This window comes from Roseomonas aerilata DSM 19363, assembly GCF_000711725.1.
GTDB lineage: Bacteria > Pseudomonadota > Alphaproteobacteria > Acetobacterales > Acetobacteraceae > Roseomonas > Roseomonas aerilata.
This window is the reverse complement of record NZ_JONP01000013.1, coordinates 56356-159610: the sequence shown is the minus strand read 5'-3', so window position 1 is coordinate 159610 and position 103255 is coordinate 56356. Positions and strand designations below refer to the sequence as shown.

86 protein-coding genes (1 of these 86 cut by a window edge) are annotated in these 103255 nt (G+C 72.1%); 37 read left to right on the top strand and 49 right to left on the bottom strand.

Annotation, left to right across the window (positions count from 1 at the left end; translation table 11 throughout):
* Window positions 1-1137: hypothetical protein (locus BO39_RS33660; protein WP_043835276.1), on the top strand; the 1137-nt coding region annotated here is incomplete at its 5' end.
* A gap of 168 nt (window positions 1138-1305) precedes the next feature.
* Window positions 1306-3339 carry an O-linked N-acetylglucosamine transferase, SPINDLY family protein gene (locus BO39_RS16515; RefSeq protein WP_245615211.1) on the top strand — a complete coding sequence of 678 codons (2034 nt, stop codon included), beginning with the start codon at window positions 1306-1308 and terminating at the stop codon, window positions 3337-3339.
* Window positions 3340-3815: 476 nt separating this feature from the next.
* On the opposite strand, the gene BO39_RS16510 is transcribed toward BO39_RS16515, so the two are convergent.
* The 5 genes from BO39_RS16510 to BO39_RS16490 form a co-directional block, all read right to left on the bottom strand.
* Complete coding sequence (locus BO39_RS16510) at window positions 3816-4805, bottom strand: UDP-glucuronic acid decarboxylase family protein (RefSeq protein ID WP_052402201.1); 990 nt, start codon at window positions 4803-4805, stop codon at window positions 3816-3818.
* 410 nt (window positions 4806-5215) lie between these two features.
* On the bottom strand, window positions 5216-6763 hold the full coding sequence (gene murJ / locus BO39_RS16505; RefSeq protein WP_043835274.1) for a murein biosynthesis integral membrane protein MurJ: 1548 nt from the start codon (window positions 6761-6763) through the stop codon (window positions 5216-5218).
* Between the two features lie 27 nt (window positions 6764-6790).
* The gene (trpS, locus tag BO39_RS16500) at window positions 6791-7792 is read right to left on the bottom strand and encodes a tryptophan--tRNA ligase (protein ID WP_043835272.1); all 1002 of its coding nucleotides are present in this window, start codon (window positions 7790-7792) and stop codon (window positions 6791-6793) included.
* Between the two features lie 200 nt (window positions 7793-7992).
* Window positions 7993-9345, bottom strand: coding sequence for an ATP-binding protein (locus BO39_RS16495; RefSeq protein ID WP_245615210.1), 1353 nt, complete (start codon window positions 9343-9345; stop codon window positions 7993-7995).
* A 49-nt stretch (window positions 9346-9394) separates the two neighbouring features.
* A complete protein-coding gene (locus BO39_RS16490) occupies window positions 9395-10546 on the bottom strand; it encodes a penicillin-binding protein activator (RefSeq protein ID WP_043835268.1) in 1152 nt (383 codons plus the stop codon).
* Between the two features lie 128 nt (window positions 10547-10674).
* Here BO39_RS16490 and rsmI point away from each other — a divergent pair, with 128 nt between their 5' ends.
* Both rsmI and BO39_RS16480 read left to right on the top strand, forming a co-directional pair.
* Window positions 10675-11562, top strand: coding sequence for a 16S rRNA (cytidine(1402)-2'-O)-methyltransferase (gene rsmI, locus BO39_RS16485; RefSeq protein ID WP_052402209.1), 888 nt, complete (start codon window positions 10675-10677; stop codon window positions 11560-11562).
* A gap of 120 nt (window positions 11563-11682) precedes the next feature.
* Window positions 11683-12840: a glycosyltransferase family protein gene (locus tag BO39_RS16480; protein WP_245615208.1), complete on the top strand. Its 1158-nt coding sequence runs from the start codon at window positions 11683-11685 to the stop codon at window positions 12838-12840.
* Window positions 12841-13069: 229 nt separating this feature from the next.
* Here BO39_RS16480 and BO39_RS16475 read toward each other — a convergent pair whose 3' ends face one another.
* From BO39_RS16475 to BO39_RS16465, 3 genes are all read right to left on the bottom strand, one after another.
* On the bottom strand, window positions 13070-14755 hold the full coding sequence (locus BO39_RS16475; protein WP_156963719.1) for a stimulus-sensing domain-containing protein: 1686 nt from the start codon (window positions 14753-14755) through the stop codon (window positions 13070-13072).
* A gap of 77 nt (window positions 14756-14832) precedes the next feature.
* On the bottom strand, window positions 14833-15687 hold the full coding sequence (locus BO39_RS16470) for a c-type cytochrome (RefSeq protein WP_043835266.1): 855 nt from the start codon (window positions 15685-15687) through the stop codon (window positions 14833-14835).
* Between the two features lie 165 nt (window positions 15688-15852).
* Complete coding sequence (locus BO39_RS16465; RefSeq protein ID WP_043835264.1) at window positions 15853-16554, bottom strand: response regulator transcription factor; 702 nt, start codon at window positions 16552-16554, stop codon at window positions 15853-15855.
* Window positions 16555-16636: 82 nt separating this feature from the next.
* Here BO39_RS16465 and BO39_RS16460 point away from each other — a divergent pair, with 82 nt between their 5' ends.
* Together BO39_RS16460 and BO39_RS16455 are read left to right on the top strand one after the other, a co-directional pair.
* A complete protein-coding gene (locus BO39_RS16460; protein ID WP_245615206.1) occupies window positions 16637-17197 on the top strand; it encodes a HugZ family pyridoxamine 5'-phosphate oxidase in 561 nt (186 codons plus the stop codon).
* The gene (locus BO39_RS16455; protein ID WP_043835262.1) at window positions 17194-17649 is read left to right on the top strand and encodes a DUF3237 domain-containing protein; all 456 of its coding nucleotides are present in this window, start codon (window positions 17194-17196) and stop codon (window positions 17647-17649) included. Before BO39_RS16460 ends, BO39_RS16455 begins: the two co-directional genes overlap by 4 nt.
* A gap of 24 nt (window positions 17650-17673) precedes the next feature.
* On the opposite strand, the gene BO39_RS16450 is transcribed toward BO39_RS16455, so the two are convergent.
* Window positions 17674-18642 (bottom strand): Bug family tripartite tricarboxylate transporter substrate binding protein, encoded by a 969-nt coding sequence (locus tag BO39_RS16450; protein ID WP_043835260.1) that lies wholly within the window; start codon window positions 18640-18642, stop codon window positions 17674-17676.
* A 432-nt stretch (window positions 18643-19074) separates the two neighbouring features.
* On the opposite strand from BO39_RS16450, the gene pckA reads away from it, so the two are divergent.
* Window positions 19075-20679: a phosphoenolpyruvate carboxykinase (ATP) gene (gene pckA / locus BO39_RS16445; protein WP_043835259.1), complete on the top strand. Its 1605-nt coding sequence runs from the start codon at window positions 19075-19077 to the stop codon at window positions 20677-20679.
* Between the two features lie 40 nt (window positions 20680-20719).
* Here the strand turns inward: pckA and BO39_RS16440 are convergent, their stop codons facing one another.
* Together BO39_RS16440 and guaD are read right to left on the bottom strand one after the other, a co-directional pair.
* Window positions 20720-21949: a M20/M25/M40 family metallo-hydrolase gene (locus BO39_RS16440; RefSeq protein WP_043835257.1), complete on the bottom strand. Its 1230-nt coding sequence runs from the start codon at window positions 21947-21949 to the stop codon at window positions 20720-20722.
* 241 nt (window positions 21950-22190) lie between these two features.
* On the bottom strand, window positions 22191-23555 hold the full coding sequence (guaD, locus tag BO39_RS16435; RefSeq protein WP_052402198.1) for a guanine deaminase: 1365 nt from the start codon (window positions 23553-23555) through the stop codon (window positions 22191-22193).
* 107 nt (window positions 23556-23662) lie between these two features.
* Between guaD and BO39_RS16430 the strand changes: the two genes are divergently transcribed.
* Entirely contained in the window at window positions 23663-24619 is a 957-nt protein-coding gene (locus tag BO39_RS16430; protein WP_052402197.1) for a Bug family tripartite tricarboxylate transporter substrate binding protein, read from the top strand.
* A gap of 11 nt (window positions 24620-24630) precedes the next feature.
* On the opposite strand, the gene BO39_RS16425 is transcribed toward BO39_RS16430, so the two are convergent.
* The gene (locus BO39_RS16425) at window positions 24631-25419 is read right to left on the bottom strand and encodes an enoyl-CoA hydratase (protein ID WP_043835255.1); all 789 of its coding nucleotides are present in this window, start codon (window positions 25417-25419) and stop codon (window positions 24631-24633) included.
* Window positions 25420-25524: 105 nt separating this feature from the next.
* On the opposite strand from BO39_RS16425, the gene BO39_RS30045 reads away from it, so the two are divergent.
* Entirely contained in the window at window positions 25525-26202 is a 678-nt protein-coding gene (locus tag BO39_RS30045; protein ID WP_156963718.1) for a methyltransferase domain-containing protein, read from the top strand.
* A 233-nt stretch (window positions 26203-26435) separates the two neighbouring features.
* On the opposite strand, the gene add is transcribed toward BO39_RS30045, so the two are convergent.
* Window positions 26436-27527: an adenosine deaminase gene (gene add, locus BO39_RS16415; RefSeq protein WP_052402195.1), complete on the bottom strand. Its 1092-nt coding sequence runs from the start codon at window positions 27525-27527 to the stop codon at window positions 26436-26438.
* The gene (locus BO39_RS16410; protein ID WP_043835253.1) at window positions 27527-29098 is read right to left on the bottom strand and encodes an ABC transporter substrate-binding protein; all 1572 of its coding nucleotides are present in this window, start codon (window positions 29096-29098) and stop codon (window positions 27527-27529) included. Before BO39_RS16410 ends, add begins: the two co-directional genes overlap by 1 nt.
* A 95-nt stretch (window positions 29099-29193) precedes the next feature.
* Between BO39_RS16410 and BO39_RS16405 the strand changes: the two genes are divergently transcribed.
* The 6 genes from BO39_RS16405 (at window position 29194) to polA (ending at window position 35854) form a co-directional block, all read left to right on the top strand.
* Window positions 29194-30630: a lactate utilization protein B gene (locus BO39_RS16405; protein WP_043835251.1), complete on the top strand. Its 1437-nt coding sequence runs from the start codon at window positions 29194-29196 to the stop codon at window positions 30628-30630.
* Entirely contained in the window at window positions 30630-30992 is a 363-nt protein-coding gene (locus BO39_RS16400) for a hypothetical protein (protein WP_043835248.1), read from the top strand. The genes BO39_RS16405 and BO39_RS16400 overlap by 1 nt, the downstream gene beginning before the upstream one ends.
* 9 nt (window positions 30993-31001) lie before the next feature.
* Window positions 31002-31787 carry a LutC/YkgG family protein gene (locus BO39_RS16395; protein ID WP_245615204.1) on the top strand — a complete coding sequence of 262 codons (786 nt, stop codon included), beginning with the start codon at window positions 31002-31004 and terminating at the stop codon, window positions 31785-31787.
* Window positions 31787-32323, top strand: coding sequence for a Smr/MutS family protein (locus BO39_RS16390; RefSeq protein WP_043835246.1), 537 nt, complete (start codon window positions 31787-31789; stop codon window positions 32321-32323). Before BO39_RS16395 ends, BO39_RS16390 begins: the two co-directional genes overlap by 1 nt.
* A 464-nt stretch (window positions 32324-32787) precedes the next feature.
* Window positions 32788-33009 (top strand): zinc-finger domain-containing protein, encoded by a 222-nt coding sequence (locus tag BO39_RS16385; protein WP_043835244.1) that lies wholly within the window; start codon window positions 32788-32790, stop codon window positions 33007-33009.
* Between the two features lie 10 nt (window positions 33010-33019).
* Entirely contained in the window at window positions 33020-35854 is a 2835-nt protein-coding gene (gene polA, locus BO39_RS16380) for a DNA polymerase I (RefSeq protein WP_084698175.1), read from the top strand.
* Window positions 35855-36116: 262 nt separating this feature from the next.
* Here polA and BO39_RS16375 read toward each other — a convergent pair whose 3' ends face one another.
* Together BO39_RS16375 and BO39_RS16370 are read right to left on the bottom strand one after the other, a co-directional pair.
* On the bottom strand, window positions 36117-36488 hold the full coding sequence (locus tag BO39_RS16375; RefSeq protein ID WP_043835242.1) for a hypothetical protein: 372 nt from the start codon (window positions 36486-36488) through the stop codon (window positions 36117-36119).
* Between the two features lie 76 nt (window positions 36489-36564).
* Window positions 36565-37620 (bottom strand): trypsin-like peptidase domain-containing protein, encoded by a 1056-nt coding sequence (locus BO39_RS16370; RefSeq protein WP_043835356.1) that lies wholly within the window; start codon window positions 37618-37620, stop codon window positions 36565-36567.
* Between the two features lie 248 nt (window positions 37621-37868).
* Between BO39_RS16370 and BO39_RS16365 the strand changes: the two genes are divergently transcribed.
* On the top strand, window positions 37869-39245 hold the full coding sequence (locus BO39_RS16365) for a carbohydrate porin (protein WP_043835355.1): 1377 nt from the start codon (window positions 37869-37871) through the stop codon (window positions 39243-39245).
* A gap of 301 nt (window positions 39246-39546) precedes the next feature.
* Window positions 39547-39864, top strand: a complete 318-nt coding sequence (locus BO39_RS16360) for a hypothetical protein (protein WP_043835239.1) — start codon at window positions 39547-39549, stop codon at window positions 39862-39864.
* Between the two features lie 409 nt (window positions 39865-40273).
* Here BO39_RS16360 and BO39_RS16355 read toward each other — a convergent pair whose 3' ends face one another.
* From BO39_RS16355 to BO39_RS16310, 10 genes are all read right to left on the bottom strand, one after another.
* A complete protein-coding gene (locus BO39_RS16355; protein ID WP_043835237.1) occupies window positions 40274-41107 on the bottom strand; it encodes an alpha/beta hydrolase in 834 nt (277 codons plus the stop codon).
* Window positions 41108-41134: 27 nt separating this feature from the next.
* Complete coding sequence (locus tag BO39_RS16350) at window positions 41135-41836, bottom strand: ABC transporter ATP-binding protein (protein ID WP_043835235.1); 702 nt, start codon at window positions 41834-41836, stop codon at window positions 41135-41137.
* On the bottom strand, window positions 41836-42597 hold the full coding sequence (locus BO39_RS16345) for an ABC transporter ATP-binding protein (protein WP_043835233.1): 762 nt from the start codon (window positions 42595-42597) through the stop codon (window positions 41836-41838). Before BO39_RS16345 ends, BO39_RS16350 begins: the two co-directional genes overlap by 1 nt.
* Window positions 42590-43672, bottom strand: a complete 1083-nt coding sequence (locus BO39_RS16340) for a branched-chain amino acid ABC transporter permease (protein WP_156963717.1) — start codon at window positions 43670-43672, stop codon at window positions 42590-42592. The genes BO39_RS16345 and BO39_RS16340 overlap by 8 nt, the downstream gene beginning before the upstream one ends.
* Before the next feature lie 4 nt (window positions 43673-43676).
* Window positions 43677-44591 carry a branched-chain amino acid ABC transporter permease gene (locus BO39_RS16335; RefSeq protein ID WP_043835353.1) on the bottom strand — a complete coding sequence of 305 codons (915 nt, stop codon included), beginning with the start codon at window positions 44589-44591 and terminating at the stop codon, window positions 43677-43679.
* A gap of 27 nt (window positions 44592-44618) precedes the next feature.
* Window positions 44619-45815: an ABC transporter substrate-binding protein gene (locus BO39_RS16330; protein WP_043835231.1), complete on the bottom strand. Its 1197-nt coding sequence runs from the start codon at window positions 45813-45815 to the stop codon at window positions 44619-44621.
* A 72-nt stretch (window positions 45816-45887) separates the two neighbouring features.
* The gene (locus BO39_RS16325; protein ID WP_043835229.1) at window positions 45888-46853 is read right to left on the bottom strand and encodes a Bug family tripartite tricarboxylate transporter substrate binding protein; all 966 of its coding nucleotides are present in this window, start codon (window positions 46851-46853) and stop codon (window positions 45888-45890) included.
* 98 nt (window positions 46854-46951) lie between these two features.
* Entirely contained in the window at window positions 46952-47803 is an 852-nt protein-coding gene (locus tag BO39_RS16320) for an alpha/beta fold hydrolase (RefSeq protein WP_052402192.1), read from the bottom strand.
* On the bottom strand, window positions 47800-48336 hold the full coding sequence (locus tag BO39_RS16315; protein ID WP_043835228.1) for a 3-hydroxyanthranilate 3,4-dioxygenase: 537 nt from the start codon (window positions 48334-48336) through the stop codon (window positions 47800-47802). The genes BO39_RS16320 and BO39_RS16315 overlap by 4 nt, the downstream gene beginning before the upstream one ends.
* Before the next feature lie 112 nt (window positions 48337-48448).
* On the bottom strand, window positions 48449-49429 hold the full coding sequence (locus BO39_RS16310; RefSeq protein ID WP_043835225.1) for a dihydrodipicolinate synthase family protein: 981 nt from the start codon (window positions 49427-49429) through the stop codon (window positions 48449-48451).
* Window positions 49430-49595: 166 nt separating this feature from the next.
* Between BO39_RS16310 and BO39_RS16305 the strand changes: the two genes are divergently transcribed.
* From BO39_RS16305 to BO39_RS16290, 4 genes are all read left to right on the top strand, one after another.
* Complete coding sequence (locus BO39_RS16305) at window positions 49596-51251, top strand: Na/Pi cotransporter family protein (RefSeq protein WP_043835223.1); 1656 nt, start codon at window positions 49596-49598, stop codon at window positions 51249-51251.
* 82 nt (window positions 51252-51333) lie between these two features.
* Window positions 51334-51837: a hypothetical protein gene (locus tag BO39_RS16300; RefSeq protein WP_043835221.1), complete on the top strand. Its 504-nt coding sequence runs from the start codon at window positions 51334-51336 to the stop codon at window positions 51835-51837.
* A 165-nt stretch (window positions 51838-52002) separates the two neighbouring features.
* Window positions 52003-52725: a galactosyl transferase gene (locus tag BO39_RS16295; RefSeq protein WP_156963716.1), complete on the top strand. Its 723-nt coding sequence runs from the start codon at window positions 52003-52005 to the stop codon at window positions 52723-52725.
* Window positions 52726-53171: 446 nt separating this feature from the next.
* Complete coding sequence (locus tag BO39_RS16290) at window positions 53172-55145, top strand: AI-2E family transporter (RefSeq protein WP_052402191.1); 1974 nt, start codon at window positions 53172-53174, stop codon at window positions 55143-55145.
* Window positions 55146-55383: 238 nt separating this feature from the next.
* Here BO39_RS16290 and BO39_RS30040 read toward each other — a convergent pair whose 3' ends face one another.
* The 4 genes from BO39_RS30040 to BO39_RS16270 form a co-directional block, all read right to left on the bottom strand.
* Window positions 55384-56028, bottom strand: coding sequence for a DUF1345 domain-containing protein (locus BO39_RS30040; RefSeq protein WP_052402190.1), 645 nt, complete (start codon window positions 56026-56028; stop codon window positions 55384-55386).
* Complete coding sequence (locus BO39_RS16280) at window positions 56025-56798, bottom strand: (Fe-S)-binding protein (RefSeq protein ID WP_043835349.1); 774 nt, start codon at window positions 56796-56798, stop codon at window positions 56025-56027. Before BO39_RS16280 ends, BO39_RS30040 begins: the two co-directional genes overlap by 4 nt.
* Before the next feature lie 63 nt (window positions 56799-56861).
* A complete protein-coding gene (gene mltA / locus BO39_RS16275) occupies window positions 56862-57740 on the bottom strand; it encodes an MltA domain-containing protein (protein WP_052402189.1) in 879 nt (292 codons plus the stop codon).
* 104 nt (window positions 57741-57844) lie between these two features.
* Entirely contained in the window at window positions 57845-58501 is a 657-nt protein-coding gene (locus BO39_RS16270; RefSeq protein ID WP_245615203.1) for a Tim44/TimA family putative adaptor protein, read from the bottom strand.
* Between the two features lie 170 nt (window positions 58502-58671).
* Between BO39_RS16270 and BO39_RS16265 the strand changes: the two genes are divergently transcribed.
* Window positions 58672-59229 (top strand): histidine phosphatase family protein, encoded by a 558-nt coding sequence (locus BO39_RS16265; RefSeq protein ID WP_043835216.1) that lies wholly within the window; start codon window positions 58672-58674, stop codon window positions 59227-59229.
* 86 nt (window positions 59230-59315) lie between these two features.
* Window positions 59316-59828, top strand: a complete 513-nt coding sequence (gene secB, locus BO39_RS16260; protein WP_084698170.1) for a protein-export chaperone SecB — start codon at window positions 59316-59318, stop codon at window positions 59826-59828.
* Between the two features lie 349 nt (window positions 59829-60177).
* Here secB and BO39_RS16255 read toward each other — a convergent pair whose 3' ends face one another.
* A complete protein-coding gene (locus BO39_RS16255; protein ID WP_245615202.1) occupies window positions 60178-60774 on the bottom strand; it encodes a TetR/AcrR family transcriptional regulator in 597 nt (198 codons plus the stop codon).
* Window positions 60775-60892: 118 nt separating this feature from the next.
* On the opposite strand from BO39_RS16255, the gene BO39_RS16250 reads away from it, so the two are divergent.
* Both BO39_RS16250 and BO39_RS16245 read left to right on the top strand, forming a co-directional pair.
* Window positions 60893-62020 (top strand): efflux RND transporter periplasmic adaptor subunit, encoded by a 1128-nt coding sequence (locus BO39_RS16250; RefSeq protein ID WP_043835214.1) that lies wholly within the window; start codon window positions 60893-60895, stop codon window positions 62018-62020.
* Between the two features lie 24 nt (window positions 62021-62044).
* The gene (locus tag BO39_RS16245) at window positions 62045-65245 is read left to right on the top strand and encodes an efflux RND transporter permease subunit (RefSeq protein ID WP_052402188.1); all 3201 of its coding nucleotides are present in this window, start codon (window positions 62045-62047) and stop codon (window positions 65243-65245) included.
* Between the two features lie 174 nt (window positions 65246-65419).
* On the opposite strand, the gene BO39_RS16240 is transcribed toward BO39_RS16245, so the two are convergent.
* From BO39_RS16240 to BO39_RS16225, 4 genes are all read right to left on the bottom strand, one after another.
* Complete coding sequence (locus tag BO39_RS16240) at window positions 65420-67042, bottom strand: heparinase II/III family protein (protein ID WP_043835212.1); 1623 nt, start codon at window positions 67040-67042, stop codon at window positions 65420-65422.
* On the bottom strand, window positions 67039-67713 hold the full coding sequence (rpe, locus tag BO39_RS16235; RefSeq protein ID WP_043835210.1) for a ribulose-phosphate 3-epimerase: 675 nt from the start codon (window positions 67711-67713) through the stop codon (window positions 67039-67041). Before rpe ends, BO39_RS16240 begins: the two co-directional genes overlap by 4 nt.
* A gap of 127 nt (window positions 67714-67840) precedes the next feature.
* Entirely contained in the window at window positions 67841-69826 is a 1986-nt protein-coding gene (locus tag BO39_RS16230; RefSeq protein WP_052402187.1) for an HAD-IIIC family phosphatase, read from the bottom strand.
* A 206-nt stretch (window positions 69827-70032) separates the two neighbouring features.
* Complete coding sequence (locus BO39_RS16225) at window positions 70033-70503, bottom strand: Lrp/AsnC family transcriptional regulator (protein ID WP_156963715.1); 471 nt, start codon at window positions 70501-70503, stop codon at window positions 70033-70035.
* Between the two features lie 114 nt (window positions 70504-70617).
* Here BO39_RS16225 and BO39_RS16220 point away from each other — a divergent pair, with 114 nt between their 5' ends.
* From BO39_RS16220 to BO39_RS16205, 4 genes are all read left to right on the top strand, one after another.
* The gene (locus BO39_RS16220; protein WP_043835208.1) at window positions 70618-71628 is read left to right on the top strand and encodes a tripartite tricarboxylate transporter substrate binding protein; all 1011 of its coding nucleotides are present in this window, start codon (window positions 70618-70620) and stop codon (window positions 71626-71628) included.
* Window positions 71629-72163: 535 nt separating this feature from the next.
* A complete protein-coding gene (locus BO39_RS16215) occupies window positions 72164-73378 on the top strand; it encodes an HlyD family secretion protein (protein WP_084698180.1) in 1215 nt (404 codons plus the stop codon).
* A complete protein-coding gene (locus BO39_RS16210) occupies window positions 73375-74946 on the top strand; it encodes a DHA2 family efflux MFS transporter permease subunit (protein WP_043835206.1) in 1572 nt (523 codons plus the stop codon). Before BO39_RS16215 ends, BO39_RS16210 begins: the two co-directional genes overlap by 4 nt.
* 2 nt (window positions 74947-74948) lie before the next feature.
* Entirely contained in the window at window positions 74949-76523 is a 1575-nt protein-coding gene (locus BO39_RS16205; protein WP_043835204.1) for an efflux transporter outer membrane subunit, read from the top strand.
* Between the two features lie 347 nt (window positions 76524-76870).
* Here the strand turns inward: BO39_RS16205 and BO39_RS34995 are convergent, their stop codons facing one another.
* Both BO39_RS34995 and BO39_RS16200 read right to left on the bottom strand, forming a co-directional pair.
* Entirely contained in the window at window positions 76871-76993 is a 123-nt protein-coding gene (locus tag BO39_RS34995) for a hypothetical protein (RefSeq protein ID WP_281175558.1), read from the bottom strand.
* A complete protein-coding gene (locus tag BO39_RS16200) occupies window positions 76990-77349 on the bottom strand; it encodes a phage holin family protein (RefSeq protein ID WP_043835331.1) in 360 nt (119 codons plus the stop codon). The genes BO39_RS34995 and BO39_RS16200 overlap by 4 nt, the downstream gene beginning before the upstream one ends.
* A gap of 93 nt (window positions 77350-77442) precedes the next feature.
* Here BO39_RS16200 and yddG point away from each other — a divergent pair, with 93 nt between their 5' ends.
* Window positions 77443-78297, top strand: coding sequence for an aromatic amino acid exporter YddG (gene yddG / locus BO39_RS16195; protein WP_043835202.1), 855 nt, complete (start codon window positions 77443-77445; stop codon window positions 78295-78297).
* A gap of 7 nt (window positions 78298-78304) precedes the next feature.
* Here the strand turns inward: yddG and BO39_RS16190 are convergent, their stop codons facing one another.
* Window positions 78305-78907, bottom strand: coding sequence for a class I SAM-dependent methyltransferase (locus BO39_RS16190; RefSeq protein ID WP_043835200.1), 603 nt, complete (start codon window positions 78905-78907; stop codon window positions 78305-78307).
* Entirely contained in the window at window positions 78904-79605 is a 702-nt protein-coding gene (locus BO39_RS16185) for a YggS family pyridoxal phosphate-dependent enzyme (RefSeq protein WP_043835198.1), read from the bottom strand. Before BO39_RS16185 ends, BO39_RS16190 begins: the two co-directional genes overlap by 4 nt.
* On the opposite strand from BO39_RS16185, the gene BO39_RS16180 reads away from it, so the two are divergent.
* From BO39_RS16180 to holA, 6 genes are all read left to right on the top strand, one after another.
* Window positions 79604-80209 carry a thiamine phosphate synthase gene (locus BO39_RS16180; protein ID WP_052402186.1) on the top strand — a complete coding sequence of 202 codons (606 nt, stop codon included), beginning with the start codon at window positions 79604-79606 and terminating at the stop codon, window positions 80207-80209. The genes BO39_RS16185 and BO39_RS16180 overlap by 2 nt on opposite strands.
* A gap of 216 nt (window positions 80210-80425) precedes the next feature.
* Complete coding sequence (locus tag BO39_RS16175; protein WP_043835196.1) at window positions 80426-81784, top strand: porin; 1359 nt, start codon at window positions 80426-80428, stop codon at window positions 81782-81784.
* Window positions 81785-81924: 140 nt separating this feature from the next.
* The gene (locus BO39_RS16170; RefSeq protein ID WP_043835194.1) at window positions 81925-82455 is read left to right on the top strand and encodes a DUF3576 domain-containing protein; all 531 of its coding nucleotides are present in this window, start codon (window positions 81925-81927) and stop codon (window positions 82453-82455) included.
* Window positions 82456-82557: 102 nt separating this feature from the next.
* Entirely contained in the window at window positions 82558-85125 is a 2568-nt protein-coding gene (gene leuS, locus BO39_RS16165) for a leucine--tRNA ligase (RefSeq protein ID WP_043835192.1), read from the top strand.
* Window positions 85091-85666, top strand: a complete 576-nt coding sequence (gene lptE, locus BO39_RS16160) for an LPS assembly lipoprotein LptE (protein ID WP_084698167.1) — start codon at window positions 85091-85093, stop codon at window positions 85664-85666. Before leuS ends, lptE begins: the two co-directional genes overlap by 35 nt.
* A gap of 13 nt (window positions 85667-85679) precedes the next feature.
* Complete coding sequence (gene holA, locus BO39_RS16155) at window positions 85680-86687, top strand: DNA polymerase III subunit delta (RefSeq protein ID WP_043835187.1); 1008 nt, start codon at window positions 85680-85682, stop codon at window positions 86685-86687.
* Between the two features lie 272 nt (window positions 86688-86959).
* Here the strand turns inward: holA and BO39_RS16150 are convergent, their stop codons facing one another.
* The 10 genes from BO39_RS16150 to BO39_RS34990 form a co-directional block, all read right to left on the bottom strand.
* A complete protein-coding gene (locus tag BO39_RS16150; protein WP_245615201.1) occupies window positions 86960-88321 on the bottom strand; it encodes a nucleotide sugar dehydrogenase in 1362 nt (453 codons plus the stop codon).
* A gap of 429 nt (window positions 88322-88750) precedes the next feature.
* Complete coding sequence (locus BO39_RS16145; RefSeq protein ID WP_043835185.1) at window positions 88751-90673, bottom strand: polysaccharide biosynthesis protein; 1923 nt, start codon at window positions 90671-90673, stop codon at window positions 88751-88753.
* Between the two features lie 9 nt (window positions 90674-90682).
* Window positions 90683-93382 (bottom strand): glycosyltransferase, encoded by a 2700-nt coding sequence (locus tag BO39_RS16140; RefSeq protein ID WP_043835182.1) that lies wholly within the window; start codon window positions 93380-93382, stop codon window positions 90683-90685.
* Window positions 93379-94497, bottom strand: coding sequence for a non-hydrolyzing UDP-N-acetylglucosamine 2-epimerase (gene wecB, locus BO39_RS16135; protein WP_043835180.1), 1119 nt, complete (start codon window positions 94495-94497; stop codon window positions 93379-93381). The genes BO39_RS16140 and wecB overlap by 4 nt, the downstream gene beginning before the upstream one ends.
* Before the next feature lie 140 nt (window positions 94498-94637).
* Window positions 94638-95900, bottom strand: a complete 1263-nt coding sequence (locus BO39_RS16130) for a glycosyltransferase family 4 protein (RefSeq protein WP_043835326.1) — start codon at window positions 95898-95900, stop codon at window positions 94638-94640.
* A gap of 17 nt (window positions 95901-95917) precedes the next feature.
* Window positions 95918-97159 carry an aminotransferase class I/II-fold pyridoxal phosphate-dependent enzyme gene (locus BO39_RS16125; RefSeq protein WP_084698166.1) on the bottom strand — a complete coding sequence of 414 codons (1242 nt, stop codon included), beginning with the start codon at window positions 97157-97159 and terminating at the stop codon, window positions 95918-95920.
* 109 nt (window positions 97160-97268) lie between these two features.
* Complete coding sequence (locus BO39_RS16120; RefSeq protein ID WP_084698165.1) at window positions 97269-97925, bottom strand: sugar transferase; 657 nt, start codon at window positions 97923-97925, stop codon at window positions 97269-97271.
* Window positions 97918-99171 (bottom strand): O-antigen ligase family protein, encoded by a 1254-nt coding sequence (locus BO39_RS16115; RefSeq protein ID WP_052402185.1) that lies wholly within the window; start codon window positions 99169-99171, stop codon window positions 97918-97920. Before BO39_RS16115 ends, BO39_RS16120 begins: the two co-directional genes overlap by 8 nt.
* Window positions 99172-99457: 286 nt before the next feature.
* Complete coding sequence (locus BO39_RS16110) at window positions 99458-100357, bottom strand: hypothetical protein (protein ID WP_043835178.1); 900 nt, start codon at window positions 100355-100357, stop codon at window positions 99458-99460.
* A 28-nt stretch (window positions 100358-100385) separates the two neighbouring features.
* A complete protein-coding gene (locus BO39_RS34990) occupies window positions 100386-102197 on the bottom strand; it encodes a heparinase II/III family protein (protein WP_052402184.1) in 1812 nt (603 codons plus the stop codon).
* A 97-nt stretch (window positions 102198-102294) separates the two neighbouring features.
* Between BO39_RS34990 and BO39_RS16100 the strand changes: the two genes are divergently transcribed.
* Window positions 102295-103255 carry the beginning of an SLBB domain-containing protein gene (locus tag BO39_RS16100; protein WP_245615197.1) on the top strand. 1871 nt of this gene lie beyond the right edge of the window, so only the first 961 of its 2832 coding nucleotides appear in the window; it begins with the start codon at window positions 102295-102297; the stop codon falls past the right edge of the window.

Here is a 103255-nt window from a genome sequence, read left to right as displayed (position 1 = left end):
CAGCTCGCCGGCCTCAAGGCCACCCAGCTCGCGGCGCTCAACACCACCCAGCTCGGCGGCCTCACCACCACCGAACTCGGCGCGCTCGCCACCACCCAACTCGCCGGCCTCACCGCCGCCCAGCTCGGCGCGATCACCACCACCCAGCTCGCCGGCCTCACCTCCGCCCAGCTCGGCGCCCTCTCCACCGTCCAGCTCGCCGGTCTCAAGTCCAGCCAGCTCGGCGCCCTCGACACCGCCCAGCTCGCCGGCCTCACCTCCACACAGCTGAGCTCACTGACCGCCGCCCAGATCGTCGGTTTCGAGACGACCGATCTGGCAGCACTCACGACAACCCAGATCCTCGGGCTGAAGACAGCAGTCCTCGCCGCCCTGACCACGACACAGGTTGGCAGCCTGACCTCTACCCAGCTTGGCACACTCACCACGACTCAACTAAGCGGGCTTACCACCACCGAATTGGGAACACTGGATACGACCCAGCTGGGTGGTCTTACATCCACGCAGGTGGCGGCGCTCTCCACCGCCCAGCTGGCGGGGTTGAACTCAACGCAGCTGGCAGCGCTAAGCACAACCCAGGTCGGCGGCCTGAAGTCCACGCAGCTATCGGCGTTGACGACAACCCAGATCAGCGGGCTTGAGTCCACCGACATCGCGGTGCTGACGACCGCCCAGCTCGCCGGCCTCAAGTCCACGCAGATCGCGGTACTGGACACGAATCAGGTGGGCGCGCTGGACTCCACGCAGCTCGGATCTCTCACCACGGCTCAAGTTGGCGGCCTGACCCCGGCCGATATTACGGCACTGACGACCACCCAGTTCGGTGGCCTGACCGCGACGACCATCAGGGCGCTGACAACCACACAGGTCGGCGCCCTGACCACCACGCAGATCGGCGCGTTCAGTACGACCCAGGTCGGCGGCCTGACGAGCACGGAGATCGCGGCACTCACCACCACTCAGGCCAGCAGCTTCAGCACCACGGCGATTGCGGCCATGTCCACGAGCCAGCTCTCGGGCTTCAACTCGTCGGATATCGCCGCGTTCACCACCACGCAGGGCGCCGCCTTCACCACCACCCAGGTGCAGGCGATGAATACCAGCCAGGTCAACGCGTTGCTGACGCTGCTCAGCTGAGCACGGGACGGGCCGGGTCACTCCCCGGCCCGCTCACGATCCATCTCGACAAAGGCGCCAAGGCAGGTTGCCTGTCGTGGCGCGGGGCATCAAACTTGTGAACAAGGCGGAACGGTAGGGCCAGCAGATCGGCCCGGCCGACGCGGGATCCAAAAAGGAGTTGCTTCCTTGTCCGAAGCGGAAATCCAAGCGCCTCCGGTCCATGCTGGCGCGGCGGAACTGGCGGCAGCCCTGGCCCGGATCAATGCCCGGCAGATGACGGCCGAGGAACTGATCGGCGAGGCGGGGCGCCTTGCCGCCCACGACCTGTCCTTCGCCCTGACGCTCTACAAGACGTGGCTTGCCCTCAATAACGGGCATCCCGGCGCGCCAGCCATCTACTTCAACTACGCCGTCTGCCTCTCCGACTCCGGCGACCTGCCCGGCGCCATCAATGCCCTGCGGGAAACGATCCGTCTCAAGTCAGATTTCGGCCCGCCCTATATCAACCTGGGCGGCCTGCTGGAGCGGATGGGCCAAGCCGGGCTTGCCGTGGAAACCTGGCTCTCCTTCGTCAGCGCGCAGTCGGCCGTGACGCCGGACGCGCTGACCTACAAGTTGCTCGCCCTGAAGCAGGCCGGCCGCGTGCTCGAAGCCGCGCAGGAGGATGCAGCTGCCGAGGACACGCTCCGCCAGTCTCTCGAGCTGAACCACGACCAGCCGGATGTGATGCAGCACCTGATCGCGCTACGGCAGCGGCAGTGCAAATGGCCCGTCCTGGCCGCGAGCAACCGGCTCGAGGCACCCAAGCTCCAGTCCGCGATCTCGCCGCTCTCCGCCGCCTACCACACCGACGATCCCATCTTCCATCTCGCCAATGCTTACAACTACGCCCGCCATTCCATCGGCCGTCCGGCCCGCCCGCGGCTGATGGAGGTTCCGCGCGCGCCTGAGCCGGGGCGCCGCCTGCGGATCGGCTATGTCTCTTCCGACCTCCGGGACCATGCCGTGGGCTTCGCCATGACCGATGTGCTCGAGACGCATAACCGCGAGAACGTGGAGGTCTTCGCCTACTACTGCGGCATCAACACATCGGACGAGACACATCGGCGGTCCAAGCGCGCGGTGGACCACTGGACGGACCTGAACGGGATCGATGACGCCCGCGCGGCCCAGCTCATCCGGCAGCACGGCATCGACATCCTGGTGGACCTGAACGGCTACACCAAGGACGCGCGCACCAAGGTCTTCGCCATGCGCCCGGCGCCGGTCGCGGTGAACTGGTTTGGCTTTCCGGGTTCGATGGGCAGCCCCTACCATCACTACATCGTCGCCGACAACGTGATCATTCCCCCGGAGAGCGAGACCTACTACTCCGAGAAGGTTCTCCGCCTGCCCTGCTACCAGCCGAACGACCGCAAGCGCACGGTGGCGCCCGCGCCCACGCGCCAACAGCTTGGCCTGCCGGAGGATGCCTTCGTCTTCTGCTGCCTCAATGGCATGCAGAAACTGACACCCCGCTGCTTCGCGCGCTGGATGACCATCCTGCGCGAGGTGCCCAACAGTGTGCTCTGGCTGTTCAGCGGCACCGCCGACACCAATGAGCGACTGCGCGCCCAGGCCTTGGCCGCCGGTGTCGCCCCGGACCGGCTGATCTTCGCCGGCCGCATGCCGAACCCGCAGCACCTGGCGCGCATGCAGCTCGCCGACCTGTTCCTCGACAACTTTCCCTATGGCGCGCACACGACCGCCTCCGATGCCCTCTGGGTCGGGCTGCCGATCCTTGCGCTCTCGGGCCGGAGTTTCGCGACGCGCGTCTGTGCCAGCCTCGTCACCGCGGCCGGCCTGCCCGAAATGGTCTGCCACACACCCGAAGCCTATGTCGCGCGGGCGATCGAGCTCGCCAGGGATAGGCCGCAACTCGCGGCCCTTCGCGCCCGGCTGAAGGCGAGCCGCGACACGTGCACCCTGTTCGACACCCCCGGCCTGGTCCGCTCGCTCGAAGCGCTCTACGGCCAGATGCAGGAGGATCGTCGCGCCGGCACCTTGCCCCAGCCCGACCTCGCCAACCTCGATATCTACCACGAGATCGGCGCGGCCGAGGACCTGGACCTCATGGAGACGCTGGACGACACCGCCTATCTCGCCCGCTACCGCGAGCGCCTGGCCGAGCTCGACGCGGACTTCCCGGTCCGCCCTGACGGGCGTCTGTGGCGGCGCTAGGACGCAAGCCCCTTTCTCCCCGACCGCTTCAGGGCACCGGTTCTCAGCCCTGATGTCGCGCCGCTGGTGACACCGGGGGAGGAAGGCTTCTCCCTCCCCCGAACCTGCCGAAGGGCGCGTCTTCGGCCCATCGGAGCGCCGAGCGGACGGTGCGCCTTGCCTGGACCCCGGGAGATTGCACCCGCGGGAAGGCACCAGGGGACCCGCCAGCAGGACATCCGTCCCCGCCAGCCGAATGCAGGTCCGTGGGTGAGCCTACGGATCGAACAGGGCTCCTGCCCGGGTTCGGGGCACTGCCTTGAACGCCGGAGAGGGCGGCGCCCTCTCCGGAGCAAACGGGGCGTGACTCTCGCAGGCAGGGCACCGCCCCGCGCGGTCCCCACGGATCGACGCACCTGCTACGCTCGCGCCCAAGCGCCCCAAGCCCGGTGCAGCGAGGGGCAGCGAGCCCGGTTTCCCTCCCGGCGGAATGCTCGTCAGAGCAGCGCCGCGCTCTCCCGCGGCTGCATTTCGCCGCCCGAGGAGAGCAGCCGGTCGAAATAGGCGATCGTGCGCTCCAGCCCCAGCTCCAGCTTCACGTTCGGCGCCCAGCCCAGAAGCTCGCGCGCCTTGGTGATGTCCGGGCAGCGCTGCGTCGGGTCGTCCTGCGGCCGCGGGCGAAAGACAAGGCGGGAGCGCGATCCCGTCAGCAGGAGAATGCGCTCGGCAAGCTCGCGCACCGTGATCTCGTGCGGGTTGCCGAGGTTGATCGGCCCCGTCACCGCCGCGGGCGTCCCCATGATGCGCCGGAAGCCCTCGATGAGGTCGTCGACATAGCAGAAGGCGCGCGTCTGCTCGCCGTCGCCGTAGAGGGTGATCTCCTCGCCGCGCAGCGCCTGGACGATGAAGTTCGACACCACGCGCCCGTCGTCGGGATGCATCCGCGGCCCGTAGGTGTTGAAGATCCGCACCACTTTGATCTGCAGCCCGTGCTGGCGGTGATAGTCGAAGAAGAGCGTTTCCGCGCAGCGCTTGCCCTCGTCGTAGCAGGCGCGGGGACCGAGCGTGTTCACGTTGCCCCAGTACTCCTCGCGCTGCGGGTGCACCGTCGGGTCGCCGTAGATCTCGCTTGTCGAGGCCTGCATGACCGGCACGCGCAGCCGCTTGGCAAGGCCGAGCACGTTGATCGCGCCGAGCACGCTCGTCTTCGTCGTCTGCACGGGGTCGTGCTGGTAGTGCACGGGCGAGGCCGGGCAGGCGAGGTTGTAGATCTCGTCCACCTCGACATAGAGCGGGAAGGTCACGTCGTGCCGCAGCAGCTCGAAGCGCGGATTGCCGAGGAGATGGGCGATGTTCGCGCGCCGCCCCGTGAAGAAGTTGTCCACGCAGAGCACCTCGTGCCCGTCCTGTAGCAGCCTTTCGCAGAGATGGGACCCGAGGAAGCCCGCGCCGCCCGTGACCATGACGCGCTTGCTGATGAGGCTCATTGAGTGGTCCTTCATGTTGCCACGGATAGTCGGAGGATGAGGTGCGCGGCGCCCCGCCCGCCCCTTCGCGACGGGAACGAGGGGGCACGGCGTGAAGTGGCGAGGGCGTTGGTGCCGGGGCGCGGCCCGGCCAGGACGCATCGCATGGTCAGCGGCAACCGCGCGGGGGCGCCACGGCGGAACCGCGGCCGATCGCCCGGACTTCGCCCATGCGCAGGACCCTTCCCGGACCGACCCACCCCATACGGGCGTTCGCGACCGAGCGCCTCCGCCCCGAGCATAGGGGCGCGCCAAGCGGCGCCGCAAGCGGCCCCCATCCGTTCCTTCCCGCCGCCTTTTGCAGCGTCCGTGCTCATGCCCTGACTTTCCGGCTGAACGTCCGCAATCCTAATGCCCCAGGAGTAAACCCTTCATGGAGACGCCGGCGCACTGCGGGGCCGCCGCCTGATCTCCGCCAGGTGCAGCGCGCCGATCGCCTGCGCGATCCCGAAATACGTCACCAGCCCGACCGCGACATACATCGCCAGCACCGCCAGCCGCATGGTCGACCCGACCGGCTCCGGCACCACCGCGCGCAGCGCCAACAGCACCAGCGCCATCGCCAGCGTCGCCATCAGCAGACGCGGCACGCGCCGGCGCAGCCGCCGGTCCGGCCGCCAGGCCTGCCGCCGCCGCAGCAGCCAGGCGAGCGCGATCACGTTCACCCAGGCCGAGAGCCCCGTCGCCAGCGCGATCCCCACATGCGCGAGGTAGCGCGTGAGAAGAAGGTTCAGCGCGAGGTTCAGCGCCACCACCGCCAGCCCCACCTTCACCGGCGTCGCCGTGTCGCCGCGCGCGAAGAAGCCGGGCACGAAGGCCTTCACCAGGATGAAGGCCGGCAGCCCCAGCGCATAGGCCGTCAGCGCCGCCGCCGTCGCCGCGCCCTCCAGCTCCCCGAAGGCGCCGCGCACGAAAAGCCCCGAGATGATCGGCCAGGCCAGCAGCGCCTGCGCCGCGGCCGCCGGCAGGGCCAGCGCCAGCGAGAGCTCGATCGCCCGGTTCATGGTCCGGTGCGCCGAGAGTGGCTTGCCGCCCTGCAACTGCTTCGACAGCAGCGGCAGCATCGCCGTGCCCACCGCCGCCCCGATGACGCCGAGCGGGAGCTGCCCGATCCGGTCGGCGTAGTAGAGGTAGGACACCGCCCCCGCCGGCAGCAGGGAGGAGATGATCACGTCCACCGCCAGGTTGAGCTGCGTCACCCCCGCGCCGATCAGCCCCGGCCCCATCCGCCGCAGCACCGCCCGCACCTCCGGCGTCATGCTCGGGCGGGAGACGATGCGCATCGGCATCCCCGCCCGCGCGACCGCTACCCAGACCAGCAGCAGCTGCGCCGCCCCCGAGACCGTCACCCCCCAGGCCAGCGCGTGCCCGGGCGTGGCGACGAAAGGCGAGAGCGCGAAAAGCGCGCCCATCGAGAGCAGGTTGAACAGCACCGGCGCCCCGGCGGCGGCGGCGAAGCGATCCAACCCGTTCAGCACGCCCGAGACGAGCGCGGTGAGGCAGATGAAGACGAGATAGGGAAAGGTGATCCGCGTCATCTCGACGGCCAGCCCGAAGCGCAGCGGGTCGTCGGTGAAGCCGGGCGCCAGCACCGTCATCACCTGCGGCATGAAGAGGATGCCCAGGGTCGCCAGCAGCGTCAGCCACAGCGTCATCAGCGTGGACATGCGCTCGGCCAGCGCCCGTGCCTGCACGGGGCCGGACACGGCCAGCGTGCCCGCGAAGGCCGGCACGAAGGCCGCGTTGAAGGCGCCCTCCCCGAAGAGCCGGCGAAACAGGTTCGGCAGCTTCAGCGCGATGAAGAAGGCGTCGGCGATCGGCCCCGCGCCGAGGCTGGCCGCGATCAGCATGTCCCGCAGGAAGCCGAGCGCGCGGCTGCCCAGCGTCCAGACACCGACGGTGAGGATTCCCCTCAGCATGACGTGCTCAGCATCATGGGGGCGGCGTCAGCGCGGCGGCAGGAAGCCGACCAGCTCCTCCGCCTTCGCCACGATCGGCTCCGCGATCGCCCGCGCGCGCTCCGCACCGCGCCGCAGCAGCGCGTCCACCGCCCCTGGATCGTCCAGCAGCCGCCGCGTCTCCGCCGCGATGGGCGAGAGATGCGCGGTCAGCGCGTCGGCCAGGATCCCCTTGAAGGTGCCGAAGCCCTGTCCGCCGTGCTGGCGCAGCACCTCCTCCGGCGTCGTGTCGGTGATGGCGGCCAGGATGCCCACCAGGTTCCGCGCCTCCGGCCGGTTCTCCAGCCCCTGCATCTCCGAGGGCAGCGGCTCCGGGTCGGTCTTCGCGCGGCGGATCTTGAGCGAGATCGTGTCGGCGTCGTCGGAGAGGTTGATGCGCGACTGGTCGGAGGGATCCGACTTGCTCATCTTCTTCGTGCCGTCGCGCAGCGACATCACGCGGGCGGCCACGCCCATGATGTGCGCGTCGATATGCGGGAAGAACTCCACGCCGTAGTCGTGGTTGAACTTCTCGGCGATGTCGTTCGCCAGCTCCAGGTGCTGCTTCTGGTCCTCGCCCACCGGCACGCGCGTGGCGTGATAGGCGTGGATGTCGGCGGCCATCAGGTTCGGATAGACGTAGAGGCCGGCGCCCGCATTGTCGCGGTCCTTGCCCGCCTTGTCCTTGAACTGCGTCATCCGGTTCAGCCAGCCGATCCGCGCCACGCAGTTGAAGATCCAGGCCAGGCGCGTGTGCGCGTGCACGTGGGACTGCACGAACAGGGTGCAGCGCGCGGGATCGAGCCCGCAGGCCAGCAGCGCCGCCGCCATGTCCCGCGTCTGCCGCGTCAGCTCGCGCGGGTCCTGCCACTGGGTGATGGCGTGCTGGTCCACCACGCAGAAGATCGCCTCGTGCGTGTCCTGCATCGGCACCCAGTTGCGGATGGCCCCCAGGTAGTTGCCGAGGGTGGGGACGCCGGAGGGCTGGATGCCCGAGAAGACGCGCTGCATGGAAGGGGTTTCCTGGCCGGCCGGCGGTTGGAGCGCCGGGGGCTCGTTGAGGGTGCCCCGCCCGAAGAAGGATGTCGGGCCGGGACGGGAGAAGAATTCCTCCCGGCGCCCCTTCTATTTTTTCGGCCCCGCCGGGACCAGGGCCGAACGGCGGAATCCTCGAACTTCCCCGGCGGTGCTGCCCCCCGGACCCACCGCCCTCAATGCCCGGGCAGCCAGACCCGCATCGCCGTCCCCCGCCCCGGCTCGCTCTCGATCAGCAGCTGCCCGCGGTGGTGGGAGACGATGTGCTTCACGATGGCCAGCCCCAGCCCCGTGCCGCCCACCCCGCGCGAGCGCCCCGCATCCACGCGGTAGAAGCGCTCCGTCAACCGCGGGATGTGCTCGCGCGCGATCCCCGGTCCGTCGTCGGCCACCCGCAGCAGCACCCCTGGCGGCAGCGCCCCCTCCGGCGCGGTCAGCGCCCGGACGGACAGCACCACCTGCCCGCCCTCCCGCCCGTAGCGCACCGCGTTCTCCATCAGGTTCCGCAGCACCTGCGAGAGCTGCCCGGGATCGGCGGGCGCCGCCGTCGCGGGCTCCAGCTCCAGCGCCAGCCGCGCCCCCCGCGCGGCGAAGATCGGCGCCATCGCCTCCGCCTCCCCCCGCGCCAGCTCGTCCAGCCGGGCGCTGCCGGTCGGCGCCTGGTGCTCCGTCATCTCGATGCGCGAGAGGCCCAGCAGGTCCTCGATCAGCCGCCGCATCCGCTCCGCCTGCTCGGCGATGATCTTGAGGAACCGCGCGCGCGCCTCGGCATCGCCCTCCGCCGGGCCCCGCAGCGTCTCCACGAAGCCCATGATGGAGGCGAGCGGCGTCCGCAGCTCGTGGCTCGCATTGGCGACGAAATCCGCCCGCATCCGCTCCGCCGCCCGCGCCTGGGTGCGGTCCGCCAGTACCACCAGCAGCCGCCCGCCGTCCGAGAGCGGCGGGTCGAGCGGGATCACCTGGGTCGAGAGGTCGCGCGGCACCGGCACCGGCAGCACCGCCTCCGCCACCTGCGGCACGCCCTCGGCCAGCGCCCGGTCCACGGCGCCGGCGATGCCGGGGTGGCGCAGGAAGGCCGCGGTATCGGCGGTCGCGGGCGCCGGCCCCTCGCCCCCGAAGAAGCGGCGCGCGGCGGCATTCGCCCGCAGCGGCCGCCGGTCGGCCCCGAGCACGATCAGCGGGTCCGGCAGCGCCTCGATGATCGCGGCATCCGCCCGGCGGAGGCGCCCCACCATCTCCTCCCGCTCCGCGAGGCTCCGGGCCAGGCGGGCGGCCAGCTCCGTCACCCGCCCCGCAACCCGGGTCAGCGGGCGCGGGGTGGGGCCCGGCGCCCGCCCCTCGACCGCCGCCCGCAGGTCCGCCTCCAGCCCCGCCAGCGTCCTCACCCAGGCCCGGCCGAGCAGGAAGGCCCCGAGGGCCGTCACCAGCAGCCCCAGCACCACCGCCACCCCGTCCGCCCGGCCGGAAAGGCCGAGCACCAGCAGCACGAGCATCGGCACGCCGCCCAGCAGCCCGGCGGCGCGCAGCACGTCGAGCAGGGGCGGGCGCGGGGGGGTCAGAGTCGGGCCGCCGCCAGGGTTACGAGCCCGCCGCCCCCGGCATCAGCGGCGGCTCCACCATCTGCGGCTCGGCCCCCGAGGTCAGTGCGTAGACGGCCAGCGCCCGCTGCACCTGCCCGTTCGGCAGCAGCCGGAAGGCGCCCTCCGCCCCCTGCAGCGGCTCGCCGACCGGCAGCGCGGCGGGGGTGGTCGGATCGAAGGGCCGGACGGAGCGCAGCGCGGCCGAGGTCGCGTCATAGGCTGTGGCGGCCAGCCGCGGCGGCCGGGTGCCGAAGGCCGCCTCGTAGCGCGCCTCGAAGGCCGCGCGCGCGCCGGGGTCGGGTCCGGGTATCAGGGCACCCGCGAGCGCCGGCTCGGAAGCCAGGGAGGCATCCCCGGCCCAGAGCGCCGGCCCGCCCAGCCGCGTGCCCGGCGCGCCGACCCCGGCCGCGGCCAGGGCGGCCGCCATCTCGCGCGCCTGCGCCCCGCTCTCACCGAGGATCAGCAGCCCGATCGCCTCCGTCCCGGCCTGGGCGACCACCTGCCCCGCTGCCTGCGGGCGCGAGGCCGAGCCCGGATAGGTCACGATCACCGGCGGCGACATCCCGGCCTCGCGCGAGGCATTGCGCAGCGCGTTCGCGAGCTGCCGCGTGAAAGGCCCATCCGGCCCCGCCAGCCCCATGCGCCGGATCCCCGCCGCCTGCGCCGAGACAAGCAGCCGCCGCACCTGCTGCGAGGGGGTCAGACCCGCGGCCCAGACGCCGTTGCCCGCCTGCTCCACGTCGTTGGTGAAGGCGATCACCGGCACCCCCGCCGCCCGCGCCTGCCCGGCCGCAGCCGTGGTCTCGGAGCCGGTCAGCGGCCCCACCACCACCCGCGCGCCCTCCGCCAGCGCCGAGCGCACCGCCTCCGAGGCGCCGCCGGAAGAACCCGTGGTGTCGCGCGGCACCAGCTCCACCCCGCGCGCGCCCGATTCGAACAGCGCCATGGTGGCCGCGTTCAGCATGGCCGGCCCCAGCGCCGCCTGCGGCCCGCTCATCGGCAGCAGCACCGCGACGCGCGCGACCGGCGCCTGGGCGGGCGCCTGCGGCCCGCCCGCGAAGAGCGGCGCGGCGGGCCCGCCATAGAACTGGGCGCGCGGAACTTGCGGCGCGCAGGCCGCCAGGCCCACAAGGGCCAGCAGCGCCGCCACGGCGCTCAGGCCCCGGATTGGGCGCGGGAACGGGCGGGGGACGCGGATTGCCGGACTGGAAGACCGGGGGGCCAGGGCAGGGCCCCGAGACGGATCAGGATGCAAGCGAGCCCCCTTCTGGTGAGGAACTGGGTGCCGGGGGCCCGGTTCTCGGCGCGTCCGCCGGGCTGGCTCCTGGGTTATGGCTGGTCGCGACCCCCATCGGCAACCTGGGGGACCTTTCCTCCCGCGCAGTCGTGACCCTCCGCGGCGCCGAGCTCATCCTCTGCGAGGACACGCGCGTCACCGCGCCTCTCCTCGCCCGCCACGGCATTTCCGCCCCCCTCCAGCCCTTGCACGACCACAACGAGGCGCGCGAGGTGCCGCGCCTGCTGGAGCGCCTTCTCGGCGGCGCGCGCATCGCCCTCGTCTCCGACGCCGGCACGCCGCTGGTCAGCGACCCCGGCTACCGCCTCGCCCGCGCCGCGATGGAGGCCGGCGCGCCGGTTTCCGCCGTGCCCGGACCCAACGCGGCGGTCATGGCCCTCACCCTCTCCGGCCTGCCGCCCCAGCCCTTCCTCTTCATGGGCTTCCTGCCCCCGCGTGAGGGCGCCCGCGCCGAGGCCATCGGGCGGCTTCGCGCCGCCGAGGGCGCGGGCCTCGCCGCCACGCTCATCTTCTTCGAGGCGCCGCACCGGCTGGCCGAATGCCTGGCCTCCCTCGCCGCGGGCTTCGGCGACCGCCCCGCCGCCGTCGCGCGCGAACTGACGAAGCGGTTCGAGGAGGTGCGGCGCGCGTCCCTGCCCGAGCTCGCCGCTCACTACGCCACCCACCCGGCACGCGGCGAGATCGTCGTCGTCGTCGGCCCGGCCCCCGAGACCACCGGCGGCGCGGAGGAGGTGGATGACCGGCTCCGCGCCGCCCTCGCCGCCGGCCAGTCCCTGCGCGACGCCGCCGCCATGGTCGCCGCCGCCACCGGCCTGCCCCGTCGCCAGGTCTATGCCCGCGCCCTCGAACTCGGGCGGGAGGATGGCTGAAGGGCGGCACGACACGCCCGCCGCTCACCGGCGGGTGGAAGAGCGCGCGGGCCGTGCATCCAACCCGTTGCCTTCGCCCTCGCCGCGTCCTAGCGAGGGCGCGAGACCAGGAGAACCCGGTTGAGCAACGCGTTGGCCACCCCGCCCTTCCACGGCGAACCCGCCCCCCGGGTGCTCGACATTCCCGTCATCATCGTCGGCTTCAACCGTCCCGCCTATCTCGACCGCGTCTGCGCCTCCCTTCTCCGCCAGCGCGGCGTCACCCTCGATCCCCGCCGCGTCTTCCTCCTGCAGGACGGCGCCGTCTCCGCCCGCACCGGCCTGCGCTACGCCGAGGACGCCGAGATCGAGGCCTCCATCGCCGCCTTCCGCGCCCATTTCCCGCGCGGCCAGGTGGCGGCCTCCCGCGTCAACCTCGGCATCGCCGCCAATATCCGCCGCGGCGAGGTCCTCGCCTTCGAGGCACTGGATGCCGACTGCGCGTATTTCTTCGAGGACGACCTCGAGCTCGGCCCCGAATACCTGCGCATCATGGAGGAGTTGCGCGCCGTCGCGGACCGCGACCCGCGCATCGGCTACTTCGCCGCCTATGGCGACCACAACGCCCTGCCGCCCGGCCCCGAGGCCTGGCTGGTCATGCTGGACCACCACTGGGCCTTCGGCCTGAAGCGCGAGCCCTGGCGGCGCCTGCGCGACTGGATGGCCCCTTATGACGCCATCCTCGACGGCGCCGACTACGCCTGGCGCGACCACATGGCGATCTACCGCTGGATGGAGGGCCTCGACGTCGCGGGCCCGCACACCTCGCAGGACGCGATCAAGACGGTCGGCTGCCACGCTCTCGGCATCGCCCGGGTGATGACCGACGTGTGCTTCGGCCGCTACATCGGCGCCCAAGGCGCATCCTTCCACCAGGCGCGCTTCAACGACCTCGGCTTCGACCGCATGCAATGGGTCGAAGGCCCCGAGCACCATGTCGCCGCCGGTGTCGGCAGCCAGGTGGCCGGCATCATCGCGGACGCCCGCAAGCGACAGCGCAACTTCCGCCGCAACGAATTCGCCGCCCTGCTGGAACAGCAAGGCCGAAGGCGCCTCGAGCGCGACCGTCAGGCCAGTCGCGAGGACGTGGCCGCCCTCTTCCGCTGGCTGCTCGACCGAGAGGCGGAAGAGGCCGCCCTCGATCTCTACGCCGGGCGCTACTCGGTGCGGCAGGTTCGCGGCATCCTTCTGGCCAGCCCCGAGTTCCGCGGGCGCAACCCTCTGCCGCGCGAGGGGTGATCCCCGGCGGCTCCTGGAGAGGGCGCTGCCCTCTCCAGACCTCTCCCGCCAGGAGCCTGAGGCCCCTGGACCCCCCTCTGGCTGTCGCAGAACCTTCCTTCGCGTGCCGTCGCCTCGGGTCCACGACCCGAGGCGCGCCGGCCGTCCAGCATCTCCAACAGAGAGAAAAAGATGAGTGGGGGTCTGGGGGAGAGAATTCATTCTCTCCCCCAGCGTCACCGAAGCCGGCTCAAGCCACCGGCAGCCGCACCACGAAGCGCGCCCCGGCCACGCTCCCGTCGGGGTTGCGGCGGTTCTCCGCCATGATCCGTCCGCCCAGCGCCTCCACGATCTGGCGGGAGATCGACAGGCCGAGGCCGGAGTGCTGCCCGAAGCGCTCGCCCTGCGGCCGCTCGGAGTAGAAGCGGTCGAAAATACCCTCGAGCTTCGCCTCGGGAATGCCGGGCCCCTCGTCCTCGATGGCGATCTCGGCCACCGCGCCGGTCGCCCTCGCCCGCACCCGCACCTTGCCGCCGGGCGGCGAGAAGGAGAGCGCGTTGCCCAGGAGGTTGCGCAGCACCTGCACCAGCCGTCCCTCTACACCCCGGACCACGAGGGAGGCCGGCGCGTCCAATTCCACGGAGGGGTCGTTCTCCCCCCGCGTCGCCACCTGCAGCTCCGCCAGCGTCGAGAGGATGGGTGCGATGTCCACCGGCTCCGACACCGTGCGCGACAACTCGGCATCCACGCGGGAGCTGTCGGCGATGTCGCCGATCAGCCGGTCCATCCGCACCGCGTCCTCCGCGATGATCGCGAGCAGGCGCTTCTGCTGCTCCGGGTTCTCGACGCGCCGCAGCGTCTCGATGGCGGAACGCACGGAGGTCAGCGGATTGCGCAGCTCGTGCGCCACGTCGGCCGCGAAGCGCTCGTTCGCGTCCACGCGCGCCCAGAGGGCGTTCGTGCCGCTCTGCAGGGCCCGCGCCAGGATGCCGATCTCGTCCTGCCGCGCCATGAGCGGCGCCGGCACCGACCCGCCCCGCCCCTTGCCCTGCCGCATCGAGGCCGCGGAGCCCGCCAGCTCCAACATCGGCGAGGCGAGGGTGCGCGTGAGATAAAGCGAGAGCGCGACGGTGATGGCCAGCGCCATGGCGAAGAGCGCGAGCACGGAGCCCCTGATCTCCATCACCCGCTGGTCCACCTCCCGCGCCTCGCGGGTCAGCAGCACGATGCCGACGGGCTGGTTCGCGCGCCGCGCGGGCTCGGCCACTGAAACCAGCAGCCGCCCGTCCGCCGTGCGCCGCACATAGGGGTTCACGCCGCCTTCGAGCGCCAGGCGCAGCTCCTCCCGCCGGTCGGGGCCGAGATCGGGCTGCCAGTCGAAGGAGGGGGCGTCGGGCGTCTCGTCCACCACCACGGCGGGGCCGCGCACCCGGGGGCGCGGCAGCCAGTCGAGCATGCGCTCATAGACACGCCCGATGGTCCCCGCGACCGGGCCGGGCTGGCTCGGTGGCGGCAACGGCTCCGTCACGATGGCGCCGCCCGGCCCCTCCCGCACGCGGCTGTCGGCCACCAGCAGGCCATTGTTGTCGAAGAGCTTCGCCTGGGTTCCCGTGCTCGGTTCCGTCAGTCGCCGCAGCAGCGGACGGGCGGTCTCGGGCACGAGGGTCGCGCGGTCGTCCTGGATGCGAACCCCGGCCTCCGCGATGCCGTTCGCGTAGATCCGCGCCTGGGTGCGCAGGCCCTGCACCTCCGCGGCCAGCAGCCCGTCCTGGTACTGGTCGAGGTAGAGGAGCGTCGCCACCAGCAGGAAGGGCGGCAGCATGTTGACGAGGAGGATGCGCCGCAGCAGCGGCGAGAAGCGCCGCCCCTCGGCCCGTCGCTCCATGGGAACGGGCGGGGGCAGGTCTGTTGTGACGGGTCCGCTGGCATCCGGCATGGGCCCAGCATAGAGCGGAATCGGTGGCGGGGTGAGGCCAGGATAAGGGCAGGCTCGTGGCGCGCCCCGCCCCCCGCTCAGGGCACCGGCGGCAGGGAGCGGAGATAGGCGACGAGGTCGCGCAGGTCCGCCTCGCTCGCGCCCGCGTAGTAGGCGTAGCCCATCGGCGGGAAAAGATGGCGCCCATCGGCCGAGACGCCCTGGGTGATCGCCCGGATGATCTCGGCGTCGCTCCAGCGGCCGATGCCCGCCTCCGGGTGCGGCGTGATGTTGCGCGCGACCGACACGCCCCAGGGCCCTTCGAAGGTCTGCCCGCCGCCGCCCACCTTCGACCAGTCCCGCCGGCCGCCCTCGCCCATCGGCGTGTGGCACTCGACGCAGTGCCCAAGGGGCCCGGCGACGTAGCGCCCGCGCGCCACGGGGTCTTCCGCCGGCGCGGCCACGCTCTCGACGGGCGGTCCATAGGCGGGCGGCAGCGGGATGCGGTACTCGCTCCGCGCCACCGCGTTGCGCACGGGCGGCACGGTGCGAAGATAAGCGACCATCGCCGCGACATCCGTGTCCGACAGCCCGCGATAGAGCTCGAACGGCATGGGCGGGCCGATCGTCGTGCCATCGGGCCGCTTGCCCTCGCGGATGGCGCGGATGAGCTGCGCGTCCGTCCAGCGGCCGATGCCCGTCTCCGGGTCGGGCGTGATGTTCGGCGAGACGGCGCGGAAGGGCTTCTCGTCGAAGACCATGCCGCCCGCGAGCGTCATGCCCGGCAGGTTGCCCGCGGGCCCCTGCGGTGTGTGGCAGTTGCCGCAGGCGGCAACTGCCTCGACGAGGTAGCGGCCGCGCGCCACCGGATCCGGCGAGGGTTGCGCGAGCGCCGTGCCGCTGATGGCCAGAAGGGCCGCGATGAGCCAGCGATTGCGCGAGCAGGCGAACATGCTGCTTTCTCCCTTGCGGCCAGAGAGCCGTTGCGTTTCCCGGACACGAGCGTGCCACGGCAATCGCCGAGGGCAAAAAGTTGCATCGCCGCGCAAAAAATATTCCCAGAGGTGTTGCGCGGCAACATCAGCCGGAGGCTCGCGCCGGGGTGGAGCCCGCCGCGCTCAGGCCTCCTTGTAGCGGTAGCCGATGCCGTAGAGCGTCTCGATCTGCCCGAAGCTGTCGTCCACCGCCCGGAACTTCTTCCGCACGCGCTTCACGTGGCTGTCGATCGTGCGGTCGTCCACGTAGATGTTCTCGCCATAGGCGGCGTCGATCAGCTGGTCGCGGTTCTTCACCATGCCCGGCCGGGTCGCCAGCGCCTTCACCAGCAGGAACTCGGTCACCGTCAGCTGGACCTGCTGGCCCTTCCAGGTGCAGGTGTGCTTCGTCTCGTCCAGCACGAGGTCGCCGCGCGCGATCACGCCGCCCTGGGGGGTGCCCGAGCCTTCCGCCCGGCTCGCCTCGTTGCGCCGCAGCAGGGTGCGGATGCGCTCCAACAGAAGCCGCTGGGAGAAGGGCTTGGTGATGTAGTCGTCCGCGCCGAGCCGAAGCCCCATCAGCTCGTCCAGCTCGTCGTCCTTGGAGGTAAGGAAGATCACGGGCATGCCGCTGCGCTGGCGCAGGCGCTGGAGCAGCTCCATCCCGTCCATCCGCGGCATCTTGATGTCGAGCACCGCGAGGTCCACCGGCCGCGCCAGCAGGCCCTGCAGCGCGCTCTCCCCGTCGGTATAGGTGCGGACCGTGAACCCCTCCTGCTCAAGCGTCATGGAGACCGAGGTGAGGATGTTGCGGTCGTCATCCACCAGGGCGATGGTGTGCGGCATCGGTCGTCCTTACAGGCCTGTCGGGGGACGGCGGCCCCATCGGGGTCGCCCATATGAAGCTCGAATCTGGCGGGAGGATGCCATGGCAAGCCGCGAACCGGGAGACAGCATGCCCGAGGAAGCGCCGCCCCCCGCCCCGCCGGCGGAGGAACGCGGCCCCGCCGCCCGCGCCCTGATGCGCGGCGCGTCCTCCGCCACCCTCGCGACCGTGGCCGAGGGCGGGCAGCCCTACGCCTCCCTCGTCACCCCCGCCGTCGCGGAGGACGGCGCGGTGCTGCTCTGGCTCTCCACCCTCTCGGAGCACACGCGCCAGCTCGCGCGCGATCCCCGCTGCGCCCTCCTCTTCCTCGGGGAGCCCGAGGGGCCCAACCCGCAGACCACCCCCCGCGTCACCGTCACCGGCCTGGCAGAGCGGATCGAGGACCCCGGCCTGAAGGCGGTCTGGCTCGCTCGCCACCCCTATGCCGAGCTCTACGCCGACTTCGCCGATTTCGGCCTCTGGCGGATCATGCCCATGGGCGGGCAGATGGTGCTCGGCTTCGCCCGGGCGCACCGCCTCCGCGCGGCCGACCTCCGCCCCGCACCCGGGGAGGGAGCACCCGTCGCAACCGGGCCGGAACCGGACCCGGAGGGCGTGCCGTGACCGGCCGCCCCGAGGATTTCGTCGGGCAGCTCGACTGCACCGTCGCCGCCCCCATCGTCATCGGCGCCGTACCCGGCGGCGAGCGCCGGATCGTGCCCATCATCGGCGGCCGCGTCACCGGCCCGCGGCTCGAGGGAGAGCTGCTTCCCGGCGGCACCGACACCCAGCTCATCCGCCCCGACGGCGTCACCGAGATCGAGGCCCGCTACACGATCCGCCTCGCGGACGGCGCCCTCGTCAACGTCGTCAACCGCGGCCTACGCCGCGCCGCGCCCGAGGACATGGCCCGCCTTCTCCGCGGGGAGGCGGTGCCGCCCGAGCGCGTCTACTTCCGCACCGCGCCGGTCTTCGAAACACCCTCCCCCGCCCATGCCTGGCTGCACGGCAGCCTCTTCCTCGGCTTCGGGGAGCGGCAGCCGGAGAGCGTGCGGATCCGCATCTTCGCCGTCTGAGGGTGCGGGCGGGCCGCCCCGCCCTCACTCGATCGCGCGGAACCCCGTGGCCTTCACCACCGCCGCCCAGCGCGCGGTCTCCTCCCGCATGAGCGTCCCGAAGGCCGCCTGGCCCTTCGCCGCCACGCGGAACCCGGCCTCCTGCATCCGCGCCCGGAGCGCCGGCTCGGCCAGGGCGCGCAGCACGGCCGCCTCCAGCTCGCCGCGCAGGGCCGCCGGGGTCGCTGCGGGCGCGACCAGCCCGAACCAGGCATCGAAGGCCAGGTCCGGCTGGCCCAGCTCCAGCACGCTCGGCACGTCCGGCAGCAGCGCCGAACGCTCGGGTCCGGTCACCGCCAGCGCCTTCAGCCGCCCGTCCCGCACCTGCGGCGCGACCAGCGCCACCGTGCCGAACATGCCCTGGACCGACCCGCCCAGCACCGCCGTCATGGCATCGCCGGTGGAGCGGAAATGCACGGCCTCCGCCTTCAGCCCGGCGCCCGCGGCCAGGATCGCGGCCCCGAAATGCCCGGGTGTCCCCGCCCCGAAGGTGCCCATGAAGACCGAGGGCTGCGCCTTCGCCCAGGCAAGATAGGCCGGGAAGTTGTCGGCGGGCACGCTGGCGGGCACGACGAAGGCGAAGTCGACCGCCGCAACCTCGGCCACCGGCGCGAAGTCCCGCGCGGGGTCGTAGCTCAGCCGGGCATAGGTGCTGGGCGCCATGGCGAGTTGCCCGACCTCGCCCAGCAGCAGCGTCGTGCCGTCAGGGGCCGCGGTCCGCGCCACCTCCTGCGCCGCGATCGCGCCGGCCGCCCCAGGCCTGTTGTCCACCACCACCCCGGCCGGCAGGGCCCCCTTCAGCCCATCGGCCAGGAGCCGCGCCACCACGTCCGGCCCGCTGCCCGGCGGGAAGCCGAGCACGACTCGCAGCGGCCGGTCGGGCAGCGCCGCGCGGGCCGCGAAGGGCAGCAGGGAGGCGCCGGCAAGGACGGCACGGCGGGGGAGCACGGGCATGGAACGATTCTCCTGTCTTGTTGTCGATCTTGTTACCACATCGTGCGACAACACGGCCCCCGCGGCGACCCCCGATCACCTCCCCAAAAGTGTCGGTGCGGCACGCGGAGACGGGGGCGGCCGGGCCTTGAAGCAGCGGGGGCCGGAACGCAGTGCCGCCCATCAGCCACAACAAGGAACCAGACGGAAAAGGGGTTCGGAACCTGGTCCGGCGTACCGGATGGGAGCGCCGCCGAACTTATCCACTCTGCGGAACAACATGCCGCACTGCACAAAATTAACATTGGCTTAGTGCCCAAAGTAACTGTGCGGTTATTTTGCTCCAGTGGCGAATTCGCCGTATTTTGGCCCATGGTTTCGGGGACACCCCGGCCAGACCCGATCTCGTCCGTAACCCCCAGCGGACCTGCCAGCCGGAGGCAAACGCCTACTATGACCGATCCCCGCAACGCCCGAGCCCTGTCCGGCACCGGCGTGTCCGCGCCCGCCACGCTCCACGCCAACCTCACCGCCCCCGGCCTGACCACCCACGCGCTGCGCCGCGGTGAAGGCCGCCTCTCCGCCGACGGCGCCTTCATGGCGATCACGGGGCAGCACACCGGCCGCTCCGTCCAGGACAAGTTCGTCGCCGACGACCCCGAGGTCACGAAGGAGATCTGGTGGGGCAAGGTGAACCAGAAGCTCGACCCCGCGAAGTTCGAATCCTTCACCACTGACGTCCGCGGCTACCTCGCCGCCCAGCCCGAGCTCTTCACCCAGGACCTCTATGCCGGCGCCGACCCGGAGCACCGCATCAAGGTCCGCCTCGTCACGCCGAACGCCTGGCACGCCCTGTTCGCGCGCAACATGTTCATCCGCCCGCCGGTGGAGGAGCTGGAGGGCTTCGAGCCCGACTACGTCATCCTCCACGCCCCCGAGATGGAGGCCAAGCCCGAGCACGGCGGCCGCCCGAACTCCACGACGCTGATCGCCCTCTCCTTCGCCAAGAAGATCATCGCGGTCGCCGGCAGCTCCTACGCCGGTGAGATCAAGAAGAGCATCTTCACGGTGATGAACTGGATCCTGCCGGCCAAGGGCGTGCTGCCGATGCACTGCTCGGCCAATGTCGGCAAGGACGGCGACACCGCGCTGTTCTTCGGCCTCTCCGGCACCGGCAAGACCACCCTCTCCTCCGACCCCGAGCGCGCCCTCATCGGCGACGACGAGCACGGCTGGACCAAGACGGGCGTCTTCAACTTCGAGGGCGGCTGCTACGCCAAGGTCATCAAGCTCTCGCGCGAGGCCGAGCCGCAGATCTGGGACGCCTCCCACCGCTTCGGCGCGGTGCTCGAGAACGTCGTCGGCGACGAGCGCGGGGTGCTCGACCTCGAGAACGGCTCGCTCACCGAGAACACCCGCTCCTGCTACCCGATCGAGTTCATCCCGAACACGGTCCAGGGCGGCATGGCCGGCCTGCCGAAGAACGTGGTGATGCTGACAGCCGACGCCTTCGGCGTGCTGCCGCCCATCTCCAAGCTGACGCCCGCCCAGGCGATGTACCACTTCATGTCCGGCTACACCGCAAAGGTGGCGGGCACGGAGAAGGGCCTCGGCAAGGAGCCGCAGGCCACCTTCTCCACCTGCTTCGGCGCCCCCTTCCTGCCGCGCCACCCCGAGGTCTACGGCAAGATGCTCGCCGAGCTGATCGAGCGCGACGGCGCCCAGGTGTGGCTGGTGAACACCGGCTGGACCGGCGGCGCCTACGGCACCGGCCAGCGCATGTCCATCAAGCACACCCGCGCCCTTCTCCGCGCGGCGCTCGACGGCAGCCTTGCCAAGGTGGAGTTCGTGCAGGAGCCCTTCTTCGGCCTGTCGATCCCCAAGGCCCTGCCGGGCGTTCCCGCCGAGGTGCTGAACCCGCGCGAGAGCTGGTCCGACAAGGCCGCCTACGACAAGACGGCGAAGGATCTGCAGTCCCGCTTCGAGGCGAATTTCGAGACCTTCGCCGGCGCCGTCAGCGAGGACGTGAAGAAAGCCGCCATCAAGGCCGCGGCCTGAACCAGTACCCGGGGGAGGCGACGCCTCCCCCGGCGTTTTCCTAAACCTCCATCCCGGCAGTCTGCAGCAGCGTCGCGAAGGCGAGCTGCATGTCGTGCAGCGTCTGCGCGGGCTCCACGTCCACCCATTCCTCCAGCGTATGCGCCCCGGCTCCGGCCCCCGCGCTCACGGCGATCCCCGGGATGCCGAGCGAGATCGGGATGCTCGCATCCGTCGAACTCGCCACCACCTTCGGCGAGAAGCCCAGCGCCTTCGCCGCCGCCGTCGCGTTCGCCACCAGCTCGCTGCTCCGGTCGATGGCCCCCGCCGGACGGTCGCCGATCTTCTTCAGCTCCACTGTCACGATGCCCTTCGCGGTGCTCCGCGCGGCGTTCTCCGCCTCCACCGAGCGCTGCACCACCTCCTTGAAGGCCCGGTCGATCCGCGTCAGCTCCTCGGCCGAGTCCGAGCGCAGGTCCACCTCCACCCAGACCTCGTTGGGAATGGAATTCACGGAGGTCCCGCCCCCGATCACGCTCGCGCTGAAGGTCGTCCGCGGTTCCGCCGGCACCTCGATCCGCGACAGCCCCGCCATCGTTTCCGCCAGCGCGAAGGAGGGGCTGACGATGCCGAAATCCATGAAGCTGTGCCCGCCCGGACCGCGGAAGGTCACGCGATACCGCAGCGAGCCCGTGGCACCCGACACGATGGTGCCCATCCCCATCGGCCCCTCGACCGAGATGAAGGCCGCGATCCGCCCGGCGTAGCGCCCCTTGGTGAAGAGGAAGCGCACGCCGCGCAGGTCGCCCAGCCCCTCCTCGCCGACATTTCCCACGAAGAGGACGTCGTGGTTCGTCCGCACCCCCGCCGCATCCATCGCGCGCAGGAAGGCAAGGTTCATCGCGAGGCTGCGGGTGTCGTCGCCCACGCCCGGCGCGTAGAGCCGCGTCCCCTCCCGCCGCACCGTCAGGTCCGTGCCGGCGGGAAACACCGTATCCAGATGTGCGGCCACGACGATGAGCGACCCGTTCCCGAGCCCCCGCCGCAGGCCCATCACATTCCCCTCGGCGTCCATCTCGCAGTCCTCGAGCCCCGCCTCGCGCAACATCTCGAGATAGACTCGCCCGCGCTCCTCCTCTTGGAAGAAGGGAGCCGGAATCTCCGTCAGCCGGATGATCTCCTCGACGAACCGCTCGTGGCCGGCCGAGAGATGCCGCAGCGCCTCCCGAAACACGGCACTTCCCATCACCTGCTCGACCATCAGACCCTCCGGCATGTCGCCCCCGCCCATGCGACGCGCGATCCGGGTTGTCCAGCCTGAGGGCGGCGCTGGTGACTCCGGGGAGAGGAAGAAGGAATTCTTCCTCTCCCCAGACCCCTCACCATCATCTTTTTCTTCGAGTTAGAATCACTCTGCGGTCGGTGCGCCTCGGGTCATGGACCCGAGGCGACTGCACGCTCAGGAAGGGCACGGGGAAGGAACCAACCCCCGATCACCGCATCCGCGACAGCCAGATGGGGATCCAAGGGCCTCAGGCCCTTGGTGGGTGAGGTCCGGAGAGGGCAGCGCCCTCTCCGGGGCAACCAGCACCGTCGCGATCATGCACGAGGCGCCCGGCGACGTAGGTCGCCCGCACAGCCCGTTCATCGCCAAGAGCGGTGAGGGCGAAGAGCGTGTCCGCGAGGCCAGGGGAGCGCCCGGTGCGCAGCGCAAGTTCCGGCGTGGCCCGCGGGTCCAGCACGACGAGGTCCGCTTCCAGGCCAGCGGCCAGGTTGCCGATCCGGTCCTCCAGCCGAAGGGCCGCGGCCCCGCCTCGGGTGGCCAACCAGAAAGCCTGCACGGGGTGCAGCCGGGCGCCACGAAGGCGCGCGACCTTGTAGGCATCGCCGAGGGTGCGGAGGGTGGACAGGCCTGTGCCCGCGCCGACATCGCTGCCCAATCCCACGCGCACCCCGGCCGCGGTCGCGTCATGCAGCCGGAACAGCCCGCTGCCGAGGAAGAGGTTGGAGCTGGGGCAGTGGGCGACGCCGCAGCCGGTGCCGCGCAGGGCGGAGAGGTCGCCCTCGGTGACGTGCACGGCGTGGCCCATCACGGCGCGGGGCCCGGCGAGACCGGCGCGCGCGTAGACGTCGAGGTAGGAGGGGGCGGAGGGAAAGAGTTCCCGCACCCAGGCGATCTCGTCCTCGGTCTCGCAGAGATGGGTCTGCACGTAGGTGCCGGGGTTCTCGTGCCAGAGCCTGCCCGCCGCTTCCAGCGCGGCGTCGGTGCAGGCGGGGGCGAAGCGGGGCGTGATGGCGTAGAGCAGCCGCCCGCGCCCGTGCCAGCGCCCGATCAGGCGGCGCGTGGCGGGGATGCCGTGGTCCTCGCCGTCCCGGAGCTCGGGCGGCGCGTTGCGGTCCATCAGCACCTTGCCCGCGATCAGGCGAAGGCCGAGGCGGTCGGCCTCGGCGAAGAGCGCGTCGGCGGAGTGCTCGTGCACCGTGCAGTAGACGGCGGCGGTGGTGGTGCCGGCGCGCAGCAGCGCTTGCAGGAAGAGGGCGGCGATGCGCGCGCAATGGGCGGGATCGGCGAAGCCGGCCTCGGTCGGGTAGGTGTAGCGGGTCAGCCAGTCGAGCAGCGTCTCGCCATAGGCGCCGGTCATTTCGAGCTGGGGGTAGTGCACATGGGTATCCACGAAGCCGGGGCCGATGATGCCGTCGGGGTAGTGGTGCACGGGCAGGTCGTCGGGGTGGCGCGGGCGCTCGGCGGCGTGGTCGCCGATGGCGGCGATCCGGCCGTCCCGCATCACCACCAACGCGTCCGGCCAGTGGATCAGGGCGCCGTCCGGGTCGCCGTCGAAGGGGTTGTGGCGGAAGGCAAAGGCGGGGCCGCGAAGGGCGAGGGCGGGCCCCGTCATGCGGCGCGCCGGCGGATGGCGCGGCCCGGCCGCACGATCGGGTGAGAGATGGTTGCGGCGGCGCCGCGCCCGTGGCCCTTTGAGGGCAGACAAGGACGGAAACCGCCATGCAACGCCGCCATCTCCTGCCGCTCCTCGCCGCGCCCGCGCTCATCGGCCGGGCCTCCGCCCAGGGCCGGACCATCACCCTCGTGGTGCCCTATGCCGCGGGTGGCGGCACGGACATCGTGGCGCGCGAGCTGCTGCCGATGCTCATCGAACAGACGGGTCAGAACGTGGTGATCGACAACCGCGGCGGCGCGGCAGGACATGTCGGCGCCGTCTCCACCACGCGCGCGAAGCCGGACGGGCTGACGCTGCTCTTCGCGGTCTCCACCAACATCGTGGTGAACCCGCACCTGCAGCGCAACGACCGGACGGACCTCTCCACCGCCCTCGTGCCGGTGGCGAAGGTGAGTTCCTACCAGTACCTGCTGGTGATCGACCCGCGCGTGCCCGCGAACAACCTCCAGGAGCTGATCGCGGCCGGGAAGAAGCCGAACGCGGGCTTCACCTATTCCTCGGCGGGCGTGGGCTCGAACAACCATCTCGCCGGGCTGCTCTTCTCCGAGGCGGCGGGGGTGCCGATGGAGCACATCTCCTATCGCGGCACGGCGCCGGCGCTGCAGGACGTGGTGGCGGGGCGGGTGACGATGAACTTCTCCTCCCCCTCCCCCGCCATCCCCCTCGCGCGGGACGGGCGGCTGCGGCCGATCGCGGTCACGGGGGAGCGGCGGCTGCCCTCCATGCCGGAGATCCCGACCCTGGCCGAGGCAGGTCTGCCCGGCATCGTCATCCTCGGCTGGCACGGCATCTTCGCGCCCGCCGGCACGCCCGACGCCGAGCTGGACCGGCTGGAGGCGGCGGTGGACCGCGCCATCCGCGACCCCCGCTTCGGCCGCAGCCTGGAGCGCGACGGGCTGGAGCTTTCGCCCCAGCCGCGCAAGGAGTTCGCGCAGGCCGTGAAGGAGGAATACGCCTTTTGGGGCCGCAAGGTGCGGGAGCTGGACCTGAAGGCGGAGTAGGCGCTTCCGCACTACTTCCCCGTCCAGACGGGCTTGCGGCGCTCGAGGAAGGCGGCGACGCCTTCCTTGAAGTCGGCGCTGGTGAAGGTCAGCGCCACCATGTCGTCCGCGTTGGCGCCGCGCACCGCGTTCTCGCGCAGGCGCTTGAGCGTCGTCTTGGCGGCCTGGAGCGTGAGCGGGGCGTGGCCGGCAATGGTGCGGGCGAGCGCCTCCGCGCGCTCCAGCAGCGCGGCCTGGTCCGGCAGGACCTCGGTGACGAGGCCGAGCGTCTTCGCCTCCTCCGCTTCCACCAGGCGGGCGGTGAAGATGAGTTCCAGCAGCCGCCCGGGGCCGAGGAGCGCCGAGAAGCGCGCGTAGTTGCCGAGCGAGAGCGTGTTGCCCAGCGTGCGGGCGATCGGCACCCCGAAGCGCATGTTGGCGGAGGCGATGCGGAGGTCGCAGACCCCCGCCACCCCCGCGCCGCCGCCCGTGCAGGCACCGTTGATGGCGGCGATGGTGGGCTTGGGGCAGTCCTCGATGGCCGAGAGCACGCCGCCGATGCGCTCCTCGTAGTCCAGCGCGTGCTGGGCCGTGGTGAAGCTGGTGAACTGGGAGATGTCGGTGCCGGCCGCGAAGGCCTTGGGGCCGGCGCCCGTAATGATCCAGGCTTTGACCGCCGGATCATGGCCGATCTCCGCCGCCTTGGCGGCCAGGCCCTCGTACATCGCGAAGGTGAAGGCGTTCATCGCCTGCGGACGGTTGAGGGTGGTGACGAGGATGCCGCCCTCCCGCAGTTCGTGGATGAGTTCGTTCTCGGCCATGGGAATCCTCCGCGCGTGTTGCAGGCAGGGTGCCCGCAGGAAGCCGGCGGGGAAAGGGTGGGGCGTGCGTTGCCGCCCGCGCCAGCGCCCGGCAATCTCCGTCCCATGCAGGACGGCGCTGAGCCCCCCCCGCCGGATCGCCGGCTGATCGAGACGGTCTCGGCCCGCTACGCCGGGGCGTCGCGCTTCACGCGGGGCTATGTGGGCTCGAAACTCCGGCGGGATCCCTCGACAGCGGCGATCCTGGCCCTGGCGCATCGCGCGGGCGGGCTCGGGCACGTGGCGGATCTTGGCTGCGGACGGGGGCAGCTCGCGCTGGCCCTGCTGCTCTCCGGCGCCGCCTCCCGCGTGACAGGGCTCGATTACGAGGCGGCGAAGGTGGCGGAGGCGCGGGCCGCGTCGGTGGGACTCGCGGCCGGTTTCGAGCAGGCCGACCTGACGGCGGCAGCGGTGCCTGACTGCGACACGGCGCTGATGGTGGACGTGCTCTACCAACTGCCCGAGGCGGCGCAGGGGCCGCTGCTGGACCGGATGGCGGCGGCCGCGCGGCGGCGCGTCGTGCTGCGGCTCTTCGACCCCGACCGCGGCTGGCGCAGCGCGCTGGGCCTGGCGATGGAGCGCGCCGGCCGGGCCATCCGGCAGGATGGCGCGGCCGTGCGGCCAATGCCGGTGACCGAGGTCGCGGCCCGCCTGGCAGCGGCGGGATTCCGCAGCACGGTTTCGCCCTGCTGGGCCGGCACGCCGCTGCCTAACGTGCTTCTGGTGGCGGAGCGCTCCGATTGAGAGGCTGAGGCGGGTGACTCCGGGGAGAGGAAGAAGGAATTCTTCCTCTCCCCGGCCCCCTCACCATCATCTTTTTCTACCTATTTGAGATGCCCGGCGGTCGGTGCGCCTCGGGTCATGGACCCGAGGCGACGGCACGTCAGGAAGGGCCGACAGATGGGGGTCCAGGGGCCTCAGGCCCTTGGCGGGTGAGGTGCCGGAGAGGGCAGAGCCCTCTCTGGCGGCCACAAGCATTACCCCCAAACGGGCCGGGGCCGTTCGATCGCGAGGTCCAGATCACGGCTTCCCAGATCCAGCGCCGGTTCAAGCCAATCCAGCGCGGCCTCGAACTCGGCGCGGAGAGCAGATTTGCGGTCGGGCGGGAGCCAGCTTGCCTCGACGCCCGCAAGGCTGAGGCGGCGGGCCTCGGCGGGGCCCCAGCCGCTGGCGGCGAAGATGGTGCGCCAGGAGTGGCCGATGGTGGTGGCGAACATCGTGGGGTCGTCGGTGCCGAGGACGATGTTCAGCCCGGCTTCGAACATGCGGCGGATGCGGTGCTGGCGGGGGACGCGGTTGGGCAGGATCGAGGACCAGCAGGCCATGGTGAAGGGCACCCCTTCGCGGGCCATGCGGGCGGTGATCTCGGGGTCGGCCAGCATGTTGTAGCCGTGGTCGAGGCGGTCGCAGCCCAGCGCGTCGCGGCAGTGGGTGATGTGGGCGGGCGGCCCCTCGAAGAGGGTCTGGTTGTCCTCGCAGACATGGGCGGTGCGGCGCAGCCCCATGCGGGCGGCGCGGCGCCAGGCCTCCACCCAGACCAGCGGCGGGCCGGCGCGCTCGGCGCCGTCGAGGCCGATGCCGACCACTCGGGGGTGCGGGTGGGCGGTGATCCAGTCCAGCATCTGCAGGGATTCGCTGGGCAGGCAGGTGCTGCGGTCGATGCAGGCGATCATGAGGGAGGAGACGCCGAAGTCGCGTTCCGCCCGTTCGAGCCCGGCGGCAAGGCCGTCCGCGATGAGCGGGTAGGTGGCGCCGTTGGGCGTGTAGTAGTGCGGGTTGAAGAAGATCTCGACGTGGCGGGCATTGCCGTGGCGGTGCATGTCCTCGATGCACTCGTAGGCGACGCGCTCGAAGTCCTCGCGCCGCTTCACGGCCAGGGCGCCGAGGCGGAGGACTTCGAGGAAGCCGTAGAAGTCCTCCCATTGGTAGAGCGTTTCGGCGGGGCGCGGCAGGCGGACGCCGTTGGCGGCGGCGATCTCGACCAGCGTCGTCGCGCGCATGGCGCCGGCGATGTGGAGGTGCAGCTCGACCTTGGGGACGAGGTCGAGCCAGTCGGAAAAGTTCAGCATCACCGGGCGCGCCGGATGTTCCAGAGGAACATGGCGGGGCCGGTGGGCACGTCCGTCAGCTCCGCGCGCCAGGCGGAGGCGGCGGTGAACTGGCCGAGCGGCATGTAGAAGCCCCTCTCGGCGGCGCGGCGGTGGATGCTCTCGGCCAGGGTCTTGCGCTCGGCCTCGGTCGCGGCGGCGGCGAAGGCGGCGCGGCCGGCCTGGACCTCGTCATCCTTCGGCCAGCCGGCGAAGCCGTTCGGGGCGCCCGCGGCCTCCATGTAGGAGTTCTGCAGGGGCGTCTGCATGTCCGGCACCGTGGCAGTGGTGTGGAAGACGTTCCAGCCCTCCGGCCGGGCGCGGCGGCCGAAGAAGGTGTTCAGGTCCATGCTCTGGAGGTCCACCGTAAAGCCGAGCTTCGTCAGCAGGTCCTGGGTGACGAGGCCCAGCGCCGCGATGCCCGGCGCGTCGGCGGGGTGGATGATGACGACGGGGCGGGAGAGGTCGGTGCCGGCCTCGCGCAGCATCCGGCGGGCGCCCTCGAGGTCTGCCTTCAGGGGCATGCCCGCGGTAGTCTCGTAGGGAGTGCCGCAGCCGAGCATGGAGCGGCACTCGCGCATGTATTCGGGGCGGCCGGCGACGCCCGGCAGGTAGTCCATCTGGTCCACCGCGGTCATCACGGCGCGGCGCACCCGCACGTCGTCGAAGGGCGCCAGCAGGTGGTTGAAGCGCATCACCCCCTGGTAGCCGAAGGAGGAGACGACCTGGACGCGGACGGCGCGGTTGCGCTCCAGGATGGGCAGGACATCGGCGGGCAGGCGCTCAAGGTAGTCGACCTCCCCGGTGGAGAGGGCGCTGACCTGGGAGGAGACGTCGGGCATGGCGATCAGCTCCACCCGCTCGAAGGTCGCGCGCTTGCCGCCGGAAGCCCAGACGGAGGGCTCGGGGCGGGGGCGGTAGGCCTCGTTCCGCACCAGCACGATGCGGTCACCAGGGCGGTACTCGCCAGCAACGAACCTGTAGGGGCCGGAGCCAATGGGTTCGGTGACGGGGCGGTTGGCGGGGGTCTCGGCCAGGCGCTTCGGCATAATCATCGGCACCATGGCGCCGGGCTTGGCCAGGGCCTGGAGAACGAGGCCGAAGGGCTGCTTCAGCTTCAGGCGGAGGGTGCGCTCATCCAGGGCATCTAGCGTTTCGGTCGCGCGCAGCATAACGCTGCCGAGGGCGTCGCGCTGGCCCCAGCGGCGCAGGCTGGCGGTGCAGTCCTCGGCGGTGACGGGGGTGCCGTCGTGGAAGGCGAGGCCGTCCCGCAGGAAGAAGCGCCACTCCAACCCGTCCGCGCTCGTCTCCCAGCGCTCGGCCATCTGCGGGGTCGGTTCCCAGCGGTCATTCACCGAGAGGAGCGTGTCGTAGACGAGATAGCCGAAGTCCCGCGTGGTGAAGCTGGTGGTGAAATGCGGGTCGAAGATGGTGGTCAGCGTCTCCGGCACGACGCGCAGTGTGGCGGCCCGGGAGGCCTGGGCGCGGGCAAGGCCGGGTAGGAGGGCGGGGGCGGCCAGGAAGGGGGCGGCGAGCAGGGAGCGGCGATGCATGGGGGTCTCGGCAGGTCCGTTTCGACGGGGTGCAGGCAAGTCCCGCACCAGGGCGGGCCATTACGCGGCGGCGCGGGGCGCACTAGATTGGGGGGATGGTCGCCCTCACCTCCCCTGACTTCAAGCGCCGCGCCTCCCGTGCCCTGGGGGACGCGCGCCTCCAGACCGCCCTCAAGCGCGGGGGTTCCGGCTTCCACTCAAAGCGGTCCCAGGCGATCGCGGCCCTGCCGGAGTTTGAGCGGCTGCGCGACATCGGGCGCGACATCAAGAACCACACCCTGGCCAACCTCGACCACTACCTTGAGGTCTTCGAGCGCAACGTGATCGCCAATGGCGGGCAGGTGCACTGGTGCGCCGACGCGGCTGAGGCGCGCGAGACGGTGCTGCGGATCTGCCAGGCCGAGGGCGCGCGCACGGTCACCAAGGGCAAGTCCATGATCTCCGAGGAGATCGGGGTGAACGAGCACCTCTCCGCGCACGGGATCACCCCGGTGGAGACAGATCTCGGGGAATACATCCTGCAGCTCGTGGACGAGCCGCCGTCCCACATCATCGCGCCCGCCTTCCACCTCAACCGCGACGACTGGGAGCAGCGCTTCCGCGCGGCGCACACGGACTTGCCGAAGGACCGCGTGTTCCACGACCGTCGCGACATCATGGCGGAGGCGCGGGGCAAGCTGCGCGAGCGCTTCCTGGCCGCCGATGTCGGCATCACCGGGGCAAACTTCCTCATCGCGGAGACCGGCTCCTCCGTCATCGTCACGAACGAGGGCAACGGGGACCTGACGCAGACGTTGCCGCGCGTGCACATCGCGCTGGCCAGCATCGAGAAGGTGGTGCCGACGTTGGAGGACTGCACCTCGCTGCTGCGGCTGCTCGCGCGCTCCGCCACGGGGCAGGACTTCTCCGTCTACACGACCTTCTCCACGGGCGTGCGGCGCGCGGAGGACCTGGATGGGCCCGAGGCCTACCACGTCGTGCTCATCGACAACGGCCGCTCCAACATGGTCGGCACCGACTTCCACGAGATGCTCCGCTGCATCCGCTGCGCGGCCTGCATGAACCACTGCCCGGTCTATGGCGTCACTGGCGGGCACGCCTATGGCTGGGTCTATCCCGGGCCGATGGGGAGCGTGCTGACGCCGTCGCTGGTCGGCGTGGAGAAGTCGGGGCATCTGCCCAACGCCTCCACCTTCTGCGGGCGCTGCGAGAGCGTCTGCCCTGTGAAGATCCCCCTGCCGAAGATGATGCGCCACTGGCGGGAGCGGGAGTTCGAGCGGCACCTCACGCCCTCCACCATCCGTACCGGGCTCGGCATCTGGGGCTGGTTCGCGCGCCGGCCGGGCTGGTACCGGGCGGCCTCGCGGATCGGCATGGGCGCCTTGGCGCTGCTCGGCCGCGGGCGCGGGCGGTTCCGCAGCCTGCCGCTGGCGGGCGGCTGGACGGAGGGCCGCGACCTGCCCGCGCCGGAGCCGGGTGGGACCTTCATGGCGCGCTACGCGGCCTCGCAGCGGGGCAGGGGACGGGGCTGATGGCCTATGTCGTGGGAACCTGGCGCGGGACGGCCTCCCGCTGGGCCGCCAACCCGGACAAGGTGGCCGCCATCCTCGACATCGGGGAGGGGCTGCACCGGAGCGCGGCGGTCCTGATGGCCGATGGCACGCGCTACGAGGCAAACGAGCCGAAGGAGGCCATCCTGGAGCAGATCCACATCGGCGACTACCGGCCGATCCGCTTCCTCAGCCCCGGCGGGGAGGCGATGACGATCTTCCGGGGCCATATCGTGAGCGTCGAGGCCGGGGGGAGCGAGGACGTCTGCGTCATCCGGCTGACGGGCGGCGAGGTCCAGGTGCGCTGCCACTTCGACGACCTGACCAGCACGATCCTGCGCTAGGGGAAGATCTTGTCGAAGAGCGCCATCCTGAACGCCATCCGTCGCGGTCTGCGGCGCGGACCGCTGCCGGCGGACCAGCGGGCCATGCTCGACGGGCGGCTGGCGACGCATCCGCGCCACCTGATCCCGCAGCGTTCCCGCGTGTCTCGGCCGGAGCAGATCGCGCTGTTCGTGCGGAACGTGGAGAAGGAGTTCGGCACGGTGGAGCGGGTGCCGGACGCGGATTCGGTGCCGGCGGCCGTGGCCGATTACCTCGCCGCGCAGAACCTGGCGCCGCGCTTCGCCATGGCGCCGCACCCCGAGCTGACCGCCCTGCCCTGGGAGGGCCGCCCGATGCTGGAATTCGAGGCACGGCCGGCGCGGGCGGACGACGCCGTTTCCGTGCAGCACGCCTGGGGCGGCGTGGCGGAGACGGGGACGCTGCTCTTTCCCTCCGATCCCACCCGTCCGACGACGCTGAACCTGCTGCCGGAGACGGAGATCGCGGTGATCCGCGCCTCCGCGATCGTCGGCGCCTACGAGGAGGCCTGGGACCGGCTGCGGGCGGAGCGCGGCGGGGCGGAACCCTCCGGTGGCTTCATGCCCCGCAACATCATGTTCGTCACCGGCCCCTCGCGCTCGGCCGATATCGAGCAGACGCTGGAACTCGGCGCCCATGGTCCGCGCCGGCTGCACGTGGTGCTGGTGGAGGACGAGCCCGCCGCCCACAACCCCCTTTCCGAGGGCGACCCGCGGCCGGAGGCGGCGCGCGAGCCCGTGGCGCGCCCGGGACAGATCGCCAACCCGGCAGACTGATGGCGCGCCGGCCCCGCACCGTCTCGGCGTCGGAGCGGGCGCTCTGGCACGCCTACCTCTCCCTGAACGCGGTGGAGGCGCTGCCGGGCCGCGACGCGCCGCCCGCCCCGCCCCCGGCCGCACCGGAACCGGTGCCCGCGGCCAGCCCCTCGCCCCCCTCGGCACCGGCGCGGCCGACCAGGCCCGCGACGGTGCCGCTCATCGCCGTGGGGCATCCTGGGGCAGGCCTGGACGAGAAGCGCTGGCGGGACCTGCGGCGCGGGAAGACGCGGCCCGAACGCACGCTCGACCTGCACGGTAGGCGCGCGGAGGAAGCCCATAGCGCCACCCTCTCCTTCCTGCGGGCGGCCCATGCGGACGGGCTGCGCTGCGTGGCCATCGTGACGGGCAAAGGCGCCGGGGAGGGCGGCGTGCTCCGGCGGGAACTGCCCCACTGGCTGAACCTGCCCTCGCTCCGGCCGCTCATCCTGGGGGCGGCGCACCCGCACCGGGCGAATACGGGGGCGGTGCACCTGCTGCTGCGGCGCAGGCGATAGCCACGGGGGCGAAGGCGGGCATCGGCCCGGGAGAGGCCGCGGGTCCGGTGCCTGCGGTACTCGCCGTCGGCCCCCCCGGCGGACGCGGTGCTCGACCTGGCACTCGCCCTGCGAGGCGCCCCAGGCCCGACATGAGAGGGAAGTTCACTGCTCACCGGACCTCCTCGCAGGACCGCGCCGCGCGCGGACTGCGCGGCGAGGCTGTTCCACCCCGAAGGGTTGAATCGGGTCGAGGACTTACCGTCTCAGGGCATCGAAGGGTCGAACCGGCACCGTGACGAGTGCAGGAGACGGGCGGTCATCCAGGGGGATCGCAATGGCTCCGTAGGGTTCAGGCGCGAGGTGCAGTGCTGGCCGGATCGCCAAGCCGGCCCTATCTTGGGGGCGATCCATCCGGCACTCCCTGGGCCGCCTCTCCGGCGCTCCCATCCGGGCCGCCCCTCTTCGAGACATCAGGTTCCCCGATGCGCGATCCAGACTTCACCGGCTACACCCCCAACCGCGTCGCGGGCGTCACCGCGGAGGAGGTGATCGAGGTTCATTCCCGCCACGTTCCCTGCGATGGCGGCGGCGTCTCCGGCCATCCGCGGATCTGGCTGCGGATCGAGGGGGACGAGATCACCTGCCCCTATTGCTCCCGCACCTACCATCTGGCGCCGGGCGCGGGAGACGACGGCCATCACTGACGCACCGGAGATGGAGCGCGGCAGCGCGGACGAGGCGGCCGACAAGGCGCCAGTGGCCGACCCGATCGTGGCGGAGGTCGATCCCAACCGGCACCTGATCCTCGTGGACGGCTCGGGCTACATCTTCCGCGCCTTCCACGCGCTGCCGCCGATGACCAACCCGGCGGGGGTGCCGGTGAACGCCGTCTTCGGCTTCACGCAGATGCTGGCGAACTTCCTCTCCAAGCACGCGGGCAGCCACATGGCGGTGGTCTTCGACGCCTCCCGCTCCACCTTCCGCAACCAGCTCTACCCTGAATACAAGGCGCAGCGGCCGGAGGCGCCGCCGGAGCTGGCGCCGCAGTTCGGCCTCATCCGCGAGGCGACGGACGCCTTCTGCGTGGCGCGCGTGGAACTGGACGGCTTCGAGGCGGACGACCTCATCGCGACCTACGCCACCGCCTTCGCGAAGGAGGGCGGGCAGGTCACCATCGTGTCCTCCGACAAGGACATGATGCAGCTGGTCGGCGGCGGCATCCGCATGCTGGACCCCATCAAGCAGAAGCCGATCCACGCCGCCGAGGTCGTGGAGAAGTTCGGCGTGATGCCGGAGAAGGTGGTGGAGGTGCAGGCGCTGGCGGGCGACTCCACCGACAACATCCCGGGCGTGCCGGGCATCGGCATCAAGACCGCGGCGCAGCTCATCGAGCAGTACGGGGACGTGGAGACGCTTCTCTCCCGCCTTTCTGAGATCAAGCAGCCCAAGCGGCGCCAGGCGCTGGAGGAGAACGCGGAGAAGGCCCGCATCTCCCGCAAGCTGGTGGAGCTGGACCGCAACGCGCCGCTACCCCTGCCCATGGAGGGGCTGGCGACCCAGGCGCCGGAGCCGGGGAAGCTGATGGCCTTCCTCAAGCAGCACGGCTTCCGCAGCGTGCAGCACCGCCTCGGCCTGGACGCGAACGGGGAGGTGCCGGTCTCGCGCCCCGCCGGGCCGGCGCCCGCGCCGGTGGCGCTCACCGTGCCGGCGGAGGGCGCGCCCTTCGGCCCCTACGAGACGATCACCACGATCGACGCGCTGCACGCCTTCGCGGCGGCCGCGCGCGAGGCGGGCGTGATGGCGCTGGATACCGAGACGACAAGCCTCGACGCGCTGAACGCCTCCCTCGTCGGCGTCTGCATGGCGGTGGCGCCGGGGCGCGCGGCCTATCTGCCGCTGCGGCACGAGGGGACGGACATGCTCTCCCCCGCGCCGGAGCAATTGCCCTTCGACGCGGCGATGGAGGTGCTGCGGCCGCTTTTCGCCGATCCTTCCGTGCTGAAGGTGCTGCACAACGCGAAATACGACCTCGAGGTGCTGAACCGCGAGGCAAATGGCGGGGTGGAGGTGTCGCCGGTCGACGACACGATGATGATCTCCTACAGCCTCGACGCCGGGCGGCACGGGCACGGGATGGACGAGCTCTCGCGCCGCCACCTGTCGCACCAGCCCATCACCTATGACGAGGTGACGGGCACGGGGCGTGGGCGGAAGCCCTTCTCCCAGGTGCCGCTGGAGGAGGCCACGCGCTACGCCGCCGAGGACGCGGACGTGACGCTGCGCCTGTGGCAGGCACTCAGGCCGAAGCTGCGGGAGGAGAAGGCGCTCGTCCTCTACGAGGAGGTCGAGCGGCGGATGATCACCGTGCTGCGCGACATGGAGATGGCCGGCGTGAAGGTGGACGGCCCCGCGCTGAAGCAGGCCGGCGCCGAGTTCACCGAGCGCATGGCGGCGCTGGAGGCGGAGATCCACGAGATCGCCGGCCGCCCCTTCGCCGTGGGCTCGCCCAAGCAGCTCGGCGACATCCTCTTCGGCGAGATGGGCCTCTCGGGCGGCAAGAAGGGCAAGTCAGGCGCCTATTCCACCGATGCGGCAACGCTGGAAGAACTGGCGGCCTCCACCGGCCATCCCCTGCCCCGCAAGGTCCTCGACTGGCGGCAGCTCTCGAAGCTGAACTCCACCTATGTGGAGGGGCTGCAGGCGCAGATCGCGGCCGATGGGCGCGTGCACACCGACTTCTCGATGGCCATCACCAGCACCGGCCGCCTCTCCTCGACCGAGCCGAACTTGCAGAACATCCCCATCCGCTCGCAGGAGGGCGCGCGCATCCGACGTGCCTTCGTGGCGGAGCCCGGCCACCTGCTGCTGGCCGCTGACTACTCGCAGATCGAGCTGCGGCTGCTCGCCCACGTGGCCGAGGTGCCGTCGCTGCGCGAAGCCTTCGCAACGGGACAGGACATCCATTCCCGCACGGCGTCGGACATCTACAAGATCCCGCCCAACAAGGTGGATCGCGAGGCCCGGCGCCGCGCCAAGACGATCAACTTCGGCATCATCTACGGCATGTCCGCCTTCGGCCTCGCCGGGCGCCTGGGCATCGGCGCCGGCGAGGCGCGCGGCATCATCGACGCCTATTTCGCGCAGTACCCGGGCATCCGCGACGCCATGGAGCGCTTCAAGGAGGACGCCCGCACCAACGGCTACGTACTGACGCCCTTCGGCCGGAAGCTGTGGATCCCGGAGATCGGCGCGCGCGACCAGGGCCGCCGTGGCAATGCCGAGCGCGCCGCCATCAACGCGCCCTTCCAGGGAGGCGCGGCGGAGATCATCAAGCGCGCCATGGTCCGCCTGCCCACAGCGCTGCGGGAGGCGAAGCTCCGCGCGCGCATGCTGCTGCAGGTGCATGACGAACTGCTGTTCGAGGTGCCCGAGGACGAAGTCGAGGCCACCAAGCCCGTGGTGCAGTCGGTGATGGAGGGCGTCGCGACCCTCCGCGTGCCGCTGGCGGTGGAGATCGGGACGGGGCACTCCTGGGCGGAGGCCCATTAAGGAGGCGCTTTCCTGACTGGTTGTCGCCGGTGACTCCGGGGAGAGGAAGAAGGAATTCGTCCTCTCCCCGGGCCCCTCACCATCATCTTTTTCTTCGGGTTTACGCGGCTTCGCGGCCGGTGCGCCTCGGGTCCACCACCCGAGGCGACAACACGTTCAGGAAGCCTCCGCGACAGCCGGATGGGGATCCAAGGGCCTCAGGCCCTTGGCGGGAGAGGTTTGGAGAGGGCGGCGCCCTCTCCAAAGGCCACAGGCGCTGCGCTTAGCCAGCCCGGCGCTGACGCCCGGCTGCGGGAGCTGCCGGCTGTGCCGCCACGGGTTCGAGCACGACGGTCGGGCTGATGCAGACGTCGTGGCCGGCGGCGACGGCCTCCTTGCCGTCGGCCAAGCGTACGCGGAGGTCTAGCTGACAGGGGGAGCCAGCCTTGCGGCGGAAGGTTTTCTCCGCGCCGCTGGAGACGGGCTGACGCAGCCGGTTGCGCCCACGGGGGTGGGCGGCACCGGTCGCAGTGGAGACGAGGCTGACGGCGTCCTGCCCAGTGCGGTTCACCAGGCGCCAGCTGCTGGCGGGGGATTGGGCCAGGGCCGGCGTGGCAAGGGTCGCGAGGAGGAGGGCGAGGGGCAGGCGGCGCATCACGGGACTGTGAGCGCGTTCCGAAGGGTTTGGGAAGAGGATTCCGTACGATTCCGAACGCGCCGCCTGATCTTTCCTATTGCTCGCAGCGGATGAAGACGGTGGAGCGGCCCGCGATCTCCCCCACATCGGCCGTGCTACGGTCCGGGCCGCTGCTGGTGGCGGCGGCCGGGGTAATGCCGGCGGCGCGCAGGAAGGCGGCGGCGCGCTCGCCCTTCACGGCGAAATTGATGTTCTGGGCGATATCGCCGGTGCGGCCCGCGACGGCCTGGGCGTTCAGCTTGGACACCACCACGCCGACGATGTTGCCCTGCATGTCCAGCAGCGGCCCGCCGGAATTGCCGGGCTGCACGGGGGCGCTGATCTGGATCTGGTCGGTATTGTCGCGCAGGCCCGCGAGGCCGTTGATCTCGCCCCGCGTCAGCTTGGCGTCGGAGGAGAGAAGGCCGCTGAGCGGGTAGCCATAGGCCACGACGCCCTCGCCGCGCCGCACGGGCGGGCCCTGGCGGAAGGAGAGCACGGGGCCGGTCAGGCCGGGCACGGTGAGCAGCGCGAGGTCGAGCGTGGCGTCGGTGCGGGCAGGCGGCGTGGCGGCGTGGTTGCGCCCGTCCGGCCCACGGACGAGCACGCGAGTGCAGTTGTCCACGACGTGGCGGTTGGTCATCACCCGTTCCCCCGCGACGAGGAACCCGGTACCGGTCGAGCCGCGCACGCCGGGGCGCGGCAGGGCCTCGGGCGGGGTTGGAACAGGACCGGGGCGGGCGGCGGTGGCCGCGGCGGTCACGGCGCCGGCGTCCAGCGCGATCTCCCGCTGGGCGCAGATGTCCTGGTTGCGCGAGACCGCCTCCCTCCCGTCCGCGAGGACGAGGCGCAGGTCGAAGCGGCAGCCGGCCTGTGCGTTGGGGCGCAGGCGATAGGCGCCGTCCGAGGCGAGCGGGCGTTGCAGCAGGTTGCCGCCCCAGTCCGGCCGGCCGCTGCGCACGGCGTTCAGCGCCGTGGCCTCCTGCCCCGTTCGGTTGAGCACCCGGAAGCCCTCCTCGACCGCGGAGGCGGTGGGGGGTGCGGCGGGCGCCTGGGCCAGCGCGGGCGCCGCGAGGGCGAGAAGGATCAGGGCGGCGGGAAGGGGCTTCATCGTCACGCCGATGTGTGGAAGGCGCAGCCCCGCGTCAATCCGGGTCCTGACCGCACGAAGTGGTTCCCAGGCTGTCACCGATCCGTCGCTTGCCAGCGTAAGCAGCAATCTGTACCACCCTAAATATCTGATTCTATTCGCTAATTACTGAATACCTCATGACATGAAGACGTCTTCATGTATCGATCTGCGACGGAGAGGCCCATGCGACCGACCAACGACACGCCCGGATGATCCAGAAGCTTACAGTGGCCCGGAGGCCCCTCGCCCTCGCCCTTCTCGCCCTTCTCGCGCTGGTCCGGCCGGCGGTGGCGCAGCAGGGCGGCAATCCCGGCGGCGGCGACCCCGGTTCGCCCGCCCTCTTTCCCGAGACGGCCGCCCGCCTCGCGCGGCTGGAGGAGCTGGGCTGGTTCATCCACGGCCAGGCCACCTTCGTGCTGCAGGGCCATCCCGGCTTCCGCTCCCCCTACAGGGCGGAGGGGAGCATGCGGCCGGCGGCCCAGGCGGCCAACACGCTCTCCACCGACCTCGTCGTCGGGCGGCGGCTCTGGGCCGGGGCGGAGGCGGTGGTGGACCTCTCCGTCACCCGCGGCTACGGGTTGTCGAACTCGACGGGGCTCGCGGCCTATCCGAACAACGAGGCCTTCCGTCTCGGCTCCACCGAGCCGACCTTCTTCGTGCCGCGCGCCTTCTTCCGCCAGACGATCGGGCTTTCCGGCGACATGGCGGAGCCCGAGGAGGATCCGCTGCGCTTCACCGCGCCGCTGCCGCGCGAGCGGGTGACGATCACCATCGGCAAGTTCTCGACCTGGGACATCTTCGACCGCAACGCCTACGCGCACGACGCGCGCACGCAATTCCTCAACTGGGCGTTGGTGGGCGCGGGGGCGATGGACTACGCGGCCGACGCGCGCGGCTGGACGATCGGCGCCGCGGCCGAGTGGGAGAACGGCACCTGGGCGCTCCGCGCCGGTGCCTTCCAGGTGGCGCGGCGCGTGAACGGCCTCTTCCTCGACCCCGCGCCGACGCGCGCTTTCCAGTTGCTGGGCGAGGTGGACCGCTTCACGCGCTTCGGCGGGCGGCCCGGGGCGGTGCGGCTGATCCTCGGCCTCTCCCGCACGCGGCAATCCACCTGGGGGGAGATCGACCCGCAGGATCCGGCCCTCTTCGACAAGAACCCGAGCGGCTACCGCGCCAAGCGCATGGCCGCGCTCACCTTCGAGCAGGAGATCGCCGACGAACTCGGCGCCTTCGCGCGCCTGTCCTGGAATGACGGGCGCACGCAGAACTGGATGTTCACCGAGATGGACCGCGCCATTTCCGCCGGCCTCTCGATGAAGGGCGGTCGCTGGGGACGCGGGGAGGACACGATCGGGTTGGGCGGGAATGTCGGCTGGGCCTCCGAGGGTCGCCGGCGCTTCCTGGCGGCGGGCGGCATCGGCTTCATCACCGGCGACGGGGCGCTGCGCGGCGGCCCCGAATACGTGGCGGAGGCCTTCTACGACGCGGCGGTGGCGCCGGGGATCAACCTGGCGCTGGATGTCCAGCACGCGGTGAACCCCGCCTACAACCGCGACCGCGGGCCGATCACCTTCGTGGCGCTTCGGGCGCGGGCGGCTTTCTGAAGGCCGACGTGGGCGACTCCGGGAGGGAGAAGGAATTCTCCCTCCCGGACCCTCCCTCATCTTTTTTCTGTTTCATGCGCGAGGTGAGCGGCCGGTGCGCCGAGGGGCGCGGCCCCTCGGCGAAGGCCTTTGGCGGCTCTTGCAGGGGGCGGGGCAGGATCGCGCCGTTGCTCCGCGGGCACCCTCACGCGGGATCGTGATATCGCACTGCAAGTCACGGATATCCCCGGTGACGCGCGCCGCACCGCGCCCTAGAAGGGCGCGCCCCACCCTGCCGGGGCCTTCTGCATAGGACGAACCGGTGATCAACAAGATCCTCAAGGCCTCGCTGCTGCCCACCCTGGCCCTGCTCGCCGCCTGCGCCACCCCGCCCGCGCCCACCCCCGCCGTGGCCCCGCCGCCGGAAGAGGCCTTCCGCGGCGTCTGCACGCAGCGCTTCCCGAACGCCACGCCCTTCGCGGTGACGAAGTGCATGTACGAGGAACTGGACAAGTCCCGCGGCGTGACGCCGGCCAGCAGCACCCCGGCGCCGGCGGCCGAGCCTGCGCGCAGCACCGCGCCGGCCCGTAGCACGGCACCCGCCCGTAGCAGCACCCCGGCGGCCCGCCGCGCGCGCTGATCCCGGCAGGGCCTGGGTCCTGGGCTGGTGACTCGGGGGAGAGGAGGAAGGGACTCTTCCTCTCCCCAGACCTGCTGAAGGCCGTGCCGTCGACCGGTCATCCTTTCCCTCGGTTTTGAGAAGTCTCTGCCGCCGCTGTGCCTCGGTGCATGACCGGGAGTGCTGCGCGTTGGGAAAGCTTCCGCCCGGGCCAGAAAAGGGCCCAAGAGCCTCAGGGTCTGGGCCAGTGAAGTGGTTCACGCTCTTGCAGCGGGCGAAGGCAGCCGCAGTAGCCCCCTACGCCCCGTCGCGCGGCAGGCAGCGTCCGGAAAGGCCGGTTCGCGGCGGGCCGAACCGCGCACCCACCGCCCTCGAAACGGGAGGCGAGGAGCAGATCACGCCAGCCCCTTACCCCTTCCCGGGCGGGCTGTCAGATCCCCATCACCCGCCGCGTCGCCTCGAAAACCAGATTCCCCGGCTCCCCGAAATCGAAGACGAGATCGAAGTGGTTCGAGCGCGGCCGGGGCGGCACCACCGTCGCCTCGCAGCCGGCCTCGCGCAGGGCACGGGCGAAATCCTCTGTCTGCCGCTTGAACTCGCCGGTCTCCGTGTCGCCATAGGCCAGCACCACCGGCAGGCCGGAGGGCAGGGGCAGCAGGGCCGGGCTGTTCCGCGCGGCCGAGGCCTCGTCGAGCCGCATCCAGGCGTTGATATGCGTGGCCGGCAGCGGCCGCAGGTCGAAAAGACCGGAGAGCAGCGTCGCGCCCACGACGGCCCGTTCCGGCAACCCCAGCGCGGCCTGCCATCCGGGAGCGATCATCATCCCCGCGAGGTGCCCGCCCGCGCTGCTCCCGGCGACATGGATGCGGGAGGGATCGCCGCCGAAGCGCGCGATATTCGCGTGCACCCAGGCCAGCGCACGGCGGCATTCGTCCACGATCCGGGCGAGGCTCGCCGCGGGCGCGAGGGTGTAGTTCACCGAGACCACGCAGGCGCCCGCCGCGACGAAAGCCGGCGCCATGGAACCCGCATCGGCCGAATCCAGCGCCCGCCAGTAGCCGCCATGGATGAAGACGAGCACCGGCGCCCCCTCCCCAGCCGGATAGACATCCACCCGCTCCGGCTCGGTCGGCCCGTAGCGCTCGGTGGACCAGGGCAGCACGGCCTTCGCGGCGTCGGTGCGCGCGCGGTAGGCGGCGATGATCCTCTCCACCTCCGGCGTGGTGGCGCGGGCGTTGTACTCGCGGTCGAGGTCGATGCTCATGCTCCTCCCTTGGAAGGAAGGCGGTGGCTAGACGCCGATCCAGGCGCGCACGCGCTCCTGGTCGCGGTCCAGCTCCGCCCCCGTGCCGGTCCAAACCGTGCGGCCCTTCTCCAGCACCGTGTGCCGGTCCGCGAGGCGCCGCAACGCGGCCAGCGTCTTGTCGATCAGCAGGATCGCCTGCCCCTCGGCCTTCAGCGCGGCGAGGGTGGACCAGATCTCCGCCCGGATCACCGGCGCCAGCCCCTCCGTCGCCTCGTCGAGGATGAGGAGGTGCGGGTTGGTCATCAGCGCCCGCCCGATCGCCAGCATCTGCTGCTCCCCGCCCGAGAGCGTGCGCGCGGACTGCCCGGCCCGCTCCCGCAGGCGTGGGAACAGGCGGAACACCCGCTCCAGCGTCCAGGGATTGGCGGCGCGTTCCCGGTCGGCGGCGGTGGCCACGAGGTTCTCGCGCACGGTCAGTGTCGGAAAGACCTGCCGCCCCTCCGGCACCAACCCGATGCCCCGCCGCGCCACGCCCTCGGGCGGCAGGCCGGATACCACCTTGCCGCGGAAATCCACGCGCCCGCCGCGGGGCGGGTTCAGCCCCATGATGGCGCGCACCGTCGTCGTCTTGCCCATGCCGTTGCGGCCGAGCAGCGTCACCACCTCGCCGGGCCCGACCGAGAGGTTCACGTCGAACAGCACCTGCGCCGCGCCGTAGCCGGCCTGCAGCCCCTCCACCCTGAGCATCAGACCCCCTCCTCCTCGGAGAGATAGGCGGCGCGCACCTGTGGGTCCTGCCGGATCTGCGCGGGCGAGCCGGAGGCGATGCAGTGGCCGTAGACGAGCACCGAGATCCGGTCGGCCAGACTGAACACCGCGTCCATGTCGTGCTCCACCAGCAGCATCGGGATGCGGCCCTTCAGCCCGCGCAGCACCTCCGTCATCTTCAGGCTCTCCGCCGCCCCGAGCCCCGCCATAGGCTCGTCCAGCAGCAACAGCCGCGGGCCCGTTGCCAGGGCGACGGCCAATTCCAACTGCTTGCGCTCCCCGTGCGAGAGGTCGGCGACGGGCAGCCGCCAGCGCGCCTCCGCCAGCCCCACCTGCATCAGCGCCTCGCGGGCCGGTTCCAGCAGCCGCCCATCGCGAGACGCATCGCGCCAGAAGCGGAAGCCGTGCCCCGCCCGCGCCTGCACGGCCAGTGCGACATTGCCCTCCGCCGTGTCGTCCTCCAGCAACTGCGTGATCTGGAAGGTGCGGGACAGGCCGCGGCGCACACGCGCAGGCGTGGAGAGATGCGTGATCTCCTGTCCCATGAAGCTGACCACGCCCGCATCCGGCGTGATCTCCCCCATGATCTGGCCGATCGCGGTCGTCTTGCCCGCGCCGTTCGGCCCGATCAGCGCGTGCAGCTCCCCCGGCATCACCTCGAGCGAGAGGTCGTCGGTCGCGGTGAGGCCGCCGAAGCGCTTCACCAGCCGTTGGACGGAGAGAACAGGTTCCTCAGCCACGGGGCGCCGCCCCCGGGCGCATCGGAAGATCCGGCACCGCCCGATCCTCGGGCTGCACATGCCTCGGCGGCAGCTCACCCGCCGGCAATGCCCCCGCCCCCCGCCCGCGCATCCCCGAGATCAGCCGGATCGCCCCCATCAGCCCGCCGCGGGCGAAGAGCACGACGAGCACGAGGATCGGCCCCTCGATGAACTGCCAGTGCTCCGTCAGCCCCGAGAGCGTGTACTCCATGGCCACCAGCACCGCGGCCCCGAGCGCCGGCCCCACCAGCGTGCCGAGGCCGCCGAGGATCACCATCACCATCAGCTCGCCCGACTTCGTCCAGTGCATCATGTCCGGCGAGACGAAGCGCGCCTGGTTCACCATCAGCGCCCCCGCCATGGCGGCCCCCATCCCCGCGATGACGAAGGCCGCGAGCTTGTAGGGATAGGTGCGCACCCCGATCGCCGCCATCCGCCGCTCCCCCTGCCGGATGCCGGACAGCACCCGCCCGAAGCGAGAGCGCGAAACACGGTCCATGAGGAACAGCCACGCCGCGAGCAGCCCGAGGCAGATCCAGTAGAGCGTCGCGGGATCGCGAAGATTCATGCCCAGCACCGGCGCCACCCGCCGGATCGCCAGCCCGTCGTCCCCGCCATAGGCCTTCAGCGAGACAAACAGGAAAAACAGCATCTGCGCGAAGGCGAGGGTGATCATGATGAACTGCACGCCCGCGGTGCGCAGCGACAGCGCCCCGATCACCAGCGCGCCGAGCCCGCCGACGAGGATCGCGAGCGGCAGCGTCACCAGCAGGTCGTTCGTGCCGGGGATGACGCCCAGGAACGGCTCCCCCGAGACGTAATGCGCGTAGAGGATGCCCACGACATAGCCGCCCAACCCGTAATAGGCGGCGTGCCCGAAGGAGACGAGGCCGGCACCCCCGAGCAGCAGGTTCAGCGAGGAGGCCGCGATGGCGTAGATCGCGATTCGCGTGGCGAGCGCCACCGTCGCCGGGCTGCCGAGCATCGGCGCCACCACCGGCACGAGGGCCGCGAGCGCGAGCAGCAGCACCGCCCAGGCCCGTTCATCCCGCATCAGGTTACGCATGGGCAGGAAACAGCCCGCGCGGCTTGGCCAGCAGCACCAGCGCCATCAGCAGATAAACCCCCATCGAGGCGAGCCCCGCCCCCAGCGCATCCGCCTCCGACCCCGCCATGACCTGCCGCAGCAGCCCCGGCACATAGGCGCGGAGCAAGGTGTCCACGACGCCCACCAGCACCGCCCCGAAGAGCGCGCCGCGCACCGAGCCGATGCCGCCGATCACCACCACCACGAAGGTAAGGATGAGGATGCTCTCCCCCATTCCTACCTGCACCGAGAGGATTGGCCCCGCCATCAGCCCCGCCAGACCCGCCAGCAGCGCCCCCAGCCCAAACACCAGCGTGTAGAGCAGCCGGATATCCACTCCGAGCGCTCGCACCATCTCGCGGTGCGTCGCGCCTGCACGCACGAGCATGCCGATCCGCGACTTCTGGATCAGCAGGTAGAGGCCGAGCGCGACCGCCAGCCCCACCGCAATGATCAGCAGCCGGTAGACAGGGTAATCCACCCCTGGCAGCACGCGCACCGCGCCCCGCAGCCCCTCTGGCACGTTCACGAAGAGGGGCTGGCGCCCGAAGAGCAGCACCATCCCCTCGTTGAAGAAGAGGATGAGCCCGAAGGTCGCCAGCACCTGGTCCAGGTGGTCGCGCGCGTAGAGCCGGCGCAGCACGACGAACTCCACCACCATCCCCGTCGCCGCTGCGGCCGCGAGACCGGCCAGCAGCGCGAGCCAGGGCGATCCCGTCGTCGTCGCGGTGATCGCCGCCGCATAGGCGCCGACCATGTAGAGCGAGCCGTGGGCGAGGTTGATCACGCCCATGATCCCGAAGACGAGGGTCAGCCCCGCCGCCAGAAGGAACAGCGTGACGCCGAGCTGGACGCCGTTCAGCAACTGCTCCAGCAGAAGCGCCACGCCGGGTGTCATGTCAGAACTGGCCCATCAAAAATGACACTGGGAGGAGTAGGCATCCCCGTGGTCCGTCAGCACGCGGTCCTTCGTCACCAGCGCGGGCTTGCCGGCCACGTTCTCCACCTTCAGCGCCCACCAGTCCTGCACGGGATGGTTGTTCGACCCGAAGGCGAACTTGCCGCGCGTGCTCTCGAAGTTCGCGGGCTTCATCGCGCGGTAGAAGGCCTCGGTGTCGTCCACCTTGCCGCCCGTTCCCTTCAGCGCCGCGCCGATCGCCAGCGCCGCGTCGAAGCTCTGCTGCGCGTAGAAGGTCGGGAGGCGGTTGAACTTGCTCTGGAAGGCCGCGACGAAGCGCTTGCTCGGCTCGTTCGGGAAATCCGTGTTCCAGTGGCTGGTCAGGTTCACGCCAACAGCCGCCTCGCCCACCGCTGCCAGCGTCGTCGCGTCCATCGAGGGGGCGGCGAGCGTCATCGGCAGGTTCGCCATCAGCCCGGCCTGGATGTACTGGCGCAGGAAGGCGATGCCGAGGCCGCCCGGGTGGAACTGGTACACGCCGTCCGGCGCCGCCGCGCGGATCTGCGCCATCTCCGCGGCGAAGTCCGTCTGGTCGAGACGCGTATAGACCTCGCCCGCGAGCTGCCCCTTGTAGAGCCGCTTGAACCCCGTCAGCGCGTCCCGTCCCGCCTGGTAGTTCGGCGCGAGGATGAACATCCGCTTCTGCCCGAGATTCGTCGCGAGCTGCCCCGCGCTCTCGTGCAGGCTGTCGTTCTGCCAGGCAATGGACCAGAAGTTCTTGTTGCACTCCTTCCCCGCCAGGTTCGAGGGCGAGGCATTCGGCGAGACATAGATCCCACCCGCGTCCAGCACGTCCGGCGCCACGGCGCCGAGCACGTTGGAGAAGACGATCCCGGTCAGCAGCCTGATGCGCTCGTTCTTCATGAAGCGCTCGGCCACCTGCTTGCCCTGGCCGGGGCGCAGCCCGTCATCCTCCACCAGCAGCTGCACGGGCGCGCCGCCGAGCTTCCCGCCCTCCATGTCGATCGCCAGCTGGAAGGCGTCGCGGATGTCCTGGCCCAGATAGCTGCCCGCGCCCGAGAGCGTGGTGATCATCCCGATCTTCAGCGGTGCCCCCTGGGCGATCGCCGGGCGGGAGAGCGGGGAGGCGGCGAGCGGCGCCAGCCCGAGAGCGGCGCCGGAAGCGAGAAGCCCGCGGCGATGGATCGTCATGGAAAGCCTCCGTTCGTTTCGTTGAAGCCTAAAGTATCTTCCGGGCACGCGTCCACACGAAGATGAGCCGCCCTACTCCACCCGCGCGCCCGAGACCCGCACCAGCTCCGCCTTCACCGCGAAATCCGCCGCGATCATCGCCGCCGAGGCCTCCGGCGTCGCTGCGTGCACGGTGTAGCCGTTCGGCAGCAGGTGCCGGTCCCGGATCACCGGCTCCTCCAGCGCCGCCGCCACGTCCTTCTGGATGCGCGAGAGCAGCGCCACTGGCGTGCCCGTGGGCGCGAAGAGCCCGAACCAGGTGCGCGGGTCGGCCTCCGGATACCCGGCCTCGATCAGCGTCGGCACCTCTGGCAGTTGCGGCAGGCGCGTTGGCCGCCCCACGGCCAACGCGCGCAGCGCCCCCGTCGCCAGGAACTCGCGCGACGACGCCACGCCCGAGAGCGTGCCCTGAACCTCGCCCGCGACGGTCGCCAGCACCGCCGGCGTGAGCCCGCGATAGGCCACCTGCGCGATGTCGATCCCCTCCCGCGCCTTGATGCTCTCGAACAGCAGGTGCGGCTGGCTGCCCGGCCCGTAGGAGCCGTAGTTCAGCGCCCCCGGCCGCGCCCGCGCCGCCGCCACCAGCCCTGCCATGTCGCGTGCCGGCACCGAGGGGTTCACCAGCACCATCTGGTGCACGTCCAGCAGGTAGGAGACGGGCACGAGGTCCTTCATCGGGTCGTGCGGCAGCCGCGCGTGCATGTGCGGGTTCGAAGTGATGGAGGAATCGGAGGTCATGAGCAGCACGTGCCCGTCCGGCGCCGCCTTCACCACGGCGTCCGTGCCAGGGATGGTCGCGCCGCCCGGGCGGTTGTCCACCGTCACTGTCTGCCGCCACGTCACCGTCAGCCGGTCTGCCAGCGCCCGCGCCAGCGCGTCCAGGCCGCCGCCGGGCGGATAGGGCACGACGATCCGCACGGGCCGGTCGGGCCAGGCGGGCTGCGCCAGGGCAGGCGTGGCCAGAAACGGGGAGGCGAGAAGGGAGCGTCTGCGCAACATTACGGTGATCCTCTGCCCGGGGCCGATGCAGGTTTCGGGCCGCCCCGAAGGCCCGGCCTGTTCAGCAAACCTTCGCGGGGCGCGCCCCGCACCCGCAATCAGAAGAGGTGCCGCTCCAGCCGCGCGACCGTGTCGGCGGGTGCCTCCAGCTTGGCCTGGTGGCCGATGCCCGGCTGCATCGCCAGCACGGCGCCGGGGATGGCCCCGGCCAGGGCGCGGCTGACCTCGGGCGGGTTCACCCGGTCCTCGCTGCCCACCAGCACGAGCGTCGGCGCCCGGATGCGCGGCGCGAAGTCGAGCGTGTCCGTCGCGTCGCTCGCCCGTGCCGAGCGCATCAGCCCCTTCGCATGGGTCGCGGCGAGCGAGCCCCGCACCCAGTCCGCCACCACCTCCGGCGTGCCGGGCGCGACGAGGTTCGACCAGCGCTTCCGCGCCAGCGCCATGCCGCCCTCGGCCACGCTCTCCGCGCGCATCGCCAGCATCCGCACCCGCTCGGCCTCCGGCTTCCAGCGCTGCCCGCGGGAGGCCCCGAGCAGCGCCAGCCGCCCCACCCGCGCCGGGTGCTCCGCCGCCATCACGGCGCCCACCATCGAGCCGAAGGAGGAGCCCACGACATGCGCCCGCCCGATCCCCAGCGCATCGAGCAGCGCGACCGCCGCCCGCGCGTAATCGGTTGCCGCCGGCGCCTCCGCCGCGAAATCGGCGGAAAGCCAGTAGCCCGGCGCGTTCCAGGCGACCACGCGCGCTCGCCGTGCCAGCGCCGGCAGCACGAAGCGCCAGCCGGTGGAGTTGGAGCCGATGCCGTGCATCAGCAGCACCGCCTCCGGCCCCTCCCCGGCCTCCATGAAGGAGATCCGCCCGTGCTCCAGCCCGAGCGCCGCCGCGTCCAGCTCGGCGAAGCGCGTCTCAGGCAGGGGCGGCGCCTCGCTGCCGTCGGGGTGGCGGATCACAGGCTCACCCAGCCCTCCGGCGGCGTCTTGCCGGGGTGCAGCGTGCCGCAATGCGGGCAGGTGCGCTTCTCCTCGCTCGCGTAGAACTCGGCGTAGAGCGGCGGCAGGTCCTTCACGATGTCCTTCACCACCAGCTCGATCCGGTGGACCCGCCCGTTGCACGTGAAACAGTACCACTCGAAGGCGTCCTTCACGCCCTCGGGCCGGCGGCCTTCCACCACCAGCCCGACTGAGCCGGCCTGTGGTCGCTGAGGCGAGTGCGGGGTGTGCTTGGGCAGCAGAAAGACCTGCCCCTCGCGGATGGGGATGTCCTGGATGCGCCCGTCCATGTGCACCTTCAGCACCATGTCGCCGCGCAGCTGGTAGAAGAACTCCTCCACAGGGTCGTCGTGGAAGTCCACGCGCTGGTTCGGCCCGCCGACGATCTGCACGACCGTCTCCGCGTCCTCGAACAGCAGCTTGTTGCCCACGGGGGGCTTCAGCAGGTGCTCGTTCTCCGCGATCCATGCCTTGAAGTCGAAGGGCTTCTTCATTGCCGGTCTCCGGGAAGCAAGGCCGCGGGAGGTGAACTCCCCCGGACCCCCTCCTTTTTTTTATCAGACAGAAAAAAGACGGGGGTCCGGGGGAATTCCTTCCCCGGCCTTCCTACTCCGCCGCCTGCCGGATGGGCCGCAGCCCGCAGCCCTCGAAGGCCGCCCGCGTCGCCGCCCGCTCCGCCTCGGTCAGTTGCAGCATCGGCCGCCGCACCGGCCCGCCCGCCTGGCCCAGCAGCTCCATCCAGTACTTCGTGTGCGCCGGCGGCTTGCCGCCGGGCTTGGTGGAGCGGATCGCCTGCCGCACCGGGGCCAGGCTGTCGAAGACCCGCCGCGCCTCCTCGGCCCGCCCGGCGAAGGCGAGGTCGGTGTATTCCCGCATCCGCGTGTCGCCCGCCGTCTGCAGCATCGCGGGCGGGGAGGAGCAGAGATAGAGCCGCCATCCGAGTTCCAGGATGTTGTCGAGCCACTCGTCCTCACTGGCCGTGCTCACCAGCAGCGCGTCGCCCGCCCGGCGGGACAGTTCCGAGTACATCTCCCGCGGCACGGAGTACTTGATCGCGACGATGCTCGGGATCTCCGCGATCCGCAGGCAGAGGTCGGGGCTCATCAGATAGCCGCTGTCCGGATGCGACCACATGGCGATGCCGAGCCGCGTGCGCTCGCTGATATAGCGGTAGTACTCCACCAGCGTCTCGTCGCGGTCGTGCAGGAAGTGCAGCACGGGCGCGTGCACCACAATGAAGTCCGCCCCGCAGGCCTCCGCATGGGCGGCCAGCTCCAGCACCGTGTCCAGGTTCCCGTCGGAGCAGGACATGATGCTCCGCTTGCCCGTCTCCCGCGCCACCTCGGCCGCGATGGAGAAGCACCGCTTCCGCTCCTCGACGGACATCGAGAAGAACTCGCCCTGCTTCCCCGCGACGAAGACGCCGTCCACGCCCAGTTCGGTGAACCAGTAGCGGAGGTTCGCCCGGAAGCCCGACTCGTTCAGCGACAGGTCCGCCCGGAAGGGTGTCGGCGCCGCGCACCAGATGCCGCGCAGGTGGGCGCGGGCAAACTCCTTGGCCTCCGCCCGATCATAGGTGCCGCTCATGGCTGCTCTCTCCCGGGAATGGTGGGTGCAGCCTATCGGCACCGGCCGCGTTGGGGGAAGCCCGGCCCGTTTGCACCCTTCCAAGGTCCGATGCCCGGCCTTCCACATTCCGCGTGCACGCCGGCCCCGATGGCGCTTTAATGACACCCCTCCGCGGGAGGACCTGTTGGACGCATTGCGACTCCTGATCGAGCTGGCAGGGGAGGCCGCCCTCCTCCTCTTCGGGCTGCACCTCGTGCAGCGCGGGGTGGAACGGGCCTTCGGGGCCAACCTCCGCCGCGCGGTCAACGTCGCCCTCGGCTCCCGCCCCCGCGCCTTCCTCGCCGGGCTCGGCGTCACCGCCGCCCTTCAGAGCAGCACCGCCGCCGCCCTCATGGTCGGCGGCCTCGCGGCCCGCGGGGCGCTGGGGCTGGAACCGGCGCTGGCGGCCATGCTCGGCGCCAATGTCGGCACGGCGCTGATCGTCCAGCTTCTCTCCTTCGACGTGCGGGCGGTCTTCCCTGCCCTCCTCTTCCTCGGCTGGGCCGCCTACCGGCGCCCCAAGCTCCGCCAGCGCGAGGCCGGGCGCGCGGTCATGGGCCTTGGCCTCATGCTCGCCGCCCTGCACCTCATGCTCGACAGCATGGCGCCGCTCCAGGCCTCCCCCGCCTTCCGGGAGGTCCTGCACCTTCTCGCCGGCTCGCCGCTACTCAACCTCCTCGCCGCGGCCCTGCTCGCCTGGGCGATGCACTCCTCGGTCGCGGCCGTCCTCCTCGTGGGGTCGCTGGCCGGCGCCGGGGCGCTCGGTCCGGAGGCCGCGGTCGCCATGGTCCTTGGCGCCAATCTCGGCAGCGCCGTCACCCCCGTCCTCGCCGCTCGCGGGGAGGAGGCGCGGGACCTCTCGCGCCAGCGCCTGCCGCTCGGCAACCTGCTGAACCGCCTGCTGGGCGCCCTCGTCGCGCTCGCCCTGCTCGGCCCGCTCACCGAGGCGCTCCGCGCCCTCGATCCCGCGCCGGCGCGGCTGGTGGCGAACGCCCACCTCGCCTTCAACCTCCTCCTCGCCCTTGCGAGCCTGCCCTTCCTCACGCCCTTCGCGCGCGTCCTCGCCCGCCTGCTTCCCGCGCCGCCCGCGGCCGCCGACGCCGCAGCCCCCCGCTATCTCGACCCCGAGGCCTTCTCCACCCCCGCCGTCGCCCTCTCCAACGCCGCGCGGGAGGCGCTGCGCATCGCCGACGAGGTGGAGGCCATGCTGCGCGACGCCGCCGCCGCCCTCCGCCGCGCCGATATCGAGCGCGCCCGTGCGACCGCCCGGCGCGACGACGTCGTGGACAACCTCCACCACGCCGTCCACGCCTACCTGGCCGGCCTCCCCCGCGAATCTCTCACCCCCGCCGAGGCGACGCGCCTTGAGGAGATCCGCGACCTTGCCATCGTGCTCGAGCACGTGGGCGACATCGTCGAGCGCGGGCTGGCCCGCCACGCCACCCGTGCCGCCCGCCGCGGCACGCAGCTCACGCCCGAGCTGGCCGACGAACTCGTCGCCCTGCACCACCGCGCCATCGCCCAGCTCCGCCTCGCCGTCGCCGTCTTCATGGGGGCCGACACGGCCGCCGCCCGTCAGCTCGTAGTGGAGAAGGAAGCCTGGCGCCGGGCCGAGCGCGCCGCCGCCGACCGGCTCGGCCGCAGCGCCGACGACGCCTCCGCCGCCACCGCCCGCCTGGCGCTGGACGTGACCCGCGACCTCAAGGGCATCGCCGGGCACCTCGCCGCCCTGGCCCACCCCCTGCTGGAGCGCGAGGGCTTGTTGCGCGTCAGCCGCCTGCGGGCCGCGCCGGCGGCCTGAACTTCCGACCGGCCGGGGCGTCGCATGTTTGCGGCGCCGCGCGGAGGTGGCAGAAAGGCGCGGCACGAGGGCGGGGTTCGGGATGGGCAAGCTCCAGGTCTTTATGAGTCCGATGGGGCTTGTGATCTTCGGCATCCTGCTGCTTGGCGTCGTCGTCGGCATGGCCTTGCGCGGGCCCAAGGCCCGCCGGCGCGGTGGTGGCGCGACCGCCGCGTTCGATCCTGATTTCGAGGAGGAGGAGCACGGCTCCAAGGCGAGTCGCCCCGGCGAGTATCCGGACTTTGCCAGCCTGCTGGAGCATTTCATCCAGCCGCTGGCGCAAGCCCATCCCGGCTGGGAGCGGCTCGACGGCGCGCGTGGCGTGCCCGGCCAGCCGGTTGCCTGGTTCCAGTGGAACGGCATCCGCTACAGCCTGGGCGGAGAAACCAGCCTCGCCGCGATGCTGCGCGCGAGGGACTGGATGCGGGAGAATCCCGGCGCGGAGCCCCTCGTGATCAAGCCGACGAAACGCGGCGCGGGGCGCCTTGCCCTCAACCCGGAGATCGGCTGGGCCCATGACAAGGAGGTGCGGATCGAAACCGGCTGACTTGCCGCCCCGCCTGCCTGGCGACGTTCCTGGACGCCGCTTCCATCGGCACCTGACATAGGGGAAGGTGCCGGTCCGACTGGAGAGGTCCCCTCGATGCTAACCTTCGTCATCCCCGTTCGGCACCAGGACACCGTTCGTCACTGGGGATCGATGAAGGAGGTGATGGCCGCGACCATCCATTCGATAGCGAGCCAGCGTTCGGGCGCATGGGAGGCGATCGTGGTTGCCAACCGGGGCGCCGATCTTCCGGCCATGCCGTCGGGGTTTGATGTGGTCCGGGTGGACTTCGCGCCGGCCATCCTGCCGCCTTCGCAAGAGGAACGGTTAGAGGCGGTCCGCCGGGACAAGGGCGGGAGGATTCTGGCGGGGCTGATCGCGGGCCGCCCGAAGGGCCATGTCATGGTGGTCGATTACGACGACCTCGTGAGGTTCCGGCTGTCGGAACTTGTCTCGGCCAACCCGACGAGCAATGGCTGGTACTTCGAAACCGGCTTCCTGTACTCGGGCGGGGAGGAAGTCCTCGCCTACGAGAGCCGGTTCTACGCGTTCTGCGGGACCTCGCACATCGTCCGCGCCGACCTGCTGAGGATCCCCGCCGCCTTCGAGCAGGCGGACCAGGGATATGTCAGCCAATGGCTCGGCAGCCACAAGGCCATCAAGAGAATGCTCGAGCAGGCGGGAACGCCGCTGGAACGGCTGCCGTTCCCGGGCGCGATCTACCGGATCGGCCATGCGGACGCCACCAGCCGTTCGGGAAACATCAGGCGGTTCCTCAACCGGAAGGCCGTGAAGCCGCAGCTGCACGTCACGGAACCGCAGCCCCTCGACAAACAGCTTCGCAACGCCTTTTTCGGCGGCCTCGGCCCTGATGGAGCAGGAGCTTAACCGATGTCAGAACCGGGCATTTCAGGGAATAACCTATGGATCTGGCATAGCTAAGGGGGTGTTCTGGAATCAGCCGTGATCGTCGAGCGGGTTGTTAGCCCATCCGCTTAGGATTTTCCGCAGTGTCGAGGCGGGTCCGTAGTTGAAGCGCCACTCGCACTCGGCGAGGAACAGGGGAAGGACTGGCGCGGGATGCCGTTGAAGCGGCACAAAGTCTTGAGCGGATAGGCCAACAGCCCGCTCACCGGTTCCAGCTGATACCACTCACCCTCATCTATGCCAGCTCCAAAGAAGATGATGATGAAGTCGAGGGGAGAAAGACTTCCTTCCCTCTCTCCCTGGCGTCACCAGGCGCCTCACCCCTCGATCGGACGCCGTTCTTCTCCGCCCTCGTAACATAACCGCCCGGCCCGCGTTCCCTGGTGGTCCTCGACCAAGTGGAGCCAATGCCGGATTCCGTCCCCTCCCGCCCGTCCCGTGCCCAGGGGCCGGCGCGCTCCAGCCTTTCCCGCCCCAACCTCTCCGCCGAGGTGGCCGCCGCCGGCGTGCCCAATGGCGGTCCTGGGGTCTTCTATGCCGGCATTGCCCTTGTCGGCGTGCTCTACGTCACCCGCGAGCTGCTGGTGCCGCTGGCCCTCGCCATCCTCCTCGCCTTCGTGCTGGCACCGGTGGTCCGCGCCTTCCGCAAGATCGGCGTGCCCCGCGTCGCCTCCGAGATGCTGGGCGTCATCCTCGCGGTCGCGGTGATCGCGGGCCTCGGCGCGCTGATGGGCCGCCAGCTGGCCGAGCTGGCCAACGACCTTCCCTTCTACCAGGCCACAGTCACCCAGAAGCTCACCGGCCTCTTCGGAGACCATGGCCCGCTCGGCCGCGCCTCGGAGCTGCTGCGCTCCCTCGGCGAGGGCCTCTCCTCGAAGGATTCCTCCGCCGCCTCTCCGGCAGCCACCGCGCAGTCCGGCCTGCCGCCCCTTCCGGTGGAGGTGCGCGAGCCCGCGCCGGGCCTCCTCGTCGTCATGCAGCGCGTCGTCGGCCCCCTGCTCGGCCCCGTCGCCACCACCGGCATCGTCATCGTCTTCGTCGTCTTTCTCCTTCTCTACCGGGAGGACCTGCGGGACCGCGTGATCAAGCTGATGGGCTCGCGCGACCTCCAGCGCACCACCGCCGCCATCAACGACGCCGCCTCCCGCCTTTCCCGCTACTTTCTCGCGCAGACGGCGATGAACGCCGCCTTCGGCCTCGGCATCGCCGCCGGGCTCTGGGCCATCGGCATCCCCAACCCCCTGCTCTGGGGCGTCATCGCGGGGCTGATGCGCTTCGTCCCCTTCATCGGCGGCTTCATCGCGGCCGCCTTCCCCCTCCTCCTCGCGATCGCCGTGGATCCGGGGTGGACGATGCTCATCTGGGTCATCATCCTCTTCGCCGTCGCCGAGCCGTTGATGGCCCAGGCGGTGGAGCCGATGGTCTATGGCCACTCCACCGGCCTCTCACCCGTCGCCATCCTCCTCGCCACGGCCTTTTGGGCCTGGCTCTGGGGACCGATCGGCCTGCTGCTGGCCACCCCGCTCACCGTCGGCCTGGTGGTTCTCGGCCGCCACGTGGACCGCCTCGAATTCCTCGACGTCCTCCTCGGAGACCGCGCCGCGCTCGCCCCGCCCGAGGCCTTCTACCAGCGTGCCCTCGCCGGCGATGCCGACGGCCTGGCCGAGCAGGCGGAACTTCAGCTCCGCGGCATGCCGCTCCTCGCCTACTACGACAGCGTCGCGCTGCCCGGCCTCTCCCTCGCCCAGGAGGACGCGACCCGCGGCGCCCTCAACCGTGCCCGGCTCGACGTGCTGCGCGCCCGGGTGGACGAGCTGCTGGACGACCTCTCCGAGCACGAGGACGTCGAGCCCCCGGCCATCGAGGCCGATGGCCCGGTGCAGCGGGAGAACGACGGCGCGCCGGGCCCCGACGCCCCGCCCCCGCCTCCGCCCCCCGCACCCCCGGCCGAATGGGCCAAGCCTGGCACCGTCCTCTGCGTCGCCGGCCGCGGTCGGCTGGACGAACAGGCCACTGCCATGCTCGCCCAGGTGCTCACCCTCGCCGGCTATGGCGCCACCACTCTGCCCGCCGAAGCCCTGCGCGACGCCACGAATCAGGCAGGGACGGCCGTGCCGGAAGGAGCCCGCGCCGTGGTGCTCTCAGCCCTTGAGGGCGGCAGCGGCGCCACCAGTGCCCGCTACGCCATCCGCCGCCTGCGACGCCGCTTCCCCAACGCCCTGCTCGTCGCCGGCGTCTGGGGCGCCGAACGCGACAGCCCCGTCCTCGCGGCCCTGCGGGAGGAAGGCATGCGAAGCTGCGAGGCCCGCTCCCTCCGCGATGCGCTGGCCTGCCTCTCAGCCGAGGCGACCCCGGCAGAAGCCCCGCCAGCCGTGACTTGATGGAGGCGGTCCGCCAGGGTGAACGCGCAGCGTTCATCTCGTCCTGCCAAGGGCCTGAGGCCCATGGATCCCCCTCTGGCTATCGTGGAACCGCCCTAAACATGCAGTCCCCTGGCTCATGAACCGGAGACGCACCGGCCGCGAAGCGACTTAAACCCGAAGAAAAAGATGATGGTGGGGGGGCCGGGGAGAGGAAGAATTCCTTCTTCCTCTCCCCGGGGTCACCCGCGAAGCCACATTACCCCAGCAGGGCCGCCGCCAGGTTCACCGCTGCCGCCAGGATCACCGCGTTGAACAGGAAGGCGAGCGCCGCGTGGCCGAGCACCGCGCGGCGTATCGTTGCCGTGCGCGTCGTCACGTCGGAGACCTGGGCCGTCATGCCCACCGTCATCGCGAAGTAGAGGAATTCGGGAAAATCAGGCCGGTCGTTGCCGGGGAAGTCGAGGCCCTGCCCGCCCAGCCAGTGCACATGCGCGTAGTGATGCGCGAAGAGCACCTGCACGAAGAGCCAGGAAACCACCACCGTGCCGCCCGCCGAGAGGGCGGCGCCCGTGGCCTGGGCGGTGCCCTTGGCGGTCGCCAGGTCCGCCACCACCGCGCCGAGCGCCGCGAGGGCGGCGATCACGCTGGCCAGGAGGATGCCCCACTGGTCCTGGTCGAGCGCCGCGGCCCGGGCGGCGAGTTCCTCGGGCTCATCGTCCCAGAGGGTCACGGAGATCGCCACGGCGTAGGTGAAGGCTGAGGCGTTCCAGAAGGCGAGCACGGCGCTGGTGCCGCGCAGGCCGACCAGCCAGGCCACCAGCCCCGCCGCCAACCCCAGCACGAGCGAGGACAGGAGGATGGGGCGGCGCTGCAGCCGGGCAGGAAGCATCGCCGCGCTCACCCCTCCCCGGTTTCCCCGATGGGTGCGACCTCGCCGGTCATGCCGGCCAGCACCTCCGCCACGTGGCGCACGCGGATGGGACTTGCCTCCCGCTTGAGGCGGCCGGCCATGTTCAGCAGGCAGCCGAGATCGCCCGCCAGCAGCGTGTCGGCGCCCGTTCCGCGGATATCGGCCACCTTGTCCGTCACCATGCGGGTCGAGATCGCCGGGTACTTCACGCAGAAGGTGCCGCCGAAGCCGCAGCACAGCTCGGGCTCGGCCAGTTCCTTCACGGTGAGGCCCGGCACCTTGGCGAGAAGGGCACGGGGCTGGGCCCGCACCCCCATTTCCCGCAGGCCGGAGCAGCTGTCGTGATAGGCGGCGATGCCGTCATAGGCGGGGCGGGCGGCGTCGAGGCCCATCACGTCCACGAGGAAGGAGGTGAGCTCGTGCGTGCGGGCCGCCAGCGCCTCGGCCTTGCCGCGATAGGCGGGGTCGTCCTCGAAGAGCGCGGGGTAGTGGTGCGCGATCATCCCCGCGCAGGAGCCGGAGGGCGCGACGACGTGGTCATAGCCCATGAAGGCGTCGATGACGGCGCGGGCGAGGTCCCTCGCTGTCCCCCGATCCCCGGAATTATAGGCGGGTTGGCCGCAGCAGGTCTGGGTGGCCGGCACCTCGACCTGGCACCCCGCCTCCTCCAGCAGCTTCAGGGCGGCGAAGCCCACGGAAGGTCGGTAGAGATCGACGAGGCAGGTGACGAAGAGCGCGACGCGGGGCTTGGTGTCGGACATCCCGCCCAAGATAGGCGGGCGGCGGGACCGCGCCAATGTTGCCCTCTTGGGGCCGCCCTCCTCCTACCGGGGCCGCAGCACCCAGATCCGCCCGGTCTCGCGCATCCGCCCCGCCGCGGAGCCGGCCGCCTCGCCCCAGCCCCAGAAGAGGTCGGCGCGCGCGGGGCCGCGGATGGCGCCGCCCGTGTCCTGGGCCACCACCAGCCGCTCCAGCCGTCCGCCCTCCGTCGGGTGGCGCGTCTCGATCCACAGGGGAAGGCCGAGCGGCACGTGGCCGCGATCCACGGCCACCGAGCGACCGGGGGTCAGCGGCGCGCCGAGAGTTCCGGCCGGCCCGCCCACGGTCGGCAGGTCGTCGCGCCAGCGGAAGAAGACCCAGGAGGGGTTGGCGTCCATCAGCGCCCGCGCCTCCCCGGGCGGGGCGGCGTGCAGCCAGGCACGGAGCGAATCCATGGAAACCTGTTCCCGGGCCATCGCCCCGCGCTCGATCAGCACGCGGCCGATGGGCACGTAGGGATGCGCGTTCTTGCCGGCATAGCCGAGCCGCCGCTCGCTCCCGTCCGGGAAGACGGCGCGGCCGGAGCCCTGGATCTGGAGGAAGAAGGCGTCCACCGGGTCCGCCCAGGCGAGCACCTGCCCTGGCCAGGCACCCGCCGTCACCGCCGCCTCGGTCGAGGCGCGCGGCAGGTCGGGCTGCCCAAGAGGGGGCGGCGCGAGGAGCGGCGCGGTGAAGCCCGGCGCCCGGACAGGCGAGACGCGCAGCACCGGTTCGTAATAGCCGGTGACCAGCCCCTCACCCGCGAGGACCGGCTCGAAATAGCGGAGGAAGAAGGCGCGGGCCGCGGCATCGTTGCCGGGCGGCACCAGCGGCGCGGCCGCGCAGGCCGGCGCCAGCGTTCCCGGATCGGCGAGCGCTGCGCAGCCCGCGACAAAGGCTGGCACCGCCTCGGAGAGCCGGTCCCGCTCCCAGCGCGGCGAAGGCGTGCAGCCCGGGGCGACCCCCGCCGCGAGGAAGGCGAGGAGAAGCCGAATTGCCCGAGGAATGATCAGGCGGAGCGGGTGCTGGTGAGCTTCCAGGCGGGGTCGCTGCTGCGGACGTCGCGCTGGAAGGTCCAGATATCCGTCAGCTCCGTCACCGCATCGGTGCCCGCCACGGGCTTGCCAGCGGCGTCCGTGGTCATGTTCACCTGGTCCGATACGAAGCGCACGGTGACCTCGGCGGTGGTGCCGCGCAGGTCGGCGCCGTCGATCGTGGCCTCGCGGATCTCCCGGATCTCGGTGCGCTGCTGCTCGCCCTTCGCCTCGCGGTCGGTGATGGCCGCCTCGAAGCCCGCATAGGTCTCGTCGGAGAGGAGGTTGCGCAGCGCCACCCGGTTACCCGAGGCGAAGCCCTCCACGATCATCCGGAAGGCCCCCTCCGCGCCACCGAGGAAGCCAGCGGGATCGAAGGAGGGATCGGCCGAGCGGATGCGCGCCAGCGCCTGGCCGACCGGCCCGCGCGGGTCGGGCACGCCACGGGTCGGCGTCGCCGCCGCAGGCGCAGCCGCGCCGGCCAGGGGCGGCACGGGCAGCGAGCCGCGCTCTCCGGGCGGGCGCTCGAAGCCCGTCCGCCGTCCCAGCACGCTGCGCAGGCGCAGCACCAGAAAGGCCGCCACCATCCCGAACAGAATCAGGTCAACCGGGAAACCGCCGCCCTGCATCATGATCTCCTCATGACACAATAGTTAGGCGCGCGGTCCCGCCGCCGCAACCGGCCAGCGCGAGACCGGGAGCTCCCTCGCCACCTTTCCCGGGAACGGCCGCGGAGGCGCGGGCGTTGTGCGCGCGGCCCCCGCCCGCTATCGGCAGGGCCAAGACCGGAAGGGGACCGCCCATGATCCTGCTGCGACACGGCCAGAGCGAGTTCAACCTTCATTTCAATGCCACCCGCCAGGATCCCGGCATCGAGGACCCGCGGCTCACCCCCCTCGGCCACGAGCAGGCGGAGGCCGCGGCCGAGGCCCTGGCGGCGCAGGGCGTCACCCGCATCCTCGCCAGCCCCTATACCCGCGCCCTGCAGACGGCGGCCCCTCTTGCCCGCCGCCTGGGCCTGCCGGTCCATGTCCAGCCCCTGGTGCGGGAGCGCTTCGCCTTCACCTGCGACGTCGGCTCCCACCGCGACGACCTCTGCGCGGCCTGGCCCGAACTCGACTTCGACCATCTCGACGCGATCTGGTGGCCGCAGGAGGAGGAGGGCAGCGACAGCATCCTCTCCCGCGCCCGGCTCTTCCGCAGCGAGATGCGCGAGCGTCCGGACTGGCCGCACACGGTGGTGGTCTGCCACTGGGGCTTCATCATGGCCATGACCGGGCTTTCCGTAATGAACGGCCAGTGGCTGCGGGTGGACCCCACCGAGGACGGCCCCCTGACGGTCTCCTGGCACCACGGCTGAAGCGGGCGCCGCCGGACCCGGACTGACAGCACCCCCGGCCCGTGCTCCCCCGCCGCACCGCCGCCCCTCCGACGAAGGCTGACCCGATGTCCGACCTGCCGCCGCTTCCCAACACCCCGCCCAACGGCGCCGACCAGCAGCCCCAGAATGTTCAGCCGCTGGTCGTGAACATGCAGTACGTGAAGGACCTCTCCTTCGAGGTTCCCGGCGCGCCCGAGATCTACACCTCGATGCGCGAGCAGCCGCGTATCGACGTGGCGCTGGACGTCCAGGCCCGCGCCCTGCAGGACGGCGGCAACGTCTTCGAGGTGACGCTGCAGATCCGCGCCGACGCGAAGACCGCCGACGGCACCACCGCCTTCATCGCGGAACTCGCCTATAGCGGTATCTTCACCGTGAACGTGGGCGCGGACGTGCTGGAGCCGGTGCTGCTGGTCGAGTGCCCGCGCCTGCTCTTCCCCTTCGCGCGCAACATCCTCTCCGACGTCACGCGCGACGGCGGCTTCATGCCGGTGGCCCTGACGCCGATCGACTTCGTCGCCCTCTGGCAGTCCCGCCGAGGCCAGGGCGGCGCACCGGCCAACGTCGCGCTGGCCTGACGCGTCCCGGTAGCGCCTGCCAGGCGGGTGCTGCCCTGTTCTTGGCGATAGGGTTCCAGCCCTTGGCCCCCGGGAAGGGCTCCTCCCTCTCCGGACCTCACCCGCCAAGGGCCTGAGGCCCCTGGACCCCCATCTGGCTGGCGCGGATGCGGTGATTGAGGACTGGTCCTGGTTGTTAACGCCATTCCTGCGCGGCCGGTGCGCCTCGGGTCTATGACCCGAGGCGCACCGGCCGCAGAAGCCTTCCCACTCGAAGAAGAAGATGATGGTGAGGGGTCCGGGGAGAGGAAGAATTCCTTCTTCCTCTCCCCGGGGCCGCCAGTGCCGACCGGAACGAGGGCCTGAACCCTCAGCCCCCTTCCGCCGGAAGCGCCGCCGCCAGCAATTGCTGCCCTGCCCGCTCGAGCGCGTCCGCCGCCTCGCCCGCGCCGAGGGAGGCCGCGGAGGAGAAGGCGCCTTCCGTCAGCATCATCAGCGTATCGCCCAGCATATCCGGATCGGCGGCGCCGGCCTCGGCGGAGACCCGCCGGAGGGCTTCGCGCAGGCCGCGCTTGAAGTTATCGGCGACCTTGCGGGCGGGGTGCTCGGGATCGGGGAACTCGGCGATGGCGAGGCCGAGCGAGCAGCCGCGGAAGCCCGGCTGGCGCAGCTCCGCGACGGCTGCCGCGAGGTAGGCGGCCGGGCGCTCGCGCGGGGGCGTCGCAGGGCCCAACGCGTCCCGGTACCAGGCCGCCTCCTGGTCGCAGTCGTCGCGCAGGATGCAGGCCACCAACTCGTCCTTTGACGGGAAGGCCCGGTAGAGGCTGATCTTCGTGGTGCCGGCCACCCGGCACAATTCCTCGACGCCCGTGGCGCGGATGCCCTGCCGGTAGAACAGATCCCGGGCCACCTCCCTCAGTCGCTGCGCGGCCGTACGGCGCGGGGGGGTCGCGGACACTTCGCTCACGGTCACCTCTCTGTCTGACCGGACGTAAAGCCTGTCCGGAGGGGGGTTGCAATGTGACCGACCGGTTCGTATCAATGTCACGAACCGGTCGGTATCATCCGACCGCCGGAGATTGGCCATGCCGACCCCATTTCGCAAGGGTCTCGTCCCGCTGGCGTTTGCCCTCGCCCTGCCTGTCCTCCCCCTCGCCGCCCAGCCCGCGCCCCCCACCGTCACCGTCTCCGAGCCGGTGCGCCGCAACGTGACCGAGTGGGAGGAGCACATCGCGCGGCTCGAGCCCTCGGCGCGCGTGGAACTCCGCCCCCGCGTCTCCGGCCAGGTGGAGCGCGTGCATTTCCGCGACGGTCAGGTGGTGCGGGCCGGCGACCTGCTCTTCACCATCGACCGCGTGCCCTTCGACATCGCGGTCGAGAGCGCGCGGGCCGAGCTGGCGCGCGCCGAGGCGAAGCTCGAGCTGGCGCGGCAGGAGATCGACCGCACCTCCTCCCTCGTGCGGGAGCGCTTCGCGCCCCAGGCCCAGCTCGACACCCGCCGCGCCGCCCAGCGCGACGCCGAGGCCGGCATCACCGATGCCCGCGCCAAGCTTCGCCAGGCGGAACTGGAGCGGAGCTGGGCCGAGGTGCGCGCGCCCCAATCCGGCCGCGTGTCGGACCGCCGGGTGGATGCCGGCAACCTCGTCCAGGCCGGAAGCACCCTGCTGACCACCATCGTGGCGCTGGATCCGATCTACGCGACCTTCGACCTCAGCGAGGCCGACTACCTCCGCTTCGCCCGCCGCGGCGCGCGCGCCGAGGGTGACGGGGCCGAGCCGGTGCGCCTGCGCCTGGCCGACGAGGTCGAGTTCGGCCGGCAGGGCCGCCTCGACTTCCTCGACACCGCGCTGAACGACCGCTCCGGCACCATCCGGGCGCGCGCGACGGTCGCCAACCCCGACCTCTTCCTCACCCCCGGCACCTTCGCCCGCCTGCGCCTGCGCGCCGGGGAAGGCGACGTGCTGCTCGTACCCGACGCCGCCATCGCGGCCGACCAGGCGGCGCGCGTGGTGATGACGGTCGCGGCCGATGGCACCGTGGTCGCGAAGCCCGTGACCCTCGGCCCCGTCGTGGACGGCCTGCGCGTGGTGCGCGGCGGCATCTCGCCCGAGGACCACGTGATCGTCGCCGGCCTGCACCTCGCCCGCCCCGGCGCGCGCGTGACGGCGGAGCTGCGCCCCGCGGCGCCGCCCCGCCTCGCGAACGCCCAGTAGGGAAGCCGGTAAGGAACCGCCGCCATGCGCTTCGCCCAGTTCTTCATCGCGCGGCCCGTCTTCGCCTCGGTGATCTCGATCGCGATCGTGCTCATCGGCGCCATCTCGGGCTTCCGGCTGCCGATCAGCGAGTATCCGGAGATCGCGCCGCCCACCGTCACCATCGCCGCCACCTATCCCGGCGCCTCCGCCGCCGTGATTGCCGAGACCGTCGCCTCGCCCATCGAGCAGGAGATCAACGGCGTCGAGGGGATGCTCTACGTCACCTCCCAGGCGACGGGCGACGGGCGGCTCTCCGTCAACGTCGTCTTCCGCCAGGGCGTGGACGTGGACCAGGCCCAGGTGCTCGTCCAGAACCGCATGGCCGTCGCCGAGGCGCGGCTGCCCGAGGAGGTGCGGCGGCTCGGCATCACCGTCCGCAAGGCCTCGCCGGACATCATGATGGTGATCCACCTCTTCTCGCCGGACGGATCGCGGGACGAGCAGTACATCTCCAACTACGCGATGCTGAACGTGAAGGACCGCATCGCGCGGCTCGACGGCGTGGGCGACGTGCAGGTCTTCGGCGCGCGCGACTACGCCATGCGCATCTGGCTCGATCCCGCCAAGGTCGCCGCCCGCGGCCTCACCCCCGGCGAGGTGCTGGAGGCGCTGCGCCGCGCGAACGTGCAGGTGGCCGCGGGCGGCCTCAACCAGCCGCCGACCGAGGCCTCCAACGGCGCCTTCCAGCTCAACATCCAGGCGCTGGGCCGGCTGCGCAGCGTGGAGGAGTTCTCCGACATCGTCGTCGCGACCGGCGAGGGTGGTGCGCCGCTGCGCCTGCGCGACCTCGCGCGGGTGGAACTGGGCGCGCAGGACTACACGCTCAGCGCCTATCTCGACGCCGACAAGGCGGTCGCCATGCCGGTCTTCCAGCGCCCCGGCTCCAACGCGTTGGCCACCGCCGCCGCGCTCCGCGCGACGCTCGAGGAGCTGAAGCGCGACTTCCCGCCGGGCCTCGACTACAGCACCGTCTACGACACCACCCAGTTCATCGAGCAGTCGATGGAGGCGGTGGTGCACACCTTCGTCGAGGCCATCATCCTCGTCGTGCTGGTGGTGATCCTGTTCCTCCAGTCCTGGCGCGCCTCGATCATCCCGCTGGCGGCCATTCCCGTCTCCATCATCGGCACGCTCGCCTTCATGTCGGCGCTCGGCATCTCGCTGAACAACCTCTCGATGTTCGGCCTCATCCTCGCCATCGGCATCGTGGTGGACGACGCCATCGTGGTGGTCGAGAACGTGGAGCGCCACATGGCGGAGGGGATGGACCCCGTCGCCGCCACGCGCCGCACGATGGACGAGGTGGGCTTCGCGCTCATGGCCATCGCGCTCGTGCTCTGCGCGGTCTTCGTGCCCACCTCCTTCATCGCGGGCATCTCGGGCGCCTTCTACCGGCAGTTCGCCGTCACCATCGCGGTGGCAACGCTTCTCTCGGCCCTCGTCTCCCTCACCCTCTCCCCCGCGCTCGCGGCCCTGCTGCTGCGGCCGCACGGCCACGCGCGCGCGACCGGCTGGCGGGCCGTGCTCGGAGCGCCCTTCGGCCTCTTCTTCCGCGGCTTCAACCGCCTCTTCGACCTGCTGTCGATCGGCTACAGCGGGGTGACGCGGCGGCTCGTGCGGCTCTCGGCCGTGCTGCTCATCCTCTACGCGGGGCTGCTCGCCTTCACCGGCTACACGGTGGGCAAGACCCCCACGGGGCTGATCCCGCCGCTCGACCGCGGCTACCTCATCGCCGCCTTCCAGCTGCCGCCGGGCGCCGCCCTCTCGCGCACCGACGCCGTGGTGCGCCAGGCGGCGAAGGACGTGCTGGAGATCCCCGGTGTCGCCCACGCCGTCGCCTTCACCGGCTTCGACGGCGCCACCTTCACCAACGCGCCCAATTCAGGCGTGATCTTCCTCACCCTCAAGTCCTTCGAGGAGCGCGAGGCGGAGCACCTCACCTTTCCCGGCATCACCGCGGCCGTGCAGGCGCGGCTGATGGGGCAGCGGGACGCGCTGGCCCTCGTCATCCCCCCGCCCTCCGTGCCCGGCATCGGCACCGGCGGCGGCTTCAAGCTCTACATCCAGGACCGTGGCGACCGCGGCTCCCGCGCGCTGGAGGAGGTGACGAACCGCATCGTCGCCGCTGCCAATCAGCGGCCCGAGATCGCCATGGCCTTCACCCTGTTCAACACCAAGACGCCGACGCTGCGCGCCGAGGTGGACCGCAGCAAGGCGGAGATGCTCGGCGTGCCGCTGTCGCGCGTGTCGGAGGCGCTGTCGGTCTATCTCGGCTCGGCCTTCGTGAACGACTTCAACATCCTCGGCCGCACCTACCGCGTCACCGCCCAGGCCGAGGAGACGCAGCGCCTCACCCCGCGCGACGTCGCCCTGCTCCGTACCCGCAACCAGGACGGCGCGATGGTGCCGATCGGCGCGCTCGCGTCGCTCGAGCCCGACAGCGCTGCCTACCGCGTGCCCCGCTACAACCTCTACCCCGCGGCCGAGGTGCAGGGCGCGGGCAAGCCCGGCATCTCCACCGGCCAGGCGATCGCGGCCATGGAGGCCCTGCTGCGCGAGGAACTGCCGCCCGGCTTCGGCTACGAGTGGACGGAGATTGCGCTGCAGGAAACCACCCAGGGCAACACCGCCCCCATCGCCTTCGGCCTGGCGGTGGTCTTCGTCATCCTGCTGCTCGCCGCCCTCTACGAGAGCTGGCTGCTGCCGCTGGCGGTGGTGCTCATCGCACCGATGTCCGTGCTGGCCGCCCTCACCGGCGTGGTCTGGCGCGGGCTCGACAACAACGTGCTCGTGCAGGTCGGCCTCGTGGTGCTGATCGGCCTGGCGGCGAAGAACGCGATCCTCATCGTCGAATTCGCCCGCCATGCCGAGCAGGAGGGCATGACCCGCTGGGAGGCCGCCGAGGCCGCGGCCCGCACCCGCTTGCGGCCGATCCTCATGACCTCCCTCGCCTTCATCCTCGGCGTGCTGCCACTCGCCGTCGCCACCGGCGCGGGCGCGGAGATGCGGCAGAGCCTCGGCGTGGCCGTCTTCGCGGGCATGCTCGGCGTCACCGCCTTCGGGCTCATCTTCACGCCCGTCTTCTACGTGGTGGCGCGGGCCCTCGCGCGGCGGGAGCGGGGGGCGGCGGTGGCCCACGGAGAGGGCGCTGCCCTCTCCGAACCTCTCCCGCCAAGGGCCTGAGGCCCTTGGATCCCCGTCTGGCTGGCGCGGAACCTTCCTTCACGTGTCGTCGCCTCGGGTCCACGACCCGAGGCGCACCGGCCGCAAAGCATCTCCGACTTGAAGAAAAAGATGAGTGGGGGTCTGGGGGAGAGAATTCATTCTCTCCCCCAGCGTCACCGGCGACGCCCGAAGTCAGCCCTCGCCCGCCGCCACTCGCCCGATCGCCCACTGGATCCCGCCAGCGCCCGCTTCCGCCGCGACCACCACCTGCTTGGTCTGCCGCGGTTCCCCGAAGAGCTGCACGCTGTCCTCCACCGAGACCTGCCCGCCCCGCGCGCGCAGGCGCCAGGCGGAGCCGGAGGGAAGGCGCAGCAGCACGGAGGCGCCGTCCTCATGGAGGGTGGCGTTGACCGCGTGGTGGAGGTGGAAGCGCACGGTGAAGGCGGGCACGTTCTCGCCCTCCACCAGGTCCTCGCCGCGCAGGTCGTCGCCGGATTCCGCGAGGTAGAGGCGGCGGCGGTGGAGGGCGTTGAAGCCGCGCTTCCAGCCGTCATGCGTCGCCTCCAGCCACTGCGCCCCGCTCGCCTCGTGGCGCTCGGCCTCCACGTTCTCGGGGCGGCGGCCGAGGCCGTCCTCGGTCAGCTCGCTGCTGTTAGTGTCGGCGAGCGTCAGGGTCGAGTGCGCGGCGGTCGCGCGCATCGCGTCCCGCCAGGCGCCCTCGGCCGCGGGGGCCGCGCCGCAGTTCACGATCATCCGGTCCCGGCCGATCGACATCTCGAAGGAGAGGGTGCCGGCGTGGTGGTGCCGGTCCGCGCCGCGCGCCAGCCCACCCGGTCCGGGCGCGCCGCCCTTGGGCGGCGGCGCCCCGCAATCGGTGATCACCAGGGTGCGCCCGGCCTGGAGCCGCTGGAAGCCGGCATCGCCGAGGATCAGCGGCGCGCGCCCGCGCGCCTGTGCCTGGGTCAGCACGAGGTCGAGCAGGCTCGCCGCCTCCTCCCGCGTGCCGTTGAAGGCGGCGAGCCCGCCGTCGCCGTGGCGGAACAGGCGCAGCGCCGGCGCCGCGCGGTCCAGCGCGTGGGCGAGGTGCGGCGGCGCCTCGATGCCGGCGCCGTGCAGCAGGTTGCGGATCTCGATCAGATCCTGCAGCGCCAGCAGCAGGATGCCGGGGCTGCGCTCCACATGCGCGCCGTCCGGCAGGATCTGGCGATCGATCTCGGCCGGCAGCAGCTTGAGGCAGCGGGTGAGCCAGGGCTCCTCCTCGAGCGCGACGGCCGCCGCCAGCGCACCCTTCAGCGCCACCAGCGCGCCCCGGTGCCGTGCCTCGGCCGGCAGGCTGGCGACGAGGATGCGGGCGTCGGAGGCCAGGCGCGTCATCATCGCGCGCCGGAAGCCGTCCTCGGCGGTGGCGGCAGTGAAGTCCCAGTGGCCGAGCCAGGCGGAAAGCCGCGCGCCCGTCACCTCGGGGGTCGAGGCCAGCGGGTCGGAGCCGGGCGCCTCCAGCCAGGCGCGGGCGATGTCGCGCGCGTGCATGCGGGCGGCGTCCGTGCCCAGCGCGCGCAGGTCGCGCAGCCAGGAGAAGCCGTGCAAGGCCGCACGCCAGGTAGGGCTGCCGGCGCCAGGGCCGAAGGCGCGGGGATCGTCGGGCAGGGGGCGAACGGTGCCGGCCACCTCCAGCTCCCCGTTCAGCAGGCGCTGCCCGCGGGTGGCATCGCCGGGCCAGAGGTCGCGGAAGGCGCGCGCCGGCGCGTCCGGCACGCGGATGGGCTTGAGGCCCGAAAGGGTGCGGCGCGCGCCGCGAAGCCAGGTGCCGCTCATGCCGCGCGCCCCCTCAGGCCGAGGACCGCGGCGGCCCGGTCGGGCGCCCCGAAGACGGCGGTGCCCGCCACCAGCACGTCCGCCCCCGCGGCGATGCAGCGCGGCGCGGTGGCCGCCGTCACCCCGCCATCGACCTGCAGGTGGATGGGCCGTCCGGTCGCGTCGATCATCCGGCGCAGCGTCTCGATCTTCGGCAACTGGCTCTCCAGGAAGGACTGGCCGCCGAAGCCCGGATTCACGGCCATCACGAGGATCAGGTCCACGAGGTCCAGCACATGGGCGACGCTCTCGACCGGCGTCGCGGGGTTGAGGACCACGCCGGCCCTGCGGCCCAGCGCACGGATGGTCTGCAGGGAACGGTGCAGGTGCGGCCCCGCCTCCGGATGCAGGGAGATGAGGTCCGCCCCCGCCTCGGCGAAGGCGGCCAGATAGGGATCGGCGGGCGCGATCATCAGGTGCACGTCGAAGGGCATGCGCGTCAGCGGGCGGAGCGCGCGCACGAGCGCCGGGCCGAAGGAGATGTTGGGCACGAAGTGCCCGTCCATGATGTCGAGGTGCAGCCAGTCCGCGCCCGCGGCCTCGGCCGCCCGCACCTCCTCGCCCAGTCGGGTGAAGTCGGCGGCCAGGAGGGAGGGCGCGATCAGGACGGGGTGCGGAGCGGCGCTTGTCACGCGGGGTTTATGCGGCAGAGGGGTTGCCCCGGCAACCGACCGCGCGCGGGAAGCACCATCGGGCCGTGGGTGCAACCCCCCGGCCACGGGGCAGGGCCCCGCCGGGGTCCCTGCCGGGTCCGGACGCTCAGGCGGCGGAGAGGCTGATATGCCCGGGAACCTCGAGCCGGCCCTCGGGAAGCACCCAGGCCCCGCCCTCGCCGGCCTTGAAGCCGAGCGTCTCGTAGAGGCCGAGGGAGAGCCTGTTCTTCTCCGTCGGCTGGATCAGCCCGCGCATGGTGCCCCCGATGTGCCGCTGCGCGACCGCCATGGCCGCCTGCTCCACCCCCATGCCGAAGACCCGGCAGCTGAGGACGAACTGCTCCACCGTGTCCCGCCGCACGATCACCACGCCGGTGATGCCGTAGCTCGTGAACTTGTCGGAGACGTCGAGCGCGATGAGGCACCCCCCCTCGGCGAAGAGCGCCTCCATCTCGGCCGGCGCCCAGCGGCGGCCGGTGGTGTTGAACTGGTTCGTCTTGTTCAGCAGCTCGAAGCAGCGCTGGAAGCGCTTGTCCGCGCCGTCCCGCACCACATGCGGCACGATCTCGATGCCCAGCGAGGCGAGGAACTCCTCGTGGCTCATCTCCGAGCGCACCGCCTCGCGCTCGATCTGCGCCTTGATCATCTCGGTGCGGGCCACCGCCTCGTCGGTGATCACGGCTCGCTGCAGCTCGGGCGCCCAGAGAAGGATGCGCCGCCACTCGGCCAATGGGGCGTCCATCGTGCGGATGCCCGGGAAGGCCTCGCGGATCGCCGCGCGCTCCACGGGGTTGTCGTCCACGAAGAGAACGGAATCGGGCAGCAGGTTTACCTCAGCCAGGATCGCCGCGATGTTCTCCGCCTTGGGCTGCCAGTTGATCTTGACGGAGGCGAAGTTCTCGAGCGGGAAGCGGCCCCGGTAGGCCTTCTTCCAGATCGACCGCGCCGTCGCCTCGTCGTTCTTGCTGACGATCGCGAGCAGGATGCCGCGCCGCCAGAGGTAGCTCGCCGCCTCAAGCACGCCGAGCGGCCAGCCCTCGACGAGTTCCCCGCCGTGATCGTCGGCCTCCGCCGCCACGCCGCGCCAGAGCGTGTCGTCGAGGTCGAAGATGACGAGCTTCACCGCGTCGTTCTGCTGCTCCGCCTTCCGCAGCGCCAACGCCTCCCGGTAGAAGGAGAGAATGACGCGCCCGACCTGCGGCGCGTAGAGTTCATCCACGTTACCGATCGGCTCCAGCCGTCCCTGGTCGCCGGGCATGTCGAGCCCCGTCGCGATCGAGCCGTGGGTGAAGTGCGAGATGAAGTCGTCCTGGAAGTACTTTTTCCCGAAGGTGTCGATGATCCCGTCCGAGTCGATCACCGTCAGGTTGCGGAACCGCGCCGCCTCCTCGTAGAGGCGCCGGTTCAGCTCCTCGATGAAGTAGACCATGTTGCTGAGGCAGTAGCGCTTCTGCGCCCGGCCGAGCGGGTTCTGCATGGGCGTGTAGAAGCTCAGCAGGTAGGAGGGGATGCCGTAGCGGGTATTGTAAGCCGCGATCGCTTCGAGATTCGCCTTCATCTGCCGGCAGGCCTGGTCGAACAGCGCCTGGTAGCCGGCCAGGTCACCGCCCTTGATCGACATCAGCCCCACCTCCGGCAGCACGGAGCGAACGGGGATCTGCAGGATCTGGAAGTCGTAGGTCTTCGCCTCGGCCGTCGTCATGGGCGGCAGGGGGGCGGCGTTGTTGAAGGTGATCCGGCTGATCGACACCCCCGGCTCGGCCGCCGTGATGACCCCCGGCCAGCTGTCCATGAGGCAGGAGCCGATGAGCAGGAACCGGGCCGGCCGCGCGGGAGTGATGGAGAGGTGGCCGGGCAGGCGGAACGCCTGGTCCTCGATTCGCTGCGGCGAGGGCAGGGTGGCCCCCGCCTCCCGGATCACCCGCGCCACCAGCTCGGGCGAGCGGCGGACGCTCGTCATGAAGTCGCCGATCTTCACGCCGCTGCCGACGATCTTCGCCTTCCACTCGTCGTTGTTCACCGGCCGGTTGAGAATGGCCCGGAAGACCCACTCGACATCCTCGGCGGTGATGGGCTGGTCCAGATGCGCCATTCAACCCTCGCTCAGGGGAGCCGGCGCATTCCGCAGCGGTTCGGAAGGCACATCGGCCCGCGACGTGACGTTAGATGCCGGCCCGGGCCCGCTTACCCGGTTGCGCCAACAGGCGTTCACTATCCCTTGAGGCACTACCGAAGCAAGGATCAACCTCGGCCGACCGACCCAAGGGGGATGGCCAGGGCCCGACGCCGGTGCAGGGGTCAGATCGGCAGGGTGGTGGTCCCCTTTACCCGCTCCATCGCAAAGCGGCTGGTAACGTTGCGCAGGCCCGGTACGGTCGCGGTCAGGCGGCGGTAGAAGGCGTCGTAGGCGGGCATGTCGGCCACCGCGACGCGCAGCAGGTAGTCCACGTCGCCGCCCATCCGCCAGCACTCCAGCACTTCCGGCATGGCGGCGACCGCATCGGCGAAGCCCTCGATCCAGGCTGCGGAATGGTCCGCGATCTCCAGCGCGACAAAGACCGAAAGCGGCAGGCCAACCAGCGCAGCATCCAGCAGCGCCACCCGCCCGGCGATGACGCCCGCCCGCTCCAGCCGCCGGATGCGCTTCCAGCAGGGGGTGGGGGTCAGCCCCACCGCCTCCGCAATCGCGGCAAGGGAGAGGGTCGCGTCCCGCTGGATCAGCCGCAGGATCTCGCGATCGGTTGTGTCCAACTCCGCAGGAACCGGCATTTGCCAAATCTATCTCCGCTGCACACTGAAAGTAGCACAAAAATCTTCTTCTTGTGCAACGAGGCCGGCAGGGGAGAAAACCATCCTCCAAACCCGAAAACTCCTGGGACCCCCATGCACGCCCCCTCCCGCCGCGGCCTCCTCTCCCTCGCGGCCGCCCTCGCCACCCCGCTCGCCTCCCCCCGACCGGCCGCCGCCCGCCCCGCCATGGCGCAGGGAGGGGAGCCCGCCTGGCCCGACCGGTCGCTCCGCATCATCGTCCCCGTCGCCCCCGGCGGCAGCCTCGATATCCTCGGGCGCAGCGTGGCCCGCGCCCTTACCGGGCCGCTCGGCCAGCCGGTGGTGGTCGAGAACCACACGGGCGCCGGCAGCAACATCGCCTTCGAGCTGACCGCCCGCGCCAAGCCCGACGGGCTGACGATCCTCGTCGGTTCCGACCCGCTGACCATCAACCCCTCGCTCTACGCGAAGATCGGCTTCGACCCGGTGCGCGACTTCGCGCCGATCGCCGAGCTCGTCCGCGCGCCCCAGGTCCTGGTGGTGAAGAACGGCCTCGAAGCGGGGGACCTCGCCAGCTACCGCCGTCTGGCGCAGGAGATGGCGGGCGGCACCACCCTCGCCTCCCAGGGGAACGGCAGCATCGGCCATCTCGGCGGCATCATGCTTGGCCAGGCACTGGGCTTCACCACCACCCACGTGCCCTATCGCGGCGGCGGCCCGGCCGTGGTCGATCTCGTCGCCGGCCATATCGACAGCCTGCTCGTCACCCTGCCCGCGGCCATCGAGCACATCCGGGAAGGTCGCATCCGCGCGCTCGCCGTCACGGGCCTCTCGCGCAGCCCGGCCCTGCCCGCGGTGCCCACCGTAGCCGAGAGCGGCTTCCCCGGCTTCGAGGTCGTCACCTGGCAGGGCCTGCTCGCCCCCGCCGGCACGCCCGAGCCGATCCTCGAGCGCCTGCACGCCGAGACCCGCACCGCCATGGCCCGGCCGGAGGTGGGCGACAACCTCCGCGCCCAGGGCTTCGAACTCGCCGCCGGCAGCCGCGCGGACTTCGCGGCCCTCGTCCGGGCCGAGGCGGCGCGCTGGCCCGCCATCGTCCGCGCCTCCGGGGCGCGCGTGGACTGATATTCCGTTAAGGACCTGTCCTGACCTGGTGGCGCTGGCGACTCCGGGGAGAGGAAGAAGGAATTCTTCCTCTCCCCGAACCCCTCACCATCATCTTTTTCTTTGAGTTGAGATGACTTGGCGACCGGTGCGCCTCGGATCATGGACCCGCGGCGACGGCACGTGAAGGAAGGTTCCGCGACAGTCAGACGGGGTTCCAAGGGCCTCAGGTCCTTGGCAGGTGAGGTTCGGAGAGGGCAGAGCCCTCTCCGGTGTCACAGGGACCGCCGCGGTCAGGTCTCCCGCAATACGGCGTAGTTCCGCGCAGGTCACCCAATCCATTGGGGCAATCGTCCCGCACGCGCGTCACTCCCCTGCCCACACAGATCAACTCCGGGTTATCCCCCGCCCCCCACGTGTATTCTCCTCCACGTGAGCAGTTGCAGCATGGTGATCGCGCCAGCGCTGAATACATCGCCCAGCATGCTTCATCTGAATTCATCGGTTGCCCGCCGCGAACCGGGCCTGTGGGGGCGGCATGGCGGACGGTGACCGGATGGCGAGAAGCCGTGACCTGCTGGCCCTGGAACGGGCGAACCGCAGCACGCCGGTAGAGAACCCCGACGCGAAGAACCGCCGCGAGAACGACGAGCGGGAGCGCGCGGACTCTGACAAGGAACCGGCCAAGCGTTCCGCAAAACAGGCTGACGACAAGAAGGAGGACGGTGACGGCAAGGGCCGCAAGCGCTGGCCTCTGATCATCGGCGCCGCCGTGCTCCTCCTCGCGGTCATCGGCGGCGGCTGGTACTGGTGGAGCCACCGCGACCTCGAATCCACTGACGATGCCTATACCGAGGGCCGCGCCGTCACCATCGCGCCGCGCGTCGGCGGCTACGTCACGGAACTCGCGGTCGACGACAACCAACTCGTGAAGGCGGGCGACCTGCTGTTGCGGATCGATGTGCGCGACTACACCGTGCAGCGCGACCAGGCGCGCGCCCAGCTCGCGCTCGCCCGCACGCAGCTCCGCGCGGCCGAGATCGACCTCGAGGTCGCCCGCGTGCGCGCACCCGCGCAGCTCGCGCAGGCCGAGGCGCAGCGCGCCTCCGCCCAGGCGAGCCAGGAGCAGGCGCGCGCCGACGAGCGCCGCCAGCGCGCCGTGGATCCCCGCGCCACCACGCAGTCGAACATCGACACCGCGACCGCCGCCCTCCGCGTGCGCACCGCGGCGGTCGCCCAGGCGGAGGCGGAGGTGCAGGTCGCCTCCGTCACGCAGCAGACGATCGACCTCGCGCAGGCAACGGTCGAGCAGCGCCGCGCTGCCGTCACCCAGGCCGAGGCGCAGCTCGCGGCGGCCGAACTCAACCTTTCCTACACCGAGATCCGCGCGCCGCAGGACGGCCGCGTCACCCGCCGCAACGTGGAGCGCGGCGCGCTGCTCCAGCCCGGCACCACCGTGATGAACCTCGTCACCCCCGAGGTGTGGATCGCCGCCAACTTCAAGGAGAACCAGCTCGCGCGCATGCGGCCGAACCAGCCCGTGGACATCCGCATCGATGCCTTCCCGGACATGAAGGTCCACGGCCATATCGACAGCGTGCAGATGGGCAGCGGCGCCCGCTTCAGCGCCTTCCCGGCCGAGAACGCGACGGGCAACTTCGTGAAGATCGTCCGCCGCGTGCCCGTGAAGATCGTCATCGACGACGGCGTGCCCGCCGACCGGCCGCTCCCCCTCGGCCTTTCCGTGGTGCCGACGGTTAACGTCGAATGAGCGGCGCGGAGGCTGGCTGGAAGCCCCGCGCCAATCCCTGGGTCATCACCCTCGTCGTGACGCTGGCAGCCTTCATGGAGGTGCTGGACACCACCATCGTCAACGTCTCGCTCCCCCATATCGCCGGCAGCCTCTCGGTCTCCAACGACGAGAGCACCTGGGCGCTGACCACCTACCTCGTCGCCAACGGCATCGTGCTGACCATCTCCGGCTCGCTCAGCCGCATGATCGGGCGGCGGCGCTACTTCCTCATCTGCATCTCGGTCTTCACCCTCGCCTCATTGGGCTGCGGCATGGCGAACGAGTTCTGGCAGCTCCTTCTCTTCCGCGCGCTGCAGGGCTTCTTCGGCGGTGGGCTGCAGCCGACGCAGCAGGCCATCATCCTCGACACCTTCCCGCCGGAGAAACGTGGCACCGCCTTCTCCGTCACCGCCGTCGCGACCGTCGTGGCCCCCATCCTCGGGCCGGTCGCGGGCGGCTATCTCACGGACACCTATTCCTGGCACTGGATCTTCCTCATCAACGTGCCGATCGGCGCCGCCACGGTCTTCGGCGTGCTGCAGGTCGTGGAAGACCCGCCCTGGGTCACGGAGGAAGCGAAGCGTCCCATCCGCTTCGACTATATCGGCCTCGGCTTCATCGTGCTGGCGCTCGCCGGCATGGAGCTGGCACTCGACCGCGGCGAGAACTACGACTGGCTCTCCTCCGCCTATATCCGCAACGCCGCCCTCATCTCCGCCTTCGGCTATATCGGCGGGATCACCTGGCTGTCCTACGCGAAGAACCCCATCGTCAACCTGCGCGTCTTCGCCGACCGCAACTTCGCCCTCGGCTGCCTCGCCATCGGGCTGATGGGCTTCGTGCTCTACGGCTCCGCCGTGCTCATCCCGCAGCTCGCCCAGCAGCAGCTCGGCTACGATGCCTTCTGGTCCGGCCTCATCCTCGCGCCCGGCGCGGGCGTTCTGCTGCTGCTCATCCCGCTCACCGGGCGACTGCTGGGCATCGTCCCCGCGAAATACATCGTGGCGCTGGGCGGCCTGCTCCTCAGCGGCGCGCTCCTCTACTCCCGCGGCATCACGCCGGACATCGACTACACGGAGCTCGCCCTCATGCGCGCGGCGCAGACGGTCGGCCTCGCCTTCCTGTTCGTGCCCATCAGCACGATCTCCTACGCCACCCTGCCGCGGGAGCTGAACGGCGACGCGACAGCCCTCTTCACCATGATCCGCAACGTCGCGGGCTCGATCGGCATCTCCGTCTCCACCGCCGTCGTCGCCAACCACCAGCAGATCCGCACGAGCCAGCTCTCGGAACACATGACGCCCCTCTACGAACCCTTCAACACGACGCTCCAGCAGATCCGGCAGGCCCTGATCGACTACGGCTACTCCGCCTCCCAGGCGGCCGAGCTGGCCACGGGGCAGATGCAGCGGATGCTGCGCGATCAGGTCGCGGTGCTCGCCTATTCCGACGCCTTCCTCATCGTCGCCGGCGTCGCCCTGCTCATCGTGCCGCTCGGCCTGATGTTCTCGGGCGTGAAGGTCCAGGGCGGGGGCGGCGGACACTGACCATGCGCGCCCTCTTCCCGCTTCTCCTCGCCGGCGCGCTCGGCGCCTGCACCCTCGGGCCGAACTTCGAGACGCCCGAATCCACCCATCTCGACGCCTACAATCAGGCGCTCCGCGCGCGCGGCGTGACGATGGAATCCCGCCCCGATCCCCGCTGGTGGTCCGAGTTCCACGACCCCGTGCTCGAGAGCCTCATCGAGCGCACCGTCACCAATAACCTCACCCTCCAGCAGGCGGTGCAGCGGGTGGTCCAGGCCCGCCAGGGCGAGGCGGCGGCGCGCGCAGCCGGCCTGCCCACCATCGGCGGCAGCGGCAGCTACACGCGCCAGCAGCTCGGCCTGCGCGGCATCCTCCAGTCCCGCGGCGCCTTCGACGCCGCGCGCGGCCTCCGCGGCAACACGACGCTGGACGACGCCAGCCCCGGTCTCTCCGACCGCGCGGCCGACGCCCTCTCCAACGGCCTCAACGCCGCGACGCGGCCGGTCAACCTCTTCCAGGCCGGCTTCGACGCCGCCTGGGAGCTGGACCTCTTCGGCCGCATCCGCCGCAGCGAGGAACAGGCGAATGCCCAGACCGAGGCCGCGATCGAGAGCAGCAACGACGCCCTCGTCACCCTCATCGGCGATGTCGTGCAGACCTATTCGGGCCTGCGCGCCGCCCAGGCTCTGGCCCGCGCACAGGAGGCGAACATCGCCGCCGCGCGTGGCCTGCTCGGCCTCACCCAGCGCCGGCAGCGCGACGGACTCTCGCCTCAGATCGATGTCGAGAACCAGCGGGCGCAACTCACGAGCTACGAGGCCCAGCTCCAACCCTTCGCCGCCCAGGCGCAGCAGGCGATGAACCGCCTCGCCGTGCTCATGGGCCGCCCGCCGGGCCTGCTGGACGACGAGCTGGGCCCACCCCGCCCGATCCCGCCCGCGCCGCCCCGCCTGCCCGTCGGCGTGCCCTCCGAGCTCGCCCGCCGCCGCCCGGATATCCGCCGCGCCGAGGCCACGCTGCACGCGGCCACCGCCGGCGTCGGCGTCGCCATCGCGCAGTTCTACCCCTCCGTCTCGCTCACCGGGAATCTCGGCCTGCGCGGCGTGGAGATCAGCGCGCTGAGCAGCTGGGCGAACCACTTCTACTCGGCCGGGCCCACCATCTCCGTCCCGATCTTCCAGGGCGGGCGCCTGACCGCGAACCTCACCCTCGCCCGCTCCCAGCAGGTCGAGGCGGCGCTCGCCTACCGCGCGGCCGTGCTGAACGCCCTCGGCGAGGTCGAGGACTCCCTCGTCGCCTACCGCACCGACCAGGCCCAGCGCGACAAGCTCCGCCAGACCGTCGCCTCCACCCGCACCGTCCTCACGCTCGCGCGGGACCGCTACGACAACGGCCTCGGCAGCTTCATCGAGGTGCTGGACGCCCAGCGCTCCCTCGTCGCGGCGCAGCAGCAGGAGATCCGCGCGACCCTGTCGGTCACCAACGATGTCGTCTCGCTTTACAAGGCGCTCGGCGGCGGCTGGTCGCAGCAGGACTGGGCGGCCATGGCGGAGGCCGCGGCACCGTCCCGCACGCCGCTGCCCTTCGTGCGGCCCTAAATAGTCCCGGGGCCTTTATCCTGACTTGTCGGCGCTGGTAATTCCGGGGAGAGGAAGAAGGAATTCTTCCTCTCCCCGGACCCCTCTCCATCATCTTTCTCTGCGAATGGGGACTACGTGGCGGTCGGTGCGCCCCGTGTCGCCGGCCCGAGGCAATGCACGGGCAGATGGGGAAGCGGGGTCAACCAGCGGACGGGAGAAGGTGGCGGGCGCTGGACCGCAGGGTGCCGCCCCGACAGGTCGAACGGGCGATGAAAAAGCCCGCGGGGCCCCGGCTCCTGCCAGGGCCCCGCGGGCCATCAATCCTCAGCAGACCGGCGGCATCCCCTCAGGACACTGCCGCCGGCTCACCGGCGACGCGCGCCCCGCGCCCGGACCGGCACCGGCCGCGGCGCCGGCCCGCTCACGGCAGCCACCGCCGCAGCGGCCGCCGCGGCGATCGCCACCGCCGCGATGACCGCCGCGGTCATCGCGCCGCCGCCGTGCCGCGGTCGCCCACGAACTTGTTCGCGATCCAGGACACCAGCCAGATGATGATCGCGCCGAAGAAGGCGGCCGAGAAGTTCGTGATCCGCATTCCCGGCATTACCAGCGCCGTGATACCCAGCATTATGGCGTTCACCACCAGCGTGAACAATCCGAGTGTTAGCACCGTCAGCGGCAGCGACAGTGTCGCGATGATCGGCCGGATCACCGCATTCACCACGCCGAAGATGATGGCCGCGATGATCAGGGTCGTCAGGCTGGAGAACCACAGCCCTGTGACGACATTCGCGGCGATGTAAAAGGCAACGGCCGTGATGACCGTTCTGATCAGGAATCCCACCGTGTCCAACTCCTCGCCCGGGGCAGCGCCGGAACTTTCCGGCCCAATGCTGGGGCAACGCGCCCTCCGCCCACCGGTTGCCAGGGTCGCGGCGTGAGCCGCGCGACCGCCTCAGGCATCGGCGCGCTCGCCCTCTGGGCCTTCCTCGCCCTCCTCGCGCGCGGGGCGGCCGGGCTGCCGCCGCTGCAGGTCACGGCCATGGCCTTCGCTGCCGCCGGGCTCCTCGCCACCGCCTGGCTCGCGGCCCGCGGTCAACTCGCCGCCCTGCGCCAGCCGCCCATCGCCTGGGCGCACGGGGTGGGCGGGCTCTTCGGCTACCATGCCCTCTACTTCGCCGCCCTCGCCTGGGCGCCGCCGGTAGAGGCGAGCCTCATCAACTATCTCTGGCCGCTGCTCATCGTCCTTCTCTCCGCCCCGATCCTTGGGCTCCATCTCGGGTCCCGCCGCCTCGCGGGCGTCGCGCTCGGCTTCTTGGGCTGCGCGCTCGTCGTCGGACCGGGCGCCGCCTTCCCGCCGGGGGCCATCCCCGGCTTCCTCTGCGCGGCGGCGGCGGCCCTCGTCTGGGCCCTCTACTCCGTCACCGCCCGCCGCCTCTCGGCCGTGCCGACCGAGGCCGTCGCCGGCTTCTGCCTCGGCTCGGCGGCGCTGGCCGCCCTCGCCCACTTCCTCTTCGAGACCACGGTCATCCCCAGCCCGCGCGAATGGGCCGCCGCCCTCCTCCTCGGCCTCGGCCCGGTCGGCGCCGCCTTCTTTCTCTGGGATGTCGGCATGAAGCGCGGCGATCCGCGCCTGCTCGGCACCCTGGCCTATGCCGTCCCGGTCGCCTCCACCCTCCTCCTTCTCCTCGCGGGGGAGGGACAGGCCGGGCCGCGCGTGCTGGTCGCGGCGGCGCTCGTCGTCGGCGGTGGCTGGCTGGCGGCCTCCGCCCGGAGCGAGGCGACGGCCTGAGCGGGCGCTACTTCCGCAAGACGGCCCGCACGACCTCGGCGGGCCCCTGGTGCTTCGGCCCCTCGTCCAGCACCACCGTGCCTTCGAGGCATTCCAGCACCTCGAGTTCCGCGAAGTGCTCACGCACCAGCGCGGCCGACCAGAGCAGCAAGGGATCGCGCGGCCCGCCCGAGCGCCGCCCCTCCTGCGCGGGGGTGAAGCCCTCCAGCACCAGCAGCCCGCCCGGCGCCAGCGCCGCCGCGGCCCCGGCCGCCACCACGGCCCGGTCCCTGGGCGGCAGGTGCACGAAGATCCAGGCCACGAGGTCGAAGGCGTCCACCGGCCAATCCCAGGCCACGAGGTCCGCCACCACCGTCCGCAGCGCCACCTCGCGCGCCTCGGCCAGCGCGGCGGCCTTGGCCAGCCCTGCCGCCGACCAATCCACCGAGGTCACCTCCAGACCCCGCCCGGCCAGCCAAGCCCCGTTCCGGCCCTCGCCGTCGCCCAGCGCCAGCGCCCGCATTCCCGGCCGCAGCCGCCAGTCCTGCGCTGCCAGATGCCGGTTCGGCGCCTCCCCGAAGGCGAAGCCGCCCCCGGCGTAGCGCGTGTCCCAGGCCGCCGCGTCGCTCATGCCGGATAGGGCCTCGCCCCGAAGATGGCGCTGCCCACCCTCACCTGCGTGGCCCCGCAGGCGACCGCCGCCTCGAAGTCCCCGCTCATCCCCATCGACAGCACCGATAGCCCCTCGTCGGCGGCGAAGGCGGCCAGCCAGCGGAAATGCGGCACCGGGTCCTCGCCCTCGGGCGGGATGCACATGGCGCCCGAGATGGCCAGCCCATGCGTCTCGCGGAGGGCGCGCAGGAAGGCCGAGGCCTCCTCCCGCGCCACGCCCGATTTCTGCGGCTCCGCCCCGGTGTTCACCTGCACCAGCAGCTCCGGCGCCCGGCCCTCCCGCCGGATCGCCTCCGCGATCGCCTCCGCCAGACGCGGGCGGTCGAGGCTCTCGATCACGTCCGCCACCCGCACGGCGTCCCGCGCCTTGTTCGTCTGCAACCCGCCGATCAGGTGCAGCCGCATGCCCGGATGCGCGGCGCGCAGGGCCGGGAACTTCCCCGCCGCCTCCTGCACCCGGTTCTCCCCGAAGCTCAGCTGCCCCGCCGCCAGGGCCGCCTCCACCGCCGCCGCCGGATGCGTCTTGGAGACGGCCACGAGCGTCACCGCGGAAGCATCCCGCCCCGCCCCCTCGCAGGCCGCCGCGATCCGCGCCTTGATCCGGGCAAGGTTCGCGGCGATGGCTTCGGCATCGGGGGCAGGCAGGGGTTCGGTCATGCGGCGCGGGAAGCTAGGGCAGAACGGCCGCGCCTGGAACCGAGGCATCCCGCCGCTCTGGCTGCTGAGCGACCCCAGGCGCCTGCCTGACCCCCGCGCGGCCGCCCGGCGCCTGCCGCCAGGCAGCGCGGTGCTGGCGCGGGACGTCGCCCCGGGCCTGCTGCGCCCGCTGGCCGCCCTCGCCCGCGCGCGCCGCCTTCACCTTCTTCTCTCCGGGCAGGGCCGTGACGCCCTCGCCCTCCGCGCCGGGCTGCACCTGCCGGACCGCCGCGCGGCGGCGGGAATCCTCCCCCTGCTCCTCGCCCGCCGCGGTGCGCGCCCGCCGCTTCTATCGGTTGCCGCCCATGGCCGGGCGGGAATCGCCCGCGCCCGACGCCTGCGGGCCGACCTCGTCATCCTCTCCCCGGTTTTTCCGACCGCGAGCCACCCCGACGCCCCCGCCCTCGGCCTGTTGCGCTGGGCGGCACTCGCCCGCCGGGCGGGGCGGCCCGTCGTCGCCCTCGGCGGCCTCACCTCCTGCAACAGCCGCCGCCTGCCGGGGCTTGGCCGGCTTTCCGGGCATGTGGGCGCGGCGGGCTGGGCAGCCATCGGCGGCTTGGCCTGAACCCATGTGGCCGGCTGGCCACAGTGTTTCACGGATGTCGCGTTCCACCCGATTGCGCCATGGACGCCCTGCAATTCACTGAACCATAGTTCGGCCGGGCTCGGCCAAAGGGGGGCGCATCCGATGGATGCATTTCTCGCGGCAAACCCGCCGAGGGGGGCGGGCGGGTCGCGTGAAGCGCCGGGGCTGCTCCCCGGTACGTCAGGAGGATTTGGGATGCGTAAGCTTCTTCTCGGCAGCACGGCCGCCGCCGCCGCTGCCCTCTTCGCGCCGGGTGGCGCGATGGCCCAGGGTGTCAGCTTCTCGGACAGCTCGATGGGCGCCGCCGGCACCTCGATGCGCGGCCTCGAGGTTCGCCTCGGCGGCTACTACCGCGCCATGTACAACTACACGAACCAGACCGGTGACAGCAACGCGACGACCCGCCTCGGGAAGTCCGACTTCACCAACGAGATCGAGATCCACATCCTCGCCTCCGGCAAGGCTGCCAACGGCCTCCGCTACGGCGTGGCCCTCGAGATCGAGAACGACGCCTACCGTCAGCCGCAGGCCGGCAACCCCGCGACCAACGTCGTGAGCAACTCCGGCAAGAACACGCTCGCCTTCGACGAGGCCTGGGCCTACCTCGCCGGCAACTGGGGCCAGATCCGCTACGGTGACGAGGACGGCGCGATCCAGCAGCTGCAGTCCGGCCACATCACCGGCTTCGGCGTCGGCGGCCTCGACTCGGGCGACCAGTACCAGCAGGCCATCGGCGGCAACCAGCGCGCCACGTTCAGCACCGTGAACGACGCGGGCGACAACACGAAGCTCATCTACCTGTCCCCGCAGTTCCTCGGCTTCGACGCGGGCGCGAGCTTCTCGTTCAACACGAACGATGGCGCCAACTCGGGCTGCGACAGCCTCGCCAACGCGGCCTTCTGCGACCGCACCTCCGCCATCTCGGGCGTGAACACCCGTCGCCGCAACGAGCTGCAGGCCGCCCTCCGCTGGCGCGGGTCCTTCGGCCCCGTCGGCCTGACGGCCACCGTCGGTTACTTCGGCGCCGACGTCATCAAGAACACCACCGGCTTCTCGCCCGAGCGCATCAACATGATCTGGGCTGGTGCGGCCGCCACGGCTTACGGCTTCACCGTGGGCGGCTGGTACACGGGCGGCAGCTCGAACGGCAACTTCACGACCCGCCTTGAGAGCTCCGCCGCGAACCCGGTCGATGACCGCCGCCTCGACTCCTTCCTCGTCGGCGCCACCTACACCATCGACGCGATCACCGTCGGCGGTCACTTTGCTCAGTCGGTCTCTGCCGGCAGCCAGGCCCTGAGCGGCGCCGGCGGCCCGACGTCCACCGCCCTTACGGGCGACCGTCGTGAGACGGGCTTTGCCGTCGGCGGCAACTACCGCGTCGCGCCCGGCCTCGACTTCTTCGCCGAGTACATCCAGACCCAGCGCAAGGAGCGTGGCTTCGACTTCCTGACGGGCAACGCCGTCACGGCAGCGACCACTGCGGCCGGCACCGCCATCCAGCGCGGCTCGACGGTCGGCACGGTCCTCGCCGGTTTCCGGGTCGCGTTCTGATCCGTTACTCCGCCTAGGCGGAACGAATGGGGCGGCGGGGAAACCCGCCGCCCTTTCTTTTGCGCAAATGGTAACCGCGCTGCATCGCGCAATGTTTTAGCCCTTGCGTCGCGCCCCGACGCTGCCTTACCTGCGCGCCCATGCGCCCCCTTCGTCTCGCCGTCCTCGCCCTTCCCGTCCTCGTCGCCGCCTGCGGGCAGACCCGGCAGGTGGAGAACAACGAGTACTACGACGACAGCCGCCGCGCCCGGGTCCAGGGCCGCATCTCCGGCAACCAGGACGGCCTGCTGATCCTCGGCACCGACCGCAGCCGCAACCGCGAGGGCGGCGCGGGTGGCGACCAGGCCGGCCTCGGCGTGAACGCCTATCTCTGGCGCGCCAGCCTCGACACCCTCTCCTTCATGCCGCTCGCCTCGGCCGATCCCTTCGGCGGCGTCATCATCACCGACTGGTACACGCCCCCCGCGGCCCAGGGGGAGCGCTTCCGCGCCACCGCCTATATCCTCGGCCGCCAACTCCGCTCGGACGGCGTGCGCGTCTCGGTCTTCCGCCAGGAACTCCGCAACGGCATCTGGATGGACGCCCCCGTCGCCACCGCCACGGGCACCGAGCTGGAGGACAAGGTCCTCGCCCGCGCCCGCGAGTTGCGGAGCCAGTCCGCGGCGCTCTAGGCGGCCACTGGCGCAGCCCAGGGAAGCCGCAAGGGCACTTCCCACCCCGCGCGCCCCGGCATATGGGAACGGACCACCGCAAAGGCCCGAACTGGCCCCCTCATGACAGACGGACCGCCCGACTCTCCCGCTCGCTATGACTTCGCCGCCGCCGAGCCCCGCTGGCAGCAGGCCTGGGGCGATCGTGCCTGCTTCGCCGCCCCCGACGTGCCGGACGGCACGAAGCCGAAATACTACGTGCTGGAGATGTTCCCCTACCCCTCCGGCAAGATCCATATGGGGCATGTGCGGAACTACACGCTCGGCGACGTCGTGGCCCGCTACAAGCGCGCCCGCGGCCATGAGGTGATGCACCCCATGGGCTGGGACGCCTTCGGCCTGCCCGCCGAGAACGCGGCGCGCGAGCGCGGCACCCATCCCGCCGCCTGGACCTACGCCAATATCGCGGCCATGCGCGCCGAGCTGCAGAGCATGGGCCTCTCGCTCGACTGGGCCCGTGAATTCGCCACCTGCGACCCCGAGTACTACGGCAAGCAGCAGGCCCTCTTCCTCGACTTCCTCGCGGCCGGCCTGGTGGAGCGCCGCAAGTCCTGGGTGAACTGGGACCCCGTTGATGGCACCGTGCTCGCGAACGAGCAGGTGATCGACGGCCGCGGCTGGCGCTCCGGCGCCCCCGTGGAGAAGCGCGAGCTCTCCCAGTGGTTCCTCGCCATCACGAAGTTCGCCCCCGACCTGCTCTCCGCCCTCGACACCCTCGACCGCTGGCCCGAGCGCGTGCGGACGATGCAGGCGAACTGGATCGGCCGCAGCGAGGGCGCGCGCGTCCGCTTCCCGCTCGCCGAGCCCGTCCAGGGCACCACCGAGGTGGAGGTCTTCACCACCCGCCCCGACACGCTCTACGGCATGTCCTTCCTGGCCGTTGCCGCCGAGCACCCGCTGGCCGCCGCCGCCGGGGCGCGCGACCCCGCGGCCGCTGCCTTCATCGCGGAGTGCCGCAGCCAGGGCACCAGCGAGGCCGCCATCGAGCAGGCCGAGAAGAAGGGCTTCGACACCGGCTTCCGCGTCGCCCACCCCTTCATCGAGGGCGCGACCTTCCCCGTCTGGATCGCCAACTTCGTCCTCATGGAATACGGCACCGGCGCCCTTTTTGGCTGTCCGGCGCATGACCAGCGCGACCTCGACTTCGCGCGCAAGTACGGCCTGCCCGTCCCGCCCGTGGTCCTCCCCCCCGGCGAGGACCCCGCCGCCTTCTCCATCGGCAAGACCGCCTGGACCGGCGACGGCACCCTCTACAACTCCGATTTCCTGAACGGCCTCGGCAGCGAGGCCGGCAAGCGCGCCGCGATCGACGCGCTGGAGGCGAAGGGCCTCGGCAAGGGCGTCGTGAACTGGCGCCTGCGCGACTGGGGCGTCTCCCGCCAGCGCTACTGGGGCTGCCCCATCCCGGTGATCCACTGCGACTCCTGCGGCACCGTCCCCGTGCCCAAGGACCAGCTCCCGGTGCGCCTGCCGGAGGACGTGGACTTCTCCGTCCCCGGCAACCCGCTCGACCACCACCCGAGCTGGAAGCACGTCGCCTGCCCCTCCTGCGGGGCGGCGGCCCGGCGCGAGACGGATACCTGCGACACCTTCGTCGACAGTTCCTGGTATTTCGCCCGCTTCTGCTCCCCCCATGCCGAGGCGCCGATCACGCCCGCCGCCACCGACGCCTGGCTGCCGGTGGACCAGTATATCGGCGGGATCGAGCACGCGATCCTGCACCTTCTCTACGCCCGCTTCTTCACCCGCGCCCTTTCCACCATGGGCCAGCTGAAGACGCCCGAGCCCTTCACCGGCCTGTTCACCCAGGGCATGGTCCAGCACGCCTCCTACAAGGCGCCCGACAACCGCTGGCTCGCGCCCGACGAGGTGGAGGTCGCGGCCGACGGCAGCGCGGTGGAGAAGGGCACGGGCATCCCGCTCATCGTCTCGCGCAACGACAAGATGTCGAAGTCCAAGCGCAACACGGTGGACCCCGGCGCCATCATCTCCCGCTACGGCGCCGACACCGCCCGCTGGTTCATCCTGGCGGACAACCCGCCCGAGCGCGACATGGAGTGGTCCGAGGCCGGTGTTGCCGGCGCCCACCGCTTCGTCCAGCGCCTCTGGCGCCTCGCGGCCAACCTGGAGCAGCGCGGCGGCGACGGCGAGCCCCGCCCGCTCATGCAGGCCACCCACCGCACCATCGCCGCCGTGACCGCGGCGCTGGAGGGCTTCACCTTCAACGTCGCCGTCGCCCGCCTGCACGAGTTCGCCAACGCCATCGAGTCGAGCCCTGCCGGGATCGAGGCGCGGCGCGAGGCGGTCTCGGTCATGGCCCGGCTCGTCGCCCCCATGATGCCGCACCTGGCGGAGGAGCTCTGGTCCATCCTCCACCCCGGCGACGCGCAACTGGTGGCGCTGATGCCCTGGCCGGAGGCCGACACCGCGCTGCTGGCGGCCGAGACGATGACGATCGCCGTCCAGGTTCTCGGCAAGCTGCGCGCCACCCTTTCCCTGCCGGTCGGAACGCCGGAAGATGCGGTGCTCGCGGCAGCCGAGGCCGAGGAGAACGTGCAGCGTGCCATCGCGGGCAAGCCCATCCGGAAGCGCATTCATGTCCCAGGCCGAATCGTCAACTTCGTCGTCTGAGGAACCGCGCGGCGGGGTCGCCCGACGCGGGTTGCTGGCCGCCCTTGGCGCCTCAACCCTCGCCGGCTGCGGCTTCCATCCGCTGAACGCCCCGCCCGAGCCCGGGGAGGCCGGCACCGCCGTCGGCCCCGAGCTCGCGGCCATCCGCATCGGCCCCACCTACGGTCGCAGCGGTCAGCTTCTCCACCAGGGGCTGGAGCGCCGCCTGGCCTCCCGCGACCGCAGCGCCCCGGCCGCGCGCTACCTGCTTACCACCTACGTCCTCCCCTCCTACGAGGCGCAGGGCTACCGGCGGGACGGCTCTCCCTCCCGCTTCCGCATCACCATGTCCGCGCCCTGGACGCTTTCCACCCTCTCGGTGCCGCCCCAGCAGATCGCGGCCGGCACCGTGCGGGCGATGGACTCCTTCAACATCGTCGACCTCGAGTTCTTCTCCTCCACCGTCAGCAGCGAGGCCGCCGAGCGCCGCCTCGTGGACCGCCTCGCCGAGGACATGACCATCCGCCTCGCCCTCGCGCTCCGCGACCGCCCCGCCGCCTGAGCGGCGGCGCCCGATGAAGCTCGACGCCCGCCGCCTCGCGGCCTTCCTGAAGGACCCCGGCACCACCCGCGCGGCCCTCCTCTACGGCGAGGACGCCGGCCTCGCGCGCGAGCGCGCCGATGCCCTGCAGGAGGCCATCGCCCCCGGCAACGACCCCTTCCGCGTCGCCGACCTCCCGCGCGATGCCGCCGCCCGCCCCGGCGCCCTTGCCGGAGAGGCCGCCGCCCTCTCCCTCATCGGCGGCCGCCGCGTCATCCGCGTGCGCGACGCCACCGACGCCCTCGCCGCCCCCCTGCGGGAGGTGCTGGAAGCGCCCGGCGACACCCTCGTCATCCTCGAAGCCGGCGAACTCCCCGCCCGCTCCAAGCTCCGCCAGCTCGCCGAAACCAACCCCCGTGCCGCCGCCATCGCCTGCTACCGCGAGCGCGGCGCCGAGCTCTCGGCCAGCATCGCCGCCATCCTGCGCGAGGCCGGCGTCACCGCCGAACCCGCCGCCATCGCCTGGCTCGCCGGCCGCCTCGGCGACGACCGCGGGACGCTGCGCCGCGAACTCGAGAAACTCGCCCTCTATGCCGGCCCCGGCGGCCGCCTGGCAGAGGAGGACGTGCTCGCCTGCATCGGCGACGGCTCCGCCCTCGAACTCGACGAGGCCCTCGTCGCCGCCACCGCCGGCGACGTTGCCACCGCCGACCGCGCCCTCGAATCCGCGATGTCGGAGGGCGCCAACCCGGTCCAGGTGCTCCGCGCCCTGCTGCGCCACGTCCAGCGCCTGCACCTCGCCTCCGTCGCGGGCATGCAGGCCCTGCAGCCGCCCGTCTTCTTCCGCAGCCGCCCCGGCTTCGAGAAGGCGCTGCGCCACTGGCGCCCGGAAATTCTCGAAACCGTCCTCGCCAGCCTCCTGGAAGCCGAACGCCTGTCGAAATCCGGCGGCACTGGCCGGCCCGTGCCGGACGCGGCGGTGGCACGGACGGCCCTGCTCACCATCGCGCGGCAGTCGGCCACCCTCGCCCGGCGGGGATAGGCGGCGCCGGTGGCTCCGGGCAGAGGAGGACGGAATTCATCCTCTCCCCGAGTCCCACACCATCATCTTCTTCGGGTCTGAAAAACCTCTGCGGCCGGTGTGCCTCGGGTCCATGACCCGGGGCGACTACGCGCTGGAAGGGCATTGGAGAATGCCGGCCGCGGATCATCGCATCCGCGTGAGCCGGGGGATCCAAGGGCCTCAGCCCTGGCGGGCGCAGGACGGACGCTGCGCGTTCGCCCGGAGGTCCGCAGAGCAGAGCCCTCTCCGGTTCAGGCCATCACCACCACCCCATCCCCCTCCCCGCGCATCACCCCCCGCGTATCCACCACCAGCGCCGCGACCCGTCGCACCATGGCCAGGTCCATCCCCGGCTGCGGCGTCACCACCACCACAGCGTCCTGGGCCGCGACCGTCGCCTCGTCGAGCGCAACGCTCTCCAGTTCCGGCGAGGCACCGTGCAGCCGCCGCGTCACGGGAAAGCGCGGCACCAGCGGGTCGTGGTAGGTCAGCCTCGCCCCGCGCGCCTCGAGCAGGCGGAAGATCTCCACGGCCGGGCTCTCCCGCGTGTCCGGCACGCCGGGCTTGTAGGCGAGGCCCAGCAACAGGATCCGCGCACCCCGCAGCGGCGTGCCCCGCTCGTCCAGCGCGTCCCGCAGCCGCTCCACGGCATAGCCGGGCATCGCGTCGTTCACCCGTCCTGCCAGCTCCACGAAGTCGCTCGGCACCCCCAGCTCCCGTGCCTTCCAGGCGAGGTAGTAGGGATCGACGGGAATGCAGTGCCCACCCAGCCCCGGCCCGGGCCGGAAGGGCATGAAGCCGAAGGGCTTGGTGGCCGCGGCGTCGATCACCTCGTGCACGTCGAGCGCCATCGCGTGCGCGATGCGCTTCAGCTCGTTCACCAGCCCGATATTCACGGCGCGAAACACGTTCTCATAGCACTTCGCCAACTCGGCGGCCGCGAGCGAGGAGACCGGAACGATGCCGCCCGCCACTGGGGCGTAAAGGGCGCGACCAACGGCAAGGCAATCCGCCGTCGCCCCTGCCACCAGCTTCGGCACCCGCGCGACCGTCCCGTGGGGATTGCCCGGATCCTCCCGCTCGGGGGAGTAGATGACAAAGGCGTCCCCCCCGGCCGTGAGCCCGGCCGCCGCCAGCACCGGCAGCACCAGCTCCTCCGTCGTGCCGGGATAGGTGGTGCTCTCCAGCGCCACAGCCTGGCCGGGCCGCAGATGCGGTGCCAGCGCCGCCAGCGTGTCCCGTACCGCCGAGAGGTCCGGCTCCTTGTGCGGCCCGATCGGCGTCGGCACGCAGATGATCAGCGCGTCGCAGAGCGCCGCCGCCGTCGCCGTCATATGCGCCCGCAGCCCGCCCAGCGCCCGTGCCGCCGCGATCCGCTCATCCGCGATGCCGTGCACCGGGCTCCGCCCCGCCTCGATGGCCAGGACCTTCGCCGGGTCGATGTCGAAGCCCTCGACCGGAAAGCCCAGCTCCGCATACCGCAGCGCCAGCGGCAGCCCGGCATAGCCGAGCCCCACGACCCCGATCCGCGCCTCGCGCGTCTCCAGCAACTCGAGCAACCGGTCGCGCAGGTGATGCCCCACCCCCGCATCACGGGCCAGCACTTGGTTCACGACATGTCCTCCCGCCCGCAGGCAGGGCAAACCTCTCGCGGATCCGTAGCAGGCGAGGACATCACGTTCTGTGCTCCATCAGCCCGCGTATTGAGCCGGTTGCGACACGTCCTCGCAAGTCCGTGATCAACCTCTCTCGACTACTGCCTACGAAGCACGCTCGTATGTGTCTCCCGGGTGTCGGTTTGGCGCCTTGCCCGCCGGAGAGGGCTACGCCCTCTCCAAACCTCTCCCGCCAAGGGCCTGAGGCCCTTGGATCCCTGTCTGGCTGTCGCGAAACATTCCTGAAGGGGCAGTCGCCTCGGGTCCACGACCCGAGGCGCACCGGCCGTAGAAATCCCTCAAACAGATAGAAAAAGATGATGGGGAGGGGTCCGGGGAGAGGAAGAATTCCTTTCTCCTCTCCCCGGAGTCACCGGCAGCACCCCATCAAGCCCGCCCCGCCACCGGCGCATTCGGCGCGTGCTCGAATTCCGGCACCATCCGCGCCAGCCCGGCGAGCGCCAGCCGCGACTGCCCGCCGCGCGCCGCGCCCGAGACCTCGTCGATCGCGCGCCCGACCAGGGCCGCATCCGCCGTGCGCGGGGTGGCCACGAGCAGGCCGGGGAAGCCGGTCGGCCGCGGCGGCTCCTGCCCGTGGAACATCTCCTCGAACAGCTTCTCGCCGGGCCGGAGGCCGGTGAAGCGGATCTCCACGTCCTCTTCCGGCCGCAGCCCGGCAAGGCGGATCATTCGGCGCGCGAGGTCCACGATCTTCACGGGCTTGCCCATGTCGAGCACGAAGATCCCGCCCTCGCGCAGCTCCGGCGGCTGGTCCGCGCGGTCCTCGGCGCCGATCACGCTCGCCTGCAGCACCAGCCCCACGGCCTCGCGCACCGTCATGAAGTAGCGGCGCATGTCGGGGTGGGTCACGGTCAGCGGCCCGCCGCGCTCAAGCTGCCGCCGGAACAGCGGCACGACGGAGCCGGTGGAGCCCAGCACGTTGCCGAAGCGCACGGTCACGCAGCGCATCCCGCCGCCCGCGCGCGCCGCGACATCGAGCGCCTGGCAGTACATCTCCGCCAGCCGCTTGGAGGCGCCCATCACGCTCGTCGGGTTCACCGCCTTGTCGGTGGAGATGAAGACCATCGCCCGGCAGCCATTCGCCCGCGCGGCGTCGGCGATCAGCCGCGTGCCCAGCGCGTTGGTCAGCAGCCCCTCCAAAGGGTCGTTCTCCACCATCGGCACGTGCTTCAGCGCGGCGGCGTGGAAGACCAGCTCCGGCCGGATCTCCTCCATCAGCCGCCGCAGCCGCGGCTCGTCGCGCACATCGGCCAGCATTGCGCGCCGCGCGACGGCCGGATGGCTCTCCGAGAGTTCCAGGTCGATCTCGTAGAGCGCGAACTCCCCGTGATCGAGCAGCGTCAGGGTCGAGGGCCCGAGCGCCGCGATCTGCCGCGACAGCTCGCTGCCGATCGTCCCGCCCGCCCCCGTCACCAGCACGCGCCGCCCCTGGATGAGCCGCGCCATGCCCTCGCGGTCGAGCGGCACCTGCGGGCGGTCCAGCAGCTCCTCGATCGAGACGGGGCGAAGGTCGATCCGCCGGGCGGCCTGCGGGCGGGCGCTCGCCGGGTCCAGCGCCGTCACGCGGGGCGCGCGGCGCACGGAAACCCCGTGCCGGTCCGCGGCGTCCAGCAGCGCCTCCAGCACGGGCCCGGAAAGCGAGGGGTCGGCCAGCACGATCAGCGCCGGCAGCCGCGCATCGGCGCGCAGCGCGTCGAGCACCGCTCCCGCATTCTCCACCGTCCCGAGGATCGGCACGCCGAGGATGCGCCGCCCCCGCTGCCGCGCGCGGGGCGCCAGAATCCCCTCCACCCGGTAGCCCGGCGCGCGCTGGGCGATCAGCGCGCGGATGAAGAGGTCCGCCGCATCGCCGCCGCCCACCAGCAGCACCGGCTGCGCCGGCACGTCGGAAGCCGGCCCCGCCCGGTGCGCCGAGAGGATGCGCCCGATCAGCCGCGCCCCCCCGACCAGCGCCGCCAGGGCGCCCGCATGCAGCAGCGGGAAGGCCGCGTTCGGCGGCCGCCAGGCGCCGGACAGCACCAGCCCGCCCCAGAACAACAGCGCCGCCGCGAGCGAGGCGCCGACGACGGGCAGGAGGTCCGGCAGCCCGGCATAGCGCCAGTACTGCCGCGGCAGGCGCAGCGGCAGCGCCGCCGCCACGAAGGCGAGCAGGGCCCCGGCCACGGCCGGCCCCCACCACCCGGCGGCCGGCCAGTTCCCGGGCGCCGCGAGCAGCAGCGCGAGCGGCAGGGCGAGAGCGGCAAGCGCAAGGTCGAGCGCGAGATTCAGCAGGATGCGCTGGGGCGCCATGGGATCAGCCTAGCGGCCGGCGTCGGCAACCGGGGCCGCCGCCGGCGGAGGCGCGGCTTGCAGCAGGCGCCATCCGGGGGTTTCGGGATCTGCCCTCGCCGGGCCCGCGGCGCGCAGCCCGGCCTCGATCAAGGGAATGTCGGAAGTGAGGATCGGCACCGCCTCGGGCAAGCCCTGCGGCCTGGCCTGGCGCGCGAGGACGGCGGCGACGCTGGCCGGCACCGCAGCCCCGGAAAGCCCGGCCTCGGCCAGCAGCCGCTCCCCCTCCACGCCGGGCGGGACCTCGATCGGCCGCCCCGTCAGGGCCGGCTGCAGCGGCGCCAGGCGTGGCGGGGACACCGGGCGCGGCGACGCGGGCGGGGGCGGCGGTGCCTGGATGGCATCGCCCACCGCCGCCAGCAGCGGGAAGGGCGCGGCGGCCTCGGCAGCGGGCGGCACGGGAACCGGTGCCGGGACCGGCGCTCCCCCCGCGCGGATCGCCCGCACCACGGATTCCAGCGCCACCGCCGGCGTCGGCCGGGCCGGGGAAGGGGCAGGCGGGGCCGGTACGGGCAGGGAGCCCAGCACTTGCGACGGCGGCAGGTTCTCCGGCGACGGCGGTCCCGGCGACCGCTCCGGCGCCTCGCGGGCTAGGAGCGCGGCGAAGGTCGCCGGCATCGCCTCCGCCTTGTTCAGCGCGGCATCGAGGAGGAGGCGCGGCACGGCCGGGGAAGCAGCGGCTCCGGCGCCCGCCCCGGTCCGGGAAGCCGCCGGCGGCCGCGGCGAGGCCACGCGCATCGCGGCCGAGAGGCTCGCGAAGGCGCTTGCGGTATCGATAGGCGGCGCCGGCAGGGGCGCAACCGGCGCAGGGCGCTCGTCGGGAAGCGGGGCGACGACGCGCATCGTGGCGGAAAGACTCTCGAAGGCGCCCGCCGGATCCGGCGTGCCCGAGGCGGGTGGCCCTGCAGCGCGCATCGCGGCCGAGAGGCTCGCGAAGGCATCGCCCAGGCCCGCGGCGGGCGCAAGCGGCGCGGCCGGGGCCAGCGGTTCCCGCGCCAGCGGCGGCGCGGCGCGCATCGCCGCGGAAAGGCTCGCGAAAGCCTCCATCGGGTCCAGCGGGGAAGGCACCTGCTGCCGCGCTACGGGAAGGGGCACCGCCGGCGTCGCGGTCGGGCTGGCGACAACCGTCCCCGCTGGACCGGCCGGCGGTGCCTGCATCACGGGCGCAGACGGCGCCCGCACCAGAGGAACCGGCCGTTCGCGCACCACGGGCACAGGTTGCCGCTGCGCCAGCGGCGCGGGGTTCTGCTGCGCCACGGGCGCGGGGTTCTGCTGCGCCACGGGCGCGGGGCCACCGGTGGCCGGCGATCGCGGCGCGGCTTCCGCCTGCGGCGGCGCCTCGCGGACGGCCCCCGCCAGGGCGGCCCGAAGCCCATCCTCCGCTTCCAGGCCCGCCGGCAGCGGCGCGAGATCCTGGTAGAGCTCGACCAACCGTGCGGCCTCCCCCGCCCAGCCGAAGCGGCCGAGCGCCGCGGCCCGTCCCGCCGCACCCATCTCCGCCCGCAGCGCCGGGTCGGCCAGCGCGCGCACGGCCTCTGCGATCGTCCTGGGGTCGGCGGTGTCCACCAGCATCCCGCAGCCGGTCTCGCGCACCACCGCCGCCACCTCCTCGGCGAAGTCGGGCACGATCACGGGAAGCCCGGCCAGCATGCAGTCGAACAGCTTGTGCGGCAGTGCCAGGCGGTGGTTCTCGTGGCCCGGCTGGAACAGCACGAGGCCGATATCGGCGGTCGCCGCCAGGGTCACCGCGGCCTGGTGCGGCATCCAGCCGTGGCGCTCCACCGCACCCGCCACGCCCAGCCGCTTCGCCTCCGAGAGGAAGTCCGTCTCGCTGCCGTCGGTGAAGCGCCCGATGAGCGAGAGCCGCGTGCCCTCCGGGCATTGCGCCAGCGCGCGCAGCATCTCGAAGGCGCCGCGCTCGCGCGTCAGGGCGCCGAGATGCACGAGGGTCAGCGGCCCCGGCCGGTGCTCGCGCGGCTCCACGGGCACGGCGGCAGCGTAGTTCCGCACGGGCACGATCTGCACATCGGGAAAGGCGTCCTCCAGCCCGTCCTTCGCCACCACCACGGCATCGGCCCGCGCGGCCATCCACTTGCAGGCCGCCCGAACCGCCCAGCGGCCCAGCCCGCGAAGGGGCCGCGGCAGCCGGCCATCGAGGCGGGAGGGATAGTGCTCGTGCACGTCGAGCACCACGGCCGCGCCGGTGCGCCCGGCGGCCTTGATGGCGGCATACCAGCTGTCCGGCTCGTGCGCGTGGATCACGTCGGCCTTCAGCCTCGCCGCCCGCTTCGCCAGCGCCCGCGCCGCCCGCAGCCGCCCGATCCAGCCGGAGGGGCGGGGATAGGTGGCGAGGAGAACGCCCGCCTGGCTCGCCGGCACGTCCTTCGCCCCGCGCTGCGGCGCGGGGGCGAGATGCGTCACCCGCCAGCCCGCCTGCACGAGCGCGGCGCCCTCCTTGGCAACGATCCGCAGGTCCGTCGGCGGATGCGCGGCCGAGAGCATGAGGACCAGCGGCGCCTCCACGCCCGGCGCGCGGCCCTTGCCCGAGGGCCCGGCGGCGGCATCGCGCCCACGCGGCAACTCGACCCGGCCACCCGCCGGCCCGCCGCCCGCATCCGCTCGCTTGGGGCCCCGCGCCGGTCCGCTGCGGGTGTTGTGCGCCTCGCTCATGCCGCCCGCCCCGCCATCCCGCCACCCATCGCTTCGAGAAGATGCGCGACCATCCGTTCCCCCGCGCGCCCGTCCCAGAGCGGGATCGGCCGCGCCCTCGGCCGGTCGCCCGCCAGCAGCGCCGCCACCGCCGCCGCCAGGCCCCCCCTGGCCAGCCCCTCGGGCGGCACCAGGCGGTTCGTCCCCGCCTCCAGCGTCACCGGCCGCTCGGTGGAGGGGCGCAGCGTCAGGCAGGGCAGGTCCAGCGCCCAGGCCTCCTCCTGCACGCCCCCGCTATCCGTCGCCACCAGGCGCGCGCGGGCCAGCAGTCCCAGGAAGTCGAGATATCCGAGCGGCGGCAGGCGCATGACCCTTTCTGGCACGAGCAGGCCGAATTCCAAAAGCCGTTCCGCCGTTCTCGGGTGCATCGGCCAGGCCAGTGGCAGTTGCCGCGCCGCCTCCGCCACCGCTTCCAGCAGGCCGGACAGCGCCTGCCGGCTGTCCACATTGGCGGGCCGGTGCAGCGTCAGCACCCCGTAGCCTCCTTCCGGGAGCCCCGCCGGCAGTGCCCGCGTCCGCGCGGCCGGCAGGGCGCGGCGCAGGCTGTCGATCATCGTGTTGCCCACCGCCCGCACCGTCAGCGGGTCGTGTCCCTCCGCCACCAGCCGCGCCGCCGTTCCCTCGTCGGGCGCCCAGAGGAGGGTGCTCACCGCATCCACCGCCCGGCGGTTGATCTCCTCGGGCATGTCGAGGTCGCCGCAGCGCAGCCCGGCCTCGAGATGCGCGACCGGAAGGCCGAGCTTGCGCGCGGCCAGCGCCGCCGCCAGCGTGCCGTCCACATCGCCCGCCACCACCACCATGCCGGGCCGCCGCGCGGACCAGAGATCGGCGCAGGCCATCATCGTCCGCCCCGTCAGCCCCGCATGCCCCCCGCCCGAGACACCGAGGGAGACATGCGGCGCCGGCAGGCCGAGATCGGCCAGGTGACCGCCGAACATCGCGGCGTCGTGGTGCTGCCCCGTATGGACGATCACCGGCGTGAGGAAGGGCGGCGCCTCCGCCAGCGCGTGCCAGAGCGCCGCGAGCTTCGGCAGGTTGGGCCGCGCGGCCGCCACCAGGTGCAGTTCAGGAACCATCAGACCCCGCCGAGGGGCGCATCGGCGCCCCCTCCCGTCTCACCGCCCGCCACGCTGCCCGGCCACGCTGCCCGGCCACCGGCACGGCCACCGCGGGCAGGCCTGCGCGGCGGAAACCGCACCGGCCGGCGAAGCCCCGCTCAGGCCGCCCTCGCCAGCGGGACCACCCCCGCCGCCTCCTCCAGGATGTCGCAGAACCGCGCCGCGTGCAGCCGCCGGTCCCAGTACCGCACGGCCCGCGACCGCGCGGCCGCCCCCATGGCCTGCCGCAGCCCCGGCGCGCCCGCCAGCTCGGCCAGCGCTTCCGCCAGGGCCGGCACGTCGCCGGGCGGGGCCGCCAGCCCGCAGGCCGGCCCCTGCGGCCCCGCCTCCAGCAGCCGCGCCGCGCGCCCGGCCGCGTTCGTCACCACCGGCAGCCCGGCCGCGAGGCAGTCCATCAGCTTGTTCGGTGCCGTCCACTCCGCGAAGGCCGGGACAGGCGCCAGCAGGTGCAGCCCGATCCCCGCGGCCGAGAGCAGCGCCGCCACCTGCGTCTTGGGCATGGGGGGAAGGAAGGTGACGTTCGGCAGCTCCCGTCGCGCCGCCTCGGCCACCAGCCGCGCCCGCTCGCTTCCCTCGCCCACCAGCACCAGCCGCAGCCGCCGCTCCCCCGCATTGCGCAGCCGCGTCGCCGCCTCGATCGCGGCGTCCAGCCCGTTCGCGCGCCCGTGCGCCCCGGCATAGACCGCCAGCACCTCGCCCGAGGCGGCCTCCTCCGGCCGCCAGGGCGCCACCTGCGGCCCGAAGAGGTCGAGGTCGCAGCCGTTCGGCACCACCTGCACGCTCGCCGCGCCGCGCGCGCGGGCGGTCTCGGCCATGCCCTCGGTCAGCCCGATCACGGCCGCGGCGCCACGGCAGGCCGCCGTCGCCAGCCGGTCCATCCCTGCCAGCACCGGCCCCGGCACGCCACCGGGCATCCGCGCCTCCGAGAGCGCGCGCGGCAGCTCCGGCCAGGGATCGCGGATCTCGAAGACGAAGGGCAGGCCGCGCAGCCGCCGCAGCGCCAGCGCCGGCAGCGCGACCGTCAGCGGCGTGGAGGAGGCGAGCACGAGGTCGTAGTCCCCAGCCATCCCGAGGGAGGCCGCGCGCATCGCGTAGCGCAGGAAGGCCCGCGTGCGCGCCGCCAGCGCCTGCCCGTTGCCGCAGGGGATGTCGAATTCCACCACGCGGAAGCCCGCCACCCGGCCCTCCCGGGCGCCGTTGGCGAAAGGCCCGGTGAGGCCCGTCACCGCTCCCTCGTAGCGGCCGCAGGCAAGCGTCACCTCGTGCCCGCGCGCGGCCATGGCGCGCGCCATGGCATGCGCCCGCGTCGCCGTCGCGCCGCGCGGCCCGGAGTAGTGCTGGTGGAGATAGAGAAGACGCAGCGCCGTTCGTCCGTGCTTCAGTGCCGCGCCAGGCGGCGGATGGTCTCGATCACCCGCGCCTGCACCACCGGCGCCATGTTGCCCGAGGGCAGGCAGAGCCCGCGCTCGAACAGCCCGGCCGACACCGCGCCGCCCACCGCCTCGGCATCGCGGAAAGCCGGCTGCAGGTGCAACGGCTTCCAGACCGGCCGGCTCTCGATCCCCGCCTCCTCCAGCGCCCGGCGCACCACCTCCCGATCCGCCCCGAAGCGGGCGGGATCGACCAGCGCGACCGTCAGCCAGCGGGAGGACCGCCCCCAGTTCGGCTCCGGCATGAAGGAGATGCCGGGCGTCTCCGCCAGCCCCGTCACATAGCGCGCGAAGACCGCCCGGCGCGAGGCGACCCGCGCCTCCAGCGTGCGGAGCTGCGCGAGCCCGACCGCCGCCAGCACCGAGGAGAGCCCGTAGGAATAGCCCGTCGTCTCGTGCTGGTAGTGCGGCGCCGCCTCCTTCGCCTGGGTGCTCAGATGCCGCGCCGCCGCGATCAGCGCGGGTTCGTCGGAAACCAGAGCGCCGCCGCCCCCGGCCGTGATGATCTTGTTCCCGTTGAAGGAGAAGCAGGCGAGCCGCGCCCCCTTTCCCGCCTTCGCCCCACCGCGCCCGCTCGCCCCCAGGCTCTCGGCGGAATCGCTCAGCACCGGCACGCCCCAGCGATCGCAAACTGCGACGATGGCATCGAGGTCGGCGCATTGCCCGTAGAGGTCCACCGGCACCACCACCCGCGGCAGCCGCCCCTTCCGCGCCGCCGCCGCCAGCGCCTCGCGCAGCAGCTCGGGGTCGAGCGTCCAGGTTTCCGGCGAGACATCCAGGAAGGTGACGCGCGCGCCCATCTGGATGGCCGGCGCCACCGTCGCGACGAAGGTGAGGCTCGGCGCCCAGATGACATCGCTTGGTTGCAGCCCGAGCACGCGGAAGCCGAGATGCAGCGCCGCCGTGCCCGAGGAGGTGGCGAGCACCTTGCCGAAGCCCGTCTCCTCCGCCAGCGCCGCCTCGAAGGCGCGGGGGATGGGTCCGGCCGGCGCGATCCAGCCGCTCCGAAGCGTCCTCTCCACCGCCTCGAACTCGCCCCCTGCGAGTTCTGGCGGCGAAAGATAGACGCGCCCGCCCACCTCCGCCTCGCCCGCCTGGCGCGGGAAGGGGATGATGTTCGGCCAGGCCAGAACGTCCGCCCTGGAGGTCGTGAGGGGAAGATCCACCGATGGAAGCAGACGGAGCGCCATCTCTGCCTCACGAGATTGAGAGTTTAATCTGCGAGAGATTACGCGAGCGGGCAAGTGTTAACGCAACCGTAAGTATGAAAAACCGTGCGAACTCTCCCTTCGCGCTAGCTCAACGGCTCACATCTACTTGTGAGACTTCGAAACATTCCGGTTCACGGAGCCGCGCCGGCGGCAGTTCCGGCATGGTCGCATGCCCGTCCGCCGAGACCCCGCGCCCCGAGAGCAGCACGCCGATCGTCCCGAGCACTGCCGCCACGTCTCCCCCCAGGGTGACGCGGGCGGCGTAGCGCGCATCCCATTCCAGCCGCTCGGGCCAGGGCACGGCGTTGCGCCCCCGCGCCTGCGCCGCCCCCGCCAGGCCCGGCCGCACCCGCAGCCGCTCCCGCTCGCGGGCCGTGTAGCGGTCGAGATAAGCCACCGGCAGCGGCCGAGGCCCGACGAGGCTCATCTCCCCCCGCAGCACGTTCAGCAGCTGCGGCACCTCGTCCAGCGCCGAGGCCCGCAACCGCCGCCCGAAGCCCGTCAGCCGCGCCGCGTCCGGCTCGCCGGCGTAGCGCGGCTCCCGCATGGAGCGGAACTTGAACAGCGTGAAGGGCACCCCGTCCCGCCCGGCGCGCTCCTGCTGGAACAGCACGCCGGGGCCCAGCGCCAGGCGCACCGCCAGCGCCACCGCCGCCAGCACCGGGCTCAGCACCAGCAGCAGCCCCCCCGCCCCCAGCAGGTCCAGCAGGCGCTTCCCCGCCCGCGCGTAGAAGCCTTCAGCCATGCACCGCCTCCTGCGGAGTTCCCCCTGGGCCGCCCCGCGGCACCGCCTCCAGCCCCGCCGAAAGCGCGAGGCCGAGCGCGAACCAGACCATCCGGTTCCCCAGATCCGTCGAAACCATCGCGCTGAGCGCCACCGGCAGCACGAGCGCCACCAGCCGCCCCGCCGCCCCCTCCGGCAGTCCGCGCAGCCGCCCCACCAGCAGCGCCACCCCGCCCCCGAAGGCCCCGAGCCAGAGGAGGATGCCCGGCACGCCCCCCTCCGCCAGCGCCTCCAGCGCGTGGTTGTGCGGATAGAGCCCGCGCCGCTCCCCGTTCCCCGCCGCGATGGTGAAGCCCCCCGTCCCCAGGCCCCATGGCAGCGTCTCCCCCGCCCAGCGCACCGCCTCCGCCCAGAGCACCGGCCGCGCCGAGGCCGCGATGCCGTCCCCCGTGAAGCGCTCGAGCGTCCGCAGCCCCTCCGCCCGCGAGGGATCGGCCAGCAGCACGAGAAGCCCCAGCCCCCCCGCCGCCACCGCCGCCCCGACCCAGCCCAACGCCGCCCGCGCCCGCCCCGCCGACCAGAGATGCGCCGCCGGCGCCAGCGTCACGGCCAGCCCCAGCGCGAGCAGCCCCGCCCGCCCGCCCGGCAGCAGCCCCGCGACCCCCAGCACCGCCGTCAGCCCCAGCCAGCCCAGCCGCCGGACCCCGCACGCCTCCACCGCCCGCAGCGCCGAGATCCCCGCCGAGCACGCGATCGCCAGCCCCGCGAGCTGGTACTGCACGCGCACGAGGTCCGGATTGGCCCCGACGGCACCCCCCAGCACCACCTGCCCGTGCAGGATCCCCCAGGCGATGGAGACGCCGATGAAGGGACCGAGCACCAGCACCGTCCCCGCCAGCACCCGCCGCGCCCCGCCATCCGCCCCCACCACCAGCCCAGCCAGCAGCATGGCGGGCGCCACCAGCACCACCTCCGGCAACTTCGCCGCCGCCACGTCGCGCGAGGCCGTCCAGAGCGCCGCCACCACCAGCCAGACCCAGAGCAAGCCGCAACAGGCCAGCGGCAGCCCCAGCACCCGCCGCACCCGCCACCGCGCCCCCGCCAGCAGCAGCAACAGCCCCGGCGCCAGCGCGGCCGTGCAGGCGACGGTCAGGTCGAAGGGCAACCCCGCCAGCAGCGGGGCCGATTTCAACGCGCCCGCGAACTGCATCCCCGCGGCGGGAACCCCGGCCAGCGCCGCCAGGCCAGCGGAAGTGGGGCGCCTCATGCGGCCCTGGAGAGGGCCCTGCCCTCTCCAGACCTCCCGGGTGAACGCGCAGCGTTCATCCCGCCCCGCCAAGGGCCTGAGGCCCTTGGACCCCCATCTGGCTGTCGCGGATGCGATGACGGACGGCTGGTTTTCCTCGGGCGCCCTTCCTGCCCGTGCAGTCGCCTCGAGTCACCGACCCGAGGCGCACCGGCCGCCAAGCATCTCAAAGGGACAGAAAAAGATGAGTGGGGGTCTGGGGGAGAGAATTCATTCTCTCCCCCAGGGACCACCGGAGCCGCCCCCCTCACTCCTCCCGCTTCCGCGCCACCGCCAGCCGCCCCAGCCTTGCCCCGCCGCGGCGCACCGGTTCCGGCGGCACCCCGAACAGCAGCACGCGGCAGGCCGCCAGCAGCACGCAGGCCATCGGCACCGTCACCGCCAGCAGCACGAGCAGCAGCGGGCGGTTCGGCAGGGCTGGCCAGATCCCTACGCTCGGCAGGGAGACGAGGCGCGCCGCCACGATCTCGTCCGCCCTCGCGATCACCTCGGCGCGCTGGTGCTGGGCCAGCAGCTCGTAGATCGGGTTGCGCATGTAGATGTCGCGCTCGGTCGCCAGCCGCGCCTCCAGCGCCGCGATCCGCCGCCGCGCCAGCTCGTTGAGGCTCGCCCGCACCTGCGCCTCCCCGAAGGCGTGCAGGCGGTTCAGGATACCGAGCGCCGTCGCCCGGTCCGGATGGGGGATGGTGAGGGAGGTGGTGACCGTCGCGAGCGACTGCGTCACGCCGAGGTTGCGGTCGAGCCAGCGGTCCACGTCGTCGAGGTCCGCCGGGGAGGGCGGGAAGCCCGCCAGAACCCGGAGCCGCCCCGTGACGCCCTCCCGCTTCAGCCGCGTCAGGTCGGCCAGGATCGTCGTGTCCCGCGCGAGCATCGCGACGGCCTCCGGGCTGCGGATGCTCGCGAGGTAGATCGCGAAGTTCCCCCCCGCCCGCGTGTCCAGCAGCCCGCCCGGCATGACCAGCCCGCCCTGGATGAGGGTGGAGGCGGCGAGCCCCGTCGTCTCCGCCGGCGCCACCACCGCCTCCGCCACGTACTGCCGCGGCCAGACCATGACGAGCGTGCCGCCGACGAGCAGCAGCGCCAGCGCTGCGCCCACGATGCGCCAGCGCAGCCGCCATAGGCCGAGAAGGAGGAGTTCGAGCGGCATCACCGTTCACAGGGGCGTGTGGCCCATTCTAGGGCGTTTCCCCTCTATCTTTGCAACCCGCAACGGTCCGAATGACGGTCAGGACACGTGAGACGGGTGCCCGGGCGCGCGCCACCGGCACCGGGATGGGCCGCACCTCGCCATAGGCGGGGCTTTCCCACCCCTCCTCCAGGCGGAGGTCCAGCGGGGTGTCGGCAGAAATGTCGAGGCCGATCCCCCCGCCCTGCACGCCGCCTTCCACCACGCGCCAGATGCCGGGCGCGAGGTGCCAGCGCAGCGCGATCCACCGGAACGGCCCGGAAACCTCGTCCTCCACCCGCCATTCCGCCGCACCGGGCACCACCCGCCGCGCGTGGCGGTTGCCGCGGAAGTCCCGCATGGCCGCTCCGTCCGGCAGCGCCTCCGTCCGCACCCAGCGGGCCAGCAGGAAGCGCCCTGCCCGCGGCATCGGCTCCGCGTCGTCGAACAGGATCAGGTTATGCGCCGCCGCCGAGGCGAAGTGCCCCGTCCACCAGGCGCGATCCGCCGGCGGGTTGTAGGCCCCCGTCCCCGCGTCCCGCAGCGCGTTCTCCTCGCCGAGCAGGAGGTCGAAATGCAGCAGGTCCGCCTGCCCCGGCCGGAAGCGCAGCGGCCCGGTGCGCAGCAGACCCCGCGCCTCGCCCACCCGCCATCCCCGCGTGCCCGCCGCCACCCACTCGCCCTCCGCCTCGACCGGCGGCGCGGGCGGCAGGCCGAGCCAGGCGCAGCCCGGATCATCGGCCACCCCCGCGGAGCGGCCGAGGAACAGCCGTGCCGCCCGCTCCGCGCTCCCCCGCGCGTCCGAAGGGCCGCGAAGCGAGAGATCCGCCAGCGGCGAGCCGTCCTGGTGTCCGAGTCGTGGCACCGCCCCCGTGGCTGGATCCATCACCCGGACCAGCCACCGTGCCGCCGCCGCCGCGCGCGCGCCGAAGGGCTCCGGCAGCGGCTCCGCCCCGTGATGCCGCCGCAGCCACTCCACCACCGAGAGGGTGTCCAGCAGCAGCCGGTGATAGCCCGTCGAAACCTGCGCGAAGCCGCCATCCGATGCCACCAGCCGCGCGAGCACCGCCGCCAGCCCCCGCCCCGCGCGCCGCGCCCCCGCCACATCCCCCAGCGCCCAGGCGATCGCCAGCAGCCCCGCCGCCTCGCTCACCCCGTGGTTGTTGTCCTGCGCCAGCGCATAGGCCCGCGCCGCCCCGATCCGCCGCGCGTGCAGCCGCAGCAGCGCGGCCAGGCTGGGCGGCACCTCCTCCTCCAGCAGCGCTGCGGAGAGGCACAGGTGCAGCGCCCGCAGCGCCGCCTCCTGCCCACAGGCCCAGTTCGGCCCGCGGAAGGGCGGATTGGCCCGGCACCACTCCCCCAGCCGCGCCTCTGCCCGCGCGAGATGCCCCTCGCCGGGCTCCAGCCGGTGCGCCTGCACGAGGGGCAGCAGCCAGGCCAGCCGGTTCGCCTCCCAGACCGGCCGCACATCGCCGGGCGCGAAGAGATCGAGCGAGAGCGCGGGTGCCGATGGATCGAAAGGCCCGTGCACCACCACCGGCGGCAGGGCGCGCACGGCCGCCAGCACCGGCGCCCAGTCTGGGTGCGCCCAGTCCGCGTGCGCCCAGTCCGCGTGCGCCCAGTCCGGGTGCGGGAGCACGGGCGGTTCGGGCGCCCGGTGCGGCAGGAAGGACCCCTCCGCCCCCGCCGCATCCGCCAGCGCCCGCCCGACAACCCCCGACGCCATCCGCGCCCTGTGCCACCCCAGCCACAGCAGCGGCCGTGGGCCGAGGCGAAGGGCGGCGTCGAGGCGGAGAAGGGCACGCGGCGCTTGGAAGGGCATGGCCCACGTGTTAGCACGATCACGAATTTGTGTTATCCGTTGAAACTCGCCGCAGGGTTGCGCGGCGACGCCCGGTACAGCCGGGGGAGGCGCGGGCTTGTCGATCCGGAGAGCGGCAGAAAGAGCGGCCCGCCTGGCCATGGCCACCCTCCTGGCCGTGCCGCCGGGCGGCACCGCCATCGCCCAGCCCTACCTTCCGGGCAGCCCAGGCGGCGGCTCAACCTCGGCCCAGCCGCTCCTCCCGCCCTCCTTGCCCGGCACGCTGCCCGGCGGCATGCCCCTGCCGGTCATGCCCGGCACTGCCCAGGCTGATATCCTTCAGCGCATCATCGACGCGGCCGGCAACCGCCTCCCCGGCAGCCCGCCGCCCGCGCCAGCACCCATCCCGGCCTATTCGCCAGGCGCCAGCCCAATCCCGGCCGCGCCCGCCGCCCTCCGCCCCGACCCAGGCGAGCCCCTCTCGAACACCGAGGCCTTCTTCGCCGCCCGCCTGCCTGAGCAGCAGCCGCCGCTCCGCCAGTTCGGCTATGACACCTTCCGTAATCTCGCCCCCGCCGCCAACGGCCTGCCCCCCGTGGTCGGCGCCCTGCCCGACAGCTACATCCTCGGCCGCGACGACGAGGTGGTGATCTCCATCCGCGGCCGCGCGCGCCAGTCCCTTTCCCTCCGCGTGGGCCGGGACGGCATGATCGCCCTGCCGGACCTGCCGCCCTTCCCCGCCGCCGGCCGCAGCCTGCGCGACCTGCGCGCCGATATCGAAACCCGGGTCCTGCGCGAGCTCGGCGGCTCCGAGGCCTTCGTCTCCCTCGGCCAGACCCGCCAGATCGGCATCTTCGTGGCCGGCGAGGTAGTGCGGCCCGGCCTCGTGCCGCTCCCCGCCCTCTCCTCCCTGCTCGACGCCCTCGGCGCCGCCGGCGGCATCCGCCGCACCGGCAGCCTCCGCGCCATCCGGGTGGAGGGGCCCGACGGCGCCCGCATCGTAGACCTCTACGCCGCCATCGCCGGTGCCCCCGGCACCCCCAACCTCTCGCTGCGGGAGGGGGAGCGCGTGGTCGTCC

Bases quoted from the DNA above. Each gene is read 5' to 3' on its own strand.
- BO39_RS16270 (WP_245615203.1), bottom strand. From the start codon at position 58,501: ATGATGCAGGGCGGCGGTTTCCCGGTTGACCTGATTCTGTTCGGGATG.
- BO39_RS16470 (WP_043835266.1), bottom strand. From the start codon at position 15,687: ATGTTCGCCTGCTCGCGCAATCGCTGGCTCATCGCGGCCCTTCTGGCC.
- BO39_RS16405 (WP_043835251.1), top strand. From the start codon at position 29,194: ATGGTCGCCCTCACCTCCCCTGACTTCAAGCGCCGCGCCTCCCGTGCC.
- pckA (WP_043835259.1), top strand. From the start codon at position 19,075: ATGACCGATCCCCGCAACGCCCGAGCCCTGTCCGGCACCGGCGTGTCC.
- BO39_RS16295 (WP_156963716.1), top strand. From the start codon at position 52,003: ATGGCCGCGACCATCCATTCGATAGCGAGCCAGCGTTCGGGCGCATGG.
- BO39_RS16385 (WP_043835244.1), top strand. From the start codon at position 32,788: ATGCGCGATCCAGACTTCACCGGCTACACCCCCAACCGCGTCGCGGGC.
- BO39_RS16315 (WP_043835228.1), bottom strand. From the start codon at position 48,336: ATGAAGAAGCCCTTCGACTTCAAGGCATGGATCGCGGAGAACGAGCAC.
- BO39_RS16390 (WP_043835246.1), top strand. From the start codon at position 31,787: ATGGCGCGCCGGCCCCGCACCGTCTCGGCGTCGGAGCGGGCGCTCTGG.
- BO39_RS16140 (WP_043835182.1), bottom strand. From the start codon at position 93,382: ATGAGCGAGGCGCACAACACCCGCAGCGGACCGGCGCGGGGCCCCAAG.
- secB (WP_084698170.1), top strand. From the start codon at position 59,316: ATGTCCGACCTGCCGCCGCTTCCCAACACCCCGCCCAACGGCGCCGAC.
- BO39_RS16185 (WP_043835198.1), bottom strand. From the start codon at position 79,605: ATGACCGAACCCCTGCCTGCCCCCGATGCCGAAGCCATCGCCGCGAAC.
- polA (WP_084698175.1), top strand. From the start codon at position 33,020: ATGGAGCGCGGCAGCGCGGACGAGGCGGCCGACAAGGCGCCAGTGGCC.
- BO39_RS16310 (WP_043835225.1), bottom strand. From the start codon at position 49,429: ATGAGCGGCACCTATGATCGGGCGGAGGCCAAGGAGTTTGCCCGCGCC.
- BO39_RS16230 (WP_052402187.1), bottom strand. From the start codon at position 69,826: ATGGCGCATCTGGACCAGCCCATCACCGCCGAGGATGTCGAGTGGGTC.
- BO39_RS16510 (WP_052402201.1), bottom strand. From the start codon at position 4,805: ATGAGCCTCATCAGCAAGCGCGTCATGGTCACGGGCGGCGCGGGCTTC.
- BO39_RS16460 (WP_245615206.1), top strand. From the start codon at position 16,637: ATGGCAAGCCGCGAACCGGGAGACAGCATGCCCGAGGAAGCGCCGCCC.
- leuS (WP_043835192.1), top strand. From the start codon at position 82,558: ATGACAGACGGACCGCCCGACTCTCCCGCTCGCTATGACTTCGCCGCC.
- lptE (WP_084698167.1), top strand. From the start codon at position 85,091: ATGTCCCAGGCCGAATCGTCAACTTCGTCGTCTGAGGAACCGCGCGGC.
- BO39_RS16240 (WP_043835212.1), bottom strand. From the start codon at position 67,042: ATGAGCGGCACCTGGCTTCGCGGCGCGCGCCGCACCCTTTCGGGCCTC.
- BO39_RS16330 (WP_043835231.1), bottom strand. From the start codon at position 45,815: ATGACGATCCATCGCCGCGGGCTTCTCGCTTCCGGCGCCGCTCTCGGG.
- BO39_RS16120 (WP_084698165.1), bottom strand. From the start codon at position 97,925: ATGGCTGAAGGCTTCTACGCGCGGGCGGGGAAGCGCCTGCTGGACCTG.
- BO39_RS16340 (WP_156963717.1), bottom strand. From the start codon at position 43,672: ATGCGGGATGAACGGGCCTGGGCGGTGCTGCTGCTCGCGCTCGCGGCC.
- BO39_RS34995 (WP_281175558.1), bottom strand. From the start codon at position 76,993: ATGACCGCGGCGGTCATCGCGGCGGTGGCGATCGCCGCGGCGGCCGCT.
- BO39_RS16265 (WP_043835216.1), top strand. From the start codon at position 58,672: ATGATCCTGCTGCGACACGGCCAGAGCGAGTTCAACCTTCATTTCAAT.
- BO39_RS16215 (WP_084698180.1), top strand. From the start codon at position 72,164: ATGGCGAGAAGCCGTGACCTGCTGGCCCTGGAACGGGCGAACCGCAGC.
- BO39_RS16175 (WP_043835196.1), top strand. From the start codon at position 80,426: ATGCGTAAGCTTCTTCTCGGCAGCACGGCCGCCGCCGCCGCTGCCCTC.
- BO39_RS16325 (WP_043835229.1), bottom strand. From the start codon at position 46,853: ATGTTGCGCAGACGCTCCCTTCTCGCCTCCCCGTTTCTGGCCACGCCT.
- BO39_RS30045 (WP_156963718.1), top strand. From the start codon at position 25,525: ATGCAGGACGGCGCTGAGCCCCCCCCGCCGGATCGCCGGCTGATCGAG.
- BO39_RS16180 (WP_052402186.1), top strand. From the start codon at position 79,604: ATGCGGCGCGGGAAGCTAGGGCAGAACGGCCGCGCCTGGAACCGAGGC.
- BO39_RS34990 (WP_052402184.1), bottom strand. From the start codon at position 102,197: ATGCCCTTCCAAGCGCCGCGTGCCCTTCTCCGCCTCGACGCCGCCCTT.
- guaD (WP_052402198.1), bottom strand. From the start codon at position 23,555: ATGACGGGGCCCGCCCTCGCCCTTCGCGGCCCCGCCTTTGCCTTCCGC.
- BO39_RS16425 (WP_043835255.1), bottom strand. From the start codon at position 25,419: ATGGCCGAGAACGAACTCATCCACGAACTGCGGGAGGGCGGCATCCTC.
- BO39_RS16250 (WP_043835214.1), top strand. From the start codon at position 60,893: ATGCCGACCCCATTTCGCAAGGGTCTCGTCCCGCTGGCGTTTGCCCTC.
- BO39_RS16190 (WP_043835200.1), bottom strand. From the start codon at position 78,907: ATGAGCGACGCGGCGGCCTGGGACACGCGCTACGCCGGGGGCGGCTTC.
- BO39_RS16110 (WP_043835178.1), bottom strand. From the start codon at position 100,357: ATGCCGCTCGAACTCCTCCTTCTCGGCCTATGGCGGCTGCGCTGGCGC.
- BO39_RS16370 (WP_043835356.1), bottom strand. From the start codon at position 37,620: ATGAAGCCCCTTCCCGCCGCCCTGATCCTTCTCGCCCTCGCGGCGCCC.
- BO39_RS16400 (WP_043835248.1), top strand. From the start codon at position 30,630: ATGGCCTATGTCGTGGGAACCTGGCGCGGGACGGCCTCCCGCTGGGCC.
- holA (WP_043835187.1), top strand. From the start codon at position 85,680: ATGAAGCTCGACGCCCGCCGCCTCGCGGCCTTCCTGAAGGACCCCGGC.
- BO39_RS16465 (WP_043835264.1), bottom strand. From the start codon at position 16,554: ATGCCGCACACCATCGCCCTGGTGGATGACGACCGCAACATCCTCACC.
- BO39_RS16440 (WP_043835257.1), bottom strand. From the start codon at position 21,949: ATGGGCGGGGGCGACATGCCGGAGGGTCTGATGGTCGAGCAGGTGATG.
- BO39_RS16145 (WP_043835185.1), bottom strand. From the start codon at position 90,673: ATGGCGCCCCAGCGCATCCTGCTGAATCTCGCGCTCGACCTTGCGCTT.
- BO39_RS16475 (WP_156963719.1), bottom strand. From the start codon at position 14,755: ATGCCGGATGCCAGCGGACCCGTCACAACAGACCTGCCCCCGCCCGTT.
- BO39_RS16225 (WP_156963715.1), bottom strand. From the start codon at position 70,503: ATGCCGGTTCCTGCGGAGTTGGACACAACCGATCGCGAGATCCTGCGG.
- murJ (WP_043835274.1), bottom strand. From the start codon at position 6,763: ATGCTGAGGGGAATCCTCACCGTCGGTGTCTGGACGCTGGGCAGCCGC.
- BO39_RS16430 (WP_052402197.1), top strand. From the start codon at position 23,663: ATGCAACGCCGCCATCTCCTGCCGCTCCTCGCCGCGCCCGCGCTCATC.
- BO39_RS16290 (WP_052402191.1), top strand. From the start codon at position 53,172: ATGCCGGATTCCGTCCCCTCCCGCCCGTCCCGTGCCCAGGGGCCGGCG.
- BO39_RS16410 (WP_043835253.1), bottom strand. From the start codon at position 29,098: ATGCATCGCCGCTCCCTGCTCGCCGCCCCCTTCCTGGCCGCCCCCGCC.
- BO39_RS16125 (WP_084698166.1), bottom strand. From the start codon at position 97,159: ATGGCGCTCCGTCTGCTTCCATCGGTGGATCTTCCCCTCACGACCTCC.
- BO39_RS16210 (WP_043835206.1), top strand. From the start codon at position 73,375: ATGAGCGGCGCGGAGGCTGGCTGGAAGCCCCGCGCCAATCCCTGGGTC.
- wecB (WP_043835180.1), bottom strand. From the start codon at position 94,497: ATGGTTCCTGAACTGCACCTGGTGGCGGCCGCGCGGCCCAACCTGCCG.
- BO39_RS16205 (WP_043835204.1), top strand. From the start codon at position 74,949: ATGCGCGCCCTCTTCCCGCTTCTCCTCGCCGGCGCGCTCGGCGCCTGC.
- BO39_RS16350 (WP_043835235.1), bottom strand. From the start codon at position 41,836: ATGCTCAGGGTGGAGGGGCTGCAGGCCGGCTACGGCGCGGCGCAGGTG.
- BO39_RS16300 (WP_043835221.1), top strand. From the start codon at position 51,334: ATGGGCAAGCTCCAGGTCTTTATGAGTCCGATGGGGCTTGTGATCTTC.
- BO39_RS16170 (WP_043835194.1), top strand. From the start codon at position 81,925: ATGCGCCCCCTTCGTCTCGCCGTCCTCGCCCTTCCCGTCCTCGTCGCC.
- BO39_RS16115 (WP_052402185.1), bottom strand. From the start codon at position 99,171: ATGAGGCGCCCCACTTCCGCTGGCCTGGCGGCGCTGGCCGGGGTTCCC.
- trpS (WP_043835272.1), bottom strand. From the start codon at position 7,792: ATGCAGCGCGTCTTCTCGGGCATCCAGCCCTCCGGCGTCCCCACCCTC.
- BO39_RS16245 (WP_052402188.1), top strand. From the start codon at position 62,045: ATGCGCTTCGCCCAGTTCTTCATCGCGCGGCCCGTCTTCGCCTCGGTG.
- BO39_RS16355 (WP_043835237.1), bottom strand. From the start codon at position 41,107: ATGAGCATCGACCTCGACCGCGAGTACAACGCCCGCGCCACCACGCCG.
- BO39_RS16220 (WP_043835208.1), top strand. From the start codon at position 70,618: ATGCACGCCCCCTCCCGCCGCGGCCTCCTCTCCCTCGCGGCCGCCCTC.
- BO39_RS16280 (WP_043835349.1), bottom strand. From the start codon at position 56,798: ATGTCCGACACCAAGCCCCGCGTCGCGCTCTTCGTCACCTGCCTCGTC.
- BO39_RS16450 (WP_043835260.1), bottom strand. From the start codon at position 18,642: ATGCCCGTGCTCCCCCGCCGTGCCGTCCTTGCCGGCGCCTCCCTGCTG.
- BO39_RS16375 (WP_043835242.1), bottom strand. From the start codon at position 36,488: ATGCGCCGCCTGCCCCTCGCCCTCCTCCTCGCGACCCTTGCCACGCCG.
- add (WP_052402195.1), bottom strand. From the start codon at position 27,527: ATGCTGAACTTTTCCGACTGGCTCGACCTCGTCCCCAAGGTCGAGCTG.